The organism is Candidimonas nitroreducens, assembly GCF_002209565.1.
Taxonomy (GTDB): domain Bacteria; phylum Pseudomonadota; class Gammaproteobacteria; order Burkholderiales; family Burkholderiaceae_B; genus Candidimonas; species Candidimonas nitroreducens.
On sequence record NZ_NJIH01000004.1, the window covers coordinates 286,408 to 396,846 of the forward strand.

Sequence of the window (110,439 nt, forward strand, 5' to 3'; positions counted from 1 at the left end):
GGAAAGACGCCGCCCGCGTCTTGTTGGTGTATGCCAATGCACGCAGCATCTTGGCCTTGATCAGGCTGGTCACCGGCGGAATGTCCGCAATCGCCATGGTGACCTGCCCGCCGGCCAGGGCCGTGGTCGACTCGCCGCTGCTTTTGTACGGAATAGCCACGAATTTTGTGCCGGTCTTCTGCTTGAACAGCTCTGTGGCCAACTGGAACAGCGGCGAGCTGGTGGCATAAGTGACACTATCGGCGTGCGCCTTGGCGTAGGCCACCAAGTCTTTCACGGAATATATTTGCGAAGACGCATTGACCGTGATCAGCAAGGGCAAGCGGCCTATGATCGACACCGGCGCGAAGCTGGTTTCCGGCGCATAAGGCAGGCTCTTGCGCATGACGGGATTCATGACCAAGGGGCCCGACGGCGCCATCAGCAGCGTATAGCCGTCAGGCGCCGCCTTGGCCACCATTTCGGTGCCCATGATGCCGGCAACCCCGGGCTTGTTCTCTACGATCACGGGCTGGCCCAGGCTGGTGCTGAGGCCCTGCGCCGTAAAACGGGCCAGCACATCCGTGCCTCCGCCGGCGGCATAAGGAACAATGAGGCGTATCGGCTTCTCGGGATAATGATCCACGGGAGCCTTGGCGCCGGCCAGGCAGGGAAGGGCCGAAAGTGCCAGCACGGCAAGAGCGGTAAAAGATTTCATGGTTTGTCTCCTTGATTTTTTATGCTTGGTCGCGGACGCTACGTATTGGCAGCAGTGCTCGTCTCGACTTCCGCCGCATAACCCGGCTGCGTGGGCAAGGCCAGCGGTATTGCGCGCTTGCGCCATTGTTTGGCGGGCTTTCCTGTGCGCAAGGCCTCCAGCTCGCGCCAGAATATTCTCCGCAAGGTGATGACACCCAGATCCGACCTGCCCAGCAACTCTTTGCTGCGGTCGGCTATGACTCCTTGGCCACGCTGCGCGATGTAGTCCTGCGCCGAGATCAGGCCCGCCAGGAAATCCTCGGGGGGCGGCCCTTTGCGCTGGTGGAACAGTTCGTCGTAGTGATCCTGGGCGTTGTAAGTGCCGAACTTCTCGAAGTACTCATCGAAGCGGCGATTCGCCTCGGCGCTGCCCGGCGCCATCGCGTAGATGGTGAAACGGGTGCTGTGCTCGTCGTCTTCGGGCACCATCCAGATGCCGAAATCTATCCACGGGTCGCCCTTCTGCAAACCGGGCACCAGTACATGATTGTTGTTGGGAAAGGTCCAATCGCTCTTGCGGACGTTGTCCTTGGAACGTGTTGCCGTCTGTTCGATGCCCGCTTCGTTCTCGTCGTAGGACAAGTCGGGCATCGCGGTCGTGACGGCATTGCCGAACGGCCCGACCCGCAGCGCCTGGTGCACGAAACTCACGTGCACCGCGTCCAGGGAATTCTCGATCTGCTGGAACCAGTTCATATTCCAGGTTTCCCTGGTGACCTTGATGCGTACGCCGGGTACCTCGAATACGTCTTTGCGCGGCAATTCGAATTCGGGGGCCGCGCCTTCGCCCAGATAAGCAAAAATCAGCCCGCAGTATTCATGTACGGCGTACCCCGGAATTCGGCAATGGGGCGGGACGGCCTGTTCTTTCTCTGCGGGGCGTTGCGTGCACGCGCCCGTGCCGTCATATTGCCATCCGTGGTACATGCAGCGGATACGCTCTCCTTGCACCCAGCCCGTGTGCAAGACGGTTTGCCGATGGCGGCAGCGCCCGGCAACCATATAAGGCGTGCCGCTTTCTCCTCGGTAAAGCGTCAATTCTTCTCCGAATATCCGCACCGGAATCGCCTCGCCCGGCTCGACTTCGTCGGAAAGCGCCACCGGATGCCAGAACATCCGCAGCAGCCGTCCCATTTCCGTATCCCGGCCGGTTTGCGTCAATATTCTGAACTTCTCGAACCGATCCAGTGCTGGAGCGGGGCTGGGGGCAAGGTTCGCCATGGGTGTCTCCCTTAATGGATGTGTTGCATGATTCAAGCCGCCGGGCCTCAAAAGCCCACGTTGTCATGTCCTTTCAATTCGAGCATGGCGCGCGCCTGGGCCGGAGTCGCCACCTGCAGGCCCAGCTCTTCCAGAATGCGCCGGATCTTGCTGACCTGATCCGCATTGCTTTGCGCCAAGCGCCCCGGCCCTATCCATAAACTATCTTCGAGGCCGACGCGCACATTTCCGCCCATGACGGCGGACTGCACCGCGGTGAACATCTGGCTGCGGCCGGAGCCCAGAACCGACCAGAAATAATCTTTACCGAACAGGCGATCCGCGGTGCGTTTCATATGCATCACGTCTTCCGCATGTGCGCCGATGCCGCCGCGGATGCCGAATACGGACTGAATGAACAACGGCCCCTTGATCAGGCCCCGATCACGGAAATGAGCCGCCGTGTACAAATGCCCGATGTCGTAGCACTCGAACTCGAAACGGGTGTCGTTGCTGCTGCAGGACTCGAGAATATGGGCAATATCACGGAAGGTATTGCGGAATATGCGGTCGTCGCTTTCGGCCAGATACGGGCGTTCCCATTCGTACTTGAAGTCGTGGTATCGCCTCAGCATCTCGTAGAGTCCGAAGTTCATCGACCCCAGGTTCAGCGAAGCCACTTCGGGCGCCAGCGTCAGCGCCGGCTGCAGGCGTTCCTGAACCGACATGGTCGGCGCGCCGCCCGTCGTGATGTTGATGACGACATCCGAGGCCTGTTTGATGCGCGGCAGGAACCGCATGAATGCCGCGGGAGTCTGATCCGGCATGCCGTTGTCCGGATTGCGCGCATGCAGGTGCACGATGGCCGCGCCCGCCTCGGCGGCCGCAATGGCCGCCTGCGCGATTTCATCGGGCGTCACCGGCAGATGCGGTGACATGCTCGGCGTATGTATCGAGCCGGTGACGGCACAGGTGATGATGACGGGATGGGTATCGCTCATGCCAAACTCCTATCAGATGCCCTGCTCGCGGCTCTGCCGCGCGCGCTCGACCAAAGACGCGTCCTGGATTGATAATTCGTGGCCGTTGATATCCTGCGGCCTTGTGTCGGCGAGCCAGGCAATCACCCCGGCGGACAGCTCGGGGGGCGCCAGCTTCTCTCGCGGCATGCGGCTGATGTCGTTCATGCCCGACTGGCGGATTGCGGCCTGCATGGCGGTATCCACGAAGCCGGGCTGGAATCCGTAGACCGATATGCCGCGGTCGCCGTATTCGGCCGCCACACAGCGGGTCAACATGGCCAGGCCGGCCTTGGCGCTGCAATAGGCGGACCAGCCTTCGCGCGGAGTGTGGGCGGCGCCCGTGGAAAGATTGACGATGGCGCCTCTGGAAGCGAGCAGCGCCGGCAGCGCCGCCTGCAGCAGATAATACGGGCCCACCAGATTGGTCGCGACGGCCGCCGCCCACTGCTCGGGCTCGGTGTCGGCGACATGGCCTATCGGGGATATCTGCCCGGCGTTATTGACGAGAATGTCCAAGCGCCCCGCAACGTCCAGTGTCTTCTGAACCGCATTGCGCGCATCGTCGCGGCTTGACACGTCGCAGCGCAGGACGCGGCAGGAGCCACCATGCCTTTCGATCGCCAGGCGCGTGTCGTTCGCCGCATCCGGATTCCGAACCGCCAGCACACAGCCGATACCGCGCTGCGCCAAAGCGATTGCGACCGCGGCGCCTATGCCCCGGGATGCGCCGGTGATGATGGCCGTTCTTTGTCCAGCGTTGATGTCAACCGTCACGACTGCTCTCCTACGAATAGATTGCCCGCCAGTATTTCGTCCCCGGCGTCGGAAAGATCGCGCCAGATCGCCTCTGCGGCCGCGCTGGCGTCTTTGCGGCGCAAAGCGCGCAAAACGTCGTTGTGATGATGATCGGCGGTGGCCGTGCCGGTTTTATGAGAACTGAATATCTGATGCAGGTAGGGCCCGATCTGCATCCACAGGCCCTCTACCATATCCAGCATCACGACCGTGCCGGCCGCCTCGTACAGGCGGAAATGAAAGCGCCGGTTGGCCGCCAGGTAATCCACCGCCACGCTGCGTTCGACGGCGGCGCACATGGCCGCGTGATCCTGCGCCATGGCTTCGATGTCGGCCGCGGTGATGTGCGCCAGCGCGCGATGCGTCAGCATGGGCTCGAGCGCCAGCCGAATCTGGAGGATTTCCTGGAATCGGCTGCGCGACATGTGAGGCAGGACTACCGTGCGATTCGGACGCAGCTCGAGGGCGTGCTCGGCCACCAGGCGCTTGAGCGCGTCGCGCACCGGCATCGGGCTGGTGCCGAAGACCGCCGCCAGCGCCCGTATCGTGAATGCCTGGCCAGGCTCGAACCGGCCGGCCATGAGCGCCTGGCGGATTTTCTGATAAGTGACATCTTGCAGCTTGCTGACGGGATCGGCGCCTGCGGAGATGTGTGCCGCACCTGGCTCCATGGCCTCGAAAGCAGCCTGCAAGCCCACGACTTTCGGCCTGGCCATTATTGCCTCCTAAATTTGTTATCTCAAATTATAGAGGGCAAATGAAGCCTGATCTCATTCGAAAATTCAGGGTTTATACCTAATTTTTGGTGAAAAAAATCACTTATGTCGAAGCCATGTAAAGGAATTAGTATAAATTCAGCCTATTTTCCTTTGAAAAAAGCATCAAATCAGAAATATTTTTTAGTTTTGAAATATCAAAATTGGCGCATTTCAGCCAGAATGCCCTGATTTCTTTTAGTGCTACGCTCAATATGCTTAATTTCGTTATCACAAACAGGCAAGACAGGCTCGCCCGGGCATCCGGGCATGATGCCGATGCCTGTCTGTACGCACGCAGAATGGATTGAGCCGCCCTGGGGCAACAGACGCACAAACCCGCCGCGCCGCATCAGGCGCGAGGGTCGTTACGCACACAGCCACTATTTCAGCCGGCCACCGAAGCGGCGGGCAGCCGGGCGCAGCGCGCCCGGAGCTCAGGGGCGGCCTATCGAATTACGCCAGCCAGCGGAGCTATGCCAGCCAGTGCCGGCAATCGTAGTATCTGAGCAGATCGCCGTCGCGCACCTCGGTATTCACCGGCACCCGGGCAAAACCCGTGGCCCAGGGCAGAGAGCTCACCACCCCCGAACCCTGATTGCCGTAGGGCGTGACTTCGGCCACGCCGGTGTCGGATTCCTGGGCGCGCACGCGCAGGAATTCTTCGCGCGACTCGCGGAACACGCGGTCGGTGCGCAGGCGTGCCTGGCGCACCGGCGGCAATATTGCGGTACGGCCCTGCATGACGCGGATCAACGGCGTAACCAGCAAGGTAAACACCGTATAGGCCGAAACCGGGTTGCCGGGCAGGCAGACAATGGGTTTGTTGCGCGCATGCGCCAGGGCCACGGGCTTGCCCGGCTTCATGCAGACTCGCCACAGATCCAGCGTGGCGCCGGCCTGCTCGATGGCCGGCTTGACCAGGTCTTTCTCGCCGACCGACACGCCGCCCACCGTCAGCACCAGGTCGCAGTCCTTGATCAGCATCTTGAAGGCCTTGCGCACCGAGGCCTCGGTGTCGACCGCGTGCAGCACGTGCAGCACCTGCGCGCCCAGGCCGTCGACCAGCGAGGCCAGCATGGGGCCGTTGGAGTTGTAGATCTGCGCCGGCGCCAGCTTCGCGCCGGGAAAGACCAGCTCGTCGCCGGTCGTCAGTATGCCCACGCGCAGGCGCGGAAACACCGCCAGCTGGCCCACGCCCTGGGCGGCCAGCGCGGCGATCTGCGCCGCCCCGAGCACCGTTCCGGCTTCCAGCACCGTCGCCCCCTGCTGCATGTCTTCGCCGCGCTTGCGCACGTGCGCTCCGGCACGCGGCGCTTCGCGGATCTCGAGCAGGTCGTCGGCCTCGGCGCAGTCTTCCTGCATGACCACGGTATCGGCGCCTTCGGGCATCACGCTGCCAGTGAACAGCCGCGTGGCATGGCCGTCGCGCAGCGGCTGCGGACGCTGGCCGGCATAGCAGCGTTCCTGGATGGGCAGGCGCCGGCCGGGCTGATAGTCGGCGTAGCGGATCGCATAGCCGTCCATGGCGCTGTTGTCGGCCGGCGGCAGATCGAGCCTGGCGGAAACCGGGTGTGCCAGGACGCGTCCGGCGGCCAGGTGCAACGGGCATTTTTCTGTACGGGACGGGGCCTTGCCGGCCTCGGCGAGGCGTGCCTGAGCGGTGTCGAAATCGAGCATGAGAGATGTGATGAAAGAGTAGCTATTGCGTGGCCAGCAGCGCCTGAAAATGGCTGCCGAAATTGCAGGGACGATGCGTGCTGTCGAGCTGTTCGCGGATGATGCCTTCCCAGGCGGTCTTGCAGGCGCCCGTGGAGCCCGGTACGCAGAAGATCAGGGTGTTGTTGGCCGAGCCCGCGAAGGCGTCGGACTGCAGCGACGAAGAGCCGATCTCCAGGTACGACAGATGCCGGAACAATTCGCCGAAGCCGGCGATCTGCATGTCCAGCAAGGGCACGATGGCCGCCGCGGTGGACTTCTGGTGCGTATAGCCCGTGCCGCCGTTGGTGATGACGATCTGGATGCCCGGATCGGCGATCCAGTCGCTGAGCATCTTGCGGATCTGGTACAGATTGCCGCTGCTGAGGGCCCGCGCCGCGCAATGGTGCCCGGCGTCCTGCAGGCTTTGCGCCAGGTAGTCGCCCGAGCTGTCGTTGGCGGCGGTGCGCGAGTCCGATATGGTGAGGACGGCGCACTCCAGCGAGATCCTGGGCTGGTCGGCGGATGCTTTGCTCACGATGAGGTTTCCTCGGTCTGGGATGTTGCGGCTTGGGATGCCGCGTTCCTGGAAATAGCGGTCTTGGGCCTTGCGGCCTGGCCGGGCACGGCCGCCGCGCTTCCGGCGGCTTCAGCCGGCACCGCCGCCGGCCCGCAACCCGCGCCCGCGGGATCGTCGCCCCACTGTGCGGTCTTGTCGGCATCAGCCTGATGCTGGCTCACCCAGAAGCTGTCGCCGTCGGCCAGGTTCTCGCGTTTCCAGAACGGGGCGCGGGTCTTGAGCGCGTCGATGATGTATTCGCAGGCCCGGAACGCATCGCCGCGGTGCGCACTGGCCACCGCCACGAACACGATTTGTTCTTTGTGGCGCAATTCGCCCACCCGGTGCACCACCAGGCTTTCCAGCACCTGCCAGCGCGCGCCGGCGGCGGCGCAGATGGCTTCGATCTCGCGCTCGCACATGCCCGGGTAGTGTTCCAGGAACAGGCTGCGGGTGGCCGCGTCCTGCGCATAGTCGCGCACATAGCCGGTGAAGGTGACAATGGCGCCCGCCGCATGGCGCCCGCGCAGCTGCGCCTGCAGGCGCGCCGCGTCGAAATCGTCCTGCTGCACGATGACCATGTGGCCTACCCCCCCGTAACAGGTTCGAATACCGCCACCTCGTCGCCCGCCTGGATGGACGCCTGGTGCGCGACGTGGCGCTGGTTGACCGCCAGGCGCAGGCGCGACACCGGCGCCAGCTGCGGATAACGGGCTTCGAGCTGGCACAGCCAATCGGCGCCGCTGACGCTATGCGGCAGCGGCCAGGATTCCTGGCGCGTGCCGGTCAGCTCGGCCACTTGGGCGAAGTACAGAACCTTAATTGCTGCGCCATTCACCGCTCTTGCCTCCGGATTTATAGGCCAGCCGCACGGTCTCGATGACGATGCCCTTGTCGGCCGCCTTGCACATGTCGTAGATGGTCAGCGCCGCCACGCTGCAGGCCGTCATGGCCTCCATTTCGACGCCGGTCTTGTAGTCGCTGCGGCAGGTGGCGCGTATGGCGACCGTATGCGCCGCGTCGTCCAGCGAGAACTCGACCCCGGCGAAGCTGAGCGGCAGGCTGTGGCACAAGGGAATCAGCTCGGCGCAGCGCTTGGCCGCCATCACGCCCGCCACATTGGCGGTGTTCAAGACCTCGCCCTTGCCGTTGTCGCGCGCGGTCAGCAGGCGGTAGGCCTGCGCGCTCATGCGCACGCGGGCTTCGGCGATGGCCGTGCGCTGCGTCGCGGCCTTGCTGCTGACGTCCACCATGCGGATATGCCCGGATTCGTCCAGATGGCTGAGGACGGGTTCGGCGGCTTCGGCTTGATTCATGGAAATACGGGTCGGTTCGGCGCGTGGGAACTCGGCCTGCCGCGCAGGGCGGGCCGAGGGCGTGTCATGGCCCTATGATAATACGCAATGCCCACGGATGTGGGCACAAGGGATGAACAAGGTTCGGACGGATCAGGCGTCCATCCGGATGGATCAGACGTCCAGCGCGTCCTTTACGCTTTCGTAGCCGATATTCTTGTCGCGCTGGAATCCATCGATGAGCGACTGCCCCTTGGCGCGGGCCAGGGCGCTGCGGTCGGAGAGTAGCCGGCGGCCTTCGCTGGCTCCCAGCTCGAACAGGGCGTCGAAGCGCCCCATGCTCAGGCCGTGCTCGGCCGCATAGCGCATCAGATGGCTGCGGGCCGTGTTGCGGTGTTCGTCCAGGTCGTCTTCACTGACACCCAGCGCGTCGGCCGCGCCATTGGTGGCGCCGGAGATCAGCACCCACTGATCCAGGGTGGTGTCGGCATCGCGGGCCGGCACCGCATAGGCGCTGCCCAGCATGGCCATGGAGAGAATGGCGGCGGAAAGTTTCGGTAGTATCACGTGGACCTCCGTCTGTCTGGCGCCGGTACATCGGCGCAATGGTGAACATCGTGCCGGCCCGAAGTCCGGCGCAATGTTGGACATTGTCCGCAATAACTATTTCCGAATCATTGCCGAAGATCGGCACAGGCGTTTGCAAATGTATCAATATTGCAGGCAGGCGTACGGCCAAGCGCGCCGCAGGCGGCGCTTGCGCCGCCGACTGCCGGGTGCAAGCCGCGCTGCCGCGCCCTGCGGCAGCGAGTCGCCCGCCCTCGTCGTATGATTACGTTTTCAGGCCTCGTGGCCACTCACTCCCACTTACAGGAGCATCACATGACGATCAAGGTAGGGGATCACGTACCCGACGCAACGCTGGCGGAATTCATCGAAACGGCTACCGAAGGCTGCAGCGTGGGGCCCAACAGCTTCAAGGTGGCCGACCTGGTCAAGGGCAAGACGATCGCGCTGTTCGCGGTGCCCGGCGCCTTCACGCCCACTTGCTCGAACCAGCACCTGCCGGGCTACGTCAAGCTGGCCGACGAAATCAAGGCCAAGGGCGTGGATGAAATCTGGTGCGTAGCCGTCAACGACGCCTTCGTAATGGGCGCCTGGGGCCGCGACCAGGGTGCACAGGGCAAGGTGCGCATGATGGCCGACGGCAGCGCCGAATGGACGCGCCAGCTGGGACTGGAACTGGACCTGACCGCGCGCGGCCTGGGCGTGCGCTCGCGGCGCTATTCGGCTCTGCTGAAAGACGGCGTGGTCAAGCAGCTGAATCTGGAAAACGGCGGCGAATTCAAAGTAAGCGACGCGGCCACGCTGCTGTCCCAGCTCTAAGCCCAAGCCGGGCCGCCGGGCCCGGCGCCCACCGCCCCTATGTTCAAGTCGGTCGCCTCGTTTTTTTCACTCTACCTGGCCATCCTGCTGCTGCAATCGGGGGCCGGCCTGTTCAATACGTACATCGGCCTGCGGCTGACGGCGGGCTCCGTATCCGAGGTCTGGGTGGGCGCCCTGATCGCGGCCTACTACGCCGGGCTGGTGTGCGGCGCGCGCATCGGCCACAAGGTCATCATCCGGGTCGGCCACATCCGCGCCTACGGGGCCGCGGCGGCCGTCGCCACGGCCACCGTGCTGGCCCTGGCCCTGGTCGACAATTTATGGGTGTGGCTGGCATTCCGCTTCGTCGCCGGCATCGGCATGGTCACGCAGTTCATGGTGATCGAAAGCTGGCTGAACGAGCAGACCGAGAATCACCTGCGCGGACGCATATTCGCCTTCTACATGGTGTTTTCGGGCGCCGGCACGGTGTCGGGCCAGCTGTCGCTGACGCTGTTCCCGCACCTGGACTACCAGCCGCTGGTATTCGTGGCCATATGCATGTCGCTGTGCCTGGTACCGATCGCGCTTACCGGCCGGGTGCACCCTGCGATCCAGAAGCCGGCGCCCATTTACATCAAATACTATCTGGCGCGCGTGCCCATGTCGCTGCTGGTGTTTTTCGTGGCCGGCAATATCAATGGCGCCTTCTACGGCCTGGCGCCGGTGTACGGCGCCCAGGTGGGCATGACCAACAGCGAAACGGCGGTGTACCTGGCGGTGGCGGTGGCCGCGGGCCTGGCCTCGCAATGGCCCATGGGCTGGCTGGCCGACCGCGTGAACCGCGCCGGCCTGATCCGCATCAACGCGCTGATGCTGTTGCTGCTGACGCTGCCGCTGTGGGGCTGGTGGCACTTCCCCTTCTGGGCCCTGCTGCTGTTCTCGGCGGCCTACGGCATCTTGCAGTTCACCCTGTACCCGCTGGGCGCCGCATTCGCCAACGACAATGTCGACCCCGAGCGCCGCGTGGGGCTGTCCGCCATGCTGCTCATGGTCTACGGCGTGGGCGCCTGCCTGGGGCCCCTGTTCGTAGGCCTGCTGATGCGCCACATCGACACCGGCATGTTCTATGCATTCGTCTCGTGCTGCGCCCTGGTGCTGGTGGCCTTCGTGCGGCCGCGCAAGGTAACCGGCGCCCACCTCAGCCAGGATGCGCCGACCAATTTCGTACCCATGCCCGACAGCCTGCAGGCCTCGCCCGTGGTGGCCGAGCTCGACCCGCGCGTGGACGTGCAAAGCGACATCTCGCGCGATCCGATACTCGAGCAGACCGACGGCGAGACGCCGCAGGCCAGCGAGGTTCCAGCCGACGGCAGTATCGCGGCCGGCCTCGAAACCCAGAGCCGGTAGTCAGGGCTTGATGTAGGCGTAGCCTTCGTTTTCCAGCTGGGTGATGCGCACCACGCCGGACAGCGTGAAATTGGCTTCCATTACGAAGTCGTCCTTCTTCAGCTTGCGGTTCTTCATCGTGACTTCGCACACCTCGAAGTCGACGCCGCGCGCCGCCAGAGCCGAAATCAGCGGGCCAACCTTGGCCGCATCCTTGTAGTTGCTCATCAGGAAGTCCACACCCTTGGCATTGGTCACCACGACGATCTTGGTGTTCGGAGCCACATCGAGATGGTTGCGGATATTGCGCAGGCCGGCCAGCGCCTGATGCTCGGCGTCGGAGATGTGATAGACCACGCGCGGCACCTTGGCGCTCTGGGTGTCGGCGCCCCGGGCCAGGCCGGCCATGCCCAGCATGCTTGCGGCGATGATGAATGTCAGAATCTGCTTGATCATGATTTGAACTCCGGATTAATACAGCAAATACAGTAGAAAACTTTGAGGCTGTGAAAATGCCCGGCCGCGCCATGCCCGCGGCAGCGACCCCGAACCCCGAGCCCCGCGCCGAGTAGCGCGCGCACCGAGGCCGAAGCACAAAAACTCAGATACTACCCTCATTACCCTGCATACCCTTGACCACAGGCTCGTTCAGCGCCAGCTTGCCGATGGTCTTGTGAGCGCGCAGATGGCGCGCCACCACGTCCCATACCGGCTCGCCCTTGGCGCCCTCGGCCACCGGGGCCCAGCCCGCCACCTTGTATTTCTTGTCCGCCTCGATGGGCTTGCCGTTCAGGCTCATGTCGCCGATGCGGCTGCCGGCGGGCTTGCCGGGCTCGATGCTGTAGCGCAGGCCGCCCACGCGCACCATGTCGCCGCCCTGCTGGTAATACGGATCGGGGTTGAACAGATTGTCGGCCACGTCTTCGAGCACGGTCTTGATCTGGCTGCCCGGCATCTCGGTGACGGTCGTGTACGGATAGGTGATGGCGGTCTGATCCATGAGGTGCTCCATGGTGATCGTCGCGCCCGGCAAGAGGCTGGTGCCCCAGCGGAAGCCCGGCGAGAAGCCGATCTCGGCGCCCTTCTCGGCCATCAGCGCATCCAGGATGAGCTGGTCGAAAGTGCCATTGAAATTGCCCCGCCTATACAGGGTGTCGTCGGTTACCGCCAGCGGCTCGGCCAGCTTGGCCGCATAGGGCGCGCGCACCTTGTCGATCAGCGCCGCCATGGCGGGATCCGCCTCCAGGTAATTGGCGAAGACCGGCATGAGCTTGTAGCGGAAGTCGGACACCTTGCCGTTCTTCACGTCGAAATCGAGCACGGCCAGGAATTTGCCGTTGCTGCCGGCGTTGGTGACCAGGGTCTTGCCGCCCGCATTGGCAACCACCACCGGCTCGGGCACGCCGTCGTGGGTATGGCCGCCCAGGATGGCATCCAGCCCGCGCACCCGCGTGGCCAGCTTCAGGTCGACGTCCATGCCGTTGTGCGACAGCAGCACCACCGCCTGGGCGCCCTTGCCGCGCGCCTCGTCGATAGTCTTCTGCAGGTTCGCTTCCTGGATGCCGAAAGTCCATTCCGACACCATATAGCGCGGGTTGGCGATGGGCGTATACGGAAAGGCCTGGCCGATGACGGCCAGCTTCACGCCGTTCATCTCGCGCATGGTGTAGGCGGGGAATACCGGATCGCCGAAATCCGCCGTCTTGATGTTCTGCGCGATGAAATCGATCTTGCCCTTGAAGGCACCGTCGACCACTTCCTGCACGCGCTCCGTTCCCAGGGTGAATTCCCAGTGCGCCGTCATGATGTCCACGCCCAGCTGCAGGCTGGCATCTATCATGTCCTGTGCCTTGGTCCAGAGCGCGGTGGCCGAGCCCTGCCAGGTATCGCCGCCGTCCAGCAGCAGCGCGCCGGGGCGCCCCGCCTTCAGGCGGCGCACCAGCGTGGCCAGGTGCGCGAAGCCGCCGACCTTGCCGTATTGGCGCGCGGCCTGTTCGAAGTCCAGGCAGGTGTAGGCATAGGCCTGGGCCGAACCCGGCGCAAAGCCGTAATGCTTCAGGAAATAATCGCCCACCAGGTGCGGCGGCTGGTTGCGCGCACCCGCCACGCCGAGATTGACGCTGGGTTCGCGGAAATAAATGGGCAGCAGCTGCGCATGGCAGTCGGTGAAGTGCAGCAGATGCACATTGCCGAAACGCGGCAGGTCATAGAACTTGGCGGCCGCCTGTTCGGCAGCGCGCGCCGAGTTCGAAAGGCCCATGCCCCCCGCGGCGGCGACGGCAAGAATCTGCAGGAATTCACGACGATTGATCATGTAGGCTTACTCGCAGTTTGCAGGTTGAAAGTCGTAGGATCGAGCCGCGGCCCGCGGGCCCGAACGGCACCCGGGATCGGCGGCGCGGGCAAGCGCGGCATACAGCTTCCCCATGCATCGCGGCCCGCAGGCGCGACGCAGCACGCAGATTGAACAATGCAAAAGCACCCCGGCGCTTATCCAGGCTTGGGCGCGTACTTGATGAGTTCCAGAACGTCTTCCTCGAACATTTCACCGGGTATGACCTCGGCGATCTTGCCGTCGGCCTTGATCACGAAAATTTCCGGAAGCACCTTGCGCTTGCCGAACACGCTGCGCAGTTCCGGCGTTTCCATGGCCACCGGGAAGGTGTAGGAATGCTTGTGCACATAGTCGCGGGCCGCGGATTCCTTGCGATCCACGCTGACGGTGAGGATTTCCAGGCCTTTGCTGCGCGCCAGCGGCACGAGCTTCTGCAAATGCGGGTTCTGCCGCGCGCAGAACGGGCACCACGAGGCCCAGTACTCGACGATTACCGGCTTGCCCTGGAAATAGCCGGCAGGCAGCTGGCGCCCGTCGAGCAGCGTCAGGGCGGGCAGCTTCACGGCCGTGCCCACGGCGGGCTCGGCCGCCACGGCCGCCGCCGGCAGCAGGCCGCAGGCCGCAACGGCAGCGCTGGCAAACAATAGCCGGAAAAAGCTTTGGGGCCACATGATGGATGCTCTGTATGCGATGAATTCTGGAAACGCTGAAAGGCAGGATGCGGGCCGCGGCACAGCCGCGGCCCTAGGGCCTGCTTAAGGCTTGGCCGTGTCGTCGTTGACCGGCGACTTGGGGTCGAACAACAAGGCCATGACGTCCTTCATCTGGGCCTCGGTGAGTATGCCCGCCGCCCCGAAGCGCGGCATCACCGAGCACGCGCTGTAGGCGTGCGAGTTGTAGATCTTGGCCCAGGTATATTCCACGACCTTTTTGGAGTCGCCGCGCTGCTTGCCATAGTGCAGCAGCGAGGGCCCGATGTTGCCGTAGGAAATTTCCGCCTTGGTCATCTGGTGGCAGGCGTAGCAGTTGCCGCCGCTGGGCGCGCCCGGCTTGTCGGAAAACTGCAGGCCCTTGCCGCTTTGAGCGATTTTCTCGCCGGCCTTCCAGGCGCCAAAATAATTGCCGTCGGCCGGCGCCTTGACGCTGGCCAGGGCCTCTTTGGTGATGGCCTCTTCCTGTTGCTTGGTGAGGGGCTTGCCGGTCATGCCGACCTGGGAACAGGCGCGCTGCATGGGCGACTGGTCGAAGCGGTCGAGCTTGGCAATGCCCTTTTCACTGAAAGAGGCCTTCAATTCGGCCACCAGGGCATCGTGGTCGGCCTGGGCCGCATGTTCGGCCGCCAGGGCGGAGCCGCCGGCCACGGACAGTGCCAATGCGGCGGCAAATGGTGCGAGTGTGATTTTTTTCATGTGGATTCCCCTCAGCGTTTCAGACCGGGCGCGGCCATATCGCCGCCCTTGGCATTCACACCCAGGAATACCGTGAGATCGATCGAAGCCTGCGAGCCGTACTTCAGGACGGGCATGCGCTGCTGGCGGAAGCAGTCCTGCAGGCGCCACTGCATGGTGCGCAGGGCGCCCTGCGAAACGCGATAGGCCGGCCAGGAAGAATAAGCGGCGCGCGCCGGGCCCTGCTTGGTCAGGTTGGGCAGGTCTTGCAAGCGGATGCGCTGGCCGTCGACGCCGTGGCACGAGGCACAGGAGAAGTCATAGGGGCCGCCGCGGAAGAAGAAGATCTCTTTGCCGCGCGCATAGGCTTCGCGTTCCTGCTTGTGGCTTTGCGGGACTTCGATCTTCATGCCCTTGGACTTGTCGACCACGTAGCCCACCAGCGATTCCATGTCGGAGGAGTATTCGCCCGACTTGGAGATGGCATGCTTGATGATGTCGTCGCGATCCAGGCCCTGCAGATTGACCATGCAGTACAGCAGGCGCGATTCGAGATCCATGACCTTGCCGGTATCCTTGAAGTAGCGCGGCAGGTGCGCATAGGCGCCCTTGACCACGCCGGGCCCCATGCCCAGGTCGCATTTTTCCATCGAGGCGTGCTTGGGGCCGCGCTTTTCCTTCCAGAGATCTTCGCCGGTCATGACGATGAGATCGGCAGGATTGCCCCCTTCGCCCAGCATCTCGCGGTATTGCTCGATGCCTTGCTCGGTGCTGGAGGCGGACTGCTGCGCCGCACCGGCCGCAAATACCGCACAGCCAGCCGCCAAGGCCAGCGCGCTCAAGACTATTTTTTTCATATTGGCTTCTCCCGAGATTGGACGTGCGCCAAACGTAGCGCTGTCCGCACTCTTGCGTCTAGCGGATTTCCGTGGTGTCGGTACGGCTCTCGCCTTCGTTGTCCTTCCAGGCAATCGTGAGCTTGTCGCCCTTCTTGCCGCCCTTGAACTTGAACGACAGGAACGGGTCGCGCGACACGGACGGGCCCCACTGGGCGCTCAGCACCGTCTTGTCGTTGCATTTGGCCTCTACCAGGTCGATGAAGTGCGCCGGGACGATCTTGCCGGAACTGTCCTTGCGCTGGCCGGTTTCCATGATGTGGCTCATGAGTACCTTGACTTCGACCACGCCGCCTTTCTCGACGGCGCGTATGCGCATTGGTCTGCTTGCCATGTGTGTTCTTCCTTTATGTGCGTATTCAGTGTGGTATGCCGCGCAGCCGCCTCAGCCGCCGCAGCCGCCCAGCGTCACCTTGACGTTCTTGTGCGCCGTGTAGTATTTGCCGTCGGCCTTGACCAGCGCATAGATGTCGGAGGTCTTGCCCATTTTGATGCGGGTGGCGATATCGGGCAGCGAGCCCTCGGGGATGTCGAACAGCGCCGACAAGGCGTTCGGGTTCTTGGGCACCAGGATGGCGATCTGCGTGGTGTTGGGCAGCTTGCTGACCACGCCCACCGGCACCACCGCGCCGTTCTCGGCGATGTCCGGTGCCACCAGGGTGACGTCGGCATTGTCGGCGGCCGCCGAGCCCTTGAGCGCCTTGACCACGTCATCGACGGAATGGCCGGCGAAGGCGTCCTTGTTCCATTGTTCCTGCGCTGCGCGCGCCTCTTCGGGACGCAGCACCCCGGCGGCCACGGCCAGCCCCAGTACCGTACCCAACCGCAGTACGTCTCTACGCTGGTGATCCATAGGTTTTAACTCCTTCCTCTTTGAGCGAAATTCGAATTTTGAGCGAATTCAAGATGTTTTGAAACAGCCCGGGCTACAAAAACCGTAAAAAAACCACCCCCAGCACACGCCGGCGCAGACGAAACGGCGGAAACTCCGGCGGCCGGCACACTGACTGCCGGTACACTGGCTACCGGTGCACTGGCTGCCGGTACTTTGGCGGCCTCGCGGCGGCCGGCATCCCGGCGGTCGCCGCCCCGGCGAGCGGCATGCAGGCAGCCGCCGGGCGGCCGCGCGGCCGCTCGCCCGCTACCTCTAAGGCGTTTGGCTGCCGGCACCCGCCAGTATCCATTCGAGCATGGTCTTCAGGTCGGCCTCACCCAGATCCGGGTGAGGCGGCATCGGTATGCTTCCCCAGACTCCGCTACCTCCGTCGCGGACTTTCTTAGCAAGTTTTTCGATAGCATAACCCTGTCCTTTATATTTTTTGGCTATATCTATAAAAGACGGGCCGAGCACCTTCTTGTCGACCGCATGGCAGGCAGTGCAGCCGTTGGCCTTCAGCAACTCTTGAGCCTTTTTCCCGACGGCGGACGCCTGGCCGGCCGCGGCGGGCTTGCCGGCAGCGGATGCCTGTCCGGATGCGGCCGCCACCTTGGCGCCGTCCAGCCCCAGGGTGCCGCGGGCATACTGGCGCGCGGCAGCGGCGTTCTGTGCGGGCGTGCCGGCCAGCGCAGGCTTGACGGTATCGGCTCCGCGCACCGGCCCGACGATGCGCATCTGCGCCGCCAGGTCGCCGTTGGAATCGCGGGCGTAGGCCGGCAGGCTGGAGGCGATCTTCACGTCCGCCATGCAGTCTTGCATGCAGGCGGTGTTGTGGGTGTCGGGCTTGCCGTCGACGTCCCACAGCCCTTTCCAGAACACCATGCCGTTGCGGTTGGGCATGCGCGCCTGCACTTCGGCGATGTTCTTGTCCGACAGCGTGTAGTCGTCGGGCACGATTTCGGCCAGGTTCAGCAGGTAGGCCAGCACGGCATAGACGTCGTCGGGCTTGAGCGACTTGGGCTTGTTCCAGGGCATGGCCCGGTAAATGAAGTCCCACATCGTGGAGATCGTGTCGACCTTCATGAAGGTGGTGCGCACCGGCTGGGCCGGGTTGAGCAGCGATGCCACATGGCCGGTCTTGATGTCTTCGTCGGTGGTGCCGCCGACGATGGGCGTGAAGACCTCGTTGCTTTCGCCAAAGGTGCCGTGGCACGAGGCGCAAGTGGAATCCCAGATGGTATTGCCGCGCTCGACCGTGCCGCTGCCCGGCGGCAGGCCCTTGAAATCGGGCCGCACGTCGATGTCCCAGGCATGCACCTCGGCGGCGGTGGCCGCCCGGCCCAGGCCGTAGGCATTCATGGCCGCGGCAGCCTGGGCCGCCGCGGTGGAGGCATCCGCCGCGGGCACACCCACCGGCGCCGGCGCCGTTGCAGCAGAAGCGCCCTGCCCGCCCGCCGCGGCCGGCGCCGCATAGGCGGCACCCAGCGCCGCGGCACACGCAAGCCCCGCCAGCAGCGCGGCGCGAGCCGCCGCCGTTCTACTCCACGTGTACATTGAAGACCTCCCCGGTATCGGCTACCTGCCAGGACTGGATGGCATTGTTGTGGTAGGTGGAGCGGGTGCCGCGCACCGCGTGCAGCTGCCCGTAGCGCGGCTGCACGAAGCCGGTGCTGTCCGTGGCGCGGCTTTGCAGGATGGCGGGGGAACCGTCCCAGACCCAGTCTATATTGAAGCGGGTCAGGCACTTGTCGAGTACGGGGGTTTCCAGGCGCGCGGTCTTCCAGTTGCGGCCGCCGTCGAAAGACACGTCGACTTGCTTGATCTTGCCGCGGCCCGACCACGCCAGGCCGCTGACGTTGTAGTAGCCCTTGCCCATCAGCACCTGGCCGCCCGAGGGGCTGGTGATGACCGACTTGCATTCCTGTATGGAGGTGTACTGGCGCAGCATGCCGTCGGGCATCAGGTCGACGTAGGCCGAGGTTTCGTTCATGGCGTTCCAGCGCTGGTCGCCGACCTCGATGCGGCGCAGCCACTTGACCCAGGACACGCCCTGCACGCCAGGCACCACCAGGCGCAGCGGGTAGCCGTTTTCGGGCCGCAGCATCTCGCCGTTCATGCCCCAGGCCACTATGGCATCGTCGAGCGCGGCTTCCATCGAGATGGTGCGGGTCGTGCTGGAGCCGTCGTTGCCTTCGGCCAGAATATATTTGCCGTTCTTGAGGTCGGCGCCGCAGTCGTCGAGCAGCACCTTGAGCGGCACGCCGGTGTATTCGCAACAGGACAGCATGCCGTGGGTGTATTGCACGGTGGGCACGGCGGCGTTGCCCCATTCCATTCCGGAATTGGCGCCGCACTCTATGAAATGGATGCGCGACACCGACGGCATGCGCATCAGGTCGTCCATGGTGTAGACCTTGGACTCTTTGACCATGCCGTTGATCATGAAGCGGTGCTGGTCGGGGTCGATGTCGACCCAGCCCTGGTGGTGGCGCTCGAAGTGCAGGCCGTTGGGGGTAATGATGCCGAAGAAGCCCTGCAGCGGGGCGAAGGCGACGGAGGCCTGCGCGGTCTGGGTCAGGCCGGGCGACTGGCGGCGCTGCAGATTGGCTTCGTATTTGGACGGCACGCCATAGGGATGGAAGGCCACGGGATGGCCCAGCATGGTGCTCCAGGGGCGCGGCTGCAGGATCATGGGGTCGCCCGCCGCCGGGGCTTGGGCGCCCGCCCCGGCAGCGGGCGCGGCCGACGCGCGGCCAGCGGCCCCCGCCGCCAGTGCGGCGCTGGCGGCCAGGAAGCTCTTGCGCAGGAAGCCACGGCGGGTTTCGTCCATACCGTGCTTATTGATGTCGTTGATGAGGTCGCCGGAAACGAAGCCCTCGGGCGCCTTGCGTAGCCGCCCCGCGGGAACCGGGCGGCGCTGGTTGATGCTCACTGATTTACCCTCTGTGCCCTCTGGTTTATATCTCTTTTAATAATATACTAATAACCATCAGGTCTAATTAAGGGATATCCCGGAATGGCGGCAAAGGCCGGCGGAACCAGCAAATTGCGGCGCACGGCACGGAAGGCCTGCGAGCCCGGCGTCCACTACGTCCGCAGATAAAAACGGCCATGCATAGGCATGGCCGCAAAAAGAGAGAGGCGCCTTTTTTTTTCAATAGGGCGCCTCTTTTAGTGTGAACAGGCCCTAAGCGACGGACTGCTGCTCCAGGGCCGCGTCGGCTTCGGCGTAGGCTTCCATGGGCGGGCAGGAGCACACCAGGTTGCGGTCGCCGTAGGCGTTGTCGACGCGCGCCACGGGCGACCAGTACTTGGCCTCGCGCAGGCTGGCCACCGGATAGGCGGCCTCTTCGCGCGTGTAGTCGTGGTGCCATTCGGCGGACAGCAGCGTCTGCGCGGTATGCGGCGCGTTCTTCAGCAGATTGTCCTCGGCATCGCGGGCACCGCTTTCGATCTGGGCGATCTCGGCGCGGATGGCGATCATGGCGTCGATGAAGCGATCCAGCTCGGCCAGGCCTTCCGATTCGGTGGGTTCGACCATCAGCGTGCCGGGCACCGGGAAGCTCATGGTCGGGGCATGGAAGCCGTAGTCGATCAGGCGCTTGGCGATGTCTTCGGCGGAAATGCCGCTGCTTTCCTTGATGGGCCGCATGTCCAGTATGCATTCGTGCGCCACGCGGCCGTTGCGGCCGGCGTACAGCACGGGATAATGGTCGCGCAGGCGCCGGGCGATGTAGTTGGCATTCAGGATGGCGACCTCGCTGGCGCGCAACAGGCCGTCGGCGCCCATCAGCGCGATGTAGGCATACGAGATCGGCAGGATGCTGGCCGAGCCGTAGGGCGCGGCCGCCACCGGCCCGACCTGGGCGTCCTCGGGCAGTTCGCCCTGCTCGTCCAGCAGGCCAGGCAGGTAGGGCGCCAGATGGGCGCGCACCGCCACCGGGCCGACGCCGGGCCCGCCGCCGCCGTGCGGGATGCAGAAGGTCTTGTGCAGGTTCAGGTGCGAAACGTCGGAACCGAATTTGCCCGGCTGGGCCAGGCCCACCATGGCGTTCATGTTGGCGCCGTCCAGGTACACCTGGCCGCCGGCCTGGTGCACAAGTTCGCAAATGCGGGTAATGGCTTCCTCGAACACGCCGTGGGTCGAGGGATAGGTAATCATCAAAGCGGCCAGGCGCTCGCCGACCTGGGCGATCTTGGCCTCGAGATCGGCGACGTCGACATTGCCGCGGGCGTCCGAGGCAACCACCACGACGCTCATGCCGGCCATCTGCGCCGAGGCGGGGTTGGTGCCGTGCGCGGAAGCGGGGATCAGGCACACGTCGCGCTGCGGCTGGCCCTGCGCGCGGTGATAGGCCCGTATGGCCAGCAGCCCGGCGTACTCACCCTGCGCGCCGGAATTGGGCTGCAGGCTGACCGAGTCGTAGCCGGTGATTTCGCACAAGGCGGCCGACAAGCGTTCGATCAGTTCGCGGTAGCCGGCGGCCTGCCCGGCCGGCGCATAGGGGTGCATGGCGCCGAAGCCTGGCCAGGTGATGGGGATCATCTCGGCGGTGGCATTGAGCTTCATGGTGCACGAGCCCAGCGGGATCATGCTGCGGTCCAGGGCCAGGTCTTTGTCGGCCAGGCCGCGCAGGTAGCGCAGCATGTCGGTCTCGGAACGGATGCGCAAGAACACCGGATGCGACAAGATGCCGGCATCGCGCCGCAGGCCGGCGGGGATGCCCGGCGGCGGCAGTTGTTCCGCGCCCCAGTCGGGCGCCGTCCAGGACTTGCCCAGGCCTTGCGCGAAAACCGCCACGAGCTGCGCCAGGTCTTCCAGGGTGACGGTCTCGTCCAGCGACAGGGCCAGGCGATCCGCGCCGACGCGGCGCAGGTTGATGCGGGCTTGCCGCGCCGCCTCGACGATGGCCTCGGTGGCGGCGCCGGTATCCAGCAGCAGCGTATCGAACCACGTGTCGTTGAGGCTGGCCAGGCCCAGGCCGGCCAGCGTGCCGCGCAGCCATGAAGCCAGGCGTGCAACGCGCTCGGCGATGCGGCGTATGCCTTGCGGGCCGTGCCAGACGGCGTACATGCCAGCCATTACGGCCAGCAGCACCTGCGCGGTGCAGATGTTGGAGGTGGCCTTTTCGCGGCGGATGTGCTGTTCGCGCGTCTGCAGCGCCAGGCGCAGCGCCGGGCGGCCCTGGGCGTCTTTGGACACTCCCACCAGCCGCCCGGGCATGTTGCGCTTGTAGGCGTCGCGGCAGGCCATGAAACCAGCGTGCGGGCCGCCGAAGCCCATGGGCACGCCGAAGCGCTGGGCCGAACCCACGGCGATGTCGGCGCCCCATTCCCCGGGCGGGGCCAGCACGGCCAGCGCCAGCAAGTCGGTGGCCGCCGTCACGACCGCGCCGCGAGCGTGCAGTTCCTGCGCCAGGGCGCGGTAGTCGCCGATGCCGCCCAGGCTGTGCGGATACTGCAGCAAGGCGCCGAAACAATCGGGCACACCATCGGCCTCGTCGTCCACTACAAGATCGATGCCCAGCGTGGCGGCGCGGGTACGCAATACCTGCAGGGTCTGCGGATGGCAGTGCGTCGATGCGAAGAACACCGTGCTCTTGGCGCGCGAACCGCGCCGCGCCAGGGTCATAGCCTCGGCGGCCGCGGTGCCTTCGTCCAGCAGCGAGGCGTTGGCGATGTCCAGGCCGGTCAGGTCGGCGACCATGGTCTGGTAGTTCAGCAGGGCCTCGAGCCGGCCCTGCGAGATTTCCGGCTGGTACGGGGTGTAGGCGGTGTACCAGGCGGGGTTCTCGAGAATGTTGCGCAGGATCACGTTGGGCACGTGCGTGCCGTAATAGCCCTGGCCGATGTAGCTGCGAAACACCTGGTTGCGCCTGGCGATGTCCTGCAATTCACGCAGCACGTCGGGCTCGCTGCGCGAGGCCGGCAGGCGCAGGGCGCCCCGCTGCAGGATGCTGGGCGGCACGACTTCGCGCACCAGGGCGCCGAGGCTGTCGACGCCGATGGCGGCCAGCATGCGGGCCTGGTCGTCTGGCGACGGGCCGACGTGGCGGGGTACGAAATCGCTATGGGGGTCTAATTCGCGCAGCATGTGTGCAACCTGATCGGGGTAATGAAAAATTGGGGCGGGCCGTATCCGCTGCGCCGGGCCGCTCGGAAGAGCCTTCGGGCTCTTCGGGACGGCGGCCGGCGTGCTATGCATGGCCCCTTGCTTCTGCTCAGCCCTTGGATGCCTCGTAGCCCGCCGCATCCAGCAGGCCGTCGACATCGGCGGGGTTCTTGGGGCGGATCTTGAAGATCCAGGTATCGAAGGCAGCCTCGTTGATGCGGTTCGGCTCGGACTCCAGCGCCTCGTTGAAGGCGGTGATTTCACCGTCCACGGGCGCGTAGATATCGGAAGCGGCCTTGACCGACTCGACCACCCCGGCGGTTTCGCCGGCGGTCAGTTCGGTGCCCGGATGCACCTCGCCGACGAAGACCAGATCGCCGAGCTGATCCTGGGCGTCGTCGGTGATGCCGACCAGGAATACATCGCCCTCGGCCTTGACCCACTCGTGGGACGTGGTGTATTTGCGATCGGTGGGTAGACTCATGATGTGCCTCTTTGGGAATAGGGATGGAATTCTTTCAGGGTTGCGGGGCTAGGGCCGGTTCCCTAAAAAGCCCCGGGCTTGCAGCCCCCGCGAAGCTTGCGCGGCCATGCTTGCGGCACGGCCCCGGCCCGCGGCACTCAGGCTCCCAGAATCTTACCGTGGCGCACGAAAGGCAGCGAGGCCACTTCGGCGGGCACCCATTTGCCGCGGATCTCGACCTCGACGCGCTCGCCGGGTTGCGCCTGGCCGTCTATGCGCGCCATGGCGATCGACACGCCCATGGTGGGCGACATGGTGCCGCTGGTGACTTCGCCGCCGCCCTGCGCCGTGCGCACGGCCATGTGGGCGCGCATCACGCCGCGCTCCAGCAGCCGCAGGCCGACCAGCGTGCGCGCCGCGGGCACTTGCTCGATGGCGGCGCGGCCTATGAAGGCGCGGCCCAGGTCTTTCAGGGACACGGTCCAGGCCAGGCCGGATTCCTGCGGCTGCACGAAGTCGTCCATGTCCTGGCCATACAGGTTCATGCCGGCCTCCAGGCGCAGCGTGTCGCGCGCGCCCAGGCCGCAGGGCCGCACGCCATGAGCCGCCAGGTCGCGCCACAGGGCCTCGGCCTGGCCCGCCGGCAGCACGACCTCGAAGCCGTCCTCGCCGGTATAGCCGGTGCGGGCCACCAGCGTGTCTGCGTCGACACGCACACCATTGAAGGGGGTAAGGTCGCGCGTGGCGGCTTCCCAGGCGGGGCGCGCCTGCCAGACCTTGGCGCGGGCGTTCGGGCCCTGCACGGCGATCATGGCGCAGTCGCGGCGCGGCTGCAGGCTGATGTCGAAATGCCCGGCCGCGGCCACGCGGCGCATCCAGGCCAGGTCTTTGTGCGCGGTGGCGGCGTTGACCACGATGCGCCACTCGTCTTCGGCGAAGAAATAGACGATCAGGTCGTCGACGACGCCGCCCTCGAAATTCAGCATGCACGAATACAGGGCCTTGCCGGGCGCGGTGAGGCGCGCCACGTCGTTGGCCAGCAGGCGGCGCAGGAACGGCCGGGCGCCGGGCCCGCGCAGGTCGATATTCAGCATGTGGGACACATCGAACATGCCGGCGTCGCGGCGCACGGCGTGGTGTTCTTCCAGCTGCGAGCCGTAGGCCAGCGGCATTTCCCAGCCGCCGAAATCGACCATCTTGGCGCCGGCCTCGACGTGGACGGAATACAGGGGGGTGCGTTCGAGCGCAGAGGACATGGAGACTCCGGACTGAGGTACGACAGTTTCAACAAGAATGTTGCGGATGTCGCCCTTCTGTCCTTTTGCCTGAGAGTTGGCTCGCGCAAAGCGAGCATTCACCTTCGGCGCCCGCGCGGCCGCCCCAAGGGCGTGGCGAGTCTCTCCAGAATACCGCCCTGCCCCGGCCACAGGCCCCGGGCAATACACGGGCGGTACGGGGTGCCTGAGCGATTCTGGGCGAATTGCGCCTTCGGCGGCCGGGCATCTGCCGGCTCTCTCCCGCCGCGTGTAATGACGGCAAGGTGAAAGCATAACCCGAAATCCGGGCCGCCACCAAGCAGAGACCTGCCAGACACTTGCGCTTATGGCTAGGCAGCCACAAACGGCGACGCGGGGGCAGCGCCGCGCCACCCCCAGTGGACAGCGCAGCGTGCATAGGCGCGCAGGGTTTTCTGAAATATCCGAAGCGGCAATGGATATCTCGGCGCCGCGCACATGGGTGCGCAGACGCCTGCAACCAAGGCGGCACCGGGCACGCGCCGGCGCCTGCACCGGCGCGGCTCAACCGCCCGCGCGCAGCGCCTTGCCGCAGGCCATGCCCGAGGCCCAGGCCCATTGGAAGTTGTAGCCCCCCAGCCAGCCGGTCACGTCCAGCGCTTCGCCGATCACATACAGGCCGGGCATGGCCCGCGCCTGCATGCTTTTCTGGTCTATGGCGCGGGTGTCGACTCCGCCGCGCATGACCTCGGCCTTTTTGTAGCCGGCGGTGCCGGTGGGCAACAGTTCCCAGCGATGGATGCGGGCGGCCAGCGCACGCAGCAGCTTGTCGGGAATGTCGGCCATGCGCATGGCGGCAAGGCTTGCGGCAGGCGCAGCACCGGCCCTTGCGGTACCCGCCTGGGCGGCGTCGGCCCGGATAGCACCGGGGCGCGCAGCGGCGGCTTGCGCGGCATCGCCCGCGCCACCGGGGCTCACCCGGATGCCCTCGTCCGCCTGCGCCAGCCATTGTTCTGCCAGGCGGCGCGGCCACAGGGCCGACAGAACCGAATGCAGTTGCTGCCGGTTGCCCGGCTTGGCGGCCAGCAGCTCCCGCTCCAGGTCGAGCTCCGGCGCCAGATCGAGCACGATCGGCTCGCCCGGGCTCCAGAAGCTGGATATCTGCAGAATGGCCGGCCCCGACAGGCCGCGGTGCGTAAATAGCAGGTCTTCGAGAAAGCGAGTCGCATGCTTGCCCGGGCCATGGCTGACCCCCGCTTCGAGCGCCACGCCGCTCAGCGCGCCGTAGGGCTGCCATTGCTGCGCATCGAATACCAGCGGCACCAGCGCCGGGCGCGGCTCGACGATCTTCAGGCCGAACTGGCGCGCCACCCGCAAGGCGAAATCGGTGGCCCCGACCTGCGGCACCGCCATGCCGCCGCAGGCCAGCACCAGCTGCGCCGCGCGGATCTCGCCGGCCGACGTGCGCAGCACGAACAGCTCGCCATCGCGCGCCACGGACTCTACCGTGCAGGGCATGCGCCAGGCCACGCCGCCCGCATCGCACTCCGCGCGCAGCATGCGGATGACGGATTCGCTGGAATCGTTGCAGAACAGCTGGCCCTTGTGCTTTTCGTGCCAGGCGATGCCGTGGCGGCGCAGCAGATCCAGGAAATCGCGCGGCGTGTAGGCGGCCAGCGCCGAGCGGCAGAAGTTCGGGTTCTGCGACAGGAAGTTGCCGGGGCCCGTGCCCAAGTTGGTGAAGTTGCAGCGGCCGCCGCCGGAAATGCGGATCTTCTCGGCCAGCTTGGCGGCATGGTCGAGCAGCGCCACGCGCAGGCCGCGCTGGCCGGCGACCGCGGCGGCCATCATGCCGGCCGCGCCGGCGCCTATGACCGCCGCATCGTAGACTTCAGCCACGCCCTAGGGCCTGTTCACAGTAAAAAGGCAGCCGCACCGGTGCGAATAGGCTCTAGTCTTCACGGATGCAATCGACGTAGTAGCGGATCTCGCCGTCCGCATCGGCTTCTTTGGCCAGGCCGTGGATATCGGTCTCGAAGCCGGGGAAGGCCGCGTTGAACTCGCGCGCGAAGCGCAGGTAATCGACGATGCGGTGATTGACGCGCTCGCCCGGGATCAGCAGCGGGATGCCCGGCGGATAGGGAGTGAGTAGCACGCCGGTCACGCGCCCTTCCAAGTCGTCGATGGAGACGCGCTCGACCTCGCGGTGCGCCATCTTGGCATAGGCGTCGGACGGCTTCATGGCCGGCTCCATGTCGCTCAGGTACATCTCGGTGGTCAGGCGCGCCACGTCGTGCTCGCGATAGGCTTCGTGGATGCGCTGGCACAGGTCGCGCAGGCCCATTTTTTCGTAGCGCCGGTGGTCGCGGCAGAACTCGGGCAGTATGCGCCATAGCGGCTGATTGCGGTCGTAGTCGTCCTTGAACTGCTGCAGGGCGGTCAGCAGCGTGTTCCAGCGGCCCTTGGTGATGCCGATGGTGAACAGGATGAAGAAGGTATAGAGCCCGGTCTTCTCGACCACCACGCCGTGCTCGGTCAGGTACTTGGAGACCAGCGCCGCGGGGATGCCGGTCTCGGCGAAGGTGCCCGAGATGTCCAGGCCCGGATTGACGATGGTGGCCTTGATCGGATCCAGCATGTTGAAGCCTTCGGCCAGGTCGCCGAAGCCGTGCCATTCCGCGCCCGATTCCAGCAGCCACTCGTCGCGGTTGCCGATGCCGTCGCTTACCAGGCGGTTCGGCCCCCACACCTTGAACCACCAGTCGTTCTTGCCGAACTCGGATTCCACCTTGCGCATGGCGCGGCGGAAGTCCATGGCCTCGCGGATGCTTTCTTCGACCAGCGCAGTGCCGCCCGGGGGCTCCATCATGGCCGCGGCCACGTCACAGGACGCAATAATGGCGTACTGCGGCGAGGTCGAGGTATGCATCAGGTAGGCCTCGTTGAATACATTGCGATCCAGCTTGCGCGTCTTGGACTCCTGCACGATGATCTGCGAGGCCTGCGAAATGCCGGCCAGCAGCTTGTGCGTGGAGTGGGTGGCGAAGATCATCGCCTCTTCGCTGCGCGGGCGGCCCTGGCCGATGGCGTGCATGTCCTGGTAGAACTCGTGGAAGGCGGCGTGCGGCAGCCAGGCCTCGTCGAAGTGCAGCGTGTCGATCTCGGCGCCCAGCTTCTGCTTGATCATTTCCACGTTGTAGATCACGCCGTCGTAGGTGCTCTGCGTCAGGGTCAGGATGCGCGGACGCTTGTCCAGTGCCTCGCGCGCGAACGGGTTGGCCTCGATCTTGCGGCGTATGCTTTCGGGGTCGAATTCGTCGAGCGGGATCGGGCCGATGATGCCCAGGTGGTTGCGCGTGGGGCGCAGGAACACGGGGATCGCGCCCGTCATGGTAATGGCGTGCAGTATCGACTTGTGGCAGTTGCGATCCACCACCACCACGTCGCCGGAGGCGACGTTGGCGTGCCACACCACCTTGTTCGAGGTCGACGTGCCATTGGTCACGAAGTAGCAGTGGTCGGCATGGAAGATGCGTGCCGCGTTCAGCTCGGACTCGGCCACCGGGCCGGTGTGATCCAGCAATTGGCCCAGCTCGTCCACGGCATTGCAGACGTCGGCGCGCAGCATGTTCTCGCCGAAGAACTGGTGGAACATCTGGCCCACCGGGCTCTTCAGGAAGGCCACGCCGCCCGAGTGCCCCGGGCAATGCCAGGAATAAGAACCGTCCGAGGCGTACTTGACCAGCTCGCGGAAGAACGGCGGCGGCAGGCCGTCGAGATAGGCGCGCGCCTCGCGGATAATGTGGCGCGCCACGAATTCCGGCGTGTCCTCGAACATGTGGATGAAGCCGTGCAGCTCGCGCAGGATGTCGTTGGGAATGTGCTGCGAAGTGCGCGTCTCGCCGTACAGGTAGATGGGTATGTCGGCGTTGCGGAAACGCAGTTCGCCGATGAAGCTGCGCAGGTTCTTGATGGCGTTGGCCACGTCTTCGGGCGAATCGACGTCGAACTCTTCGTCGTCGATCGACAAAATGAAGGCGCTGGCGCGGCTTTGCTGCTGGGCGAAGGAACTCAGGTCGCCGTAGCTCGTCACCCCCAGCACCTCGACGCCCTCGGCCTCGATGGCTGCCGCCAGGGCACGGATGCCGAAGCCCGAGGCATTCTCGGAGCGATAGTCTTCGTCGATGATGACGATAGGAAAACGGAATTTCATATAGCGCTCCTGCTAGAGCCTGTTCACACTAAAACATCTAAAAGGAAAAGCCGCGGCAAGCAACGCCGCGGCGCCCGGCCGCCCGCCGACGGCCCGCGAGGCGCACAGCCCCGGCGCGGCCTTGCACGGCACGAATTTGCGCGGAGCCCGCGCGGCCCGGGCTCCCGCCCCGGCCGTGGCCCGCGCCAGCCGCCCTAGGTGCGCGGCAGGGTGACACCCTGCTGGCCCTGGTATTTGCCGCCGCGATCGGCGTACGAGGTCTCGCAGACCTCGTCGCTTTCGAAGAACAGCATCTGCGCGCAGCCCTCGCCCGCGTAGATCTTGGCCGGCAGCGGCGTGGTGTTGGAAAATTCCAGCGTGACGTGGCCTTCCCATTCGGGCTCCAGCGGCGTCACGTTGACGATGATGCCGCAGCGCGCGTACGTGCTCTTGCCCAGGCACACCGTGAGCACACTGCGCGGGATGCGGAAATATTCCACGGTGCGCGCCAGGGCGAAAGAATTGGGCGGAATGATGCAGACGTCGCCGACGAAATCCACGAAAGACTTCTCGTCGAAAGCCTTGGGGTCGACGATCGTGGAATTGATGTTCGTGAATATCTTGAATTCACGCGCGCAGCGCACGTCGTAGCCGTAGCTGCTGGTACCGTAGCTGACGATCCGGCCGCCGTTGGCCGAGCGCACCTGACCGGGCTCGAACGGCTCTATCATGCCTCCGGCCGCCACTCGCCTGATCCAGCGATCGCTCTTTATGCTCATAGTCTTCACCTGATTGCGTGGGCGCCTATTTTAGCCCCGTCCCCGGCCCCGTGCGCGGCGCCCGGCCGGCCCCGGGAACAAAGCCGCCGCCGGGCCGGCGCGACGGGCCCGGAGCACAGCTACGCGCCGCGATAAAGAGGCATTTTCACGGCCATGCAAGTTCTTCTTTTCGACACAGGCGGGCACCGGTCAATCCTTGAAAAACGTTCTGTACACCAGCGCAATGCCATTTACCGTTCCGGTGCTCAGCTCGGCGCTCAGCCCCTTGGACAGGCGATAGCTCAGGCGCCCCACCGTGCCGGTCTGGGACAGGGCCTGCTCGATGCTCAGCGTGACCTTGCTCGAGATCTTCTTGCTGGCCCGCACGAACTGCTGTTCCAGAGTGCTGTCGGTGCTGCTGTTGTTGATGTCGTTGACCACGGTCTGCACCGGCAGCAGGCTGCCCGTGCTGCCCAGCTCGCCCGACTGGATCGAAACCTCGTCCAGGCCCAGCTTGCGGTACAGCGGCGCGCCGCCGCCCAGCAGCGAGGTTCCCAGGGACAGCAGCAGCGCGGTGTCCCCGCCGCCCTCGTCCGGCGCCCTGCCCAGCAGCAGCCAGGACAGCTTCTCGACGTCGCTGACGTCCGGATACGACACCAGGTCGATGCGCGGCCGCTTGGCCGTGCCCGCCACCCGCACCCCCGCCTCCACCGCCACCCCGGTGCGCAGGGCCTCGATATTCAGCACCGGGTTGCTGATGTCGCCCTGGAAGGTGATGGTGCCGCGGCGCAGCTGCAAGTGCTGGCCGTAGGCCGAGATCGCGCCGCCGCGCGTGCGCAGCGCCCCTTCGGCGCTCAGCTTGCCCTGCTCCATGATGATGCGCATGCTGCCCACCAGTCCCGAATCCAGGCCGTAGCCGGTAATGTAGAAGCGCGGCCCGAGATCCACCTTGAGATCCATGGAAACATCCATGGGCGCGGCCGCGGGAGCTTCCTGGCCGGGACGCAGCACCACCACGTCGCTGTCCAGCGTCGGCACGCTGCTCAGCATGTCCAGGTCGAACCAGCCGGCATCGGCCTGCAGCGAGCCGGTGATGCCGATGCGCGGAATCTCGACATCGATGCGCAGCTTGCCGCTGATCATCGCGTAGCGGTCGGAACGCTGCAGGATGGGATAGCGGTACAGATCTATGTTCACCGCGCCCGCGGACTTCATCAGATCCCAGGCGCCGCTCAGGGTCAGGCTGCCGTTCTTGGCGTCGGGGCTGGTGTGCACCCATTCGCTGGTGCGCCATTCCTTGGGGTCGACGCGCAGGCTGGCGGGAAACCTCAATGTGTCCAGCACCAGCCGCCCGCCGTCCAGGTGCGCCTGCAAAGTGCCGTCGAACAGCCGCACCCCGTCGTCGAGCCGCACCAGCTTGAGCTTGCTGCCATTGATCGTGCCGTGCGTGACCCAGGATCCATCGGCCTTGCGCGCGGCCTTCACGTCGGCATGCAGCGCGCCGCCCAGATCGGTGTCGTCGCCCGCGAACACGCTCAGCCAGGCCAGGTCGGCCATATCGGCGCGCAGCGTCAGATCCAGCGGCTGCGTGGCGCTGAACTCCAGGCCGCCCTGGGCCGACGAGCGCAGCTGGGTATTGGCGCTGGCCGAGATGCTGCCCTTGGAGGCGGTGTCGAGCTTCAATGCCAGATTCAGCCGGCTGAGCGCCGCGCCCGCCTTGACCGCCTTCGCGTCCAGCTCCAGCTGGCGCAGCCCCAACGGCAGCGGCGGCGAACCCGGGATCATGATGTCGCCCGACAGGCGCCGGATACGCGCGCCGCCCTGCAGCGCGCCGTCGAACTTCAGGTTCCAGTCGGCGGCCAGCACCAAATCCGCGCCGCCGCTGCCTGCGCCCTGCTCGACCTTGACGCGCCCGTTGTCGGGGCCGTGCGCGGCGCCGTAGCGGCTGCGCAGCTCGCGGATCAGGCGCGACGTAATCGCCAGCTTGGCTATCGAACCGCGCGTTTCCCAGCGCCCCGGGGCCAGGCGCGTGTCCTCGTGGCGCAGGTCGAAGCCCAGGCCCGAGGGCAGGCGGAATTCCAGTGTGGCGGCGCCCACCTGCCACTGCCAGGCCGGCGCTTGCGCCTGCGGCAGCAGGGATATGGGCAGCGCGCCGCGCAGCCGCACACTCGTGCCGGCCTGCTCTACCTCGAAGCGGGTGAGTTCGCCACGCCAGGCCTGCACGCCGGCGGCATCGGCCCGCCAGGCGCCTTTGGCGGCCAGCTTTGCCTTGATCGGCGCCGGCGCCGCCTGGGCCGAGGTCGCGCCCGGCCGGGAGAGCTGCGCAGTCTTGGCGGCTTTGGAAGCCTGCGCGGCCTTGGTGCTTGCCACGGATTTCGCAGGCTGCGTCGATTTCGTAGATTTTGCAGGTTTCGTAGATTTTGCAGGTTTCGTAGATTTCACGGACTGCGTAGATTTCGCGGACTCCGCGGGCTGCGTAGCTTTGCCGGCCTTGGCGGGCCGGGCAGGCCGGTCGGGCGCCGGCTGGTAGCTCAGGCTCAGCTCGGTGGAATGCGCGGCGGGCGAACCTTGCACCTGGCCCGACAAGGTCGCGCCGCCCGGCAGCCCCGGCCAGAACGCCGACAGCACCGGCGCCTGCATATCGAGCTTCAGGCGGCTATCGGCCAGGCCCAGGGAGCCGGACGCCTGCAAGTGGTTCCTGCCCAAGCGCAGATCCATGTTCAGGGTCTCCAGCTGCAGGAATTTCCACGATTCCGCGGCAGCGGCCGGCTGTGCCGCCGGAGCGGCGGGCCGAGGCTCGCCGGCCGCCGCGGCCGGGTTCTGAGTTTTGGCAGGCGCCACCCCCGCCGGCGCCTGCCCGGCCTGTGCTTGCGGCGGCGCCGCCGTGGCCGGCATGGCGGAAGATCCTGCGCCCGAGGCCGATGCCGTGTTCACCAGCCGGGTTTCCAGCGTCCCCGACAAGGGCTGGTGATTCCAGCTGGAGCCCGGGCCGAATTGCGCCCGCAGGGCGGCCGACAGCAAGTCTTTGCGATCAGCCAGGCGCACGTCGAAGTCCATGGTCGAATCCAGCCTGGTGGCGGGAATTACCGGCCCGACCAGGGCCCCCAGATCCAGCTTGCTGCTGCGGATGCTGCCCTGCACCCGGTCTTGTGGCTTGCCGTCGACGGCCTCTTCGCTCCAGTCGAGCCGCGCCTGCAGCGCCGAGCCGTCGGGCAGGCCCAGATCCAGGCTGGCCCGGCGCAGCGGAAAACCGGCGCGCGGGCTCAGGTCGGCATCGGCATCCAGCCGCAAGCCCTGGCCCTGGGCGCCCAGCACCACTTTCAAGGCATCCAGCGTGCCCTTGAGGTCGGCCGCCACGTCCACCTCGCAGGCCTGGTTCGCCGGGCTTTCCTTATCGCCCTCGGGCAAGGTCGGGACGAAGTGGCGGGCGCACAGCAGCGTATCGTTGGGCAAGCCTTGGGCATGCAGCTTCAGGCTGCCCTGCATCGGCCAGGGATCCGCCAGGCCCAGCAGCTCGAGGCGGCCGTCCAGGCGCAGTTCCATCGTGTCGTAGTCCAGGCCCACGTTCAGCACGTCCAGCTGCGCGCCGCCGCCCGACAGGGACAGCGCCGCCGCCACGTCCTTGATGCCCACCGGCAGCGGCTCGCCGTCCTGGCGGATGTTCAGCTCGCCGACACCGAAGTGCTCCAGCACGATGCCCACCGGCAGCGCCGGCAGGCGCAGCGGCTCTTGCGAGGGCGGCTCGCCGGTGCTTTCCAGATCCAGGTCGAGGCGGTCGGCGGCCAGCACCCGCACATGCAGCCGGTGATCCAGGAAGGCGCGCCAGTCCACGTCCAGCTGCAATTGCCGGATGCGCACCGCGGCGCCGGGGAACTTCAGATCGACGTCGCGCACCCGCAAGCCCGACCAGAGCGAGCCGTGCACGCCATCGATGCGCCCGTCCAGTTGCTGGGCGGCGGTATGCAGCAGCCAGCGCGTGCCCTGCTGCGTACCGGCGCACCAATAGAGGAAGCCCGCCGCGACCGCAACCAGCACCAAGACCGTCGGGCCCAGCCCGACCAGCACACGCCGGATCCATCGCAAGGGCCAGCTCAAAACGCAATACCCAAAGAAAACTGCAGGCGCAGCTTGTGGTCGCGCTGGCCATAGGCCAGATCGATGAAGAACGGCCCGGCGGGCGTACGCACCAGCGCCCCGACGCCATAGCCCACCGCCCAGCGCATGGCGCCGAACGATGCGGCGGCATCGCCCGCGTCCACGAACACGCTCATGCCGTAGCGATCATTGAAATAGTGCATGTACTCGATGCTGCCCACCGCCAGCGCCGGCGCGCCGACCACGGCATCGCCCTGCTGCAGCCCGATGCTCTGGTAGCGGTAGCCGCGGATAGTGCGCGCCCCGCCCGTGCGGTAGCCGAAATCCTGCGGCAGGCGCGAGGTATGCGACCACACCTTGCCGACCTCGCCGCGCACCGTCAGCACGTCGCGGCGCCCCACGGGCCACCACTTCTGCGCGCGCAAGTCCGCGCGGTAGAAGGGTTCGCCGGTGTCCAGGGTCGTGCCCGCCCCCAGGCCCACGTCGACCAGATTGCCCTCGCGCGGATCGTACTTGCTGTCCACGTCGCGCCGCAGCCAGTCCCAGGTGGCCACCAGCGTCGGCACCTCGTAGCGGCCGTCGCCCTCGATCTTGGTCTTGTCGTAGGCGGCCACCAGGCCCCACTGCGTCTCGAACTGCACGCGGCTGTCGCCCGCCGCATTGCGCACCTGCTTGCGCTTCCAGCCCAGCCCGGCGCGCTCGCTGTCCAGGCCCTCGATGTCGGAATGGCTGTACAACACACCGACGCTGTCGTCGTAGCCGTCCACGGTGGGCGCCAGGTGCACGTCATAGAAGGCGCGCTGCCGGTTCTTGTCGACCCCCGCGCCGGTTTCTATCCAGACCGGCTGGCCGAACACCACATTCTGCCGATACAGGCCTTCGACTCGCACGCCGTTGTCGCTGTCCACGCCCAGCGAGGTGGCGAAGCGGCGCGCCGGCGCCTCGGTGACCTTGACCTGTACCGGCAGCTCTACGTCGCCGTCGGGCAGGGTCTTGGGATGGGTCTTGTCCAGCGTGACGAAGGCGCCGCGGAAAAACGTGGTCGACTGCAGCGCCTGCTGCCAGTCGTCCAGCCGGGTCTGGTCGTAGGAATCGCCGGGGGTGTAGCGCACGTAGCGATCGATCAGCTTCTGCGGCACGCGCCGCAGGCCGGTGACTTCCATGCTGCCCAGGCGCACTCGCGGGCCGCTGTCCACCGCCATGCGCAGGTCGGCGCGGGCCGCTTCGGCGTCGATGGTGGCCTGCGAGCTGACCAGCTTGGCAAGATAGAAGTCGCGCGTGCTGACATTGTCGATCAGGTCGGTCTTGGCCTTGCTCCATTGTTCGTTGATGAAGGGCTTGCCCTGCTTCAGGGGCCACTGCTCGCGGATCTGCGCGATGCGCTCGGCGAAGGCGGGGGTGGCGATACTGCCCGTGAAAGACAGATCGACCTTCCTGACCGTGGTGCGCTCGTTGGGCTCTATGGTGATGTCCCAGGTTTCGCCGCCCACGTCCTTGCCGACTTCCAGCGTTACTTTGGGCGAGAAATAGCCCTGGGTGGCCAGCGCCGAGACCGTCGCTTCGCGCGCGCGGCGCCGCAGGCGCGACATTTCGCTGGCGTCCTGATCCTGGGCCAGGCGCGTGATGACGCCTACCGCGCTATTGATGGACTGCAGCGCCTGCGGGCCCACGCCGCCCGGGTCGATGACGACCTCGGGCGCCGCGGCGCAGGCCGCATCGCTCGCTCCGAGCGCCATCAGCAGGCCGGCGGCGAGCGAGCGCATACGCACCGTCAATGCGCGGTGGCCAGCGGCGGTTTCTTGGCCGCCGCATCGTGAGGCAGGCGGGCGACGATCTCGGCCACCTTGCGCGCCACTTCCAGGTAGATGGCCGCGACCGCCCCTGCGGGCTCGGCCGCCACGGTGGGCTGGCCCGAATCGGTCTGCTCGCGGATGTCCATGCGCAGCGGCAGGGCGCCCAGCCACGGCAGGTCGAATTCCGCCGCCATGTCGCGCCCGCCGTGTTCGCCGAAGATCGGCTCGGCGTGGCCGCAGTTGGAACAGATATGCACCGACATGTTCTCGACCACGCCCAGCACCGGCACGTTCACTTTCTGGAACATACGCAGGGCCTTGCGCGCGTCGGCCAGGGCCAGGTCTTGCGGCGTGGTGACGATGACCGCGCCGGCCAGCGGCACCTTCTGCGCCATGGTCAGGGCGATGTCGCCGGTGCCCGGCGGCATGTCGACGATGAGGTAGTCGAGGCGATCCCAGTTGGTCTGGCGCAGCAACTGCTCTACCGCCTGCGTCACCATGGGGCCGCGCCAGATCGCCGGCGCATCGGCGTCGATCAGGAAGCCTATGGAATTGGCCTGCAGGCCGTGGCCCACCAGGGGTTCCATGGTCTTGCCGTCGTTGCTCTTGGGACGACCCGACAGCCCGAGCATGATGGGCACGCTGGGGCCGTAGATGTCGGCATCGAGCAGCCCCACCCGCGCCCCATGGCGCTGCAGCGCCAGCGCCAAGTTGACCGCCGTAGTGCTCTTGCCCACGCCGCCCTTGCCGGAGGCCACCGCGATGATGTTGCGTACATTGGGCAGCGGCTCGAGGCCGTGCTGCACCGCGTGGGTGGAGACCATGGATGTGGTGACACGCATGTCCTTGAGTTCCAGCCCCAGGCCGTGCACCACGGCCTCGATACGCTTTCGCAGCTCTGTCTGGCGGTTGTGCAAGGGATGGCCCAGGGCAAGCACCAGGCTCAGTTCCTTGCCGTCCAGATGGACGTCGCTGTTGCTGGCCGTAATGGCCAGGGCCGCGCCGCTGCGGGGGTCTTCCACCTGCGCCAGCGCCGTACGTATCTGCTGTGGGGTAATACTCATTTCAATCCAGCCTTTCCAAGGGATTACAATGACTTCAACCTGAAGATGACTTCAGCCTAAAGAATAGCGGATTGGCGGAATTATTTTCCGTGCCGGCTGTCTATCCAAGACGATGAACGCATTCAATCAAATACTCAGAGTAGGGCTATTTCTGGTGCTGGCGGTGTTCGGCACCATCATGGCTTTCATTTTCATGGTTTCCACGGCAATTGCAATTGCCGTGCTGTACGTGGTGGCGCGCATCAAGCGCCGCCCCTTTGGCGTGCGTGCCTACTGGGATCAGCGCCACAAACCGTCGCCGCGCAAAAATACCTTTAAAAACAAAGACGTGGTCGACGTCGAGATGCGCGAAATCCGCTAATCGCCCGGCCGCGGGCGCGACTGCAACCGCTGGTGTCCAGTCGTGAGCGCGGTAAACTTTGCCTTTCCTTGCCTGGCAGGCCGTGAACGCCGGGCGGTTTTCCCCGTTACCTGATTTTCCACACCCTACTTTCGCCCCTACGCACTCATGCCGCGCACGCTATTCGTCACCACCGCCCTGCCCTACGCCAACGGTTCCTTCCACATCGGCCACATCATGGAATACATCCAGGCCGATATCTGGGTGCGCTCGATGCGCATGGCCGGGCATACGGTGCACTTCGTGGGCGCCGACGACGCGCACGGCGCGCCCATCATGCTCAAGGCCGAAAGCGAAGGCATCAGCCCGCAACAGCTGGTGGCCCGCTATGCCGGCGAGCGTCCGCAGTACCTGCAGGGCTTCCATGTCGCGTTCGACCACTGGCACAGTACCGATTCCAAAGAAAACGTGGCGCTGTCGCAGCAGATCTACCTGCGCCTGAAGGAACAAGGGCTGATCACCACGCGCACCATCGAGCAATTCTACGACCCGGTCAAGGGCATGTTCCTGCCCGACCGCTACATCAAGGGCGAGTGCCCGAACTGCCACGCCAAGGATCAGTACGGCGATTCCTGCGAGGTCTGCGGCGCGGTCTATGCGCCCACCGACCTGATCGAGCCGTATTCCACGCTGACCCACGCCACGCCGGTGCTGAAGTCGTCCGAGCATTTCTTTTTCAAGCTGTCCGACCCGCGCTGTGTGGAATTCCTGCAGTCCTGGACTTCCGGCAGCAACGCCGCGGGCCTCAAGCGCCTGCAGCCCGAGGTATTGGCCAAGACCCGCGAATGGCTGGGCGGCGGCGCCTCCGGCGCCGAGGCGAACCTGGCCGACTGGGATATTTCGCGCGATGCCCCCTATTTCGGCATCCCCATTCCGGACGCTCCCGGCAAGTTCTTCTACGTGTGGCTGGACGCGCCCATCGGCTACCTGGCCTCGCTGATGGCGTATTGCGCCCAGCGCGGCCTGGACTTCGACGCACTGCTGGATCCCGCCGGGCCCACCGAGCAAATACATTTCATCGGCAAAGACATCGTCTATTTCCACGCGCTGTTCTGGCCCGCCGTGCTGCATTTCTCCGGACGCAAGACGCCCGATGCCCTGAACGTGCACGGCTTCATCACCGTCAGCGGCGAGAAAATGTCCAAGAGCCGCGGCACCGGCATCTCGCCGCTGCGCTACCTGGAACTGGGCATGAATGCCGAATGGCTGCGCTACTACATCGCCGCCAAGCTCAATGCGCGCGTCGAAGACCTGGACTTCAACCCCGACGATTTCGTGGCGCGCGTCAACAGCGACCTGGTCGGCAAGTACGTCAACATCGCCAGCCGCGCCGCCAACTTCATCAACAAGCATTTCGGCGGCGAACTGGCCTACCAGGGCGACGCGGCGGCGCTGCAGGCCGAGCTGGCCCAAACGGCCGAGAGCGTGCGCGCCGATTTCGAGGCGCGCGAATACGGCCGCGCCATACGCGCCGTCATGGCCCATGCCGACCGCATCAACCAGGCCTTCGACGCCGCCCAGCCCTGGGTCATGGCCAAGGGCCTGGATCAGGCCGACGCCGAGCGCAAGGCCGCGCTGCAGGATGTATGCTCGCGCGCGCTGGCCGGCTTCAAGGCCTTGTCGGTGATGCTCGCTCCGGTGCTGCCGGCGCTGGCCCGAACCGTGGCGCACGAGCTGTTCGGCCTGAACCGCGGCTTCGCATGGGCCGACGCGGCCGAGCTGCCGGCCCGCATCGCGGCCTTCAAGCACCTGATGCAGCGCGTCGACCCCAAACTGCTCGACCAGCTGTTCGAGCCGCCGCAGGCACCCGAGGCCGCCGCGCCCACGCCGGGCGGCGAGCCCATTGCCGACACCATAGACATCAAAGATTTCGCCAAGGTCGACCTGCGCATCGCGCGCATCGTCGACTGCAGCGCCGTAGAAGGTTCCGACAAGCTCCTGCGCCTGAGCCTGGACGTGGGCGAAGGCCGCCACCGCCAGGTGTTCTCGGGCATCAAGTCGGCCTACGCGCCGGCCGACCTGGTCGGCAAGCTGACGGTGCTGGTGGCCAACCTGGCGCCGCGCAAGATGCGCTTCGGCGTGTCCGAGGGCATGGTACTGGCTGCCAGCCACGAAGACGCCAGCGTAGACACCGGCATCTATATTCTGGAACCCTGGCCCGGCGCGCAGCCGGGCATGCGCATCCGCTGAACAGGCCCTAGCCCGAGGGCTGGGCGGCGCGCGCGAAGAACAGCCGCGTGATGGCGTCGCTGTCCAGCGGCTCGCCGCTTAAAGTGCGCAGCAATATCTCGGTGCCCAGCAGCTGCAGCGAGAACACCATGTCCGGGTTCACGCTCTTGATCTTCTGCAGGTGGGTGGTGGTATTGGCCAGCGCCACCGTGCGCGTCGCCGGCCCGGCGACCTCTTTGGCGGCCAGCACGATGAAAGCATTCTCGGCATCGTCGCTGCGCAGTGCCAGCACATATTCCGCATGTGCCGCCCCGGCCCCGCTCAGCACCGCGGCATCGGTGGGGTCGCCTTCAATGAGATCGGTGTCGGCGGGGTAGCCGTGCGCCACGCCTTCGGGCACGAGCACCGTCACGTTGTGGCCGCGCTGGCGCAGGCCTTCATAGACACTTTGCGCCAGCGGCGTCGCGCCGGCGATGATGATGTGGTTCTTTCTCATGACGTTGGACAGCCGCCCCTTGAGCACGCGTTTCAGGTTGCCGCCTATGATAGGCCCGACGATGGCGCTGACAGAAGTGGCGAACACCGTAATGCCGAGGATGATAATGGAAGCCGAGAACAGGCGCGCCGCCGTGGTCTGAGGGGTGATGTCGCCGTAGCCCACGGTGGACATCGAGACGATAGAGAAATACAAAGCGGTGGCGGTGTCGTGGATCTTCGGCTGGAAGTCTTCGCCCAGGTACAGGCTGCCGAATACGGCGTAGATCAGCAATGACACGATGCTGAGCACCGCGAACAGCGAACCCGCCGCCAGGCTGGATCGGTCGAACTGCCGCCAGTAGGCCACCAGCAGGCATACCAGCAGCAGCGTGTAGGCGGCCAGGCCCACATGACCGTTGGCCTGCCACAGCGACAAGCTGCCCACGGCAATCAGCAACAGCAAGGAAAATACCCAGGCAATGCGCGCGCGCAGGATCAGGCCCAGAGCCATGAGCTGCAGGCCGGCGCCCAGCATCAGCCGCGGCAGGCCCGCCAGGCCCGACTGCAGCAAGGCATTCAAGTTGTCCATCGCCAGCCAACCGCGCCAGCCATGCACCGGCACCTGCCTGACCGCGGACAAGCCGGGCTGCAGGAACAGGTAGCCGTCGATCACCACGAGCACAGCCAGGATCCAACCCAGCGGCGCGCCGCCCAGGGCGCGTGCGAGCCGGTTGCGGACAAGTTGCAGCTTCAAGGCGCTCCTCTATATGCAGTGGCAGGGTTGCAGCGAGTTTAGCGCAAGCCGTATGGATATATGGATGGCGGGGCGTGTGGATGACGGCACCGAGCCGAGGACGCTGGGCGGGCAGTGCCGGGCGGACTCCGGCTCGCTCACCGGCCGCAGCGGATTGATCGGTTGAACCTGGCCGTACTCTCAGCGGCCTCACCTGGGCGGCCCCACCTCGCCGGCCGCACCTAGGCGGCCCCACCTGTTAACATCGACCACTCGCCTGACCGCGAACATCCATGGACGCATCGCCCGACACTCCGCGCAATTTTCCCGACCCGGCCGAAGGCCGCCGCAGCACCCTGACCAGCATCGCCGTCAACAGCGGCCTGATCGTGGTGCAGGTGGCGGTCGGCATGCTGGCCCACTCGCAGGCCCTGGTGGCCGACGCGGTGCACTCGCTTTCCGACGTGGTGTCGGACGTAGTCGTGCTGGTGGCCGGCAAACACGGCCTGAAGGCACCGGACGCCGACCATCCTTATGGCCACCGGCGCTTCGAGACCGCCGCCTCGCTCATGCTGGGCGCGCTGCTGGTGATCGTGGGCGTGGCCATGCTGTGGAATGCCTTCACGCGGCTGCAGCACCCGGCCGATCTGCACACGGTCGGCGTGGCGGCCCTGGCAGTGGCCCTGCTGGCCCTGTGCGTCAAGGAATTGCTGTTCCGCTACATGCTGCGCATCGCGCGGCGGCTGCGCTCGTCGCTGCTGGCGGCCAATGCCTGGCATGCGCGTTCCGACGCGGCATCGTCGCTGGTGGTGGCGGCCGGCATCGTCGCCAACCTGGCGGGCTTTCCCCTGGCCGATCCACTGGCGGCGCTGATCGTCGGCATCATGATCGCCCGTGTCGGCGCCAAGTTCTTTCTCGCCGCCTTCAACGACCTGATGGATCGCGCCGTCGACGCCCGGGACGAGGAACGCATTCGCGCCCACCTGGCCTCTACGCCCGGCGTGCTGGGCGTGCACCGCCTGAAGACGCGCAAAATGGGCGACATGATCTGGGTGGAAGTGGATCTGGAAATGGACGCTTCGCTCACCATCGCCCAGGGCCATGCCATCGCCGAAGAAGCCCGCAAGCGCGTCATGCAGCACGAGCCCGTGCTGGACGTGATGACGCACTTCGACCCGGTATGGTCGCGGCAGACGCCCGCAGACGACAACAGGCAGGCCAGCAACCCCGACGCTAAGCCCCCATTGCGGCCAGCGGCTCGACGCTGATCCGGCAGCGCGCCACCTCGGTCTGGCCCGGCTGCAGCCAGCGCAGGCCCTGGCCGTGATGGATCGCATCGGGCAGCCCGAGCCAGGGCTCTATGCAATAGAAATCGGCGCTGTCGCTTTCCGTCCAGGTGGTTACCGCGTACCAGGGACACGGCGTATCGGCCAGGTCGAATGAGACGCGCCGGCCCTGCCAGGGCATGTCCAGATGCACCGGCCCGGCTTGGCGCAGTACGTGGAATCGATCCAGCAGTTGCGGATCGGAAAGCGCACAGCGGCTCGGGCCCGGGCGCGGCGCGGTCACCCCGCCATGGGGCAGCGCCTCTTGCACCGTGCTGTCGGGCAAGTGCAGCACGCAGTCGCCGCGGCGCGCCGCCGGCACGGCAAGATAGAAATGATGCCCCGGGTAGTAAGGCATGGGCGCGTCGCCCGTATTGGTCGTTTCCAGGCTGCTTTCAAGCGCGGCGCCCTGCAGGCGGAAGCGCGCCGTGAACGCGAAACCGAAGGGGTACATGCGGCGTGTGGCGGCATCGTCGCGCAGCGTCATGGCGATGCCCTGGCCATCGGCATCCACCGCGTGCTCGAACGGCAGGTCGCGCGCAAAGCCATGCATGGGCAAGGCGCGCACCACGCCGGCGGCATCCTTCCAGTAGCCCAGTTTGCCATCGACATAATGCCGGGCGATGAAGGGAAAGAGCAGCGGATCGCCGCCGCGAAAATGATGCGGCGGCGCCCAGTCCGGATCGCGCGGCCAGTGGATGACGTCGCGGCCGTCCACCGTCCACTTCATCAACAGGCCGCCCATGGACGGGGCAAACTCGGCATGCGCCTGCGCATTGCTCAGGCGTACGATTTGCGGGGCTTCGGGGCTTACGGCCATGGTGGTTCGTCCTCGTGCTTGCCTTGCATGCCGGCGGCATCGCACCCAAAGCCGCGCCCGCCGGTCGAGCCACTATAGCGCCCGTCTGCAGGAAATGTCCACGCCGACAGGCAGGCGTGGCACCTGGCCGTGCCGAACCCCATCCGGGCCGGCAGCACTGGGCCGCAAGCGCCCCCCAAACCGGGAATGCCGACGGCAAGCGGCAAGCAGCAAGTGGCAAGTGGCAAGTGGCAAGTGGCAAGTGGCAAGCAGTAATATGAATCGTCTGCAGTGAATTGTCCGCAGCGAGCGCATCACCCGATGCCGGCACCGGATCACCGCAAGAAGGCAAGGCCTCATGAACATATCCATACCCCCGGCCCCGTGGCAGGTACAGCAGTGGCTGAACACCCCCGAACCGATCACGCTGGCCGGCCTGCGCGGCCGCGTCGTGCTGGTGATCGCCTTCCAGATGCTCTGTCCCGGCTGCGTCAGCCGCGGCCTGCCGCAAGCCTTGCGCGCGCACAGCTTATTTGCCGACAGCGATCTCGCGGTGATCGGGCTGCACACGGTTTTCGAGCACCACGAGGCGCAGGGCTCGCGGGCGGCGCTGGCCGCATTCCTGCATGAATACCGCATAGGCTTTCCGGTGGGCATCGACGCGCCGTCGGCATACGGCGGACTGCCGCAGACCATGCAGGCCTATAACATGCAAGGCACGCCCACCACCTTGCTGATCGACCGCAAGGGCCAACTGAGGCTGCAGCACTTCGGCCATCTCGAAGACATGGAACTCGGCGCCGCCATCGGGCGGCTGCTGGAACAGGGCACGCAAGGCTGAGCCGCCCGGCCTCGGACGCGAACGGCAAGCAACTGGCGGCGGGAGTTTTTACAGACAGCCATCGCACGCCGGGCATTCCATTTGCCATCGGCAAATCAACTGGCAGCCATGCCGCTTGTTGCTGGCAAGCCGCAAGCGGCCTTGCCGCACTCGGGGCCGCGCTGGTAAAATGCGTGTACTTGCCGCCTGCGCATACCGCCATCACCATGGCAGCCACAGCGTCGCGGCAGCATCCGTTTTTCTTCACCGTCAACCATCGCACAGGGAGGTGCCGTATGTCCGTTCCGGATTCCGCCGACCCTCGCGCCACTGCACGACACCCGCTGCCTCAGCTTTAGCTTCAGTGTCGTCCGCGCGGGTTCGCCGCGTCACGGTTTTTCAATAGCCGCCGCCAGCGCACCCACGCCTGCTCTACCCGAGCGTCCAACAAGTCCTTCGCCCGCGGGCTCGTGCCGCGGGCCTTGGCTGTCGCTGCTTCTTTTTATTCATCACATGGAAACCCGCAGGCCGCGCGCCGCCGGATCCCGATATATGGTTCGCAAACAACTCGACTTCCGCGGGCAAGTCTTCAAGAAAGTACTGGGCTACACCTTCCGCCACTGGCGCAGGCAGCCCTGGCGCATCGGCGCCATAGCGCTGCTCGCACTGCTGTCGGCCGTGGCCGACGTATTCACGCCGCTGTTCGCCGGCCGGCTGGTCGACGCATTGGCCGCGGGCCCGGCCGGCAAGGCCGCGGCCTGGGACGCCGCCTGGTCGGCGTTCTGGCTGCTGGTCGCCCTGGGGCTGGGCGGCACGGTGCTGCGCCAGCTGGGCTTCATGAACATCATCACACTGACGCTGAAGATGATGAGCGAGATCGCCGCGGGCGCCTTCCACCGCGTGCAGCGCCTGTCCACCGACTGGCACGCCAGCAGCTTCGCCGGTTCTACCGTGCGCAAGATCACGCGCGGCATGTGGGCGCTCGACCTGCTCAACGACACGCTGCTGATCGCCCTGCTGCCTTCGCTTGCGATGCTCGCCGGCGCCACGCTGCTGCTGGGCGCGCACTGGCCCGTCATGGGCCTGGTGGTCGGGCTGGGCGCGCTGCTGTACATCACCGTCACGGTCGGGCTGTCGCTGGGCTTTGTGGCGCCGGCCGCGCAGCTGGCCAACGCCTGGGATACCCGCATGGGCGGCGCGCTGGCCGACGCGGTCACCTGCAACGCCGTGGTCAAGGCCTTCGGCGCCGAGACCCGCGAAGAGGCGCGCCTCGGGCGGGTCATCGGCAAGTGGCGCGTGCGCACCCGCCGCACCTGGGTGCGCGGCACCCTGAACGGCGGCGCGCAGGGCGCGATGCTGGCGGCCATGCAGGCCGCCATACTGGGCGCGGCGCTGTGGCTGTGGGCCGCGGGGCGCGCCAGCGTGGGCGACATCACCTTCGCGCTGTCGATGTTCTTCGTGCTGCAGGGCTACCTGTACGACGTGGGCATGCACATCCGCAATCTGCAGCGTTCGGTCAACGACATGGAAGAACTGGTAGAGCTCGAAAGCCTGCCGCCCGGCGTGGCCGACAGGCCTGGCGCACGCGACCTTGCGGTGACGCGCGGCGAGATCCGCTTCGAGCACGTCGGCTTCGGCTACGACGCCCAGGGCCGGCGCGGCAAACCGCTGTACCAGGACTTCTCGGTGCGCATCGCACCGGGCGAGCGCATCGGGCTGGTGGGGCATTCCGGCTCGGGCAAGACCACCTTCATCAAGCTGGTGCAAAGGCTCTACGACGTGGATTCCGGCGCCATCACGATCGACGGCCAGGACATCGCCCAAGTCACGCAGTCGTCGCTGCGCAGCCGCATCGCGATCGTGCAGCAGGAACCTCTGCTGTTCCACCGCACGCTGGCCGAGAATATCGCTTATGCCCGGCCCGGTGCCAGCCGTACCCAGATCGAGCAGGCCGCAAGACTGGCCGGCGCGCACGAGTTCATCGCCGCGCTGCCGCAGGGCTACGAAACGCTGGTGGGCGAGCGCGGCATCAAGCTCTCGGGCGGCGAGCGCCAGCGCGTGGCGATCGCCCGGGCCTTCCTGGCCGACGCCCCCATCCTGATCCTGGACGAGGCCACGGCCAGCCTGGACAGCGAAAGCGAAGCCTTGATCCAGCAGGCCATGGAGCGCCTGATGGTTGGCCGCACCACCCTGGTGGTGGCGCACCGCCTATCGACGGTACGCGCGCTCGACCGGCTGCTGGTGCTGGACAAGGGCCGGATCATCGAGGAAGGCACGCACGACGAGCTGGTGCGCCGCAAGAACGGCGTGTACCGGCGGCTGTACGAACGCCAGGCGCTGTCGCTGGCCGAGACGCCCGCGGCAGCATCCAACGGCACCGCGGGATGGGACTCAGCGGCACAGGCAAACCACGCGATTGCCTGAGGGCTGATGCACCATCACGTCCATGTCGATGTCGTACACGGACTTCAGTACGGCGGGCTGAAGTATTTGCTCGCCCGAACCGACGGCCACCACCCTGCCCTGGCGCAGGGCCACAAGCTCGTCGCAATAGCGCCCGGCCATGTAGACGTCGTGCAGAATCACCACCACGCCCAGGCCGCGCTGCTTGCACAGATGCCGCAACAGCGCAAGCACTTCGACCTGGTGGCGGATGTCCAGCGCCGAAGTGGGCTCGTCCAGCACCAGCACGTCGGCCTGCTGCGCCACCAGCATGGCAAGCCAGGCGCGCTGCCGTTCGCCGCCGGAAAGTGTATCGACCAGGCGCTGCGCCAGGCTGCCCACCGAGGTGATGGCTATGCTGTCCCTGACGCTGTCCCGGTCGGCCTTGCCGGGCGCCCCGAACACCCCCTGCCAGGGGTAGCGCCCCAAGGCGACCAGCTCGGCGACAGTCAGGCCTACGGCCGGGGGAATCTGTTGCGGCAGGTACGCCACCATGCGGGCGAACTGCCTTGCGGCAATCGACCGCGCCGGCCGGCCGCGCACCCGCAGCTCGCCGCATGACGGCGCGGCCTGGCGCGCCAGAATCCGGCCCAGCGTCGACTTGCCGGAACCATTGGGGCCGATAATGCCCACCATCCGGCCGGCCCGCACCGCCAACTGCAGCGGCTGCAATATGGTGCGCCCTTCGAGCTCGAACCCGACCTGCGCGGCCTCCAGCAGCACCGGAGCGTCGGGCTGCGGATCCTGCCGCCGCGGCGCGCCTCGATCCGACGTGGCTGCGCTCATCCCGCGGCCCTCGCAGCCCGCGGCTCCGCCGCAACAGTATCGATCGCCCGGATCCGGCCATCGCTCATGTGCACCACCCGATCGGCAACATGAAAATACCGGTCGTCGTGCGAAATGACCACGAGCGTACGGCCCTCGCGCTTGAGGCCGGGCAGGATTTCCGTATAGAAGATGCGGCGAAAGGCCGGATCCTGGTCGGCCGCCCACTCGTCGAACACCAGTATCGGCCGCCTGTCCAGATACGCGTGCACCAGCGCCAACCGCTTGCGCTGGCCCGTGGAAAGATCCACGGTGGAAAAGCGCCCGTCCTGCACGACCACCTTGTGGCCGAGTTCGAGCCGCTCGAGGTAGCCCGCGGCCTCGGCCGCCTGCTCGGGCCGCAGCACGATGTCGTCGAAAAGATAATAGTCGGAGAACACGGTGCTGAACATTTGCCTGTAGTCGTCGCGGGTGTCGGCGACCACCGGTACGCCATCCCACAGAATCAAGCCGTCGCGGGGTTCGTACAGCCCCAGCAGCAGCTTGATGAGCGTGGTCTTGCCGCTGCCGTTTTCGCCCACCAGGAACAGCATCTCTCCGGGCCGGATATCCAGATCGACCGGCCCCAGCGTGAAGCGGCTCGCGCCCTCGTCCGCGGGATACGAATAGGCGACCCGGCGCATCGAGATCATACAGGGGCGCGCGGTTTCGGGGCCCGGCTCCGTATCGACGAACAGATTCGCCTCGGAATTGGAAAAGCGCCGCGACAGCTCCGCCACGCGCCGCACGGCCACCTGCGCCTGCCCCAGCAAAGGCAGCGCGCTGATCAGCTGCGCCAGCGGCCCCTTGACGTAGAGCAGCACGATGACGAAGCCCGACACTACCGGCTCGGACGCCGACAGCGTGCCGTGCAGGGCCAGCACCAGGCCGATGACCACGAAGAACAATGCGGAGCCGAACGCATTGGCCGACATGAAAATGCGCATGGCGCGCACGCGCAGGCTGCGGATGCGCTCGATGGTGACGGCCAATTGCGTATCGCGTATGCGCCTGCGCCGCCTGCGGTCGATGCGCAGCTCCTTGGCGCCTTCAGTGATTGCGCGGTACTGCCGCTGCAGCTCGTCCTGCGCCTCGCGCGCCGCCTCGAACCCGCGCCGCCCGCGCAGCCTGGCCGCCGCGTGGGCCCAGCTGCCGAGCGCGATGGCCGCCACCGCGATCAGGCTCATCGCGGGCGACAGCACGGTCAAGTAGGCGAAGCAGCCGATAGTAATGGCCAGCGCGATCGCCAGACTGGAAAAACCGAAGGTGAAGGTACTGATGATATCGATGTCCTGGTTCATGACGGTGGTGATGCGATGCACCCGGAAACGCTCGATCTCTTCGATCGGCGCCGACAGGATCTTCTGCGTCAGATCCTGGCGCAGCCTGGCCACCACGCTTTGCCCGACGTAGCCATTGCCCAGGTCGGAAATAATTTCTCCGGCGATCGTCACCACGCACAGCGCCGCAAAGGACAACAGCAGCACGGCGGACACCCCAGTTCCCGCATGCAGCGCCCGGTTCACCGTGGCCAGCAGCCACACCGTGGACAGGCCGCTGGCCGCCCCCATGGCCGTGGCCAGCAACGCCACTTTCCAGAAAGGCCTGAGCAGGCTCGTGATTTCCCGCAACAGCGACGTCTGCGCCGGGCCGCGGGCCTGGGTATCGGACACACTCACTTCATTCTCCACAATAGCCATAGGAAAAAAGGGCCGCCCAGCAGCATGGCGACCAGCCCGCCGGGAATCTGCCAGGGAAAGGCAGCCATGCGCCCTACCCAGTCGGCAAGCACCATCAGCACGGCGCCGGCCAGGGCCGAGCCGCTCAATTGCGCGCCGGGGCGCCGAAGCCCCAGTCCGTGCACCAGGTGAGGCGCGAGCAAGCCCACGAAGGTCAGGGGGCCGACCATGATCGTTGCGCCGGCCGTCATCACAGCGATCACAGCAAGAAAATACAAGCGCGCCAGCGGTACCCGCAGGCCCAGCGAGCGGGCCGCCGGCTCTTCCAGGGATAGAATCACCAGCCAGCGCCGCGCCGCCGCGGCCAAGGCGAAGCCGGCCGCCAGCAGCAGCGCGCCCGGCCATATGGCCGACAGCGTCGCGCGGTAGGTCGAACCCGACATCCAGGTCAGCAGCATGACCGCGCGAGGATCGCCGCCCGACAGCAGATAGGCGGCGCAGGCGCTGAACAGCGTCGACAGCACCACGCCGACCAGCAACAGCCGCTGCGGCGCAAAGCCCGAACGCCAGTTCAGCGCCACGATCACGCCCAGGCCGGCCGCGGCCCCCAGCACCGACGCGGCCAGCATGCCGGCCGGCTGCAGGCTGTCCGCCAGCAGCAAGGCCGCTATCACCCCCAGCGACGCACCGGAAGAAATCCCCAAGACCTCCGGGCTCGCCAGCGGATTGCCGGTCAGACGCTGCAACAGCGAGCCGGCCAGCGCCAGCATGGCGCCGGCAATGCCCGCCGCCAGCACGCGCGGGAGGCGCCATTCCCGCACCAGGCCCCAGTCGCCCCACCCCGCCCAGGCCCAGCCATGCATCGTGCGCCCCAGGCACAGGCCGGCCGCCACGCTTGCCACGCACGCCAGAACCAACAGCGCCATCACTTGCCGCGGCTGCAAGCCGCGCTGCAATACCAGGGACTCGTCCGCGCCGGGCGGCTCCAGCAACGCGATGCGCCGCCGCAGCAGCAGCCATAGCAATAGCGGCGCGCCGACCAGGGCGCAGGCGCTGCCGGTGGGAATCGCCCAGGCTACCTGCCCCACCAGCTGTACGGCCTGGTCGGCCGCCCACAGCAACAGCGCCCCCAGCAAGGGCGCCGCCAGCAGGCCCTGGCGGAAGGTGCGCGCGCCCAGCATGCGTGCGAGATTGGGCGCCATCAGGCCGATGAAGCCTATGACGCCGACCGCGGCGACGCTGGCGGCACTGGCTGCAACCCCCAGGGCTATGGCCGCGAACCTCACGGCAGGCACGCGCACCCCCAACGCCGCGGCCCGCGCGTCATCCAGCGTCAGCATGGCCAGCGGCCGCTGCAGCAGCCCTGCGCACACGCCCAGAACGGCCAGCTGCGGAATCAGGCGCAGGGCATCCTGCCAGCCATTCTGCACCAGCGACCCCGTCTGCCAGATGAACAAGTCTTTCAGGCTTTCGTGATGAGTCAGCGTCAGTGCCGCGCCCGCAGCGCCACAGAACAGCGCGACGACGAGGCCCGCCAAGATGACATTGAGCGCGGCGAACCTGGATTTCCACGCCACCGCCACCACCAGCGCGCAGGCGCCCGCAGCACCGGCCAGCGCCACGGCCTCTGACCCCCAGGCCAGCAGCCCGGGAGCATAGAGCATGGCTGCCGCGAGAGCCAGATAGGCGCCCGAGGAAACCCCGATGATCGCGGGGTCGGCCAAGGGGTTGCGCAGCGCTTGCTGGAACAGCATCCCGGCCAGGCCGAGCGCGGCACCGACCAGCCAGCTCATGGCGATACGCGGCAGCGCCACCTGGCTGAACACCAGGCCCTCGACCACGCCGGGCGGCCGCCCGGCCAGTATGTCCATCCAGGCCGAAGGCGGCGCCGCCTTGGCCAGCGTGTGCAGGGTCAGCAACAACAATGCCATGCCCAGCACCGCGGGCATGAGCCAGTTGATGCGCGGCAAAGCCTGCGCGGCCGCAGCCGGCGGCCCGCCCGCCTGGCGTAGCGCGGCATCTCCTTCATGAGAGGAAGCGCCGGCCTTCGGCGGCCGCACGGGCATATTCATGCTCGCGCTCCAACGGGGCCGCTCATGACCCGGCTCACTATCCGTGCGCAGCGCAAGGCCGAGGGAATGCCGCCTAGCGCGTAGAAAGGCGCGATGGCCGCCGCCCTGCCGCCGGCGACCGCAGGCAGGCCGCGCCACAGGGTGCTGCCACGCAAGCGAGCCTCGGCGCGCTGCGTCCTGGGCCCCTGATCCAGGTACAGGATGGCCGCCTGCGGATCCGCGGCCAGCTCGGAAATTCCCACCAGGCTATTTCCGTAGAGCGAGGTCTTGGCTATCCAGGCATTGCGCAGGCCCAGCCGCGCGAGCAGCGCATCCACCCAGCTGCCCTTGCCATACACGTAGGCCTGCGCCCCGCTCTCACTGAGCACGGCAACGTATAGCGGGCGCCGCGGCCGCGCTGCCAGCGCGGCACGCATGCCTTCGATCGAGGCATCGAACTCGCTCAATCGCCTTCGAGCCAAGTCGTCGCGCCCCACGGACTTGCCGACCTGCAGCAGCAGTTCGCGTATGCGCCGGTAGGGAGCCCGGCGCGCATCGATGACGGCGGCCGTTACGGTCGGCGCGATCCGGCCGAACAAGGACTGCATGCCCGACTGCCAATTCGAGATGTAGATAAGGTCGGGGCGCAGCGCCGCCAGCAGTTCCAGATTGGGTTCACTGCGCGCCCCCAGGTCGACGGTTGCCGCGGGCAGTACGGGTTCGGGCAGCCAGCGCCGGTATGTGGCCAGCTCGGGCACGGCCAGCGGCATGTGCCCGAGCCACGCCAGAGTCTCGGCCGAGGCCCAGTCGATACAGGCGACTCTGGCCGCCGGTGCGGCCAGTGCGCGGCGCGGCGCAATGCCAACAAGCCCTTGCGCCGCGGCAAACAGGCACAGGCGCCGGCGCCGCGAGGCATGGGCCCGCTCGTTTTCAAGCGATTCCGCGGCCCGGACGCCCGAGCCCGGCACGGCGGCGTGCCCGATATGCATGCGCGGCGGCTCCGTCAGAAATTCACCGTGGCCGACAGCAGATAGGTGCGCGGCGTGCCGCGCGCCAGGCCGAAGCTCGAGGTAGCGGCAGCCCAGTAGTCCCGGTTGAAGAGGTTTTCCACTCCGGCGCGCAGTGTCACGTCGTGGCCGGCGACCCGCGTCTTGTAGCGCGCGCCGATATCCACACGATCCCAGCTTGGTATCTTCTGCGTGTTCGTCACGTTGTAGTACTGCGACGAGGTGTAGATATAACGCGCCGACAAGGTCAGGCCCGCCAGGTAAGGCACGTCCCACTCCGCACCCACGTTGAGCATGGTGTCGGGCACGCCGACGGCCTTGTTGCCGTCGTTCGCGCCGCCCGCCGTGCTGGTCAGCTTGCCGTCGATGAACGATACCCCGCCCAGCAGCCGCACCCCGCGCGCCACCTCGCCGAAGGCGTTGAGCTCGACGCCGCGGTTGCGCTGCTCGCCGTCCATCCGGTACAGATTGGCCGCGGTATCGACAAAACCGCTGGGCTGCTTGATCTCGAAATAGCTCAATGAGCCGCCGTAGCGGCCGAAATCGACCTTGGCGCCCACCTCATATTGTTCGGATTTGACCGGCGCAAAAGCCTCGCCCGCGTTCGCCACCGAAACCGGCGCAATCGGCCCCTGGCTCAGGCCTTGGGTGTAATTGGCGTACAGCGACAGCGGCTCCAGCGGTTTGACGACGACCGCGAACGCCGGCGTATACGCGCCCTGGTCATAGGTGCTGGTCTGCGCGCCGGTAAGCGCGCTGTAATTGGTGACCTTGACGTTCTGGTGGCGTATGCCCGCCGTGAACTGCAGCCGATCGTCGAGCATCGATATGGTGTCCGCCAGGGCGACACTATTGAGCACACTGTGCATGGTGCGCGGCGCACTGCTCTTCAGGCCGGCCAGGCCGGGCTGGGGCACCGCTATGGGATCGTACAGATTCGAACCGCTGTACGTGCCGGCCACCTGCGCCAGGACGCCGAAGTCGGTGTCCAATGTGCTCGCGGAAAAATTCAGCGTGTGATGCAGCGGGCCGGTATCGAGCTTGCCGGTCAGGCCGCCCAACAGTGTCCAGGTGTTCGAATAGGTCGGCTGATAGTATTCAGTGGCCCGGAAATCGCCATTCCCGTTCTGCAGATACATGAAATTGTATAGGCCCAGGAAGTCGTTGCGGCGCCCGCCCGCCGTGGCATAAGCGGTCAGGTTGGGCGCGAGATCCACCTCCCCGTGCACCATGCCGAAGGTGTCTTCCGATTTGGCGTAATACCACGACTGCCCGGGGTTCAAGGTGCCGCTGGGCGCGGCCGGAATCGTAAAATCGCCGCTGGCGGTGTAGATGGGGCGGCTGGGGTTGTCTGCCCTGAAGTTCTGATAGCCCACATCGGCCGACAGGCGGTAGTGGTCGCCGCGATAGTCCAGGCCCAGCGCCGCCGAGCCGACGCGCAGGCTCTGGTCGTCGACGCCCGTATCGCCATTCTGGTACGTTGCGTTGAAGCGGATGCCCAGGCGCTGCTCGTCGCCCAGGCGGCGCCCCAGATCGATCTGCGTGCCGAACTGGCCATTCGACACATAGCTTTCAGTAACCTGGGCGATCGGCTTGTCCGTGGCGCGCTTGGTCACCAGATTGACCGTGCCGCCGACCGCGCCCGAAGGAGCCATGCCATTGAGAAAAGCACTGGGGCCGCGCAGCACTTCCACTCGCTCGAACATCCCGAGGCTGTTGGTCAATTGCGGCGGCACAATGCCGTATACGCCGTTGATGGCCATGTCCTGGCCCTGCACCGGAAAGCCGCGTATCGCGAACTGGCTGCTGTAGCCGCTGTCCGACCACACGGTGCGCACCGAGGCGTCGTTCTTGACCACATCGTTGATGCTGCGCGCCTGCTGATCCTGCATGGTTTGAGCGGTGTAGCTGGTGACGCTGAACGGGGTGTCCATATAGTCGCGGTTGCCCAGGATGCCGAGCGAACCGCCGCGCGCCACCTGGCCGCCCGCGTAGGCCGGGGGCAGATCGCCACGCAGCGGCTCGTGGATGCCCACGACCCTGACGGCGGACAAGGTCTGCACCGCAGCGCCGCCAGGCCCGGCATCAGCCGCCCCTGTGCTCGCGGCCGCCGCAGCCCCGGCCGGCTGAGCCGCCTGGGCCTGCGCCGCGGCGCTCCAGCACAGGGAAAGAGACAGAAACAGCAGCGAAAATCCCGGTACGGCCGGGATACGTGTCGAGTGCATGCTCGAAGCTCCAATGAATCGCCGCGACGGAATCGTGCGAGGCTTTAACACAGAAATGCGAATTGTTATTATTATTAAAGCCGTCAACACACAAAACAGGTGGCCAAATACGTATGCAGGCACGCCAATTTTTGGCGTCTATAAATACTTTTCGGCAAATAGCACTTCATAATGGACAACATCTGGCGACAGCGATTCTCCAGCGGCTACAAGCGCCTGGCGCGCCCCATCATGGCCACCAGCACCGATCACGCGCACAGCCATCGGCTTATCTGGCACAGCCACGAACACGGCCAGCTGGTGCATGCTGTCACGGGCATCGTGCGGGTGCTGACGCCCCAGGGCGCCTGGACGGTGGCCCCGCGCCAGGCGCTGTGGATCTCCCCGGGCACAGACCACGAGCTGCACATGATCGGCAAGGTGTCGATGCGCGGCCTGCGCATCGAGCCCGACACCGCCTCGTGGCTATGGCCGGAATGCCGCCTGATTCGCGTCGACCCGCTGCTGCGCGAGCTGATCCTGGGCATGCTGGAAGACCCGGCGGAATATGAGCCCGACAGCAATGCGGCGCTGATCGTGCCGCTGCTGCTGCGCAAGCTGCGCGATGCCGAGGCCGTCGCACACGGCAAGCTGCCGCTGCCCCGCGACAAGCGCCTGGTGAAAATCTGCGAAGTGCTGATATGCTCGCCCGCCAACAACGACCCCATGACGCTGCTGTGCGATCGCGTCGGAACCAGCGTACGCACGCTGAATCGGCGCTTCAAGGAAGAAACCGGGCTGACGTTCGGCCAATGGCGCCAGCATCTGCGGCTGACGGAAGCCGTGTGCCAGCTGTCGCTGGGCCAATCCGTCAACAGCGTCGCGCGCGACATGGGCTATGCCACGGCCAACGCCTTCAGCGCGATGTTTCGCCGCACCTTGGGCGAGCCGCCGCAGCGCTACCTGCGCTCGTCACGTATTTGAACTTTCAAGTGGCGGGCCGTGCCCGGCATGCCCGGGAATGCGTCGGTGCCGCGCGCCTTGCACAGCAGCCCGACGGACGGCGCCGCCGCGACTCAGCCGTACCAGCCGATCAGATCCGACCCTACCATCAGCGCCGCGCCGGCGCCGATCACGATCAAGGGATTGAGCTTGGTGCGCAGCATCAGTGCTGTAGATACAATGGCAATACTACGCGCCGCCCAGCCGCCTTCCAGCGCCAGGAACAGCACATAGACCGCGGCCATGATCATGCCCGCCGCGACGGGGCGCAGGCCGGTCTCCAGCGCGATCTGCCAGCGCGCGCCCCGGTGGCGCTTCCATACATAGGCCACGCCATAGATAAGAAAGGCCGTGGGGCCGAAGATGCCCACGGTCGCCACCACGGCGCCCCAGAAACCGCTGACCTGCCAGCCTATCAGCGTCACCAGCAGCGAACCCGGCCCCGGCGCCAGGCGGGCGATCGCAAAGGCATTGAGGAACTGCTGCGCGTCCATCCAGTGATGGACATTGACCACCTGGCGCTGGATCTCGGCCAGCGTCGTCTGGCCGCCGCCCACCGTCACCAGCGACAGCGGCGCAAACACCGAAAACAAATCCCAGAGCGCGTTTTTCATGGTTACCCCCGCCGCCCTACTCGGACTTCAAGCGGCGATACTCGACCGCGATGCTGACGGCGGCCTCGGCCAGCACCACCCATACCAGCGGCCAATGCAGCAGGCCCACCATGACAAAGGTGCTGACCATGATCAGCAACGGGATCAGCCTGCGCGGCACACGCCGCGCGGCCACGATCGCCATGCTGGCCGACAGGCCTATGGCCGCGGCCGCCGCACCGGCCAGCGCGATATTGCTCAGCGGATAGCGCGCCAGCGAGGCGAACAATATGCCCAGCAGCACGATGAAAATCGCCGGCGGCACGATAATGCCCGAAAAGCCCGCCACCGCGCCGCGGGCACCGGCCAGCCGATAGCCTATCCAGATCGCCATGTTCTTGACATTGACCCCGGGCAGCGCCTGGGCCAGCGACAAGCCGTTGAGGAATTCCTCTTCGCTGATCCAGTGCCTGTCCTGCACGAACTCGCGCAGCAGCCAGCCGCTCAGGCCGCCGCCGAAACTGGTCAGGCCTATACGTGAAAAGATCAGGAACAGGCGCCAGGCGGTGGGGTGAGGCGCGGCAGAAGCGGGCTTGAGTGGCATGCGGCAAACGGCGTGAAGCCGGGCAGATGAGTATCGGGCCTGGCGTACGCGCAGACCGCCGATCGCCGCATCTTACTGCAAGACGCCTGACATCCGCCCAAATACGAGCCACTACCTCGTGCAAATGTGAGCCGCCGCCCAGCGTCCTACCTAGCGCCCTTTAGTCCCGAGGCCGAGCGGGCGGCAACCAGAGCGGCGGCAAGGGCAAATACCGCCATCACCGCGACCAGGGCGCGGGGCGTGCCGTCGGACAGCGCTACCAACAACAGCGACGAGACAATACCGCTGCCGTACTGTAGTGACCCGATCAGGGCTGTGGCCGATCCGGCGAGCTGGCGCTCCACGCCATCAAGAGCGGCCGCGGTTGCGCTGGCGGCGATGACGCCGTTCATCGAAAAGAACAGGAACACCAGCACCACAATGGCCGGCAGGCCGCCTATCCGCAGTTCCCAAAAGCCGGCACACGCCAGCATCGCCGCGGCGGCGCCCGCGGTAGCGGCACGCAACAAGGTGTCCAGCCCGAAGCGGCTGACCAGCTTGCGGTTGACAAGACTTATGCTGGTCACGCCCACCATGCTCAGCCCGAACAGCCAGCCGTAATACTCCGGCGCCACGTGGAAATATTCGATGTACACACGCGGAGAGCCTGCGACAAAGGCATAGATGCTGATGTAGTACAAGGTCACGCACAGCACGTAGCGCATGAAAACCGGATTGCCCAGCAAAGTTCGATAGTCGCCGAAGGCTTTGTGCGCCGGCGTCACCGCGCGGCGTTCGGCCGGCAGGGTTTCAGGCAGCCGGCGCAGCGCCAGCAGCATCGCCACGGCCATGAAGGCCAGCAGCCAAAATATGCCGTGCCACGATCCCCAGCGCACGATCTGCCCACCGATCAGCGGCCCGGCAATGGGCGCGACGGCCATGATGACCGTCAGCGTGGAAAGCGCGCGCGCCGCATGGGTGCGGGTGTACAGATCGCGAACCATGGTGCGCGCCAGCATCGGGCCGGTGCAGGCGCCAAAGGCTTGAAAGACGCGCCAGAACACCATCTGGCCCATGGTCTGCGACAAAGCGCAACCCATCGAGCCGACCGCGAACAGCGTCACGCCGATCACCAACGGCCTGCGCCGGCCAATGCGATCGCTGACGGGGCCCCAGAACAACTGAGCAATGGCAAAACCGACCAGAAAGCTGGTGATGGTCAGCTCCGCATCGCCGTGCAGATCGCGCTGCATCGACGGCATGGCGGGCAGATAAATATCGATGGACAGCGAGGTGAAGGCCATCAACGCGCCGAGTATCAACAGCAGGCCCACGTCGCTGGCACGACCTTGCGCCCGCTTATCGCCGGCGCTGTCGGGGATGACAGAGCTCATCAGGATCTGGCGGCCTTCACGGGCAGCGACGCCATGTCAATGACGAAGCGATAGCGAGCTGGATGCAGGCTTCCCAGGGAACCCTGGTTCCTGCAGCAACAATATAGATTGGGAAGCTCCGCATTGCCGGCAGACCACTCGAAGCGCCGGGTCAAGCCGGCGGCAGGCGGACTTCGATGCATATCATTGGGCCAAGATCGACTAAAGGCGTTGATTTTAACAGCGACTCAAGACGCCTCCGAGGCATTCTCGCCACCCATGCCGTCGGCGAGCTGGATCAAGAGGCGATATTGCTCGCCGGAATAATCTTCCTGTCCGCCAACACCTTCAGCCAATGCTTCACGCATGCTTCGGTGTCGTACACCTGCGTGAATCCCGCCTGCTTGATCTTGACGGTGCTCACGAAAGTGGGCGCCGGCAACTGCTTCAGGCCGTAGCCGAAGCGCGCATCCGCCGAATAGTGCGACTGGCCCAGCAGCGCCGCCAGGCTGGTGGGCCGCAGCTCGTGCTTGGCAACGATGCGCGCCCACACGTCCTCGCGGCTGGGCAGGTATTCAGCCAGGCGCAGCGGCTGATCGGGGCCGGGTTCCACGCCCAGGAATTCCGCCAGGCCGGGCCACAGGTCGTGCCAGCTGAAGACCTCGCCATTGGTCAAGTTGTAATGCTCGCCCCAGGCCTGCGGCTCGTCCGCCGCCCATACGGCCGCGGCGCCTATCAACCGCACGTCCACGGCCTCGCGCGGGTAGGCAATGTGGCCCGGATAACAAAAAGCCTTGCCCTCTTCTTTGCACAGCGCGGCATAAATGCCGATGACCGGAATGGTATTCATGGCCACGCCCACATTCGGGCCCAGCACGATGGTGGGACGCAAGATCGTCCAGCCGAAGCCGCACTGGGCGGCCTTTTCCCGGATATAGTCCTCTTGAAACCAATATGAATTCGGATGATCGTCGCGCGCATAGCGTTCACGCGCGGGGATGCGGATGGGATGCAGGTGGGCGCCATACGCCTTGGTGCCCTGCAGCAGCGTCACATGCTGCAGGCGGGCGGCCTGCGCCAGCGGCTCCATCAGGTTGCGGATCATGGCCAGGTTGGTGGACATCTGCTCTGGATCCTGCCAGCCGGCGATCAGTGTCGGTTTTTCGTAGACCGCGGCGTAGACCACATGCGTTACCTGGGTCAGCGGCCTGAAGGCATCCGCGCAAGCCTCGGCATCCTGCAGGTCGACCGGCAGGTGTGTATAGGGCCTGGAGCTGAAGAGTTCGGGGCGCCGCCGGGAAACGGCGATGACGTCCCAGCCCGCATCCAGAAAGGCGTCGACCGCCGCCGCGCCCACCAGCCCGCTGGCTCCGGTAATCAGTACGGTACGTGACACAGCGCCCTCACTGAATGACCAGGTGAACCTGCTTGAACAGCGCCTTGAAGCGGGCGAACTCATCGGTCATGAGCTTCCCGAACTGGGCGCGCGTATCCGAAGAGGCCACGATACCCAGGCCGGCGAATTTCTGCTGCAGCTCGGGAGTATGCACGGCCTTGACGATTTCGTCGTGCAGGCGATCCAGAATCTTGGTGGGCGTGCCGGCCGGCGCCACCAGACCGTACCAGGCCACGCTTTCGGCGCCGGGCAGGCCGGCTTCGCCTACCGTGGGCACGTCGGGCAAGAGCGGCGAACGCTTGGTGTCGGCCACCGCAATCGCGCGCAGTCGGCCCGACTTCACGAAAGGCAGGATGGGCGGCACGCCGCTGATGACCATCTGGGTGCGGCCGCCCAGAGTGTCGGTGATGGCTTCGCTATTGCCTTTGTAAGGCACGTGCAGGATGGAAGTTTTCGACAAATGCTGGAACAGCTCGCCGGCGATGTGGCCGCTGGTGCCCACGCCTGCCGATGCGAAGCTCACCTTGTCCGGGTTGGCCTTGATGTAGGCGATCAGCTCTTTCAGGTTCTTCACCGGCAGCGACGGGTTGACCAATATCACGTTGGGGCCCGTCGCTATCAGTGCCACCGGCGCCAGGTCTTTCAAGGAATCGTAGGGCATCTTCGGCCGGGCATTCGGATTGACCGTGATCGGCCCGGCAGAGGCAAAACCTATGGTGTAGCCGTCCTTGGCGGCCTTGGCGACGATATTGGTGCCCAGGTCGCCGCCCGCCCCCGGCTTGTTCTCGACGATTACCGGCTGGCCCAGCTGCTCAGCCAAGGGCTTGGCCACCAGGCGGGCAATGATGTCGATGGAACTGCCCGGGCCATAGGTGGCGATCAGGCGGATGGGATGCGTGGGCCAGGCGGAATCCGCCGGGGCCGGGCTCGAGGCCGCCTGGGTCGCGGCAACGGCGGCCAGGCTCAAGGCCAGTCCGGCAAACAGTCGATGCAGAGTCATGACATTGTCTCCTTGTATGGGTGTGCGTATACGGGTGTGCGGTTCAATTGGTGTGGGAATACATCGGCTTTCCGGGCTGCGGCAGCCGCGCGCGCAAGATGACCCCTTGCTCGGCCTCGGTGATATAAAGCGTGCGCCTGTCGGGCCCGCCATAGGCAACATTGGTGGTGCGCAGGCCGGCGCAGGAACGGATGCGATACAAGGGCTCGCCCAGGGGGCTGAACAGCCACACGGTGCCGGCCTGGGCATGCACGATGGCCAGATTTCCGGCTTCGTCCAGCGCCATGCCGTCCGGCCCGGCGGTGCTGCCGGACAACTGGATGAAACGGCTGGCCTTCTTCATGGCGCCGCCGGGCTCGAGCCGCAACGCATAAATGGCGTTGTCGTGCGTAATCGCCACGTACAGCACATTCTCGGCCTTGTTCAGCACCAGCCCGTTGGGCCCGGCCAGGCCGTCCATCAGCAAGTCCACGGTCTTGCCGTCCGCGCGCAAACGAAAGACACGGCCCGTGGGGTTTTCCAGCGCGCTTTCACCCTGGTCGGTGAAGTAAAGATCGCCATTGGAGGCAAAGAACAAATCGTTCAGCCCCTTGAGCCCCTCGCGCTGCACGGTTTGCAGATAAGGCCTGATGGTTCTTGCCTCGGGGTCGAGCAGCATCAGCCCATGCAGGTGATCCGCCACGAAGACGCGCCCGTCGCGATGGATTTTCAGGCCGTTGGGCTCGCCCTCGTAGCTGACCATGACCTCGAAATTGCCCGCGGGATCCACGCGCAGGATGCGCCCGTGGGCCAGATCCACACACCACAGATTGCCTTCGCGGTCGAAGGAAGGGCCCTCCAGGAAGGAATGCATCTTCACGTGACGCGCGGCCAGCCATGTGGACGGCTGATCGGTCAGGTGCAGAGACTCGGGCAGGCGGGCAAAGACTTCGGTTTGCAAGGGTTCGGCGGGGGGATACATATCGACCTCTCTCAAGATTGCATGGGGGTGTCGGGCAGTTCTATGCCCAGCATCAGCGCGCTCAGCGACTTGCCGTGGGGATCCAGCCGCAGCGAGCGCGTGACGCCCCCGGCCAGTACATCGGGGATGACGAAATTCAACGCCTTCAGGCCCGCCACCTCGTAGCGCCTGACCGGCCCCGCGCCCAGATGCGCAAACGCCTGCTGGACGCGCTCGGCGGTCAGCGCCCGGCGCAACACCTGCCAGCCCGCATCGTCGTAGGCAATCACGGCAATGCTGGAAGTATTGCCCTTGTCGCCGGCACGGGCGTGCGCCAGATCGTAGACCAGGGTGCCCATGGCTATGCTCCTACGGTAATGATTTGCGGATCGACCCAGCCGCGGGGGATCAGCACCGCGTCGACGGCTATGACTTCCTTGGCTCCCAGATTGACCGGGCCGCCCGCGCCATAAGGGCCCTGCATGTTCAGCTGCCGTACGTGATCGCCCAGCAAATTCGCGCTTTTCTTGTCGGGACAGCGTGCCGCCACGCGCAGGCGCACCTCATAAGGCTTGCCGGCCATGGAGGCCGGAAACTTGCCATGCAGGCTGCTGACGCCGATCAAATCCACCTGGATCTCTGTGGCCACGCCCCCGTCCAGCCGAAAACGCTCTTGCACCGTCTCGGCCGCCAGCTGCGCCCGCGCCAGCGCATTGACACCGGCATAGGCGACTTCGCCCGTGCCTATCCAGCCATCGAAATAGCCCACCACAACCTTGTAGCTGTCGGTGCGAGGGCCTGCGCCGATGCCCTTTACCGCCACACGATCCGGCGTCAAGGCCTCGAAATTCAGGCCTTCCAGACTCAGTACGCAATCGGGCGTAATGTAGGCGCCGGGGTCATGGATTTCATACAGCGCCTGTTCCGTGCAGGTCATGCGGTCGAGCCTGCCGCCCGAGCCATCCGGCTTGGCGACGAACAGCTCGCCGTCGCCGTACAAGTCGGCGTAGGGATAAGACAGCTCCGCCAGCCGCGGCACATCCTTCTTGCCCGGATCGGCGAAATAGCCGCCGGTAAGCTGCGCCGAACATTCCAGCAAATGCCCCATGATCGTGCCGGCCGCCAGGCGGGGCAGATCGTCATAAGACCAGCCATGGTGGTGCAAAGCCACGCCCAGAAACAACGAAGGGTCGGCAACCCGGCCCGTCATCACCACATGCGCGCCCGTGGCCAGCGCATCGCGCACGACATCGGCCCCCAGATAGGCATTCGCCGAGGCCAGCCGCGGCAGAATTTCCTCCAGCGGCAGCTTGCGATCCATCAGTTGCAATTCGGGATGCGCACGCACCCGATCGATGACATCGTCGCCGACCACCGCGGCGCATCGCAGCTCATTCCAGCCCAGATCCCTGCCTATATCCAGGGCCGCCTGCGCCGCGCCTACCGGGTTGGCCGCGCCCATGTTCGATACCAGGCGCACGCCCTTCTGCCGGCACAGCGGCAAGAAGCCGCGCATGCGTTCGTCCAGCATCGGGTTATAGCCTCGCGCGCCATCATGCCGGCGGCTCAGCGTTTCCCGTGCGATGGTGCGTTCCGCCAGGCATTCGCACACCAGGTAGTCCAGCTCGCACTGCTGCAGCAACTGCAGCGCCGGGCCGATGCGATCATCGGCCATGCCCGCCCCTACTCCAACGCGCAATCGGCTGCGCGGTTCACTCATATTGCCTCCCTGGATGCACGCCCGCCCGCGCCGCACAGACCAGGCCATGTGCAGGCCATCACGCTGGCGGCGGTTTTTGCGTAGTATGAACACGATCCCCTAATGTTCAAAATGATATATTCATATCTCGGTGATAAATTTTTCGCATCACAAAGACAAACATGCGGCTTACCCTGACCATTTCCGAATTGGAAGCCGTGTTGCTGGTGGCGGAAACTCGCAATTTCCGCAACGCCGCCGAACACGCGCACATCTCGCAGCCCGCCCTGAGCCGGCGGATTCAGGCGGCGGAACAGAAGCTCAATGCCAAGCTCTTCGACCGCGACAAACACGGCGTGGCGCTTACCGATGCCGGCACCGAACTGATACCCATCGCCCAGCGCATGCTGTCCGAGTTCCACGACTCGCTCAGCGACCTGTCCGAATTTATCGCCGGCCGGCGCGGCAGCGTGAACATATGGGCGCTGCCGTCCGTCGCGGCGGCCCTGCTTCCATCGGCCGCTCAAGTCCTGCAGAAATCACACCCGCAAGTGCGCTTGACGATACAAGCCGCCTCGGCGCGCCAAGTCACGCAGGCCGTGGAAGAAGGCAAAGCGGACATCGGCATTTCCATAGAGATATCGGGCCAGCCGGCGGACGTGCAGTTCACGCCCCTGCTGAAAGAAAACTTCATGCTGATCTGCCCCGTCGACGACCCGCTGGCGCGCCGCAAAAGAGTGGGCTGGAGCGTGTTCGCGAACCGGCCATTCGTGGCCAGCGGGCCCGCCAGCAGTATTCGGCAGGTCACAGACCAGGTTCTGGCCGCATCGGGGCGCATGCCCTATGCAAACTACGTGACGGACAATATTTCGGTCGTCGGCGCCATGGTGGCCGCCGGGGTCGGCGTGGCGGCAGTGCCCCGGCTGGCGCTGCGCCTGATGGACACCACCCGATTGCGCAGCGTGCCCTTGCATTCCCCCACCGCCACGCGGGAAATCGGCATCCTGGTAAAGAAACGGCGCTCACTGTCGGCCGCCGTGCTGCAGTTCATCGCCACCCTGCAGCAGATAACCCCGCAAGTCATCGAAGAGGCCGGCCCCGTACGGCGTGAGGGCTAGAGCCGGCAATCCCCCACAGCTGGCCGCTACATCAAAGACCTACATTGTCCTTTTCGAGCACTTGCTCGGCGCGATAGCTGGAACGCACCAGGGGGCCGGCCACGACTTCACGGAAGCCCTTGGACAAACCTAGCTCGCGATAGGCCTTGAATTGCTCGGGCGTAACAAAGCGGCGTACCGGCAGGTGGTTGAGCGTCGGACGCAGATACTGGCCCATGGTCAGCACGTCGACATCGGCGGCCAGAATATCGTCCATGGCCTGCGCAATCTCTTCATCTGTTTCACCCAAGCCGAGCATCATGCTGGTCTTGGTAATGACGCCCGGCGCGTACTGTTTGGCATGCGCAAGAAGGTCGAGGGTTTGCCGGTAGCCTGCCCGCGCATCCCGCACCGGGTGCGTCAGCCGCTCGACGGTTTCGATGTTCTGGGCGAACGTAGTGAGCGCCGCGTCGAGAATTTTTTCCACGCAGCGAAAACTACCCCGAAAATCGGGCGTCAAGGCCTCGACTGCGGTCTCGGGCGAACGTTCGTGAATCGCCCGGATGCACGCGGCGTAATGGCCGGCTCCGCCGTCTGCCAGATCGTCGCGATCCACCGAGGTCAGAACGACATATTTCAAATCCATCAACGCCACGGCCTCGGCTACCGCTGCGGGCTCGTTGCGATCCAGCCAGCCGTGTGGGTTGCCCGTATCCACCGAGCAGAATCGGCAAGCGCGTGTGCAGACGGCCCCCATGAGCATCAATGTGGCCGTGCCGCGCCCCCAGCACTCGCCAATATTCGGGCACTTGGATTCGGCGCACACCGTGTTGAGACTGTGCGTTCTGACTATGTCCTGAACCTGAAAATAATGGCCGCCGGACGCCGGGCGTATCCGTAGCCAGTGGGGCTTGGGCGAGCAATCGCGCGCCGCATTGACTTCGCTGGGCCGCAAGCCGTCCTTCACCGCTTTTGCGCCTTGAGCATTGATGAACTTGGCGCCCGAAGGCACACGCGCGATGGGAATCATTTTCGTCATTGAAGAATATTCATCCGGCAATCACCGCTGAAGCAGGGTCGCCGGATGCCCTGAAGGTATGCGGATTTCGCACTATTCCGATATATGCGCTTGATACGCTTCGCTCGACAGCAAGGCATCGAATTCAGCCGCATCGGCAGGCTCGACCGTGAGCATCCATGCCTCGTACGGAGACTCGCCGATATGTTCCGGATTTTTTTCAAGATCTTGGTTGACTGCCACCACCGCCCCGGTAATGGGCGCATAAAGATCCGAGGCAGTCTTGACGGACTCGACGGTGCCAAACACTTCCGACACCTTTATCGTGTCGCCAACTTTGGGCAATTGGACAAACACAATGTCGCCCAGCTGCGACTGCGCGAAATCGGTGATCCCGATCTTCACTTGCGCTCCCTCCCGACGCACCCATTCGTGCTCTTCGGAATACAGCAGTTCATTGGGAAGATTCATTCTCCGCTTCCTCTAAGAAATAGTGGCTGTTCGAATCGGGCCGCTATCGAGCCCGGCTTCTGCTTGCATGCCCTGCTTGCATTCTTCCGATGCCATGCTTAGGCTTCGGCCGTTTCGGCGGCCGGCTGAACCTTGAAGTTTTCCCTGACATCGATGGCATCGCAAACGCTTTGAATCATGGGGCAGTTGTTATGCACCAGCTCGGCAAGCTTTGCCGCCAGGTCGTCATCGATGTCATTGCTCGTGATGATAAAATTCAAGTGCACGACTTCTATTCTTTTGCGCTTCTGATCATTGCGCTCCATTTCCGCGGTGATCGAGACACCGCTATACGACTTCCGCATTTTTTTCAGGATCTGCCTCAGCGTCAGGCCGCTGCACCCGGCCAGCGAGGACACCAGCAACTGCGACGATGCGAATCCCAGGCCATACTCTTCGTCCAGCTGAGTCACGGCAGTCAACGTGCCATGATTCAATCCGATAGCGTGGACGCCGACATCGTCCATTTCATATTTGATTGTCATTTTCCTGCTCCTTGATATTTGTAATTTGCCGCCCATTCAGCAAATTTCGATTGAAAACCGATACCGGTTGGAAGAATTCGGTAAAGAACTCAAACGCTGCCGAACCCCAGGTTTTCCGGGCACTTCTGGAACCTGGGCAGTGTCAAGATGAAAGTGATTACCGCGGCCATCATCGACGCTCCGGCCAGCACGAACAACCCGGCGCCATAACTCCCGAGCTTGATGGCATAGCCCATAATTACCGGAGAAAGCGACGCAAACAGCAGCGAACTGCCGGTCAAGAACCCTACTGCGCTTCCCACCACCTTGGCGGGCACGATATCCTGCACAAGAACAAATATCACCGCGTTACCCATGCCGCACAGCGCATAGCTCAAGGCTATCAACACAGCCGACACATAATTATTCTGGGTGATCACTGCTCCATAAATACATGCCGCGGCCAATAGCGAAAACACCGAGAGAACGCGAACCACGCTATTTCTGCTGACCTTATCGGTGATCCATCCGGTTCCGATCTTGAAAAACATCAGAAATACGAACGGCAGCGAGGCCAGAAAACCCATTTGCCCCCAAGAAAACCCGCGGATCACTTTCAAATAGCTGGGAAGCCAAGTCTGGATGCCGAAGCTATTGAAATTCATCAGCATGAACCACATCACGATCAACCAATAACGGGGCTCTTTCGCGAATACGAAAAACCTTTCCTTGTAGCCCAAGCGGGGTTCATTGCCGCTCGTTACCTCTACGCTCAAGCCCGCTTCGATATATTCAAGCTCTTGCCGGTTGACTTTCTTGTGGTCACGCGGCTTGTCGCTGGTATGAGCCCAAAACAGATACATCGGAACGAACGCCAAGACCACGAGAGCCCAATAACTTTCCCTCCACCCCGACAGCGCGATAAACAGCGCAATGACCGGAGTGGTGACCGCAAGCGATATCGACTGGCCGACCACCCATCCGGTATTCGCCCTGCCGCGCTCTTGCGGAGGGATCCAATTCTTTATATACACGGCCGACTGGGGATAACTCACCCCCTCGCCTATTCCCAACAGTACGCGCGACACCAGGATAGAGGTAAAGGTAAATGCCGTGGCGCCGACCACCAGGGAAATTGCCCATACGAAAATCCCCAGCACCATCACCTTGCGCGGCCCCAGGAAACTGACGAAAGGCGGAATGATTATGCTGGACAAGCCGAAGGCCACCAGGTAGCTCGTCATGATCAATCCGATCTTGACGGGATTGCCGGCGATGCCTATGTCATTTAAAAACGCGGGATCCGCCACGAGCACGGACACATTGCCTCGATCCATGTACGCCACAAACACACCGATGAACAGAATAATCGTCAAGAGCACTCTTTGCCTTGTCGGTTTTAATGATTCTGCCAACGTTTCTCGCATCTCTGCCTCCTTCGATTGATAGCTTTAATATGATTCGTTGATTATGGTAGTCGAGCGAATATGGGTGGGACAGTGACAGATTTCGCCATAATGAATAGGTACAGAACAAAGGCTATCGACCTTCGGCGATAGCCCCGACGGAATGCGTTACGCATGTATTCCCGTCGTGTAACGACGGGCAGCACTCACCAGCAGCGGAACGATCCCGATCGCAACCATCGAGAAGCCCGACTCCAGCCGCTTACGCGCAAGTTCTACGGTCGACGCGGCGATGCCGCACGCGATGCCTGCTTCCTTTGCCGCGCTCTTGATTTCCAGGCCGGCCTTCTCCAATTCAGCCGAGTTGTGCTCGCCTTTGCCGACGTCCACACTCATGTCGTGAATTCCATACAGCACGAAATCGAGCCCCGGAACCTGGCAGATATCCCTCGCGTGTTGCGCCCCTTCGCGCGATTCGATCATCACGCCAATCGTCAATTCGCGATTCGAACGCTCCAGCACGTCCCACCCCGAATCCCGTGTGAAGCGATGTGTACGGGCATAGAATGCCGCGCCGCGCCTGCCTTCCGGCGGATAGAGGCATTCCGACACGAGCTCGCGCACCTCACCGGCGCCGCAGATATGGGGAGCCAGGATGCCGGTCGCGCCGGCATCCAAGGCCCGCAGCACATAGTCTTTTGCTACGAGCGGCACACGTACGAGCGCGGCGACTTCGGCGGCTTGGGCAGCCCTGATCATATGAACCATTTCACCAGGCCCGGTCGGGCCGTGTTCGGCATCTATGACGACGAAATCGAATCCGCCATAAGCCGCGGCTTCGACGAACTCGGGGCTGGGGACGGAAATGAACGCGCCGACCACCGGCTTCCCTGCTTTCAGGGCTGCCTTGAAATCTGCACGTGTTTGATGGATGGACTCAGATGCCATGGGAGACTCCTTGTTGAACACGTTGATGTTGATGCGTCCTGGAAATCTGCCCGCTGCCTCTTCCAACGTTGTGGCCGGCATAGAGTGCGACGCCGCAGCCCGAGACAAGCATTGCCGCGCAAGCGCTTGCCGATGCCGATTTCCTTGTGGTGACAGACAAATTCTATTGACGAGCCATCTCCGCTCATACCCGTTAGTTCATAATTCAGATATTCGGAAAATCGGAAATCTATCGATGGAAAAGCATCAAGACATCAGCCTCGTCTCCACACGTTGGACGCTTTTCGCCACAGTGGCTCAGCTCGGCAGCCTTACGAAGGCCGCGGCCGTCCTCGATATGCGGCAGTCGGCGCTAAGCACGCAAATCAGCGCCCTGGAACGCGCGTGCGGCACGCGCCTGTTCAGCCGGACGGGGCGCGGTTTGGCCCTGACGGCGCTCGGAGAACAGATCCTTCCGCGTGTGCTTTCCCTTTCCCGCGAGGCCGAGCAGCTCAAGCATGAGATCCAGTCGATCGGGAGCATCCCGGCCGGGGAGGTGCGAGTGGCCGTGGCCTCCTCGGTCGGCGACCTGCTTGTGAACGATGTTTTCAGAACCTGCAGGCTCCGCTTTCCGAAGGTCAAGCTGCAGATTCTGGAAGGCTTTAGCGCAAAGGTCGACGAATGGGTTGTCACCGGCGCAGTGGACATCGCACTGCTGCATCGCTACGGCAAGCGGCAGGGATACGGCGAAGAGAAACTGTTCCAGGGCTCGTCTTGGCTGGCGTCCAAGGGCCGAAGCAAACCGATAGGCGACGACAAGGTGCCGTTTGCAGAGCTGAATCAGCTTCCCTTGGTGCTCCCGAGCCGTCCCAGCGGGATGCGCGCCATCCTGGAGCAAATTGCGGCACGCAAAGGCATATCCCTGTCGATCGCCATGGAGGCGAACTCACTTTCGATCATCAAGGAGATCGTCTCCCACGGCGATCTTTACACCGTGCTTCCCTTCCATGCGGTGCACCGCGAAGTCGAAGCCGGCATGTTACGAGTCTCGAGAATCGTAAGCCCGGGGATAGACAGAACCGTGGCGCTGGGCACAACGACCCAGCGCCCTCTTTCTCTCGCCGCGCGAGAAGTCGTAAAAGTGATCCGTGCCTGCGCGCGCCGATTGGTCGACACGGGTGCGTGGTCATGGTAGGCCACGATCGGATTGCCGGCCCCAGCTTGGCCGGGCCTGGCCTGGCTTGGCTGCACGCCGGCGCCGGCATCCGAAACGAATCCTCGAGTTCGCTACTTTATTCGTCCCAGGCCTGATCCAGAACCTCGTAGCCGGCATCGTCCAACGCTTTGGCGACCCAGCTTCGATCGGATACGCCGGACTTGATCAGCTCAAGATTCTTCGCCTGCTTGTCCGCCAGCTCTTTCGCCCCCTGCGCCACAGCCGCCGCATAGCGGGGGCCCACCACCACGACCCCGTCTTCGTCTCCGACGATGATGTCTCCCGGATACACCAAGACACCGCCGACAGAGACCGGCACATTGACCTCGCCCGGCCCATTGCCCTTGAAAGCCCCGTTGGGATTGATTGCCTTGGCGTATATCGCAAAATCCGCGAGGCCGAGCGCGGCCTTCGAATCCCGGATCGCGCCATCGACCACAAAGCCCCTGACGCCTTTCTGACGAGCAATTTCGATCATGTTCTGGCCGCTGAGCCCGCGCTCGGTGTAGCCCTCGCCATCCACCACAATGACGTCTCCTTCCTGCGCCAGGGAAAGCGCCACATGAAACATCAGATTGTTTCCCGCGGGCAGCTTCACTGTCACCGCCGTCCCCAGGAGGCTTGTGTCATTGAGGGGCCTGATCGACGAATCAAGGCATCCCATTCTATTCAGGCAATCCGAGATATCCGCTACGCCCAAGTTGCGAAACTGACCGACCAGCGCCTTTTCGGGGCGGTGAACCTTGGAATATATCCTGCTTCCGAATTCCGACATGCCACTATCTCATTACGTGTTTTTCCAGCCGCCGCGCCTGTTTCCCGCGGCAGCGCATTTATTGGAATCCAGGCCGGCCAAAGCCGATCGGTTCCAACAACTCGCGTTTTCATCCGGCAAGGTCATAGCCCTTGGACTTCAGAGCTTCATCGACCCAGCCATGGTCATACGTACCCGCCTCGACCTGTTCCATAGTGACGGCCTCTTTCCGGTGTTTGTCTTTGGCCAGCTTCAATATCTCTTCAGCCTGGCCGGCGGGTATTGCAACGACCCCGTCTTCATCGCCAAGAATGATGTCCCCTGGATTGACCAGCATTCCGTCCACGGTGACGGGCACATTGATTTCCCCGGGGCCATCCTTATATGGGCCCAGATGCGTCACGCCTCTGGCATAGACCGTGAAGCCGCTGTCCCGGAAAGCGGCGGAATCACGGATAGCGCCGTTGGTGACCAGGCCTTTTATTCCTCTTTTCATCGCTATCCGCATCATGATCTCGCCGATCAGCGCATTTGTCGTGTCGCCGCCCCCATCCACGACAAGCACATCTCCCGGTTCGGCCAGATCCAGCGCCTTGTGAATGAGCAGGTTATCGCCAGGCCTCGTCTTCACGGTGAACGCCGTGCCGATGACTTTTTTCCTGCTCTGCACCGGAAAATTCAAATTCGGGCTGCCTTGCAGTCTCGCCATGTTGTCACTGACAATTGACGTTCCAAGCCCCGCAAATTCTTCTACGAGCGCTTCAGGCGCACGTTGCTTCAAGGGAAGAATCCTCATACCAATATTGCCCATCAATAACGCCTCCGGTTTGCCTTCACGAACGGTGCCCGACTGTCTATCGACCTTGCATTCAGGCTTGGGACGATCTTAGGCCAGCCCATGCATAGGGAACAGTGACAGATTCGGTGCTATTGAATGGGTACAGTTTCATGCAGCACCCACGCAATCGCGGGCGCCCTGCCAAGCCCACGGAATGGGGACACGCGCTTGCCACCCCTGCCGTGTTGTGCTCCCCCTGCCTGCTGTTTCAGTGGCTCAGGGACATTTCCGATACGGCGCGGCTCAGCCATCGCACGGTGCGATCCAGCGATTCCGACCAGGGATGGCTGCAATTCAGGCGGATGAAGTTCTTATAGTTCGCGCGGGTACTGAAAATCGGCCCCGGGGCAATACCGATTTCATGGGTTGCGGCCAATTCGAACAGCTTGAACGAATCCACGGCAGCAGGCATCTGCACCCATAGAAGAAACCCGCCGTCCGGCTGCGAAAGACGAGTACCCTCCGGAAAGTAGCGGAATACGGCCTCGGCCATGAGCTTGGTACGCTCGGCCAAGGTGTGGCGCAACTGCCGCAAGTGCTTTTCGTAGGCGTAATGCAAAAGGTAATGAGAAATCGCCGCCTGCGGAGGGAAAGACGTGCCCAGCGTCGTCGCGAATTTCCGGTTGGCAATGGCCTCGCGGTACCTTCCGGCAGCCACCCATCCGATCTTGAATCCCGGCGCCAGGCACTTCGTGAACGAACCGCAGTGCAATACAGAGCCATCGGTGTCGAACGCCTTGGCCGCCCGATTCCTGATGGAGCTGAACTGGAGTTCCGCATAAACGTCATTTTCCACCAGTGGAACCCCGTGCTGCCTCAATAACTTTGCCAGCTCGCGCTTCTTGCCCTCTTCCATCGAAAAGCCGAGGGGATTCTGGCAGTTCGTCATCAACAGGCATGCCGCGACCTTATGGCGCTTCAGCGTGGCGTCCAGCACGCCGAGATCCATCCCGCTGGCCGGGTCGGTCGGCATTTCCACGGCATTCAGCCCAAGCTGCCTCAATAATTGCAGCCCCGAGAAAAACATGGGGGAATCAATGACGACAAGATCTCCGTGCCGCGCGACGGCTTGCAGCGACAAGCTGATCGCTTCCATGCCGCCACAGGTAATGATGATCTCATCCATGGGAACGGCATACCCGAGTTCGAGATAGCGCTGGGCGATGGCGCGACGCAGCGACGGCAGGCCCAACTGCAGGTCGACCAGGGTCTTGGCGTAGCTGCCTTGACGGCTGGTCGCGGCCAAGGCGCGATTCAAATTCTGCATCGGAAACAGCGACGCATCCGGGAAGGACGACCCCAGGGAGGTAACCTTCGCCCCGACCAAATCGCCCAGCGCGTCGCGCACGCGTGCGCGCGAGTTCGCCTTGACAATGCTTGGCCGGCTCAAGCCGGCCTGAGGCAGTAAGCCCAGACCCACCAGGCGTGCCTTCACGTAGTATCCCGACTTGGGAAGAGCCTCTACGAGCCCCTGCGTCTCCAGCAGCGCATAGGCCTGGATCACCGTGCCTTTGCTGACCTTTCGCTGCAATGCGGCGTCCCTGACGGAAGGGAGCCGGTCTCCCGGCCGCAACACGCCATCGTTAATCAGCCTGGCTATATTCTCGGCAATTTCTAGATAGCGTGTCATCAGCCATTATTCCTCAAGGAACGCTATTCTGTACCAGGACATTACTCATAGAACTGTCACTGTACCATCCCACTTCGCGCTCTTACAGTACTCCATAGGAAAACCTCAAGGAAACCTTATGGAACACGCCGCTCAACCAGTCCCTCGCCGCAGCATGCTGTTCGTCCCCGGTTTGCGGCCCGACCGGGCCCGCAAAGCAATGTCCGCCGGCGCGGACGTCGTATGCATAGACCTGGAAGATGCCGTGGCTGTCGCGCACAAGGATGAAGCCCGCAGCCTGACCCTGCCCTTGTTCGCCGAGCCCAACCCAGCGGGATGTGAACGCATTGTGCGGATCAATTCGCTGGACACGATCCACGGCCTGCGAGACGTCGAAGCCTTGAATGGCCTGACCCAGCTTCCCGACGCCGTCATGATGACCAAGGTGCGCTCGGCCGCCGAGGTCAAGCTGCTCGACCAATTGCTGCAAGGCGCCGCAGCCTCGGTGAAGTTCTACGTAACCCTGGAAACCAGCCAGGGCCTGGAAGACGTATTCGATATCGCCGGCGCCAGCCCGCGCATGGCGTGCCTCCTGTTCGGCGAAGTGGATCTGTCCGCAGACCTGCGCTGCAAGCGCACGCCGCAGGCCTTGCTGTACGCACGTTCGCGCATGGTGCACGCGGCCGCGGCCTTCGAACTCGATGCCATGGACGTCCCGCATATACACCTGGAAGACATGAACGGCCTGCACGCGGCCGCCGAACACGCGGCAGAACTAGGCTTCACCGGAAAATCATGCATCCATCCGACCCAGATCCCGATCGTGCATAAATATTTTTCTCCGAGCGAAGCAGAGATCGCATACGCAGAACGGGCTATCGCGGCATTCGAGGAAAGCGGCTCCACGGGCCTGGCCGTACTGGACGGACTGATGCTGCAAAAACCCGTGCTCCGCGCATCTCGCCGCATTCTTGCCCTGGCTCGCCAGAACAAACAAACGCTACGCGTTGCGAGTGCGGCATGACCCAGGAAATCATTCTTTATGAACTCGCTGCGGCGGATGACACACGCTTCAGCCCCTTCTGCTGGCGTACACGATTCAGCCTGGCCCATAAGGGGCTGCCGTTCAAATCGGTGCACATCGGCTTCACCGATATCGGGGAACTCGGCGGCGCCAACCGCACCGTGCCCGCGATCCGATCGGGGGACACCTTCGTGGAGGACAGCTGGGACATCGCCGTCTATCTGGATCAGCATTATCCGGACAGGCCGCCGCTGCTGGGCTGCGAGCTGGGCAAGGGGGTCGCCCGCTTCGTCGAATGCTTCACCGACAAAGTCATACACCCGACGATCCTGCGCCTGGTTTCACGCGACGTCTTCGATCGCATGGATCCGTACGACCGGCCCTACTTCCGCCTAAGCCGCGAGGAAATGCTGGGCTGCTCGCTGGAAGAAGCACAGGCCACGCGCGACCAGACCGTCCGGGCATTCAGAAAGGCGATCCATCCGATCCGCCTGACGCTCAACAAACAGCCGTGGCTCTCGGGTGCAAGCCCCGGCCATGCCGACTACATCGTCATGGCCGCCTTCCAATGGGGACGCCTGGCCACCGACTTCAAGATCCTCGAGGACGACGATCCGATCGCCCAGTGGTTCGAACGGGGCCTGGATCTGCACCATGGGTTCGGCCGGAAAGTGCACCCGGACGATGGAGGCCCCGGTTTTGCCGGCACCGGCCTCTGGAAAGCCAGTATGAGGCCTGTCGGCGCGGGTATCTGCTGACGCGGGTATCTACCGAGCTCGCTATACTTATAGACCTCACCCATTGATAAAGCCGCAATATCGCGGCTTTATCTTCGTTTGTCCGGCCCCAAGCCGGATTTCCGTGGGCACAGGGCAATCCCGCTTGAGGGGCCTGAACGCCGCCATCAAAAGCCCTCCAACTCGTCCGCGCGAGGATCGGCATCCTCTTTGCCAGCCGCGGGACGGCCGACTCGCGATTTGTTTCCACGAGGCGCCCGCACTCGCTGCGGCAACTGTTCCCGCATCAGCTCCATACCCAGCGTGTCATTTTCCGTGGCCATTACCTTTACCAGGTCATCCAGACGGCCAAGTACGTGCAAGGCTCGCAGGAAGGTATGCAAGGCAGTGCCAGGATATCCGTTTTCCATGCGCCTGACAGTACTCAGCGACGTGCCGATACGCTCTGCCAAGTCTTCCTGGCTTAAGCGGCGCATGCGGCGCGCGACGGAGATGTTCTGCCCAAGACGATGTAGCGCCCGGTCTACGGGCCGCGGCGACGCAACCCGTAAGCCGAGACTTTTCTGCTCTGCAGATGGCACGTGTGTACCTATTCAGATATGGTTTAAAACAGCTGCCAGACATTCATATTTGATCATATAGGCAAGCACCAATCAGCCATTTGAATTATTATAAAAGCTCATATATGAATTTTTATAATTTTATTTGATTCATATTTGAATTCATAATAGCCCGCCAAACTAAGCTCCAGCTATCTTGCCCAGGCATTGCCCAATGAGCCAGAGGTTGGGATTGCTCTGCTCCGTTGACCATTATTGCTCTCTTGAGAACACAAATAGCACTTTAAAGTTCTCACTGGAGCGCTTAGCTATAGCCTCCGGCCCGACCCTCTACCCCGTCACGCGTGCGATCCAGAAGCTCGGTAGCGACATCGACTTGGCTCACAGGCGAGGCCCCCTCCAAGCGTCGCTGGCCAAGTTAATGGGGGCCATCAATAAAAATTTCAGCTATTACGGGCGAATTTAACGAATTTTGTCTATAATAGCGAACATGCCACGCAAGCCGCCTGTCGTTTTCCCTCAAGAGCAACGCCTGCTGTCCGCACTGGGAGAGCGGCTGCGTCTTGCCCGCAAGCGACGCAAGCTAAGCAATGCCGTCGTAGCGCAACGGGCAGGAATTTCAAGAACCACCTTGTACAAGGTTGAAGCGGGTGATTCTGGGGCTACGCTGGGATCCTATGTTCGGGTTCTAGCTGTGCTTGGCCTCGAGGGCGACCTCAATCAGCTTGGGGCTGACGACAGAGTTGGTCGTAAATTGCAGGATCTGGAGCTTGAACCAACTCCCAAACGCCGCACGGCCGCCCGTGCCAAAGCAATCAAACCCTCGCCGGCCTCAAACAGCGAGGAATCGACATGAGCGCACAGGACAACACCCTGGATGTCTGGTTGAATGATGACCTCGGCCCTGCACGCCAAGTCGGCACACTCGCTCATGACCGCGGCCAGATCCGCTTCCATTACGAACGCGATTGGCTACAAGACCCTCGCGCCTTCGCGCTGGATCCCGATCTCTCTCTGGATGAATACCCCTTCTTTCCCAAGCCTGAGCTAGGCAACTTCGGCATCTTCCTGGATTCGTCACCAGACCGATGGGGACAGACACTGATGAAGCGGCGCGAGGCCCTACAGGCAAAGGATGAGCAACGCTCCCCTCGTACGCTGTACGCCTGGGACTTCCTGATCGGCGTACAAGACCTCACTCGCCAAGGCGCCCTGCGCTTTCGCCGGCCAGGTACGGGAGCGTTTCTTGGCGACGAGAAAATGGCGGCTCCGCCGGTGACGACGCTACGAGAATTGGAAGCCGTGGCCTACCAGCTCAGCAGCCGGCGTATCGACGATCTAGATGCGCTACGCAAGTGGCTCGCCGTGCTCGTCGCACCTGGCGCTTCTTTGGGCGGAGCAAGGCCAAAAGCCAACTTTACCGAAACCGACGGCTCACTCTGGATCGGCAAGTTCCCGGCCAAGGATGACGATCGAGACATCGGAGCTTGGGAGTATGTCGTTCACCAACTCGCGCAAGAAGCGGGGATAGACGTACCGCCTGCGAAGCTCATCAAGCTAAACAACGACTTCCATACCTTCTGCGTCCAAAGGTTCGATCGCGCCAACAGCTCGCGACGCTTCTATGCCTCGGCGATGACATTGCTTCGTAAGACTCAAAGTGAAGGTACGAGCTATCTGGAATTGGCGCAGTTCATTCGAGCCCAGGGGGATGCCGAGCATGCGGATGCAGACTTGGAACAGCTATTCCGGCGCGTGACGTTCAACGTCGCGGTTGGCAACCGCGACGACCACCTGCGCAATCACGGATTCGTGCTTGGCAAGACAGGGTGGAGACTTGCACCCGCGTTCGATGTCAATCCGAATATCGACAAGGCAGAGCATGTCTTGAATATCGACGACGTCGACAATCGACCTAGCCTGGAGACCGTCCTCAGCACCGCCGCTTTTTATGGACTGGACGATGTGCAAGCCCGGAAAATTGTGGATGATGTAGTCATGGTTGTCGATCATTGGCAGGACGCTGCCCGTCGGATGCGCATTAGCGGTGCGGATATTGATTTGACGGCTGGGGCCTTCTCGGCAAGCAAAGGATAGAGAAAAAGGCGGCGGGGCGGACGGACTGCCGAGCGGCCAGTCTGTGCGCATGATCAAATGTTGGACTGAAATCGCTAGCGATTCGCATTCAACACGTTAGACCGGTAATGTCCCCATTTTTAGCGATTGCGGATTCAGACGGTCAGTGCGACATTGCGTCCAATGCTTCAGCTGGGATCCTGAGCCCAACGTCTTTCTAGGACAGGAATTTAACTTGGTGGCGAAGCATTGAAGGTGCTCCAAATCGTCCCACTGATACATCGACAGCCATTCACAGCGCACAGTCGAACCGCTCGACGTACGCATTCTGTTGCGGCTTACCCGGTTGGATGTATTCGGGCCTGATGCCCGCCCGGGCTGCCCATTCGACGACGGCCAAGCCCAGATATTCGGGGCCGTAGTAAGTGCAGAATGATTGTCAGCGAAACAAAGCGACAGGCATCCTTAGGTTTCTCTAGGATCTGAGGAGGACACCAAGATGGCTGACAATCATTCTGCACTTACTATGGGCCGGAGATGATCTCTCGGGCCTTCACCAAATGGGCTGCTGTCCAAGGGATCGCCGTGCGTTATATCCAGCCTGGCAAGCCGAATCAAAACGCGTTCATCGAGCGCTTCAACAGGACGTACCGAACCGAGGTGCTCGATGCACATCTGTTCGCCAATCTTCAGCAGGTGCCAGCCATTACCGAGCAATGGCTGGTCGACTACAACGAATACCGCCCACATGAATCTCTGGGCAGCCTCCCGCCGGTGCAGTTTCTTGCTCCGAATCTCTATCCGCTACTGTCTGCCTGACAGGGGTGCTTACGATATCAGGCAACCTAAGCAAAAAATCAAAACCGAAGAAAGTACGCCGCGCTAAGTTCTATACGCCAAGGGCTATGCCTCGTAAGCCCATGTGGGGGCTCCGACGCTCCCACGAAGAAACTAATGCCTCTGTAACACCGTCAAGCCAAGCATACGGCTTACGTAATGACCAGTGGATGCCAGGCCGTAACCCTCCTGCCAGCCAGCTATACCAGATCGTTATCATCTCCAATGAAAAAAAATCATTTAGAGCTCATGCGAGGGATACATAAAATAATCCGAACATAACACCTCCTGACTTTTCCCACTCCCCAAATGATCTTGAGCAGCCTCGGTCACAGCCGCATAAAAAATGCTTGCGACTGTCATGTACACATATTTGATCCAGCCAGCCAAATACGGCCTGGGCCTCCTCCCCCTAGAATTCCAGGAATCAGCGACTATCGAAAGATGCAAAAAAGTCTTGGGCTCGAGCGTAGCGTCGTAGTAACTCCCAGCTATTATGGGACGAATAACACGCCAACGCTAAAGGCGATAAATGAGCTGGGCCGTAGCGTGAGCCGAGGTGTGGCCGTAATACACCCAGACATATCAGACGAAGAGCTTTCTCTCTTGCATAAAAGCGAGTTTCGAGGCGTTAGATTTTCTTTGCATAGCCCAGCACGAGCCACTACCACTCTGGAAATGATCGAGCCAGTTGCTCGACGCATCCAAAAACTGGGTTGGCATACACAGTTGCATTTCTTGGGTGAGCAGATATCCAAGCACCGCCATCTTCTTAAAAAACTGCCCGGAACAATTGTGTTCGACCACATGTTGCGGGTGGGGCCCGAGCTTCCGGCCACGCGCGACGCCATCGATATTGTGGGAGATTTGGTGAGCCGAGGAAGAACTTGGATAAAACTCTCCGGCCCTTACCTAAACTCCCAACGGGACGATTACTCAGACACCATCACCCTTGCACGGCGACTTATAGAACTTGCGCCAGACAGAATTGTATGGGGCTCGGACTGGCCACATCCGACAGAGGTATCGTACACACCGGATGATTTTTCCTTGTTGGCTTTACTCGATAAATGGGCCCCCGACCCACAAATCAAACGCAGGATACTCGTGGACAACCCGGCAAATCTATATAAGTTCTGAAGCTCACTCTATTCATTGAATAGCCAACCATCAATCAAACCAGTAAGGACTCGGCATGATCAAAAAGACCAAATTCATCAAATCGAAACTCGTAGCGGCGTCGATTGCTTTCTTCGGATTTGCTTCGGCAACATGGGCTCAGGACTATCCAAACCGGGCAGTAACACTCGTAGTGTCATATCCGGCCGGAGGCACTTTGGACGCTGTCGCGCGTGTGATTGCCCCTCAGCTCGGGAAAATTTTGGGCGAAGGAGTCGTTGTGCTGAACAAAGGGGGCGCAAGCGGAGCTATTGCTGAATCTTATGTAGCGCGATCCAAGCCTGACGGATACACCATTTTGCTGGACGCATCCAACTACACACAGAACGCAGTATTACGATCCAATCTGGGTTTCGACCCAATCAAAGACCTCACACCCATATCGGCTTTGCTGACTGTCCCTAATATTCTAGTGTCAAGCTCCAAATCCAATTTCAAATCTATAAACGATGTAATTTCTCAAGGAAAGGCTCCTCATAACAATATAGACATGGCCTCTTCCGGCGTTGGATCGGGGCAATATCTAGCTGGACTATTATTCAATCGACTCGCAGGCACAAAAATTCAACAGGTGACATACTCCGGAGGCGGGCAGGCCCTGGTCGACGTTCTAAGCGGACGAATTCCTTTGATGTTCATTACTGCCAGCGCCCCCCTTCCGTATATCAGAAGCGGAGCTTTACGAGCTTTGGCAGTAGGAGATACCGAACGGCTGGCCGTGCTTCCTGACGTTCCCACGGTAAGTGAAAGCGCAGTTCCCGGATTTGTTTCCAACGAATGGCATGCAATATTCGTACCAACCGGCACTCCGGCGCCTATTATCAATAAGCTTTCAGCTGCGTTTTCGGAAATTGTCCGGGATACATCGATAGCGAAAACCCTTACAGACCTCGGCTGCAGAATCTCCGATTTAAATACAGCCAAAACCCAAGTGTTTGTCCGCAAAGAAATAAGCAACTTGAAAGATCTCGCACAGCGCGAGAACTTGAAGCTTGAGTGAGGGCTACCCACGCAGGCATCTATCGCCCAGTAAACAGCTCAAACAGGTAGCGGGCCTGTCCATTTTATGAACACACCACCGTCATATATCTCATGCGCGCCGACACAGGGTGCGCATGAGATATAAAATAAAATGAGTTCAACTGTAAGTCACGCCGATAGCCTCTGCCTCACGAGCACCTAACCATCTAGCCTCTGGCCACTCACCCGTATGGACTATTCGCTTTATACAAAGAAGCATCTCGGCCAAGACGCACTGGGTGGCCTTCGATTGCAGCCTTGAGGACATAACACCGAGGCCGAGCTGCCGCGTCAACGTAGGCATAACGATGGGAGCCGCCGCAAGTCGGCCGTTTTTCACGTCGTCCGCGACTGCCACCCACGGCAGGATCGTGTGCCCGTAGCCTTCAAGAATCAAACGCTTCTGAACACTGAGCGCACTCGTTTCCAACACGACTCTAGGCCGTACTCCGACGCGCTTTGCAGCTTGATCCACCAAATATCTGATTCCATACTTCGCATTGGCAAATATCAGCGGGAGAGCCATGGCGTCAGAAAACGCCACAGGCGTCTCCACGCTCAAACCGCAATCCACTGCCCCGATCAAATATAGATTCTCCTCAATTATTTTTGAAATTTCCATCTCAGCAACCGCCGCATCAGCATATAGCAGCGCAATTTCCAAATCCCCTCTCTCCAACCAACTCAATATGTGCTCTGCGTGCCCCATTACAATTCTTACTTCGATTCGAGGGTATAGCCTCTCGAGACTGCCGATCAAAATACTCGACAATACGTCACTCACACTCGCCAGCAATCCGACAGTAACTGTTCCGATGGCCATTTCAGATGTTGCGCTTATTTTTTCCCTAGCCACTTTAATTTCATCCATTATCCGGTGAGCATGTTCCTCAAGAATCTTTCCCTCATAAGTCAACTCCATTCCCCGTTTATCTCGAAAAAACAGGCTTACTCCCAATTCGTCCTCTAGCTGCTTGATCTGCTTTGAAACTGCAGGCTGAACAACATTAAGAATCTTGGCGGCCTTCGATACATTTCCCGTTTCCGCTACTGTAATAAGCGCACGTAGTTGCTTGAAATCCATTGAGTCCACCTATATTGCCAACGTGACAAGTCAAATCATTACTGATTGGGTAGCATATAGTATTCCCGCAGCAAAAGGATGAACACTCTAACCGGTGCACAAGCAGCCTACTCGAATCGCCGTATGGAGAAAGGTGACATGCACATCTCTATCCACTTCTTTGCCCGTGTGCTGCATGTCTTCGGTCAGGTTCAGGCGCTTGAACATCTGCTGGATACGCCGAACGACGAAATCGGACTGACGCTGATGGACGAGCACTTGCCCAAGCGCGTGCGCAGCAAGTCCGGCGGCTCTTCGGGAGCGTTGTGACGGCAGTCGCCGCGCTCACCCGCCAACAAGCCCAGGTATGCATCGGCAAGGCTGGCCTGCCGCTCGGCTCGCTCGTGTACGTCCAGCAAGGCCGAGGCCAGAACTGCGTTTTCGCCTATGACGAGACTTGGCTGACCAACCCTGAACGGTTCAACGTATCAGCCGACCTGCAACTGATGCCTGGCCACCAACCACACAAGGCGGCCTCGCCCCACGACTCCGTATTCCATGGCGTAATAGCCGATACGGCCCCCGACGCCTGGGGCCGTTGCGTCCTCGCCCGCGACCACGCCAAGCGTCGCCGCACCGACCCGAAACTGCGGCCCCTGACGGAGTTAGATCATCTGCTAGCGGTCGATGACTTCAGCCGCGTTGGCGCACTGCGCCTGCGCGATCCGAATGGAACCTGGCATAGAACGGTACCAGAGGGTCGACGCACTACCCCACCGTTGATAGAGCTCGAACACATCTACCGAGCCAGCCGCGGCGCCATTGCTGCAAGCCTCGCGTGAGGAAGATCGCAGCTACACGAAAATTGCAGACGCCATCCGTACCTACGGATACCCACCTACTCAGGACTTACGCCAACTCTGGCGCCGCTTGGTGTTAAACCTGCTGATTACCAACGTTGATGATCACCTGCAGAATCATGGTTGCTTGCATGTGGAGCATGGCCTGTGGCGTCTTGTGCCTGCATTCGACATCAATCCGTTTCCGGACAAAGAGCGTGAATCCAAGTCATGGCTGTCCGAGAAGGATGGCCCGATCACCGACGTTCATATGCTGCTGGCTCGGGCAGCTTACTTCTCATTGGGTCAAAAACAGGCCCAAACAGTCATGGCCGAAGTCTATGTTGCAGTAGTGAATCGGCGAAAGGTCGCTCTTGACACTGAGGTGGGGCTATGCCCATACGAATTAGATGACTTCGCAGCAGCTTTCGAGCATGGACAGATGGAGGCAACCGCCGCGCTGCTCTATGGGTAAAAGAGTCGTCCTCTTATCCTCCGGCTCCGATCCTGTACACCTTGGGCGCCGAATCTAGGCAATTAGTTGGCCGAAAGAGTGGACTATCACCTCCAAACTGGTTTTCGACAGATCTTCAAACGCACGCGATCAACAGACCCGCAAGTGCTGTGTGTCCGCTTTAGAAAAGCAGCAGCACCTGTAAAGGTCAGGGTGTGCACTTTCCCCGTTGCCTTTGCGTTACGAACATGCAAATCAGTCCGCGCCATGCTTCAATTCCAAATCCCAGATTAAACGGGAGATGAATTATGACGGCCGCTCCAGCGGCACTCCTACAGCAACAATGCGGCATACCAGCCCACCACTATTAGTGGACTGAAAAATGTACTTATTTGGAGTGGTTGTAGGTGGATTTCCCTGGATGTCAGTGGACACCCATCAGAAGGGAATTCCCCTTTTAGATCAAAAAGTTGATCACTCAGTGGACGTCCATGGCTTTCCTTGGCCGTCCTTGGAATGAGCGGGTGAAGGGAATCGAACCCTCGTCGTAAGCTTGGGAAGCTTCTGCTCTGCCATTGAGCTACACCCGCATCGGGATGGGCCGCGTGGTGGGCGAGCCATCGCGGGAGCGCAGATTATAGCGCCTGCCGCCGCAAGCGTGCACGGCCCATGGCAAGCAGGCCCACGGCAAGCGGCGCTTCAAATCTCGCCCCGGCCCAGCACAGCTCAGGCCAAGGCCGTGGGATAAGGAGACACGTCTATGTTCTGCAGCATCGCATAGGACAGCCGCTCGAACATCCTGGCCCGCACCCGGCGGCTGGCCGGGTCTTCCCATAGGTTGCGGGTTTCGTGAGGATCCGCTTCCAGGTCGTACAGCTCGCCCCAGGCTGCCCCGTCGTAGACCGTAAGGCGATGGTTGTCCATGAGCAGCGTGCGGCAGCGGATCCGTGTGTCGAAACCCAGGATCACGCGCTGCCCCTCTTCTTCCAGCATCAGGGCGTCGCGCAGGGCCGTCTTGCGGCCCGTCGCCAGCGGCAGCAGGCTGCTGCCCTGGATGCCGTTGAACGGCGCAACGCCGGCGCGCTCCAGGATGGTGGGTGCGATGTCGATGGTGCTGGCCAGCGCGGCGTCGCTGGCGCTGCCTTGGCCACTGGACGGGTCGGCCCAGATAAAGGGCACGCGCGTCAGCCCCCGATAATGTATGGGCCCCTTCAACAGCAGTTGGTGATCGCCCAGGTAATCGCCATGGTCGCTAGTGAACACGACTACGGTATTGTCCGCCAGGCCATGGTCTTGCAGTGCGCCGAGTATGCGCCCCACCTGGTGATCAATGTTGGAGATCGAGCCGTAGTTCAGTGCGATCGCCTCGCGCGCCTCGCGCTCGTTGCAGGCGAAAATCGCCGGGGTATGCCGGATGGCCGTGCCGGCGTCGCGCTGGTTCCACAGCCACTGCACATGCGGCGGCGCATTGCCTGTGGCATGGAACGAGGCCAGCAGGTCTATGTCTTCAGGGGCATACATATCCCAATACTTGCCGGGCGGCGTGAAGGGATGGTGCGGGTCGGGAAAAGAGCACTGGATGAAGAAGGGCTCGTCCGACTGAGCGTATTCCTGCAGGCGGCGGATCGTCTGCTCGCCGATGTAGGCAGTGGGATAAAGTTCCTCGGGCACGCGGGTGCGCCAGGCCTGGCGTATCTTGGTGAGTTCGTACGACGGGGCGGGCAGCGCCGCCTGCGGCCCGATCAGCGCCTCTATGCCCGGATGCTCGTTGCGCAGCCAATAACGGTAATGGCCATGCACATCGTCGCTGTGGTCGTCCACCAGCCGCGCCTGCTCGAATCCGTAATAGGGATATTCCAGGTCGTAGTCGTCGCGCTGCAGCCAGATCCGGCGCTTTTCCTGGTCATAATTGCCTGCTTCGGGCAGGCGCGCCTCTAGCGCCAGGCGGTCTTCGCTCTTGACGGGCCAACTGGGCGGAATGTCCGTCATGTTCTGCAGGTGCGCCTTGCCGACCAGGGCGGTGCGGTAGCCGGCTTGGCGCAGGGTTTCGACGAAGGTCATGGAGCGCAGCGACAAGGGAATGCCGTTGTGGCGCGCGCCGTGGGCAGACGGATAGCGCCCGGTCAGCATGCTGGCGCGGTTGGGCATGCAGATGGGCGTGGCCACATGCATATTGCCGCAGCGCCAGCCGCGGCTTGCCAGGCGATCCAGGTTGGGGGTCTGTACCTGCTTGTTGCCATAACAGCCCAAGTGATCCGCGCGCTGCTGATCGGTGATGATCAGCAGGAAATTCACTCGATTTCGCATATCAATGGTTTTCGATGCCGGCAACCTGCGCGGCGGACTTCCAGAACGACATGCCCTGGGTGATCAAGGTGCCGAACTGCTGCGGCGTCATGTATGCCGCGTGCATGCCTTGCTGTTCCAGCGTCTGCTGCAGGGTCTTGGACGCCAGCGCCTTCTTCAGGGCGGCGCTCAGCACCTCGATGCGATCGGCCGGGGTGCCGGCCGGCGCCAGCAGGCCCATCCAGGAACTGACCGCATCCTTGGGCGCGACATCCGAAAAATACTGGATGCCCGCCGGCAGGTCATTGAAGTGGCGGTCGTTGGCCACCCCGAGCACCTTGATCTTGCCCGACTTGACGAATGGCAAGGCCGGGGCAATGCCGCCCATCATCAGCGGCACCGTACCCGAAACCAGGTCGACCATGGCCGGGCCCGCGCCCTTGTAGGGAATGTGCCTCACATCCAGGCCCAGGCTATGTTTCAGAAGCTCCATCGCCAGGTTGTGCACCGTTCCCACCCCGGGCGACGCATAGGCGTACTTGCCCGGATTCTTGCGCAGGAGTTCCACGGTTTCTGTCAGGTTGTTGGCGGGAAACGAGGCATTGCCCAGCAGCACCACGACGTTTTCGGCGACGAAGCCGACCGGCGCAAAGCTTTTGACGGCGTCGTAGGGCAGCTTCGGATAGATATAGGTGTTGATGCCGTTGGTGCTGGTCGTGCCGAACAGCAGCGTCTGGCCATCGGGCCGCGCACGGGCGACATAGCTGGCAGCAATGCCGCCGCCGGCCCCGGCCTTGTTCTCGACGATGAAGTTGTAGCCAGTGTCACGCGCCAGTTCCTTGGCCAGCAGGCGGGCGGTGGTGTCCGTGGCGCCGCCGGGCGCAAAGGGCACGACGATGGAGATGGGGCCATTGGGATAAGGCTTCGATGCCACGGCCGGCGCACAGGCGGCGATACCCAGGCCGAACAGGGCCAGTACGGCGAGCGATTTTTTCATACGTGTCTCCTTGCATAGGCGCAATGGCCTTCAACAAGCGACAGTCTGCCCTAAAAGAAAGATAACATATAATGAATTAAATTATGAATTACATAACCATAAAGGAATGATAGAGCGAGCCATGGCGAATCCAGCCCCACGCAGCCCTCGGCCCATACACCTGAAGCAACGGCACATCGACCTGCTGCTTACCCTGGATCGGACGCGCCATTTGGGCCAGGCGGCCGAAGCGCTGCACATGAGCCAGCCGGCCGCATCCAAATCGCTGGCCCAGCTGGAATCCCTGTTCGGCTACGCGCTGTTCGAACGCACGGGCTCGGGCACACAAGCCACCGAGCTGGGCCACGCCGCCATCGCCCACGCCCGCAACATGGACGGCGCGGCCCGCCGCTTCGGCGCGGAACTCGAGGCGCTGCGCCAGCGCGGCCAGCAGCAGCTGCGCATCGGCATCCTGCCTTCGGCCTCCATACACATCACGCCCAGGCTGATCACCGCGCTGCTTTCCAGGGCCGGCAACCTGGAAATCAGCGTGCATGAAGGGCTGCTGCACGACCTGCTGGCCAGCCTGCTCGAGCGCCAGCTGGACTGCGTCATAGGCCGCACTACCAGCCGCATCGATTCCAGCCAGATCGAAGGCAGGTTTCTTTATGAAGACCCGATCGCACTGGTCTGCGGCGTACAGAACCCGCTGGGCGCCCTCCCGACCCCCGCCCTGGCCGAGATCATGGGCTCGATGTGGATACTGCCGGTGCAGAATTCGGTGCTTAGCGACCGCATGGACGAGATGTTCGCCCGGCTGGGCGTCGAGCGGCCGGCCAGGCACATCCAGTCCAATGCCGTCCTGACCAATATCACCCTGATCAACCAATACCCCTGGATCGCCGCGCTGCCGCGAGTCATCGCCGAGCATTTCCAAAAACAAGGCGGCCTCTGCATCCTGCCCATAGACACGCGCATCAATTTCGGGAACGTACAGGTCATGACCCGCAAGGAAAGCTCGGTGTCGCAACCGCTGGCCTTGGCGCTGGCGGCATTGCGGGAATTGTTCCCCGCCACCGAAACGTCGCCGGGCTGACCCACGCCCGCGCAGACCTGGCCGGCAGTCACTACAATTCCGCCTATGAGCACGAACACGCATACCGATATTCCGGCCGCCCCCGGCGGCCCCATTCCCGGGCCCACAGCCACCGATCCAGCAGGCACGGCCCATTCCACGGCCGACTCCACGGCTCCCTCTGGCGCCGACACCGTTCCCAAGCCTGCGCATATCCGCAGCTTCGTCCACCGCCGCAGCCACATCACGCCCGGGCAGAAAGAAGCGCTGGACAGGCTGATGCCGCTGTGGGCCCTGCCCTACCGCACCGTGCCGCTGGATCTGCAACGGACTTTCGGCCGCAACGCGCCGACCATACTGGAGATCGGCTTCGGCATGGGCGAGACCACGGAAGCCATCGCCACCACACGCCCGGGCGACAATTTCCTGGGCGTGGAGGTCTTCAATTCGGGAGTCGGCGCACTGCTCAAGCGCATCGAGGCCTCGGGCCTGCAGAACCTCCGCATCGTGCAGCACGATGCGGTAGAGGTAGTGCGCGACATGCTGGCGCCGCAATCGCTGGCGGGCGTACACATTTACTTCCCCGACCCGTGGCCCAAGGCGCGGCACCACAAGCGGCGCCTGGTGCAGCCGCCATTCGTCGAGCTGCTGGCCAGCCGCCTGGCGCCGGGCGGCTATATCCACTGCGCCACCGATTGGGAAAACTATGCGCAGCAGATGCTGGAGGTGCTGGGCGCCGAGCCCAGCCTGTGCAACACCTGCGAGGGCTATGCGCCGCGCCCGGAATACCGGCCGCAGACCAAGTTCGAAACGCGCGGGCTGCGGCTGGGCCACGGGGTATGGGATCTGATCTTTACACGAAAAAGCTGAACGAACACAGGAAAACAGAGGCGCCATGTACCCCGCCATACAAGCCTACCGCCAGGGCTACCTAAACACCGGCGACGGCCATCAAGTCTATTGGGAGCTTTGCGGCAATCCGCAGGGCAAGGCGGCGGTATTCCTGCATGGCGGCCCGGGCAGCGGCTGCGCGCCGGTACACCGGCGCCTGTTCGACCCGCAGCGCTACAAAGTGCTGCTGTTCGACCAGCGCGGCTGCGGGCGCTCGCGGCCGCATGCCAGCCTGGAGCACAACACCACCTGGCATCTGGTGGCCGACATCGAACGGCTACGCGCGGAAGTGCTGGAAACCGAACAGATCCTGGTGTTTGGCGGATCTTGGGGCTCGACCCTGGCGCTGGCCTATGCGCAAAAGCACCCCGAGCACGTCAGCGAGCTGGTACTGCGCGGCATCTTCGCCTTGCGCCAAAAAGAGATACGCTGGTTCTACCAGGAAGGCGCTTCGTGGCTGTTTCCAGACTTATGGGAACAATACCTGGCGCCGATCCCACCCGAAGAGCGCGACGACCTGGTCACCGCTTACCACAAGCGCCTGACCGGATCCGACCGCGAAGCACAGCTGCGCGCCGCGCATGCCTGGACGCAATGGGAAAGCCGCACGATCACGCTGCGGCCCAGCGCGCGGCATGCGCAGGGCCATGCCGACGACTCCTCGGCGCTGGCTTTCGCCCGCATCGAGAACCACTATTTCGTGAACCGCGGCTTCATGGAAGAAGGCCAGCTGCTGGCCGAGGCACACCGGCTGCACGCCATACCGGGCACCATCATCCAGGGCCGCTACGACGCCTGCACGCCCATGCGCACCGCCTGGGATCTGCATCAGGCCTGGCCGCAGGCCGAATTCCACGTGGTGCCCGACGCCGGGCACGCCTTCGACGAGCCGGGCACCCTGCAGCTGCTGCTGGCGGCCACCGACAAATACGCCGGGTAAAAAGGCCCGGCCTTAATGTGAAAGAAGCCCCTTTCATTCTCGGGGGAGGCGGCGCCCGCCATGACCGTTAGGGCCGGAAGCCCCCGAAGCCGCCCTTGCCCATGCCGCGCATGCCGCCCATGGCACGCATCATCTTGGCCATGCCGCCCTTCTTCATTTGCTTCATCATGCCCTGCATCTGCTCGAACTGGGCCAGCAGGCGATTGACTTCCTGCACCGGCACGCCGGAGCCGGCGGCAATGCGGCGCTTGCGCGAGGCCTTGAGCAGTTCGGGCTTGGCACGCTCGGCCGGGGTCATGGAATTCAGGATGCCTTCCGTGCGGCGCAATTGTTTTTCAGCCTGGCCGCCCTGCAGCTGATTCGCGGCCTGCGCGAACTGGGCCGGCAGCTTTTCCAACAGCGAGCCCATGTCGCCCATTTTCTTGACCTGCTGCAGCTGTTCGCGGAAATCGTTCAGATCGAAGCGATTACCCGACTTGAGCTTGGCCGCCAGCTTCTGCGCCTCGGCAATGTCGACGTTCTTCTGCGCCTGCTCGACCAGCGAGACGATGTCGCCCATGCCCAGCACGCGCTGCGCCATGCGCTCGGGGTGGAAGGGTTCCAGTCCGTCGAGCTTTTCCGATATGCCGACGAACTTCAGCGGCTTGCCGGTAACGTGGCGCACCGACAGGGCCGCGCCGCCGCGCGCATCGCCGTCCAGCTTGGTCAGCACCACGCCCGTCAGGGGCAGCGCGTCGGCGAAGGCCTTGGCCACATTCACCGCGTCCTGGCCCTGCATGGCGTCGACCACGAACAGGGTTTCAACCGGGTCGAGCAGGTCGTACAGGGCGCGGATCTCGCGCATCATGGCCTCGTCCACCCCCAGGCGGCCGGCCGTGTCGACGATCAGCACCTCGTAGTGATGGCGCTTGGCGTGGTCGAGCGCGGCGCGCGCGATGTCCTCGGGCTTTTGCGTGGTGTCGGAAGGCAGGAAATCCACATGCACCTGCGCCGCCACGGTGCGCAGCTGCTCGATGGCCGCCGGGCGATAGACGTCGGCGCTGACCACCAGCACCTTCTTCTTGCCCGTCTTGCGGCCGTGCTGCACATGGCCGCCCTCGCTGAGCCACTTGGCCAGCTTGCCGGTGGTGGTGGTCTTGCCGGCGCCCTGCAGACCGGCCATCAGGATCACGGCGGGCGGCTGGGCGGCCAGGGAAAGCTCGCCGGCCTCGGCGCTCTGGTCGCCGCCCATCAGGGCCGTCAATTCCTTGTGCACCACACCCACCAGGGCCTGGCCCGGGTTGAGGCTGCCCACCACGTCCTGGCCCAGCGCGCGTTCCCTGACCCGGGCAACGAAATCGCGCACCACGGGCAAGGCCACGTCGGCCTCGAGCAGGGCCATGCGCACCTCGCGCAGCATGTCCTGGGTATTGGCTTCGGTCAGGCGCGCCTGGCCACGCATGGTCTTGACGACGCGCGACAGGCGCTGAGTAAGATTGTCTAGCATAAATAAGAATGGTTTCGCTTAAACTAGTCGGTTCCGGGCTGCACCGAACTAAAATACGGTGCAGCGGGGGCATCATGCCCCTGCCGGCCCAACCATATATCAGGGACTATGTCTGCAGGCATTGTATTTCACTTGCTGGCCGCGCTGGCCTACGCCGTGCTGGCCGTTTCTCTTTGGCGACCGCTGACCCGCGACGGCGAACAGCCGCACGCCGGCAAAGTCGGGCGCATCTGCCTGCTCAGCGCCATTATTCTGCATGGCATCGCGCTGCACCAGGCCATCCTCACCGACAACGGCCTGCGCCTAAGCTGGGCCCTGGGCCTGTCGGCGGCAATCTGGGTGGGCATGATCATATTCTGGCTGGAAAGCCTGATCCTGCGCATCGACGGCCTGCTGCTGATCCTGCTGCCGGCGGTCACCCTGGTCACGATCGTGGCGGCCGCCTTCCCGCAGGGCTATGTGGTGGCCCACGCCCACAACGACTGGCTGCGGGTGCACCTGCTGATCGCGCTGACCGCCTACGGCATGATCACCGTCGCCGCCCTGCACGCCGTTCTCATGACCGCGCTCGACCGCCACCTGCACCGCCCAGTCGAACAAGAAGCCAGCCGCGGCATCATCAGCCGCGCCTTCGACTCCATGCCGCCCCTGCTGGTGCAGGAACACCTGCTGTTCCGTCTGATCTGGATAGGCTTCATCGTCCTGACCCTGGCCGTGGGATCCGGCGCCATGGTGTCCATGGCCCTGACCGGCCGCCCCTTCCCCCTGGATCACAAGACCGTCTTCACCCTGCTGTCGTGGGTCACCTTCGGCGGGCTGCTGGTCGGCCGCTACGCGCGCGGCTGGCGCGGCCGCATCGCCCTGCGCTGGACGCTGGTGGGTTTCGTCTTCCTGCTGCTGGCCTACACGGGCAGCCGGTTCGTGCTCGAAGTCATACTGCAGCGGGGTTGAAGTGGGCAAGGTTCTGATCTGGGTACTGCTGATTCTGGGCGGCATGCTGCTGGCGCGCATCATGTCGCAGAACAATGCCCGCCAGCAGTCGCGGCCGCGCCAGGCCCCGCCGCGCCCCATGCCGCCGGTGCAGGCGCCGGAAACCATGGTGCGCTGCGCCCATTGCGGCATCCACCTGCCGCGCTCGGAAGCCGTGCTGGTGCAGGGCAAAACCTGGTGCAGCACCGAGCACGCCAAGCTGGGCGTGCGCAAGTGAATACGCAGCCGCGGGCCGGCACGGTCGAAGTTCCAGTCCGGAGCGCCGATCCGGCTGCCGTTCACCTCCAGCCACGACTTTGGCTACTGCGGCCAAAGCGACAGCCAGAGCAACGGTAATGGCAGCGGCAGGCGATACCCGCCCTCTTGCACTGGATCGCCACGGCTGGCTGCGCCCGGGCCCCGGGGTGCGCCTGGCGCCGTCCCCCAACCAGGACGCCCGGCCGGGCAGCGTCGACCCGTACCTGCTGGTTTTGCACAATATCAGCCTGCCGCCCGGTGTCTTCGGCGGATCCGAAGTCGAGGATCTGTTCCTCAATCGCCTGGACTACGACTCCCACCCCTGGCTGCCGCGCCTGCGCGGGCTGCGAGTCTCGGCGCACTTCTTCGTGCGCCGCGACGGCGGCGTGATCCAGTTCGTTGCCAGCACGCGCCGCGCCTGGCACGCCGGTGTCTCGGCATTCGAGGGGCGCGAGCGCTGCAATGATTTTTCCGTGGGCATAGAGCTGGAAGGCACGGACTTCGAGCCATACGCCGAAGCCCAGTACGCAACCCTGGCCGCGCTGACCAGGGCGCTGCGCACGCGCCACCCGCTGCGCGCGGCATGGGGGCACGAACACATCGCCCTCGGCCGCAAGACCGACCCGGGGCCCTGCTTCGACTGGGCGCGCTACGGCCGGGAGAACGGCTGGCCGCGGCGGCAGATGCCGCCCGGGGCCGGCTGAGGCAGGCGAGCTGGGGAAAAGCAGCTGTAAAGCTGCGCCGGAAAGTCAACGGCGCCCCAGCGCTTATACAGGCCCCGGGGCGCCGTTCAAGGCAGACGTAAAACATCAGCGGCGAGCCCGCGCTGCAGATCGCCGAAGAACCCGCGCCATCCGCCCGCCAATAGCCGCCAGGCCTCGCTGACGGCGGCCTGCGGCCGCCCACCAGCCCTCAAGCGTTGAGTATCAATCGGTTCATCCGCTTCACGAAGCCCGCCGGATCGGCCAGTTGCGCCCCTTCGGCCAGCATGGCCTGATCCAGCAGCAGCTGCGCCCAGTCGCCGAAATCCGCCTCCGGAGCGCCCTGCACCCGCGTCACCAGTGCGTGCTCGGGGTTGATTTCCAGTATTGGCTTGACCTGCGGCGTTTCCTGGCCGGCCGCCTGCAGCATGCGCATCAGATGCGGGCTGAGCTCGTGCTCGTCGACCACCACGCAGGCGGGCGAATCCACCAGGCGCACGGTGACGCGCACGTCCTTCACCTTTTCGCCCAGCGCCGTCTTCAGACGTTCCACCAGCGGCTTGAAGGTCTCGGCCACTTCCGACTGATGCTTCTTTTCTTCCTCGTCGGCCAGCTTGTCCAGATCCAGGCCGCCCTTGGCGATCGACACCAGCTGCTTGCCCTCGAATTCGCGCAGGTGCGACAGCATCCATTCATCGACGCGATCCGACAGCAGCAGCACTTCCAGGCCCTTCTTGCGGAAGATCTCCAGGTGCGGGCTATTGCTGGCCGCCGCGAACGTATCGGCACTGACGTAATAAATCTTGTCCTGGCCTTCCTTCACGCGGCCCACATAGTCGGCCAGCGACACCGTCTGCGCCGAACCCTCGGCCTGCGTCGAGGCAAAACGCAACAGCTTGGCGATGCGGTCTTTGTTGGCATGGTCTTCGCCCACGCCTTCCTTGATCACCAGCCCGAACTGCTTCCAGAATTCCGCATAGTCTTCGGCCTTGTTCTCGGCCAGGTCTTCCAGCAGCGACAGCACACGCTTCGTCGACCCCTCGCGGATCACCTTCACGTCGCGGCTTTCCTGCAGCAGTTCGCGCGACACATTCAGCGGCAGGTCGGCCGAATCGATCACGCCGCGCACGAAGCGCAAATAGGCGGGCAGCAATTGTTCGGCGTCGTCCATGATGAACACGCGCCGCACATACAGCTTGACCCCGCGCCGCGCGTCGCGATCCCACAGATCCATGGGCGCATGCTTCGGAACGTACAACAGCTGCGTGTATTCGCTGCGGCCTTCTACCCGGTTGTGCGTCCAGGCCAAGGGGTCGTCATAGTCGTGCGCGACGTGCTTGTAGAATTCTTTGTACTGCTCGTCGGTGATGTCGGCCTTGGCGCGCGTCCACAGCGCATTGGCCTGGTTCACCGTTTCCCATTCATTCTTCTTGACCTGCTCGGACTTCTCGCTGTCCCACTCTTCCTTCAGCATCTGGATAGGCAGCGAAATATGGTCGGAATAGCGGCGCAGCACCTCGCGCAGCTTCCAGCCATTCAGGAATTCGTCCTCGCCCTCGCGCAGGTACAGCGTGACCGCCGTGCCGCGGTCGGCCTTTTCCACCGGGGTAATCGAAAACTCGCCCTGGCCGTCCGATTCCCACAGAATCGCCTCGGTTTCCGGCAGGCCCGCGCGGCGGCTAAGCACCGATACCTTCTGCGCCACGATGAACGAAGAATAAAAGCCCACCCCGAACTGGCCGATGAGCTGGGCGTCCTTCTGCTGGTCGCCCGTCAGTTGCGAGAAGAATTCCCGCGTGCCCGAGCGCGCGATCGTGCCCAGGTTGGCGATGGCGTCGTCGCGCGACATGCCGATGCCGTTATCGGATATCGTCACGGTACGCAGCTCCTTGTCGTACTCGATCCGGATGCGCAGTTCCGTATCGCCCTGCATCAGCTCGGGCTTGTCGATGGCCTCGAAACGCAGCTTGTCGCAGGCGTCCGACGCATTCGAGACCAGCTCGCGCAGGAAAATTTCCTTGTTGCTGTACAAGGAATGGATCATCAGGTGCAGCAGTTGCTTGACCTCGGCCTGGAAACCCAGCGTTTCGGCGCCGTGCACGGTAGTATCGGAGTCGCTCATAACTTATTGAATCAATGAAAAATTTGTTGACGAGAAACCTTGCTGGCCCGAGCAGCCGGGCCGATTGGAAAAATATATGGAGGCGATAGCCCGAACTTCAAGGGGCGCCATACGGCCCAGCGCCAACGCCGGCATCTGCTGCATGCTGGCCGGCATCCTGACGCTGAGCCTGAGCGACGCCTCGGTCAAAGTCCTGGACGGCCGCTACCCGGCCCTGCAAGTGCTGTTCCTGCGCGCCCTGATCGCCCTGCCCCTGGTCACCGGCCTGGCCTTGGCCCTGGGCGGCCGGCCCGCCCTGCGCACCCGCCAAGCCGGCCTGCACGCCTTGCGCGGCTTCCTGAATGTGATCGGCGCTTGCGCCTTCTACCGCGGCCTGGCCGAGCTGCCCCTGGCCGAAATTACCGCCATCGCCTACGCCGCCCCCGTCTTCGTCGTACTGCTGTCGGCCGCCGTCTACAAAGAACGGCTGGACGCCTGGCGCCTGCTGGCCGTGGCCCTGGGCTTTGCCGGCGTGCTGGTCATCGTACGCCCCGGCAGCGGCGCCTTCCAAGCCGCATCCCTCTACCCGCTCTTCACCGCCCTGACCTACGCCGCCATGATGGTCAGCGCCCGGCGCATCCACCCTTCCCACAGCTTCGCCGCCCTGATGTTCTATTCCGTGCTGCCCCAGGTGCTCTTCAGCGCCCTGCCTCAGCCCTGGATCTGGCACCCGGTCGCCGGCGCCGACTGGCTCGTCATGTTCGCCATCGGCATCTTCAGCAGCGCCGGCATCAGCCTGATTTCCCAGGCCTTCCGCCTGGCTCCCGCCTCGGTCGTCGCGCCCTTCGACTACTCCGGCCTGCTATGGGCCACTTTCTTCGGCTGGCTGGTGTGGAACGAACTGCCGGACGGCGTCAGCTACGCGGGCGCAGCGCTGATCGTGGCCGCGGGCCTGATCGGAGCCTGGAGGAAAAAGAAATAGACGGCCCGGGGCGACAGGCGATTCGAGCCGATAGGCCCGCTTGCGGGCGTCCTCCGTGGGGATCCTAGCCCTGCGCGCCTATGGTTCCTTTGCAATTCTTGGCTTCATTCTTTATGCCTTCTAGGCTAGCCTCGGTACTAACGTCCCGGCCCAGGTTTTGCGGCCGTGCCGCCATATCGCCGGAACCCGCGGCCATCCCGGTTCCTTTCCACCTACGCCCAATAACAGGAGATCAACGCATGAACATCAACAAAGCCGTCATGAAGGCCTACGAATCGAAGCCGTTGAAGGAAATCGCAGATGCCCCGGTATCGGCCTTGCAAGGCGTGTCCGAAGGTGACGCGGAACACCTGAAAGCCGCCTTCAACGTGAAAACCGTCAGAGATCTGGCCAACCTCAAGTTTGTCCATTGGGCGCAAGCTATTACTACGCTGGCCGATACGGAAGAGTAAGAGTAAGGCTGCCTGTAAAAGCCAGCCAGGTCGCCGTCTGCCGCAATGCAGGCGAATTGCGTTGGATCTGCGGCCATCGGACAGGAAAATATGTGGCGCGGAGGTGTCGGGCACAGGGAGGATTACTCTAAGTGCCTGCAGACCACTTGATGCCGGTATGGTGGAAACAGAAAGGGAGACCGGGGCCGATTTGGCGCGAATCGTGCGAGAAATCGGCACATTCGGGAAGCGCGCCCCGGTATCGTATAATTGCGTCTCTCTTCCACGCCCCGGCATTTCCCGCCCGGGTCGATCCCCCTAAGCCCGGGTGGTGAAATTGGTAGACGCAGGGGACTCAAAATCCCCCGCCGCAAGGCGTGCCGGTTCGATTCCGGCCCCGGGCACCAATGCAATTTAACGTCAGATAACGTAAATACCTATCTGATTTAAATCAATGCCTTGGAAAACCCATACTGGATATCCATACAGGCATAAATGCCCCTTCTGCGATAAACTTTGTGCGGTCTCGTCCGCATAAATTACGCAAGGGGTTACGCATGGCATCCATCAGGCCGCACAAGAACGGCTACCGCGTCGAGGTCTGCGTGAGAGGCCAGCGTGATTCTCAGGTGTTGCGCACCCATCGAGAAGCCAAAGCCTGGGGGTCGGCCCGCGAAACCGAGCTGCTCGAACGCGCCGCCAAGACGCCGGCCGAACTGCACACGATCCGCGAAGCCTTCGAGAAATATAGGGACGAGGTATCGTGCCACAAGGAAGGCGCCCGCCACGAGGCGCTGCGCCTGAATGCCTTCGTGCGCGACTTCCCGCGCCTGGCCGCCTTGACGCTTGCCGAGTTCGACACCCCACACCTAGCCGAATGGCGTGATGCCCGCCTGGAAAAGGTGCAACCGGCCAGCGTCAACCGCGACGTCAACCTGATCCGCAACGTCTTCACCAAGGCTCGCAAGGAATGGAAGTGGATGGAGCACAAGCCGTTCGACGGCCTGGACTTGCCGCCAGATGGGCCGCCACGCGACCGCCGCATCCATCCGTGGAAGGAAGTGCGCCCTATTCTGCGCGCCTTGGGGTACGTCTCGGGCCAGGAGCCGCGCACAAAGCAGCAGGAAGTGGCCCTTGCGTGGCTCGTAGGCATGCGCTCCTGCATGCGGGCTGCCGAAATCCTGCGACTGGGCAGCGATACCCTCTCGATGAAAACCGGCGTGGCACGGGTCAAACATAAGATGCAATACGTGACCAAGCGGCCCAGGGTGATCCCGTTGCCACGCCGCGCTCTGCGGCTGCTGCGCGTGGTGCAGCATCGGGAGCAATGCTTCACCGTCGATAGCGCGAGCCTGGACACCCTCTTTCGTCGCGCCCGCGACTCATTGATGATCCAGAACCTGCATTTCCATGACTCGCGCGCCGAAGCGCTGACACGCCTGGCACGCGAAGTGGATGTGCTGACGCTCTCGAAGATCAGCGGCATCCGGGACGTGAAATTGCTGCTCGAAACCTACTACCGGGAGACGCCGGAGCAGATCGCGGCCCGTATCGCTAAACCGGCTGCAGCATCGCGTCGACCTGCTCAATAGGAATGCGCCCGCAGCGGTCGAGCCGCATCTGGCCGGCGCGCACCATCTTGGCCACTGTCTGGCGGCTCAAGCCCAAGATTTCGGCGGCCTGGGTCATCGTGACATGCAGCGGACGCGGGTGCGATTCCACGTAGATCTGGACGGCCCGGCGAGCGATTTGTTCGGCTTCGTTCATTTCGGTTCCTTCTTCGACTCTTCTCTGATGCACTCCGCAATGGCCGCCCCAATACATGGCGAAAACGGATAGCTCTCGGCGATCTGGGCGCAGCGCTCGTATACGGCGCGGAGGGGATCGGGCTTGTTGTCGGGTTTAACTTCGCTCATGTCCGCTCCTTCGCCGCGCGGGCGGCATCGATGGCGGCGCGGAAGCTCGGGTATCGGTCATAAGCAACGCCGCCACCGAATCCGCCGACCCCGTTTTCAAGCCTGGCCACCACCCAATTTCCGTTATCGATCATTGGCAGGCATTCGTTGTCTTCGCGCGCCATCCGATCAAATGCGTCTAACCGCTCCGCATCTGCCTCAAAGTCTTGAATCTGGCTGCCATATCCTGCCGCATCGTCCTGGCGCTTGCGGCATTCGGCGCGGTAGAGGTCATGCCAATGTTTTGCGCTGGCGTAGGGCACCATCTGTTCTGCGCCCTCCCGACCCTGGGCGCAGTCAGGGCACGGTTCGCCGCCTTCGTCCGGCTGGTAGTAGCTCGGCCCACCAATCCAGCCGCTACCGCCGCAGGTCTGGCACGCTGGCCGCGATTTCAAGGCACGGATTGCAGCGGCACAGGTGTCCAGTGTGTTTGTACTCATCACGCCGGCCGAATATGCGCCTCGCCAACTGTAGATGTCCTCGCATTGTCGCGCCGCTTCCTCCAGCGCCACATCGCGAATGGCTTGGGTGTCGAAGTGCCCGTCTGCTGGTGGGGTGGGGGCACCTTCAAGAACGGGCTGTGCGGCCCCGAACGTGCCATCCAAAAAGATAGAACCCTCTTCCGGATAGTCGGCGAACGCACAGTAATAGCCTCTGCCGGAGTGGCCGTCGCCATGCTGAATTGTGGCCTCCGATTCCAACTGTTCGGGGTCTGTGATTCGGTCTGGGGCGACAAAATCCAGCGCATCCAGTAGCTGCGCACCAGAAAGCGTCACCGATGCATCGCGCGGAGGCTGTGCGCCTTGGTGTCGGCCCAAAACATCACTGATAGCCGCAGCAGCGTCACCGGCCCGGAAACTTCCCATGTACGCCCCAGGCTGCCACGCCTTAAAGTACGCCAAGATCTCGCGCAGCATACGATCGTGACCGTCGCTCGGCTCATCCTTCACCGGCTCGGCGACCTGCAAGGATTGTATAGTTTCACGGCAGTGATTCCATCCATCTACGTAACCTACAGTAGCTTCAATACTATCCTTGTATTCCTTGGGAATCTCGTGTGAGTCAGAATGCATTTTCTTAAGTATGTTTAATGGTTTGGCGAATGCTGCACGGGCTTGCCAACTGTCCCATGCTCCTTGTGTACGTAGATCTTGATAATCGTCCCCTCGAACCGTTCGTTGCAGAGGAAATCCCTGATCATCAGCCCATACCTCGAATCCCGCTGGCTCATTACCTGTCAACGATTGGTTGACTACTGGCTCGGCGGGTTGTGGGACAGTATCCTGACTGCGGTCGTGCTCAATTGCCTTATTCGGATCCATCGTGCGCCAGTCGGGCCATGCGCGGCCCTCGTTCTTCGATTGCTTGGCGACAATGGTCTCGATAATCTGCTCGGGAGAAGCGCCGGATCGCCATGCGCCATCGAGGGCGAGGATGATCACGTCGACCCATTCGCGCAAATCCCCGGGGTCAGCCTCAATTTCGCGTAACTCTTTGCGGATATGGTCAACGACTCCGGCGGCGCGAGCGCCAGGGCCAAACGTTCGTTCAGACCATTCACGTTGACGTTGTAGGTGATCCGCGAAGTTGAAAACTACAGCCTCCCCGCGCTGCTGCCGATCAAGTTCGACGGCAGCGCGGGCGAACGCTTCGAGCTTTGCCCGTCCCCACACAATAGGCAAATGATCCGAGAGGTTTGAGTAGTCGCCGCCCGGCAGCGGCGGCAGTTTGATGTCGTCATTCATGTCATTCTGTCCAATAGGTAAGGTCTTCACGCACCGCATCGACAGCCCTGATGCCGTCCTTCCGACAGCCCGATTCAAGAAGCGCGCTAGCGCAATCCAATGCTTGTGCCCAAGGAATTTTGGTAAGCTTTTGGTAAATCAGCGCAGCACGCAATTGCCAGATCATGTCGCGAGCCGTATCTGCATCCGAAGGCATATTGGCCGCCTCATACCCAGCGCGGAACGTCGCATATGGATGTGGTGAGCCTGCATCTTCCCAGGCTTGAACGGTGGGGCAGGTTTCATTGGTCATGATCAAAACCCCGCCTTGAGATCGAGGTCGGGCACGATGACCGAAGGTTTGAAGATGACACGGTAGCGGTATACGTTCGCCGGCGCTGGATCGATTTGCTCGGCAAAATACGTCACGTTATCTGAGAGCCCGAGGAAGTGTTTTTTATATTGACCAGGGCCGACTTTGCATGTAACCGACAATTGCTTAGGTTTGTCGGTATTGCCGAGCGAGCATAGGCCCTCGATAGTGAGGATGTAGCCGCCCGTGATTCCGTTATAAAACACAATACGGCGGTTGATTTCGAAATTATCAGCAGCTTTCGATAGATTGCTGGAGGCCACATCAGCATCATTGCAGCCAGCCAGCAGGGCGGCGGTAATGGCGGCGGTAATGGCGAGCGTTGCCGTGGCGAATACTCGCTTCATGGTCTTTCCTTTACTGTTGTCAGTCATGATTTGTTCCTCTCGGCGAGCATGGCATCAGCCATGGCGTAGGCTTGAGCCGCAACAAAATCACAGCTCCCATTGTTGGCGGGATGCTGATCGTCGGGCCCGTAGCTGGACAGCCAGCCCTGCATGGCCTTAGCCGCGAAGTAATCGCGCACGCTGATACCGAAGCATGTCATTTCCGGTTGGCCATCGCCGTTCAATTCCCATACCGGGAACGCCGGGCCGCCATCACTCTTGGTTGTCATGATTGCTCCTGTTCCAATTCGCGCAATTCCGCCTGCACAATCGCCGATTTCTCACAGCCGACACAAAGTGGGTGGAAGAGATTTCCTTGATTCGGGTTGTGACCGCCCGCCGGAGGTCGACCCTCCCATGACCATGTGAAACCTCGTGCCAACACCTCGGCCTGCAGCCGGTCGATACGCTGTCCGAAAGTCGGATCCACGACACGCCAGCGCTCCAACTCGCCCGGGTGAGAATATGCGCCGCAGCCGCACTCGCCGCTCATGCCGAGCCGCGCAGCAACCGGGTTTTCGGGTATGCCGCTGGCCGCGTTGTATTCGTCACGTTGAGCCTTCGGCCACCAATAGATCGGATTGATCCAGACTTGGGCGCGAACTTTATTGATTTCGCGTCCAGCGTAGCCCATGCGGATGAGGCTTTCGTCATGCCGGATGCCGGTAGCGATCAAGACCTTTGCATTGCGTGGGTGTCCGGCTTTCGCGCGTTTCACCAGCTGGTAGACGCAGCGTTCTTTGAGTCGTTGGTACATCATTCGATGGCCGTCTGGCCCCGGGAAACCGAAGCGCCGGCACAGATCGTCATAGTCCTGGCCGCAATCTTCCAGTGCGCGGATTTCGTTCAGAGACCAGCCGTATTGCTGACATGTGTCCCGAACATATTGGCGGGTCGCCTCGATGCCGATGCCGGTGTTCGCGTGGAACGGTTGACATCCTGGCACATTATTCATCATCCAGTGAGTGATGGCCCGACTATCATTGCCGCCGGAGAAGCCGACATAGATTGCTATCGGCTGATACTGCTCTATCGCGCGGCCCACAATCTCCTCCGGAGACGGCCTATGAAGAGCCATTGCTCTCTCCCTGTTCCTGTGCGAGTGCAGCCCGAAATTCATCACGAAGATCAAGAATGTCGATCATCTCGCCATCGATTTCGACTTCATCCAGGTTCCAGTCCCCGCAGACTTGGGTGAGTTGCTCGGCCTTACGTAATGATTCCCGCAACTGCGCTATCTGCGCTGCCCCTACGTCGAGTTCGTCGAGGATGGCAGGAAGTTGATTGCGAGCCTCCGCCATCAGCGCTGCATCGTCCTCGCTGCATTCATTCATGACGATTGGTTCGTCCTGATTTCCGGCGTCGTCGGGTTCTCCGCCATAGAGAGGAAGATCGCGGAATACATGCCAGCAGCAGCGGCCGGGGCACTCTGTCTTCGTGTGCCACGGCCCGGGCGTCGCCTTGGCCAGCAATTCGCGCAGACGCTTTGTGTCAATGGTCATTTCTCTTGCTCCTGTGCGAGCGCAGCATCCGCCAGATCGAGAATCTCCCGCGCGGTGCGCTTGACGGCATCGATTCGGAATTCATCCGCTTCATTGGCGACTGCCTGAAAAGCGGCGGCTGTCCAGCGCAGTGCTTCCCGCAACCTGTCGCGCTCGGCCACCAGGTTTTGGGCACGCGCATAGAACTGACGCCGCGATAATTCATCGCGCATTGCCATTTCATAGGGCATTTGGATGACGGCGTGAAACATCAAGTCACTCATCACCAATTTCCCTCGGCGGTCTCCGCTTCCCCGAAACAGCACGGCTCGCATAGTCCAGTCGGGTGCACAGTTGGCACTTGTCCGCAGTTCTGGCATGGCGTGTCCCAATCCTTGCCACCATCGACGGGCTGCTTTTTGTCGGGCGGCTGCCTCTGCGCCTCGCGCTTGGCGTGCCTTTGCTTTCTGTATGGGTGGCTCACTGAACTTTCCTCCATTGGCTTTCCCACGCGCTTACCGACTTGCGGGAAACACCGAGGCGTTCGGCAATCTGCCGAGTGGTTAGGCCTTCGGCGCGCAGTTCTTCGATTGCCGCACCGCGTTCGAATACGGACGGCCGGGTAAGAGAAACTCGCGGCTCAATGGCGGCCGGACATGCGGGAAGCGGAAGCGTGCCGGACATTTGCGCGACCATGTGCTCGATCCCGGTCATCACGCGGCCTCGGCTTCTGGAATAGCGTTGGTGCCGTCCTCGCCCTCGTCCTGGGGCGGCTCTTCGGCAATGGGTGGTCGCACCCACTCGTAGGGCTTCTTTTCCAGCTTCAGCCAGAGCGCATTGCGGCAATCCGAGATCGTGGGCCAATCGAATGTCTTGATGCGCTCCCACGACCGGCTGCCGAAGATTTCTTCCAACAAGTCGCCTTTCGTGCGCTTGGCTTCCGCGCTCGAGCCGGGATAGTGCTTGCCGATGATTTCCCCGATTTCATCGAGCGCAATTTCCTTCATGCGTCGTTCTTTCTGCCACTTCGGTTCGCCGTCCTCGGCAAAAAGCTCGGCGTTGTCTCGCGTGGTGTCCACGCCCACATGCTCGCCGCCGAGGTTCAGAAATTCGATGTGAGGCAAGAAATCCTTAAACGTGGGGTTATGGAAGGTCTTTCCATCGATGCGGGTAGAACGGTCTTTCATGATCGTGGCAGTGCGCCAGACGCGAGTGCCGCCGCCCTCGATTAACTCCTGGCTCTTTTCCATCAGGATCAGAATGGAAGGCTCGTAACCGGTCTCTGTTTCGGCGCGCATCTTCACGCCCGTTTTCGTCAATTCCTTTTTGCCCGATTCATTCTCGAAGAAATCGTATTCGTAGCCGGCGCGGCCACACATGATGATGTGGCATCTGCTGTTGACGAACAGGTCAGTGAACTTGCCCCATTCAGCCTTTAGCCACGCCCAATCCTGAAACTCCAGACCACGCTTACGGTTCTTGCGTTTTGCGTACTCTTCGGTGATGTTGCGCCAGAAATGGCTGATGGAGTCGATCAGCAAGACGGAGCCGGCTGACTCGGCCTCGCGCACGGCAGCCAGCAGATCCACAAAGGCACGAGTCTTGGCCGTGAAGAGCTCGATGCTGGCGGCGTCGAATCGCGGTTTGACCCAATCGGAGCCGGTTTCAGTGTCAAGGAACATCACCGGACGGTCACCCTCGGCCAGCTTGCGCTGGCGCATTAGTTCGACTAAGCCGATAGCGATCTCGGTGGCGGTATAGGTCTTGCCGTCGCCGGCGAAACCCATGATGCCAGCCTTCAAGTAGGCTTGGGTATTCGTTGCGCGTTGAAATAAATTGCTCATGATTTCTCCAAATTCCCTAAAGTGCAGCCACGGCCCATAACACTACGACGGCCAGCAGGCACGCCGCATCCCGCCAGTCGAATCTCGCAGCCTCTTGCTTCGGTTCAGGCATGGGCGGCAAGACTCGCTCAACCCCGATCCTGGTCGCAGCAGGATAAACATAGATTTCGGGCGGCAGCCAAGGCTTGCGACGCAGGGCCTCAACGTAGGCGGGGTCGAGGGGCTTATTCATTGACGGCCTCGGCGGGTTCAGCCACCGCAGCGCGAGCCGCCTCTATTCGCGACGCGGCGACCTCGATCAACAGCCGGTACTCGTGCTGGATGCGCTCCTCGTGGACATCGGCGGATTTCGCCAAGAATTGCTCTGGTGTCCCGCGGAAGCATCCTCGCGTGACCTCTAGGGTGTTGTCCTTGGCGTTGTAGACGGTGAGCGTGCCGTTTTCAGAGCCAACCTTGGAGGCCCAAAAAATCAAGCCATCGCCGTACACCCAGGCATCGCCGTACACCCGGGCATCGCCGTACACCCAGGCATCGCCGTACACCCGGGCATTGCCGGACACCCAGGCATCCCCGTACACCCGGGCATCGCCGTACACCCGGGCATCGCCGGACACCCGGGCATCGCCGGACACCCAGGCATCCCCGTACACCCGGGCATCGCCGTACACCCGGGCATCGCCGGACACCCGGGCATCGCCGTACACCCAGGCATCGCCGTACACCCGGGCATCGCCGTACACCCAGGCATCGCCGTACACCCAGGCATCGCCGGACACCTGGGTCAAATTCTCGACGCCCTGGATGTAGCCGCCCAGGTCACCCGGCGTGACGGCTGGCGTCCAGGCTGTTGCAGCAATTGCCACCAGCGCGCGGATGCGCTTGACGACAATGCCGGGAGCAATGGTCTTTTCGTCGCCTTCGACGAACTCGTATTTTTGGGTCATGCTTCTTCTCCAATTGTGGTTTTTGCGAAGTGCCGCGCGGTCTCAACGACCAATGCTTCAATAAGTCCGGATGCCCATACCCACGATTCAGCCTTTGCGTCAGCATCCAGGGGTGATGCGAAAAGCTTGCCCAGCTCGGCCATGGCGTCCTTGCCCTCGATCAACAGAGCAGCAATCTCAGCACCTGTGAGCACCTGGCGCCGCCCTCCGATGAAGATCGGGCAGACGGGAAACCGGCCGGCGAGCGTTTCGATCATCTGCTGGCGTACGGCGTTGTAGCAACGGGTGTATTCGTCGTGATATTCGCCGTCGCGTTGCGCCTGTTGGGCCGGCGTCCAGTCGTCTTCGGCTCCGGTGCGCATGTAGTCGTCGCCGCAGGACTGGATGGGCTGGTGGTCGAGGTAGAAGAGGCTCATGGCTTGGCCCTCGCGTCGTAGTGATCCGCAGCCGCAATCAACTGCTGGCCGAGTTCGCGTGCAATCGACGCACTGACCATCAGCGCGAAAGACCCACTCTGAACGAACACGGCAGCCGGGTAATCCGGCGACTTGCAATCGCTGGTCTTGATGCTGATTTGGTGTGAGTCGTCGTGGATCGTGGCGTGGAAAATGTCCATGTCAGAACCCCACTACCGCGCCGATGATCAGCAGCCATGCCGCAGTGCCGAGAACTACGGCTGCGCCGAGCCACGCACCTTCGGGAATGCGGCTGGAGTCTTTTTGGTAGCCGCCTTGGCCGTCGTATTTGTTTGCGCTCATGACTGTGCGTCCCCAGTAGCGCGGGCGATGGCGGCTTCAATGCGTCCGAGCATGTCGATGGTGTAGCCTGGAAGGCGCCGGATGTCGCTGTAGGCGACGCGCAGAGCGTCGACCAGATCCGGCGCTGCGGCGATCAGACGAGCGTTGGCTACGTCCATTCCGTTACCCGGTTCGATGTGGACATTCGCCAAGACGCGCATGCGGTTTGCCGTTGTGACGATGTGCCAATTTGGATCTGCGCTGGGCGTATCGGCGTAATAAATCCACGGCCCTGGCGTATGCCCTGCGCGCTGCTCTGTGTTTTCCATGCTGTTCTCCCATGCTCCGGCTGGGCCGGTGCCTCTGGCGAGGCGCTATCTCGAGCAACCGAAACAGAAGGGAGGGCATTGACCCTGGGCGCGGCTTCCTGATACAAACTGTGTCAGGGTTCACTTGGGAATCCAAAGAGAGGATCGTTTTGACCCAATTTTTGAATCTCCCTATCCAGCGCGGCCGCGTCAACGGCTGAGCGCCAGCCTGAAGGGAACCTAGAACGCAAACGCCAGGAAGCACCAACCCAAAGCGCAGGTAACCCTGTGGCAGGGAGTGCGCGTGGGTGTGGTTGACGACACGCCCAGGCCCTTACGGATACTGGCGGGCAGGTGCATGGTTGGCACCAATGCAAAGGCGTAAGCGGTGCTTACGTCAGCGCACGGTACGTTTGGAGCCCTGCCGCGTTCGCCCTCTACGGGTATCCGCTCGGATGCCAATGCCCTCGCTTCTGTCTCGGTTGTCAAAGAACGTGCCTCGTGTTGGGTGAGGCGATGAGCGTTACTTTCGCATAAGCTAAATCACAAGTCAAGCATTTGCGAAAATAAGACGCCAAGGGAAATCCCTAACGCAACACTCAGGGGATGTATGATTTGGCAACAAAGAAGGGAGGAGTGATGCTTAAACGACTGGCAACTGTTATCTGGTGGATTGGCACGTTAAGCGGGTCAGCGATTGTCTTGACGCATCTGAATGATCTCGGGATGCTGGAACTCTTTGGAATGCTCGGGGCATTTTGCTATTTGGCCGGGTGCGCGATTTGTTTCGTTCTTGGGGGCTCCTTTTGGAAACCTCCCAAACTATGAGACGCCCTTTCGTCGCGCGCGCAACAAAAAGCCGCCATCAGGCAGCTTAGCAAATATCCATAATGGTGGTTTTATTTTCTAAACAAGGCAACGCAAATAACGAATACAAAAACAACGAGCCATCCAATATATTGCACCAATTTACCCAATTTTTCTCCAAACATATTTATGGAATCGGCTATAGGATCGGGAGCGGCTCCTGAAATTGCATTTTGAATATCCATATCAATTTTTGAGGCGGATTCCGCTAATTGCACAGGATTGTGACGGACAACTATAGATGAGACCTTCCCGTACATAAAAATTGGCTCTGGAAGAATAAACCATTCAATCTTTGCTGACGGAGGGGCGTACCATTCCTCCGCGTATAACTCTGGAATGTATAGGCCAATTTTTAACTCTGAAAGGCTTCGATTTTGAACGGCCGTCTTAAGTATTTTTATTTGATCTTCACCAAGCGAAATTTCTACAAACCATTCGCTATCATTTCCAATTTCCCAATTTGCGGCATTATATCCTAGGATCACCTGACGTATAATTCCATTGGGGGCGTCTTTAAAGATCCATTCATGACGGTCTCCGATTGCGTGTTGGAGTCTTATTGAAATCAGGTCTGCGCGCGATTCATGATCACCAATAATTTCAATGCTTCGATCTTCGAGCTTTGCCTTCCCTTGCAGGGAAATCTGCATTGGATTATCTAAATCCAACTCATCTTCATAGGAGGTAGAAGAAGCACATATTTGAAGTTCCGTCGCCTCGACCCAAAAAGTACGAATTGCGCGTCGCACTTTGCGTTGGCGCCCATTCTGATCAGTCCATTCTATACTTTCTTTAGTTTTAATAATATTGGTAGATTCGTTAGAAGGCTTTTCGCTCATGCCCATATCTCTTCATGTTAATAATGAGCGCGCGAACGCCTAAAAATCTAAACTGCGCCATACTTTTAAAACGCGTCCCAATACTTCGAAATCCATGGTCTGCTTTATATCGAAAGATTCGTAGGCCGCGCGGTTTTCTGAGATTGCTCGAATAATGAGTCCCTGCTCAGTAGGTATTCGTTGCAGTCTTTTCACATAGCCATCATTACCGACTCGAAAGAAGTAGATCGAATCAAACTCTACCGATTTAATGCCGATGTCTACCAATAATGGGTCGCCCGGGTTGAACAGAGGCTGCATGGAATCGCCAAAGCCCGTTACGATGCATAGATTTTTTGCGCTACTGTGCGCACGCACGTTGCGTTCCAGCCATTCGGGACTCACGCGCCAGCTTTGAATGATGCCGGGCTGATCGCGCAGTTCCAGGCCATCTCCCATTGAACCGCCGGTGTCGTATCGATTGATCGTTACGTCGTCATGGACTTTGGGCGCAATGGTCACCACGTTGCTTTTCTGCATGTCTCCTCCCTCTTTTTCTTCTTGATCGAGCCACCCCGTGGGCAACCCGGCTTTCTTCTCAATTTTCCGGGCCGACCGCTCACTCATGTTGCGCAGGTGTGGGCTGTCTTCTGCGGATAGCCATTGGCCGAGCTGCGAAAGGGAAATCCCCGTGGCGTCGGAAAAATTGGATTGCGAGTCAGCATACCTCTCGCGGATCAGGAGGGTCAAATTGCGGCGTCGGGCGCTGATGATGGGTTCCATGATTTAAGTTTAGCGATTGCTAATTTCGCATATGCTTGTTTTTAACTTTAGCTTGTGCGAAAATCGATGCATGCAAGCCCCAAAATTGATCGAACTGATTGACTTTCTCGGCGCCGAACGCGGTCGCAAAACGGCACTCGCTCGCTCGCTCGACATCTCCGAGTCCTACTTGTCGCAGATGCTATCCGGGTTGCGTCCGATGCCTGCCGAACTGTGTCCCCTCGTTGAGCGCTTCACTGGCGGCGCAGTAGATCGCACGAAATGCCGCCCGCTCGATGGTGGCCGCATCTGGCCCGAACTCGCCACCGAACCACAGGAGCCGAGCCATGCCTGATCGATATGAATACGCCGCCCCCGATACCCTCCAAGGCATCGCGAATCGACTCGATCGCATCGAGCGCTTGGCAAGCGCCATCGTTTCCGCACTGGGGATTCCCCCTGTAACCACGGGGAGCCATTCCCATGGGCCAATACCTTGGACGCCCGAAACCCACGCGCACCTCAACTACGGCGGCCCAGAGACGCTGATGCACGCGATTGCGCAAATCAAGCAGGATGTCCAGGGCATAAAGACTTCGGCGCCCGAGCCGTCTCCTCATGTCCATACTTATGACCCTCCCCAATCCGTAAGAGAGATACAGGCACGCCTCACCGCACCTCTACCGATCCCACCGTGGCCTGGGGGCGCCGAAGCGCACAACCCGCTCATCGCGTACTTCCCCTACAGCAGGGGTGATGAAGGCAAGTCATCGACATGAACACGCTCCGCTATACGCAAGGGCGATGCAGTCACGAGTTCGGTGATATAGCCTTGCTGCCCGGCCCAATATCTTTCGGCGCGATCTCGCGTTGCCCCCATCCATTGGCCGCCTTGGGGCGCCTCGAGCAATGTGAAATCCCCATAGTGGCGCATTGCAGTTGGATTAATCATCTCCACTCGATAAAGAATCATATAGCGCCCCATCACTGGAAAGCCGCGCTTTGCAGCGTCATTACCGACGAATGCAAAACAGGACTTCAGGCGCGTCGGAAGTTGTGGATAGGACGTGAGGCGAACCTGCTCGAAAAGCAGTTCTCTGGCAAGCATCATGTACGAATGCGCATCCATGGGGTGAGAGTAGTCGTTCAAAATGCGCCCGAAATTTCCCGGCTCAATGATGCTGTCGGGAGCCAAAGAAACCGATGTGGCGTGATACAGCGGCGAACCTGTCAAGTCCATAAGAATCCCCCCGTCGTAGATGAAGGTGTAGTCGGTACACAAGATTCTACGGCGCGCGGGGATATAGGAGTCACACATGCTTAATTCCCACCGTCTCATCACACTCTACCCGGGCGAGTCCATCACCATCGGCGATACGACCATCAAGGCCGCGCATCCCCCGGGCCAGTTCATCAACCCGGCCCCTACTGCAGCCGATATGGCGCAGCAAATCGATGAGGCGATGAAGCGCGCCAGGATCGACCATGCGCCCGCGCCGCAAATGCCGCAGGAAGTCCCAGGCACTCCGATCAACCCCCGTACCGGCTGGCCAAACAATCTGCCCGTCACATGCAGCATTTCCGGCAGCACGATTTCGATTCCTGGCGATGGGCGCTGCGCCGGACAGGAGTTTCCCACCTTCTCGACGCCATACGCCCATGAATAACAACCCCTGGCGCCCCGATCCGGCGGACCGTCGCATCCCGATCGGCCCAGGCGATGTCTCAGTGCACCACCAGCGCATCCACGTGCTGCCCGCGCTGCGCGTACCAGGCCAACACCGCGAACACACCGGTGATGTGTTCGTCGGTCGCGTCCTCAAAGGTCTGGTACGCCAGGCGCACGGCCTCGCTGAAAAGCTGTTCATGATCCATGGGGCGATTGTCGGCGGGGTGCGGGGCGGCGTCCATGCGTGGTTTCCGAGGTGGATTGCGATGTCGATATTTTTTTCCAGCGCTGTGACAACGACTGACAAAAGGTTTTATCAGTGAATATCTCAGCCGAGAAAACCCAGCTCACGCTGAACTTCGCGCCAGGGTTGACAGAGACGCACCGCAACCTGCGCGATTGCGTGGCCACGAGCATCTATAAGCGTGGACTCTCCACTTGCGCCATTGATCTGAACGAATCGCCCGGCAATTTGAGCAATCAGCTGAGCGACGACAGCCCGCGCAAGTTCGGCATCGACGATCTCGAAACCTACCTGCAAAAATCCAAGGACTACACGCCGATCTATTACTTGGTCGAGAAATTTCTGAACGACAAGTCGATGGAGAGGGAAGCGGCAGGCAATGAGGCACTGCAGGCCATTGCTTCGCTCATGCCGTTGCTCAAGAAAGCGGGGCTCGTAGCATGACCCCCACCACTCGCCACGCCATCCAGTATCTACGACAGGCCCGCGACCTCGTCCAGCAAGCCACCATCGACCGTAAGCGCTTGTCTCAATGGGACGCCCTGGCCAGCCTGGAACCCGGCGTACCGTGCGCGGCGTACGGGATGGCCAAGGACGCATTTCGACACGCGCGGGATCTGCCGATAGCGATTCGGCGGTTGGGAAGCAAGGGGGATGCGTGATGGAACGCCAGGTAATCCCTCTCACCAATCCCCAGGCCCGGGTATTCGCCGCCAAGCTGGCGACGACCGTCCCCGAGGGCTGGGTGGCTCGGTTCACTCCCGCGCCGCGCACCATGGCGCAGAACGCTGGCACGCATGTTCTATACGAAATCATCGCCAATGCCCTGCGCGAAGACGACGCAGCAGGCTGGAAGTGCTACTGCAAATTGCATCACGGCGTGCCGATCCTGCGCGCCGAAGATCCGCAGTTCCGGGAAGCCTACGACTCGGCCATCAAGCCGCTGCCCTATGAACGCAAGCTCATGGTCATGCGCTACTGGCCTGTCACGTCACTGATGGACAAAGACCAGATCGGCCGCTACATCGCCGCCATGCAGGCGGATTTCGAGCCGCGCGGAGTGATGCTGGAATTGAGGGAGGCCGCGTGATGGATGCAATCATCCTCGACCCCTGCTGCGGCGGCCGCTCCTTCTGGTTCGACCAGGCCGACCAGCGCGCTTTATTCGGCGATATCCGTAGCGAAGAACACACGCTGTGCGACGGCCGCGCCTTCAACATCACGCCCGACCTGAACATGGACTTCCGGGCGATGCCGTTCCCGAATGAGTCATTCCGGCTGGTCGTCTTCGATCCGCCGCATTTGCGCCGAGCCGGCAGTGAATCCTGGCTGCGGGCCAAATACGGAATCCTGGGAGACGACTGGCGCGACGATCTGCGCCGCGGCTTTGCCGAATGCTTCCGCGTCCTGAAGCCCGAGGGCATCCTGATCTTCAAGTGGGCGGAAGTCCAGATTCCCGTGTCGCAAATCCTGGCCCTGACGGACTCGAAGCCACTTTTCGGACACAAATACGGCCGGCGCAACGGCACGCATTGGATCGCCTTCATGAGGGAGGCAGCATGACCTCCATCAGCAAATCGGAGCGCCCATGATGCAACGCCACGCCACCCTCCAGCGCAAAACCCCGCTGCGCGCCAAGAAGCCGATGGCGCACACAGGCCGGCGCAAGCACAAGGTCGCCGGACACCACGACCGCAAGCTCTTGGATGCCTGCCGCGGTCAGGACTGCTACTTGAAAGTACCCGGCATCTGTCCGCACATTCCGAATGACCCGACGGTGGTCGATTGCCACGGCAATTGGGCCGATACCGGCAAGGGGATGGGAATCAAGGCAGCAGACCGCTTCAGCGTGCCGGGCTGCGCTCCATGCCACTACTGGCTGGATTTTGGGACGACGGCGACTCGCGCGGAAAAGCGGACGGTGTTCTTTGACGCGCTGGCCCGATGGGAAGAGGTGCGCGATGCCCACGTAATTTCTATCGAGGCTGCGTAATGGATTGGTTTCGTTTATATGCGGAGTTCGCCACGGATCCCAAGGTTCAAATGATGAGCGAGGCATTGCAGCGCCGCTTACTGATGT

Annotated in this window: 114 protein-coding genes, 2 tRNA genes, 2 pseudogenes and 2 riboswitches (2 of these 120 cut by a window edge); of the genes and pseudogenes, 38 read left to right on the forward strand and 80 right to left on the reverse strand. The window is 62.9% G+C overall.

The genetic code is table 11. The features are described 5' to 3' along the window. From CEY11_RS08780 to CEY11_RS08830, 11 genes and pseudogenes are all read right to left on the reverse strand, one after another. On the reverse strand, window positions 1-697 hold the 5' portion of the coding sequence (locus tag CEY11_RS08780; RefSeq protein ID WP_158215240.1) for a Bug family tripartite tricarboxylate transporter substrate binding protein. It extends 275 nt beyond the left edge of the window; the window shows 697 of its 972 coding nt (coding positions 1-697); it begins with the start codon at window positions 695-697; its stop codon lies off the left edge, out of view. A gap of 38 nt (window positions 698-735) precedes the next feature. Continuing rightward, window positions 736-1,959, reverse strand: a complete 1,224-nt coding sequence (locus tag CEY11_RS08785) for a Rieske 2Fe-2S domain-containing protein (protein ID WP_233154801.1) — start codon at window positions 1,957-1,959, stop codon at window positions 736-738. Window positions 1,960-2,006: 47 nt separating this feature from the next. After that, window positions 2,007-2,939, reverse strand: a complete 933-nt coding sequence (locus CEY11_RS08790; protein ID WP_088602997.1) for a BKACE family enzyme — start codon at window positions 2,937-2,939, stop codon at window positions 2,007-2,009. Window positions 2,940-2,951: 12 nt separating this feature from the next. Next, on the reverse strand, window positions 2,952-3,734 hold the full coding sequence (locus CEY11_RS08795; RefSeq protein ID WP_158215241.1) for an SDR family NAD(P)-dependent oxidoreductase: 783 nt from the start codon (window positions 3,732-3,734) through the stop codon (window positions 2,952-2,954). After that, window positions 3,731-4,471: a GntR family transcriptional regulator gene (locus CEY11_RS08800; protein WP_088602999.1), complete on the reverse strand. Its 741-nt coding sequence runs from the start codon at window positions 4,469-4,471 to the stop codon at window positions 3,731-3,733. The genes CEY11_RS08795 and CEY11_RS08800 overlap by 4 nt, the downstream gene beginning before the upstream one ends. Before the next feature lie 513 nt (window positions 4,472-4,984). Beyond that, complete coding sequence (locus CEY11_RS08805) at window positions 4,985-6,190, reverse strand: molybdopterin molybdotransferase MoeA (protein ID WP_088603000.1); 1,206 nt, start codon at window positions 6,188-6,190, stop codon at window positions 4,985-4,987. A 22-nt stretch (window positions 6,191-6,212) separates the two neighbouring features. Then, the gene (moaB, locus tag CEY11_RS08810) at window positions 6,213-6,746 is read right to left on the reverse strand and encodes a molybdenum cofactor biosynthesis protein B (RefSeq protein WP_088603001.1); all 534 of its coding nucleotides are present in this window, start codon (window positions 6,744-6,746) and stop codon (window positions 6,213-6,215) included. A gap of 149 nt (window positions 6,747-6,895) precedes the next feature. Further along, window positions 6,896-7,348 (reverse strand): annotated as a pseudogene (locus CEY11_RS08815) (molybdenum cofactor biosynthesis protein MoaE); the annotation flags it as partial. A 5-nt stretch (window positions 7,349-7,353) separates the two neighbouring features. After that, window positions 7,354-7,605 (reverse strand): molybdopterin converting factor subunit 1, encoded by a 252-nt coding sequence (gene moaD, locus CEY11_RS08820; protein WP_088603003.1) that lies wholly within the window; start codon window positions 7,603-7,605, stop codon window positions 7,354-7,356. Beyond that, window positions 7,586-8,083, reverse strand: a complete 498-nt coding sequence (moaC, locus tag CEY11_RS08825; RefSeq protein ID WP_088603004.1) for a cyclic pyranopterin monophosphate synthase MoaC — start codon at window positions 8,081-8,083, stop codon at window positions 7,586-7,588. Before moaC ends, moaD begins: the two co-directional genes overlap by 20 nt. 153 nt (window positions 8,084-8,236) lie before the next feature. Further along, complete coding sequence (locus tag CEY11_RS08830; RefSeq protein WP_143322741.1) at window positions 8,237-8,629, reverse strand: hypothetical protein; 393 nt, start codon at window positions 8,627-8,629, stop codon at window positions 8,237-8,239. A 315-nt stretch (window positions 8,630-8,944) separates the two neighbouring features. Between CEY11_RS08830 and CEY11_RS08835 the strand changes: the two genes are divergently transcribed. Together CEY11_RS08835 and CEY11_RS08840 are read left to right on the forward strand one after the other, a co-directional pair. Beyond that, entirely contained in the window at window positions 8,945-9,448 is a 504-nt protein-coding gene (locus CEY11_RS08835; protein WP_088603006.1) for a peroxiredoxin, read from the forward strand. Between the two features lie 39 nt (window positions 9,449-9,487). Next, window positions 9,488-10,837, forward strand: coding sequence for an MFS transporter (locus CEY11_RS08840; RefSeq protein ID WP_088603007.1), 1,350 nt, complete (start codon window positions 9,488-9,490; stop codon window positions 10,835-10,837). On the opposite strand, the gene CEY11_RS08845 is transcribed toward CEY11_RS08840, so the two are convergent. The 18 genes from CEY11_RS08845 to apbC form a co-directional block, all read right to left on the reverse strand. After that, window positions 10,838-11,272 carry a DsrE family protein gene (locus CEY11_RS08845; protein WP_088603008.1) on the reverse strand — a complete coding sequence of 145 codons (435 nt, stop codon included), beginning with the start codon at window positions 11,270-11,272 and terminating at the stop codon, window positions 10,838-10,840. Between the two features lie 145 nt (window positions 11,273-11,417). Continuing rightward, entirely contained in the window at window positions 11,418-13,127 is a 1,710-nt protein-coding gene (gene soxB / locus CEY11_RS08850) for a thiosulfohydrolase SoxB (protein WP_088603231.1), read from the reverse strand. 179 nt (window positions 13,128-13,306) lie between these two features. Beyond that, window positions 13,307-13,822 carry a TlpA disulfide reductase family protein gene (locus CEY11_RS08855; protein ID WP_088603009.1) on the reverse strand — a complete coding sequence of 172 codons (516 nt, stop codon included), beginning with the start codon at window positions 13,820-13,822 and terminating at the stop codon, window positions 13,307-13,309. 84 nt (window positions 13,823-13,906) lie between these two features. Further along, window positions 13,907-14,560 (reverse strand): sulfur oxidation c-type cytochrome SoxX, encoded by a 654-nt coding sequence (gene soxX, locus CEY11_RS08860; RefSeq protein WP_088603010.1) that lies wholly within the window; start codon window positions 14,558-14,560, stop codon window positions 13,907-13,909. 11 nt (window positions 14,561-14,571) lie between these two features. Continuing rightward, window positions 14,572-15,396, reverse strand: a complete 825-nt coding sequence (soxA, locus tag CEY11_RS08865; RefSeq protein WP_088603011.1) for a sulfur oxidation c-type cytochrome SoxA — start codon at window positions 15,394-15,396, stop codon at window positions 14,572-14,574. Between the two features lie 58 nt (window positions 15,397-15,454). Further along, a complete protein-coding gene (gene soxZ / locus CEY11_RS08870) occupies window positions 15,455-15,769 on the reverse strand; it encodes a thiosulfate oxidation carrier complex protein SoxZ (protein WP_088603012.1) in 315 nt (104 codons plus the stop codon). 51 nt (window positions 15,770-15,820) lie between these two features. Then, on the reverse strand, window positions 15,821-16,288 hold the full coding sequence (gene soxY / locus CEY11_RS08875) for a thiosulfate oxidation carrier protein SoxY (RefSeq protein WP_088603013.1): 468 nt from the start codon (window positions 16,286-16,288) through the stop codon (window positions 15,821-15,823). A 294-nt stretch (window positions 16,289-16,582) separates the two neighbouring features. Next, window positions 16,583-17,866: a c-type cytochrome gene (locus CEY11_RS08880; protein WP_198958863.1), complete on the reverse strand. Its 1,284-nt coding sequence runs from the start codon at window positions 17,864-17,866 to the stop codon at window positions 16,583-16,585. After that, complete coding sequence (gene soxC, locus CEY11_RS08885) at window positions 17,850-19,244, reverse strand: sulfite dehydrogenase (RefSeq protein WP_233154802.1); 1,395 nt, start codon at window positions 19,242-19,244, stop codon at window positions 17,850-17,852. The genes CEY11_RS08880 and soxC overlap by 17 nt, the downstream gene beginning before the upstream one ends. Window positions 19,245-19,499: 255 nt before the next feature. Then, a complete protein-coding gene (gene gcvP, locus CEY11_RS08890; RefSeq protein ID WP_088603014.1) occupies window positions 19,500-22,406 on the reverse strand; it encodes an aminomethyl-transferring glycine dehydrogenase in 2,907 nt (968 codons plus the stop codon). A gap of 127 nt (window positions 22,407-22,533) precedes the next feature. Beyond that, entirely contained in the window at window positions 22,534-22,908 is a 375-nt protein-coding gene (gcvH, locus tag CEY11_RS08895) for a glycine cleavage system protein GcvH (RefSeq protein ID WP_088603015.1), read from the reverse strand. A gap of 137 nt (window positions 22,909-23,045) precedes the next feature. After that, window positions 23,046-24,143: a glycine cleavage system aminomethyltransferase GcvT gene (gene gcvT, locus CEY11_RS08900; protein ID WP_088603016.1), complete on the reverse strand. Its 1,098-nt coding sequence runs from the start codon at window positions 24,141-24,143 to the stop codon at window positions 23,046-23,048. 47 nt (window positions 24,144-24,190) lie between these two features. Further along, a riboswitch (glycine riboswitch) is annotated at window positions 24,191-24,302 on the reverse strand. A gap of 22 nt (window positions 24,303-24,324) precedes the next feature. After that, window positions 24,325-24,417: riboswitch (glycine riboswitch) on the reverse strand. Window positions 24,418-24,686: 269 nt separating this feature from the next. Further along, window positions 24,687-26,021, reverse strand: coding sequence for a BaiN/RdsA family NAD(P)/FAD-dependent oxidoreductase (locus CEY11_RS08905; protein ID WP_198958864.1), 1,335 nt, complete (start codon window positions 26,019-26,021; stop codon window positions 24,687-24,689). Window positions 26,022-26,073: 52 nt separating this feature from the next. Next, window positions 26,074-28,335 carry an arginine/lysine/ornithine decarboxylase gene (locus CEY11_RS08910; protein WP_088603017.1) on the reverse strand — a complete coding sequence of 754 codons (2,262 nt, stop codon included), beginning with the start codon at window positions 28,333-28,335 and terminating at the stop codon, window positions 26,074-26,076. A gap of 194 nt (window positions 28,336-28,529) precedes the next feature. Beyond that, window positions 28,530-29,093, reverse strand: coding sequence for a dCTP deaminase (gene dcd, locus CEY11_RS08915; protein WP_088603018.1), 564 nt, complete (start codon window positions 29,091-29,093; stop codon window positions 28,530-28,532). 189 nt (window positions 29,094-29,282) lie between these two features. Then, the gene (locus CEY11_RS25710) at window positions 29,283-33,155 is read right to left on the reverse strand and encodes a translocation/assembly module TamB domain-containing protein (protein ID WP_233154803.1); all 3,873 of its coding nucleotides are present in this window, start codon (window positions 33,153-33,155) and stop codon (window positions 29,283-29,285) included. Window positions 33,156-33,163: 8 nt separating this feature from the next. After that, the gene (locus tag CEY11_RS08925) at window positions 33,164-34,930 is read right to left on the reverse strand and encodes an autotransporter assembly complex protein TamA (protein ID WP_088603019.1); all 1,767 of its coding nucleotides are present in this window, start codon (window positions 34,928-34,930) and stop codon (window positions 33,164-33,166) included. 8 nt (window positions 34,931-34,938) lie between these two features. Further along, complete coding sequence (gene apbC / locus CEY11_RS08930; RefSeq protein ID WP_088603020.1) at window positions 34,939-36,024, reverse strand: iron-sulfur cluster carrier protein ApbC; 1,086 nt, start codon at window positions 36,022-36,024, stop codon at window positions 34,939-34,941. Window positions 36,025-36,136: 112 nt separating this feature from the next. On the opposite strand from apbC, the gene CEY11_RS08935 reads away from it, so the two are divergent. Both CEY11_RS08935 and metG read left to right on the forward strand, forming a co-directional pair. After that, window positions 36,137-36,385: a hypothetical protein gene (locus tag CEY11_RS08935; protein WP_088603021.1), complete on the forward strand. Its 249-nt coding sequence runs from the start codon at window positions 36,137-36,139 to the stop codon at window positions 36,383-36,385. Window positions 36,386-36,532: 147 nt separating this feature from the next. Next, entirely contained in the window at window positions 36,533-38,614 is a 2,082-nt protein-coding gene (gene metG, locus CEY11_RS08940) for a methionine--tRNA ligase (RefSeq protein WP_088603022.1), read from the forward strand. A gap of 7 nt (window positions 38,615-38,621) precedes the next feature. On the opposite strand, the gene kch is transcribed toward metG, so the two are convergent. Beyond that, a complete protein-coding gene (gene kch, locus CEY11_RS08945; protein WP_088603236.1) occupies window positions 38,622-39,818 on the reverse strand; it encodes a voltage-gated potassium channel protein in 1,197 nt (398 codons plus the stop codon). 278 nt (window positions 39,819-40,096) lie between these two features. Between kch and CEY11_RS08950 the strand changes: the two genes are divergently transcribed. After that, window positions 40,097-41,071, forward strand: coding sequence for a cation diffusion facilitator family transporter (locus tag CEY11_RS08950; RefSeq protein WP_088603023.1), 975 nt, complete (start codon window positions 40,097-40,099; stop codon window positions 41,069-41,071). On the opposite strand, the gene CEY11_RS08955 is transcribed toward CEY11_RS08950, so the two are convergent. After that, entirely contained in the window at window positions 41,037-41,948 is a 912-nt protein-coding gene (locus tag CEY11_RS08955) for an aldose epimerase family protein (protein ID WP_088603024.1), read from the reverse strand. The two genes, CEY11_RS08950 and CEY11_RS08955, sit on opposite strands and share 35 nt — an antisense overlap. A gap of 337 nt (window positions 41,949-42,285) precedes the next feature. On the opposite strand from CEY11_RS08955, the gene CEY11_RS08960 reads away from it, so the two are divergent. Continuing rightward, the gene (locus CEY11_RS08960) at window positions 42,286-42,768 is read left to right on the forward strand and encodes a redoxin domain-containing protein (RefSeq protein WP_088603025.1); all 483 of its coding nucleotides are present in this window, start codon (window positions 42,286-42,288) and stop codon (window positions 42,766-42,768) included. A 531-nt stretch (window positions 42,769-43,299) separates the two neighbouring features. After that, complete coding sequence (locus tag CEY11_RS08965; protein WP_088603026.1) at window positions 43,300-45,171, forward strand: ABC transporter ATP-binding protein; 1,872 nt, start codon at window positions 43,300-43,302, stop codon at window positions 45,169-45,171. Here the strand turns inward: CEY11_RS08965 and CEY11_RS08970 are convergent. Genes CEY11_RS08970 through CEY11_RS08990 form a run of 5 tightly spaced genes read right to left on the reverse strand, consistent with a single transcriptional unit; the run spans window position 45,139 to window position 52,955 of the window. After that, window positions 45,139-45,975 (reverse strand): ABC transporter ATP-binding protein, encoded by an 837-nt coding sequence (locus CEY11_RS08970; protein ID WP_088603027.1) that lies wholly within the window; start codon window positions 45,973-45,975, stop codon window positions 45,139-45,141. The genes CEY11_RS08965 and CEY11_RS08970 overlap by 33 nt on opposite strands. Beyond that, window positions 45,972-47,672 (reverse strand): cyclic peptide export ABC transporter, encoded by a 1,701-nt coding sequence (locus CEY11_RS08975; RefSeq protein ID WP_269845271.1) that lies wholly within the window; start codon window positions 47,670-47,672, stop codon window positions 45,972-45,974. Before CEY11_RS08975 ends, CEY11_RS08970 begins: the two co-directional genes overlap by 4 nt. Then, window positions 47,669-49,744 (reverse strand): Fe(3+)-hydroxamate ABC transporter permease FhuB, encoded by a 2,076-nt coding sequence (fhuB, locus tag CEY11_RS08980; protein ID WP_233154804.1) that lies wholly within the window; start codon window positions 49,742-49,744, stop codon window positions 47,669-47,671. Before fhuB ends, CEY11_RS08975 begins: the two co-directional genes overlap by 4 nt. Continuing rightward, window positions 49,741-50,712 carry an ABC transporter substrate-binding protein gene (locus CEY11_RS08985; protein ID WP_088603029.1) on the reverse strand — a complete coding sequence of 324 codons (972 nt, stop codon included), beginning with the start codon at window positions 50,710-50,712 and terminating at the stop codon, window positions 49,741-49,743. Before CEY11_RS08985 ends, fhuB begins: the two co-directional genes overlap by 4 nt. Before the next feature lie 14 nt (window positions 50,713-50,726). After that, window positions 50,727-52,955, reverse strand: coding sequence for a TonB-dependent receptor (locus tag CEY11_RS08990; protein ID WP_088603030.1), 2,229 nt, complete (start codon window positions 52,953-52,955; stop codon window positions 50,727-50,729). Between the two features lie 171 nt (window positions 52,956-53,126). On the opposite strand from CEY11_RS08990, the gene CEY11_RS08995 reads away from it, so the two are divergent. After that, window positions 53,127-53,918 (forward strand): AraC family transcriptional regulator, encoded by a 792-nt coding sequence (locus CEY11_RS08995; RefSeq protein ID WP_088603031.1) that lies wholly within the window; start codon window positions 53,127-53,129, stop codon window positions 53,916-53,918. A gap of 92 nt (window positions 53,919-54,010) precedes the next feature. Here the strand turns inward: CEY11_RS08995 and CEY11_RS09000 are convergent, their stop codons facing one another. From CEY11_RS09000 to CEY11_RS09035, 8 genes are all read right to left on the reverse strand, one after another. Further along, entirely contained in the window at window positions 54,011-54,550 is a 540-nt protein-coding gene (locus tag CEY11_RS09000) for a chromate transporter (RefSeq protein WP_088603032.1), read from the reverse strand. Between the two features lie 16 nt (window positions 54,551-54,566). Further along, window positions 54,567-55,133, reverse strand: a complete 567-nt coding sequence (locus CEY11_RS09005) for a chromate transporter (protein WP_088603033.1) — start codon at window positions 55,131-55,133, stop codon at window positions 54,567-54,569. Between the two features lie 146 nt (window positions 55,134-55,279). Then, window positions 55,280-56,506 carry a multidrug effflux MFS transporter gene (locus CEY11_RS09010; RefSeq protein WP_088603034.1) on the reverse strand — a complete coding sequence of 409 codons (1,227 nt, stop codon included), beginning with the start codon at window positions 56,504-56,506 and terminating at the stop codon, window positions 55,280-55,282. Window positions 56,507-56,783: 277 nt separating this feature from the next. Then, on the reverse strand, window positions 56,784-57,881 hold the full coding sequence (locus tag CEY11_RS09015; RefSeq protein ID WP_088603035.1) for an SDR family oxidoreductase: 1,098 nt from the start codon (window positions 57,879-57,881) through the stop codon (window positions 56,784-56,786). Between the two features lie 7 nt (window positions 57,882-57,888). Further along, window positions 57,889-58,881 (reverse strand): tripartite tricarboxylate transporter substrate binding protein, encoded by a 993-nt coding sequence (locus CEY11_RS09020; RefSeq protein ID WP_088603036.1) that lies wholly within the window; start codon window positions 58,879-58,881, stop codon window positions 57,889-57,891. A 43-nt stretch (window positions 58,882-58,924) separates the two neighbouring features. After that, window positions 58,925-59,842, reverse strand: a complete 918-nt coding sequence (locus CEY11_RS09025) for an SMP-30/gluconolactonase/LRE family protein (protein ID WP_088603037.1) — start codon at window positions 59,840-59,842, stop codon at window positions 58,925-58,927. 11 nt (window positions 59,843-59,853) lie between these two features. After that, window positions 59,854-60,180, reverse strand: coding sequence for an AtuA-related protein (locus CEY11_RS09030; protein ID WP_088603038.1), 327 nt, complete (start codon window positions 60,178-60,180; stop codon window positions 59,854-59,856). A 2-nt stretch (window positions 60,181-60,182) separates the two neighbouring features. Next, window positions 60,183-61,541 (reverse strand): acyclic terpene utilization AtuA family protein, encoded by a 1,359-nt coding sequence (locus CEY11_RS09035; protein WP_088603238.1) that lies wholly within the window; start codon window positions 61,539-61,541, stop codon window positions 60,183-60,185. Window positions 61,542-61,702: 161 nt separating this feature from the next. Between CEY11_RS09035 and CEY11_RS09040 the strand changes: the two genes are divergently transcribed. Next, window positions 61,703-62,638 (forward strand): LysR family transcriptional regulator, encoded by a 936-nt coding sequence (locus CEY11_RS09040; RefSeq protein ID WP_088603039.1) that lies wholly within the window; start codon window positions 61,703-61,705, stop codon window positions 62,636-62,638. 31 nt (window positions 62,639-62,669) lie between these two features. Here CEY11_RS09040 and lipA read toward each other — a convergent pair whose 3' ends face one another. The 5 genes from lipA to CEY11_RS09065 all read right to left on the reverse strand — a co-directional run bounded on the left by lipA (window position 62,670) and on the right by CEY11_RS09065 (window position 66,963). After that, the gene (gene lipA / locus CEY11_RS09045) at window positions 62,670-63,656 is read right to left on the reverse strand and encodes a lipoyl synthase (RefSeq protein WP_088603040.1); all 987 of its coding nucleotides are present in this window, start codon (window positions 63,654-63,656) and stop codon (window positions 62,670-62,672) included. A 72-nt stretch (window positions 63,657-63,728) separates the two neighbouring features. Continuing rightward, a complete protein-coding gene (gene gcvH / locus CEY11_RS09050) occupies window positions 63,729-64,106 on the reverse strand; it encodes a glycine cleavage system protein GcvH (protein ID WP_088603041.1) in 378 nt (125 codons plus the stop codon). 98 nt (window positions 64,107-64,204) lie between these two features. Then, a complete protein-coding gene (locus CEY11_RS09055; protein ID WP_158215242.1) occupies window positions 64,205-64,630 on the reverse strand; it encodes an OsmC family protein in 426 nt (141 codons plus the stop codon). Window positions 64,631-64,719: 89 nt separating this feature from the next. After that, window positions 64,720-65,985 (reverse strand): MFS transporter, encoded by a 1,266-nt coding sequence (locus CEY11_RS09060; RefSeq protein WP_158215243.1) that lies wholly within the window; start codon window positions 65,983-65,985, stop codon window positions 64,720-64,722. Between the two features lie 198 nt (window positions 65,986-66,183). Beyond that, on the reverse strand, window positions 66,184-66,963 hold the full coding sequence (locus CEY11_RS09065) for an HpcH/HpaI aldolase family protein (protein WP_158215244.1): 780 nt from the start codon (window positions 66,961-66,963) through the stop codon (window positions 66,184-66,186). 235 nt (window positions 66,964-67,198) lie between these two features. On the opposite strand from CEY11_RS09065, the gene CEY11_RS25085 reads away from it, so the two are divergent. Beyond that, entirely contained in the window at window positions 67,199-68,137 is a 939-nt protein-coding gene (locus CEY11_RS25085; protein WP_158215245.1) for a LysR family transcriptional regulator, read from the forward strand. Between the two features lie 97 nt (window positions 68,138-68,234). On the opposite strand, the gene CEY11_RS09080 is transcribed toward CEY11_RS25085, so the two are convergent. From CEY11_RS09080 to CEY11_RS09090, 3 genes are all read right to left on the reverse strand, one after another. Further along, entirely contained in the window at window positions 68,235-68,933 is a 699-nt protein-coding gene (locus CEY11_RS09080; RefSeq protein ID WP_088603046.1) for an RraA family protein, read from the reverse strand. Between the two features lie 109 nt (window positions 68,934-69,042). Then, window positions 69,043-69,723 carry an RraA family protein gene (locus tag CEY11_RS09085; protein WP_088603047.1) on the reverse strand — a complete coding sequence of 227 codons (681 nt, stop codon included), beginning with the start codon at window positions 69,721-69,723 and terminating at the stop codon, window positions 69,043-69,045. A gap of 235 nt (window positions 69,724-69,958) precedes the next feature. Continuing rightward, the gene (locus tag CEY11_RS09090; RefSeq protein WP_088603048.1) at window positions 69,959-71,380 is read right to left on the reverse strand and encodes an aminotransferase-like domain-containing protein; all 1,422 of its coding nucleotides are present in this window, start codon (window positions 71,378-71,380) and stop codon (window positions 69,959-69,961) included. A gap of 118 nt (window positions 71,381-71,498) precedes the next feature. On the opposite strand from CEY11_RS09090, the gene CEY11_RS09095 reads away from it, so the two are divergent. After that, on the forward strand, window positions 71,499-72,383 hold the full coding sequence (locus CEY11_RS09095; RefSeq protein WP_088603049.1) for an HpcH/HpaI aldolase/citrate lyase family protein: 885 nt from the start codon (window positions 71,499-71,501) through the stop codon (window positions 72,381-72,383). After that, a complete protein-coding gene (locus CEY11_RS09100; protein WP_088603050.1) occupies window positions 72,380-73,141 on the forward strand; it encodes a glutathione S-transferase family protein in 762 nt (253 codons plus the stop codon). The genes CEY11_RS09095 and CEY11_RS09100 overlap by 4 nt, the downstream gene beginning before the upstream one ends. A gap of 146 nt (window positions 73,142-73,287) precedes the next feature. Here the strand turns inward: CEY11_RS09100 and CEY11_RS09105 are convergent, their stop codons facing one another. Then, window positions 73,288-73,701 (reverse strand): helix-turn-helix transcriptional regulator, encoded by a 414-nt coding sequence (locus CEY11_RS09105; RefSeq protein WP_088603051.1) that lies wholly within the window; start codon window positions 73,699-73,701, stop codon window positions 73,288-73,290. A 469-nt stretch (window positions 73,702-74,170) separates the two neighbouring features. Between CEY11_RS09105 and CEY11_RS09115 the strand changes: the two genes are divergently transcribed. Then, window positions 74,171-74,536, forward strand: coding sequence for a helix-turn-helix domain-containing protein (locus tag CEY11_RS09115; protein WP_088603053.1), 366 nt, complete (start codon window positions 74,171-74,173; stop codon window positions 74,534-74,536). Then, entirely contained in the window at window positions 74,533-75,777 is a 1,245-nt protein-coding gene (locus CEY11_RS09120; RefSeq protein ID WP_088603054.1) for a type II toxin-antitoxin system HipA family toxin, read from the forward strand. The genes CEY11_RS09115 and CEY11_RS09120 overlap by 4 nt, the downstream gene beginning before the upstream one ends. Window positions 75,778-76,048: 271 nt before the next feature. Here CEY11_RS09120 and CEY11_RS26065 read toward each other — a convergent pair whose 3' ends face one another. Continuing rightward, window positions 76,049-76,156 (reverse strand): integrase core domain-containing protein, encoded by a 108-nt coding sequence (locus CEY11_RS26065; protein WP_158215246.1) that lies wholly within the window; start codon window positions 76,154-76,156, stop codon window positions 76,049-76,051. A 128-nt stretch (window positions 76,157-76,284) separates the two neighbouring features. Here CEY11_RS26065 and CEY11_RS09130 point away from each other — a divergent pair. The 3 genes and pseudogenes from CEY11_RS09130 to CEY11_RS09140 form a co-directional block, all read left to right on the forward strand. Continuing rightward, window positions 76,285-76,575 (forward strand): annotated as a pseudogene (locus tag CEY11_RS09130) (integrase core domain-containing protein); the annotation flags it as partial. Window positions 76,576-76,902: 327 nt separating this feature from the next. After that, entirely contained in the window at window positions 76,903-77,733 is an 831-nt protein-coding gene (locus tag CEY11_RS09135) for an amidohydrolase family protein (protein ID WP_088603056.1), read from the forward strand. Window positions 77,734-77,788: 55 nt separating this feature from the next. Beyond that, window positions 77,789-78,772 (forward strand): Bug family tripartite tricarboxylate transporter substrate binding protein, encoded by a 984-nt coding sequence (locus tag CEY11_RS09140; RefSeq protein ID WP_088603057.1) that lies wholly within the window; start codon window positions 77,789-77,791, stop codon window positions 78,770-78,772. A 138-nt stretch (window positions 78,773-78,910) separates the two neighbouring features. On the opposite strand, the gene CEY11_RS09145 is transcribed toward CEY11_RS09140, so the two are convergent. Then, the gene (locus CEY11_RS09145; protein ID WP_088603058.1) at window positions 78,911-79,876 is read right to left on the reverse strand and encodes a LysR family transcriptional regulator; all 966 of its coding nucleotides are present in this window, start codon (window positions 79,874-79,876) and stop codon (window positions 78,911-78,913) included. A 138-nt stretch (window positions 79,877-80,014) separates the two neighbouring features. Between CEY11_RS09145 and CEY11_RS09150 the strand changes: the two genes are divergently transcribed. From CEY11_RS09150 to CEY11_RS26150, 3 genes are read left to right on the forward strand one after another with little or no spacing between them, the layout of a single operon-like run. After that, window positions 80,015-80,185: a DNA-binding protein gene (locus CEY11_RS09150; protein WP_233154806.1), complete on the forward strand. Its 171-nt coding sequence runs from the start codon at window positions 80,015-80,017 to the stop codon at window positions 80,183-80,185. Further along, complete coding sequence (locus CEY11_RS26145) at window positions 80,182-80,697, forward strand: HipA N-terminal domain-containing protein (RefSeq protein ID WP_456297770.1); 516 nt, start codon at window positions 80,182-80,184, stop codon at window positions 80,695-80,697. Before CEY11_RS09150 ends, CEY11_RS26145 begins: the two co-directional genes overlap by 4 nt. Continuing rightward, window positions 80,678-81,169: a HipA domain-containing protein gene (locus CEY11_RS26150; protein ID WP_456297771.1), complete on the forward strand. Its 492-nt coding sequence runs from the start codon at window positions 80,678-80,680 to the stop codon at window positions 81,167-81,169. Before CEY11_RS26145 ends, CEY11_RS26150 begins: the two co-directional genes overlap by 20 nt. A gap of 498 nt (window positions 81,170-81,667) precedes the next feature. Here CEY11_RS26150 and CEY11_RS09160 read toward each other — a convergent pair. The 3 genes from CEY11_RS09160 to CEY11_RS09170 form a co-directional block, all read right to left on the reverse strand. Next, a tRNA-Gly gene (locus CEY11_RS09160) sits at window positions 81,668-81,738 on the reverse strand. Between the two features lie 136 nt (window positions 81,739-81,874). Continuing rightward, window positions 81,875-83,455 (reverse strand): sulfatase family protein, encoded by a 1,581-nt coding sequence (locus CEY11_RS09165; RefSeq protein ID WP_088603060.1) that lies wholly within the window; start codon window positions 83,453-83,455, stop codon window positions 81,875-81,877. Between the two features lies 1 nt (window position 83,456). Next, on the reverse strand, window positions 83,457-84,431 hold the full coding sequence (locus tag CEY11_RS09170) for a Bug family tripartite tricarboxylate transporter substrate binding protein (protein ID WP_088603061.1): 975 nt from the start codon (window positions 84,429-84,431) through the stop codon (window positions 83,457-83,459). Between the two features lie 121 nt (window positions 84,432-84,552). Here CEY11_RS09170 and CEY11_RS09175 point away from each other — a divergent pair, with 121 nt between their 5' ends. The 3 genes from CEY11_RS09175 to pip are packed head-to-tail and all read left to right on the forward strand — an operon-like array spanning window position 84,553 to window position 87,316. Then, window positions 84,553-85,506 (forward strand): LysR family transcriptional regulator, encoded by a 954-nt coding sequence (locus CEY11_RS09175; protein ID WP_158215248.1) that lies wholly within the window; start codon window positions 84,553-84,555, stop codon window positions 85,504-85,506. A gap of 45 nt (window positions 85,507-85,551) precedes the next feature. After that, on the forward strand, window positions 85,552-86,355 hold the full coding sequence (trmB, locus tag CEY11_RS09180; protein ID WP_088603063.1) for a tRNA (guanosine(46)-N7)-methyltransferase TrmB: 804 nt from the start codon (window positions 85,552-85,554) through the stop codon (window positions 86,353-86,355). A 25-nt stretch (window positions 86,356-86,380) separates the two neighbouring features. Further along, window positions 86,381-87,316 carry a prolyl aminopeptidase gene (gene pip, locus CEY11_RS09185; RefSeq protein WP_088603064.1) on the forward strand — a complete coding sequence of 312 codons (936 nt, stop codon included), beginning with the start codon at window positions 86,381-86,383 and terminating at the stop codon, window positions 87,314-87,316. Window positions 87,317-87,383: 67 nt separating this feature from the next. Here the strand turns inward: pip and ffh are convergent, their stop codons facing one another. Then, window positions 87,384-88,802: a signal recognition particle protein gene (gene ffh, locus CEY11_RS09190; protein ID WP_088603065.1), complete on the reverse strand. Its 1,419-nt coding sequence runs from the start codon at window positions 88,800-88,802 to the stop codon at window positions 87,384-87,386. A 108-nt stretch (window positions 88,803-88,910) separates the two neighbouring features. On the opposite strand from ffh, the gene CEY11_RS09195 reads away from it, so the two are divergent. The 3 genes from CEY11_RS09195 to ampD all read left to right on the forward strand — a co-directional run bounded on the left by CEY11_RS09195 (window position 88,911) and on the right by ampD (window position 90,733). Further along, window positions 88,911-89,753 carry a cytochrome C assembly family protein gene (locus tag CEY11_RS09195; RefSeq protein WP_088603066.1) on the forward strand — a complete coding sequence of 281 codons (843 nt, stop codon included), beginning with the start codon at window positions 88,911-88,913 and terminating at the stop codon, window positions 89,751-89,753. 1 nt (window position 89,754) lies between these two features. Further along, entirely contained in the window at window positions 89,755-90,009 is a 255-nt protein-coding gene (locus CEY11_RS25360; RefSeq protein ID WP_158215249.1) for a PP0621 family protein, read from the forward strand. Between the two features lie 118 nt (window positions 90,010-90,127). Beyond that, window positions 90,128-90,733 (forward strand): 1,6-anhydro-N-acetylmuramyl-L-alanine amidase AmpD, encoded by a 606-nt coding sequence (gene ampD, locus CEY11_RS09205; protein WP_088603067.1) that lies wholly within the window; start codon window positions 90,128-90,130, stop codon window positions 90,731-90,733. A 208-nt stretch (window positions 90,734-90,941) separates the two neighbouring features. On the opposite strand, the gene htpG is transcribed toward ampD, so the two are convergent. Next, window positions 90,942-92,852 (reverse strand): molecular chaperone HtpG, encoded by a 1,911-nt coding sequence (gene htpG / locus CEY11_RS09210; protein ID WP_088603068.1) that lies wholly within the window; start codon window positions 92,850-92,852, stop codon window positions 90,942-90,944. Window positions 92,853-92,928: 76 nt separating this feature from the next. Here htpG and CEY11_RS09215 point away from each other — a divergent pair, with 76 nt between their 5' ends. From CEY11_RS09215 to CEY11_RS09230, 4 genes are all read left to right on the forward strand, one after another. Continuing rightward, window positions 92,929-93,813 (forward strand): DMT family transporter, encoded by an 885-nt coding sequence (locus tag CEY11_RS09215; RefSeq protein WP_233154807.1) that lies wholly within the window; start codon window positions 92,929-92,931, stop codon window positions 93,811-93,813. Window positions 93,814-94,052: 239 nt separating this feature from the next. Then, the gene (locus CEY11_RS09220; RefSeq protein ID WP_088603070.1) at window positions 94,053-94,265 is read left to right on the forward strand and encodes a hypothetical protein; all 213 of its coding nucleotides are present in this window, start codon (window positions 94,053-94,055) and stop codon (window positions 94,263-94,265) included. A 301-nt stretch (window positions 94,266-94,566) separates the two neighbouring features. Next, window positions 94,567-94,651: transfer RNA gene (locus CEY11_RS09225), tRNA-Leu, on the forward strand. Between the two features lie 150 nt (window positions 94,652-94,801). Beyond that, complete coding sequence (locus CEY11_RS09230) at window positions 94,802-95,836, forward strand: tyrosine-type recombinase/integrase (RefSeq protein WP_088603071.1); 1,035 nt, start codon at window positions 94,802-94,804, stop codon at window positions 95,834-95,836. Here the strand turns inward: CEY11_RS09230 and CEY11_RS09235 are convergent. From CEY11_RS09235 to CEY11_RS09305, 18 genes are all read right to left on the reverse strand, one after another. Beyond that, window positions 95,799-96,011, reverse strand: coding sequence for a helix-turn-helix domain-containing protein (locus CEY11_RS09235; RefSeq protein WP_088603072.1), 213 nt, complete (start codon window positions 96,009-96,011; stop codon window positions 95,799-95,801). The genes CEY11_RS09230 and CEY11_RS09235 overlap by 38 nt on opposite strands. Then, the gene (locus CEY11_RS25365; RefSeq protein WP_158215250.1) at window positions 96,008-96,160 is read right to left on the reverse strand and encodes a hypothetical protein; all 153 of its coding nucleotides are present in this window, start codon (window positions 96,158-96,160) and stop codon (window positions 96,008-96,010) included. The genes CEY11_RS09235 and CEY11_RS25365 overlap by 4 nt, the downstream gene beginning before the upstream one ends. After that, the gene (locus tag CEY11_RS25535; RefSeq protein ID WP_233154808.1) at window positions 96,157-97,944 is read right to left on the reverse strand and encodes a dATP/dGTP pyrophosphohydrolase domain-containing protein; all 1,788 of its coding nucleotides are present in this window, start codon (window positions 97,942-97,944) and stop codon (window positions 96,157-96,159) included. The genes CEY11_RS25365 and CEY11_RS25535 overlap by 4 nt, the downstream gene beginning before the upstream one ends. A 1-nt stretch (window position 97,945) precedes the next feature. Beyond that, window positions 97,946-98,236 (reverse strand): hypothetical protein, encoded by a 291-nt coding sequence (locus CEY11_RS25095; RefSeq protein ID WP_143322746.1) that lies wholly within the window; start codon window positions 98,234-98,236, stop codon window positions 97,946-97,948. Window positions 98,237-98,238: 2 nt separating this feature from the next. Beyond that, window positions 98,239-98,643 carry a beta-sandwich lipoprotein gene (locus CEY11_RS09250; protein ID WP_088603073.1) on the reverse strand — a complete coding sequence of 135 codons (405 nt, stop codon included), beginning with the start codon at window positions 98,641-98,643 and terminating at the stop codon, window positions 98,239-98,241. 23 nt (window positions 98,644-98,666) lie between these two features. Beyond that, on the reverse strand, window positions 98,667-98,912 hold the full coding sequence (locus CEY11_RS09255; protein ID WP_088603074.1) for a hypothetical protein: 246 nt from the start codon (window positions 98,910-98,912) through the stop codon (window positions 98,667-98,669). Then, entirely contained in the window at window positions 98,909-99,760 is an 852-nt protein-coding gene (locus CEY11_RS09260; RefSeq protein WP_158215251.1) for a phosphoadenosine phosphosulfate reductase domain-containing protein, read from the reverse strand. The genes CEY11_RS09255 and CEY11_RS09260 overlap by 4 nt, the downstream gene beginning before the upstream one ends. Further along, window positions 99,747-100,184, reverse strand: coding sequence for a hypothetical protein (locus CEY11_RS09265; protein ID WP_088603076.1), 438 nt, complete (start codon window positions 100,182-100,184; stop codon window positions 99,747-99,749). The genes CEY11_RS09260 and CEY11_RS09265 overlap by 14 nt, the downstream gene beginning before the upstream one ends. Beyond that, the gene (locus tag CEY11_RS09270; protein ID WP_143322748.1) at window positions 100,181-100,447 is read right to left on the reverse strand and encodes a hypothetical protein; all 267 of its coding nucleotides are present in this window, start codon (window positions 100,445-100,447) and stop codon (window positions 100,181-100,183) included. Before CEY11_RS09270 ends, CEY11_RS09265 begins: the two co-directional genes overlap by 4 nt. Window positions 100,448-100,643: 196 nt before the next feature. After that, window positions 100,644-100,877, reverse strand: coding sequence for a helix-turn-helix domain-containing protein (locus CEY11_RS09275; protein WP_088603078.1), 234 nt, complete (start codon window positions 100,875-100,877; stop codon window positions 100,644-100,646). After that, on the reverse strand, window positions 100,877-102,007 hold the full coding sequence (locus CEY11_RS09280; protein ID WP_198958866.1) for an AAA family ATPase: 1,131 nt from the start codon (window positions 102,005-102,007) through the stop codon (window positions 100,877-100,879). The genes CEY11_RS09275 and CEY11_RS09280 overlap by 1 nt, the downstream gene beginning before the upstream one ends. A 224-nt stretch (window positions 102,008-102,231) precedes the next feature. Then, entirely contained in the window at window positions 102,232-102,951 is a 720-nt protein-coding gene (locus CEY11_RS09285; RefSeq protein ID WP_088603080.1) for a hypothetical protein, read from the reverse strand. Next, window positions 102,948-103,367, reverse strand: a complete 420-nt coding sequence (locus CEY11_RS09290) for a hypothetical protein (protein ID WP_088603081.1) — start codon at window positions 103,365-103,367, stop codon at window positions 102,948-102,950. Before CEY11_RS09290 ends, CEY11_RS09285 begins: the two co-directional genes overlap by 4 nt. Beyond that, window positions 103,364-103,567, reverse strand: a complete 204-nt coding sequence (locus CEY11_RS09295; protein ID WP_088603082.1) for a hypothetical protein — start codon at window positions 103,565-103,567, stop codon at window positions 103,364-103,366. The genes CEY11_RS09290 and CEY11_RS09295 overlap by 4 nt, the downstream gene beginning before the upstream one ends. A gap of 1 nt (window position 103,568) precedes the next feature. Next, entirely contained in the window at window positions 103,569-103,709 is a 141-nt protein-coding gene (locus tag CEY11_RS25370) for a hypothetical protein (RefSeq protein ID WP_158215252.1), read from the reverse strand. Continuing rightward, window positions 103,706-104,017, reverse strand: coding sequence for a hypothetical protein (locus CEY11_RS09300; RefSeq protein ID WP_143322750.1), 312 nt, complete (start codon window positions 104,015-104,017; stop codon window positions 103,706-103,708). Before CEY11_RS09300 ends, CEY11_RS25370 begins: the two co-directional genes overlap by 4 nt. An 878-nt stretch (window positions 104,018-104,895) precedes the next feature. Beyond that, window positions 104,896-105,705, reverse strand: coding sequence for a hypothetical protein (locus tag CEY11_RS25100; protein ID WP_143322752.1), 810 nt, complete (start codon window positions 105,703-105,705; stop codon window positions 104,896-104,898). 39 nt (window positions 105,706-105,744) lie between these two features. Next, the gene (locus CEY11_RS09305) at window positions 105,745-106,467 is read right to left on the reverse strand and encodes a S24 family peptidase (protein WP_088603084.1); all 723 of its coding nucleotides are present in this window, start codon (window positions 106,465-106,467) and stop codon (window positions 105,745-105,747) included. 85 nt (window positions 106,468-106,552) lie between these two features. On the opposite strand from CEY11_RS09305, the gene CEY11_RS09310 reads away from it, so the two are divergent. Beyond that, entirely contained in the window at window positions 106,553-106,801 is a 249-nt protein-coding gene (locus CEY11_RS09310; RefSeq protein WP_158215253.1) for a transcriptional regulator, read from the forward strand. A 387-nt stretch (window positions 106,802-107,188) separates the two neighbouring features. Here CEY11_RS09310 and CEY11_RS09315 read toward each other — a convergent pair whose 3' ends face one another. After that, window positions 107,189-107,764, reverse strand: a complete 576-nt coding sequence (locus tag CEY11_RS09315) for a hypothetical protein (RefSeq protein WP_088603086.1) — start codon at window positions 107,762-107,764, stop codon at window positions 107,189-107,191. On the opposite strand from CEY11_RS09315, the gene CEY11_RS09320 reads away from it, so the two are divergent. After that, window positions 107,763-108,113: a hypothetical protein gene (locus CEY11_RS09320; protein ID WP_088603087.1), complete on the forward strand. Its 351-nt coding sequence runs from the start codon at window positions 107,763-107,765 to the stop codon at window positions 108,111-108,113. The two genes, CEY11_RS09315 and CEY11_RS09320, sit on opposite strands and share 2 nt — an antisense overlap. A gap of 58 nt (window positions 108,114-108,171) precedes the next feature. On the opposite strand, the gene CEY11_RS09325 is transcribed toward CEY11_RS09320, so the two are convergent. After that, the gene (locus tag CEY11_RS09325; RefSeq protein ID WP_088603088.1) at window positions 108,172-108,357 is read right to left on the reverse strand and encodes a hypothetical protein; all 186 of its coding nucleotides are present in this window, start codon (window positions 108,355-108,357) and stop codon (window positions 108,172-108,174) included. A 77-nt stretch (window positions 108,358-108,434) separates the two neighbouring features. Between CEY11_RS09325 and CEY11_RS09330 the strand changes: the two genes are divergently transcribed. The 6 genes in view from CEY11_RS09330 to CEY11_RS25540 are tightly spaced (at most 25 nt apart) and all read left to right on the forward strand, a layout consistent with a single transcriptional unit that may run on beyond the window. Further along, window positions 108,435-108,803: a hypothetical protein gene (locus tag CEY11_RS09330; RefSeq protein WP_233154810.1), complete on the forward strand. Its 369-nt coding sequence runs from the start codon at window positions 108,435-108,437 to the stop codon at window positions 108,801-108,803. Further along, window positions 108,800-109,021 (forward strand): hypothetical protein, encoded by a 222-nt coding sequence (locus CEY11_RS09335; protein WP_088603089.1) that lies wholly within the window; start codon window positions 108,800-108,802, stop codon window positions 109,019-109,021. Before CEY11_RS09330 ends, CEY11_RS09335 begins: the two co-directional genes overlap by 4 nt. Further along, window positions 109,021-109,449 (forward strand): hypothetical protein, encoded by a 429-nt coding sequence (locus CEY11_RS09340; RefSeq protein WP_088603090.1) that lies wholly within the window; start codon window positions 109,021-109,023, stop codon window positions 109,447-109,449. Before CEY11_RS09335 ends, CEY11_RS09340 begins: the two co-directional genes overlap by 1 nt. Continuing rightward, window positions 109,449-109,922 carry a class I SAM-dependent methyltransferase gene (locus CEY11_RS09345; RefSeq protein ID WP_088603091.1) on the forward strand — a complete coding sequence of 158 codons (474 nt, stop codon included), beginning with the start codon at window positions 109,449-109,451 and terminating at the stop codon, window positions 109,920-109,922. Before CEY11_RS09340 ends, CEY11_RS09345 begins: the two co-directional genes overlap by 1 nt. A gap of 25 nt (window positions 109,923-109,947) precedes the next feature. After that, window positions 109,948-110,352 carry a nuclease domain-containing protein gene (locus CEY11_RS09350; protein WP_088603092.1) on the forward strand — a complete coding sequence of 135 codons (405 nt, stop codon included), beginning with the start codon at window positions 109,948-109,950 and terminating at the stop codon, window positions 110,350-110,352. Further along, window positions 110,352-110,439, forward strand: partial view of a hypothetical protein gene (locus CEY11_RS25540; protein WP_198958867.1) — the beginning only. It continues 647 nt past the right edge of the window; the window shows 88 of its 735 coding nt (coding positions 1-88); its start codon is at window positions 110,352-110,354; its stop codon lies beyond the right edge, outside the window. The genes CEY11_RS09350 and CEY11_RS25540 overlap by 1 nt, the downstream gene beginning before the upstream one ends.

Excerpts from the sequence above, each read along its gene's own strand:
- CEY11_RS09175 (WP_158215248.1), top strand. The coding sequence starts at position 84,553 with ATGGCGAATCCAGCCCCACGCAGCCCTCGGCCCATACACCTGAAGCAA.
- moaC (WP_088603004.1), bottom strand. The coding sequence starts at position 8,083 with ATGAATCAAGCCGAAGCCGCCGAACCCGTCCTCAGCCATCTGGACGAA.
- CEY11_RS25100 (WP_143322752.1), bottom strand. The coding sequence starts at position 105,705 with ATGAGCGAAAAGCCTTCTAACGAATCTACCAATATTATTAAAACTAAA.
- CEY11_RS09230 (WP_088603071.1), top strand. The coding sequence starts at position 94,802 with ATGGCATCCATCAGGCCGCACAAGAACGGCTACCGCGTCGAGGTCTGC.
- CEY11_RS09100 (WP_088603050.1), top strand. The coding sequence starts at position 72,380 with ATGACCCAGGAAATCATTCTTTATGAACTCGCTGCGGCGGATGACACA.
- gcvH (WP_088603015.1), bottom strand. The coding sequence starts at position 22,908 with ATGAGTCTACCCACCGATCGCAAATACACCACGTCCCACGAGTGGGTC.
- soxY (WP_088603013.1), bottom strand. The coding sequence starts at position 16,288 with ATGGATCACCAGCGTAGAGACGTACTGCGGTTGGGTACGGTACTGGGG.
- fhuB (WP_233154804.1), bottom strand. The coding sequence starts at position 49,744 with ATGAATATGCCCGTGCGGCCGCCGAAGGCCGGCGCTTCCTCTCATGAA.
- CEY11_RS09220 (WP_088603070.1), top strand. The coding sequence starts at position 94,053 with ATGAACATCAACAAAGCCGTCATGAAGGCCTACGAATCGAAGCCGTTG.
- CEY11_RS09030 (WP_088603038.1), bottom strand. The coding sequence starts at position 60,180 with ATGGGCACCCTGGTCTACGATCTGGCGCACGCCCGTGCCGGCGACAAG.
- CEY11_RS25370 (WP_158215252.1), bottom strand. The coding sequence starts at position 103,709 with ATGAGCGCAAACAAATACGACGGCCAAGGCGGCTACCAAAAAGACTCC.
- CEY11_RS09090 (WP_088603048.1), bottom strand. The coding sequence starts at position 71,380 with ATGACACGCTATCTAGAAATTGCCGAGAATATAGCCAGGCTGATTAAC.
- trmB (WP_088603063.1), top strand. The coding sequence starts at position 85,552 with ATGAGCACGAACACGCATACCGATATTCCGGCCGCCCCCGGCGGCCCC.
- CEY11_RS09140 (WP_088603057.1), top strand. The coding sequence starts at position 77,789 with ATGATCAAAAAGACCAAATTCATCAAATCGAAACTCGTAGCGGCGTCG.
- CEY11_RS09055 (WP_158215242.1), bottom strand. The coding sequence starts at position 64,630 with ATGACAATCAAATATGAAATGGACGATGTCGGCGTCCACGCTATCGGA.
- pip (WP_088603064.1), top strand. The coding sequence starts at position 86,381 with ATGTACCCCGCCATACAAGCCTACCGCCAGGGCTACCTAAACACCGGC.
- CEY11_RS08790 (WP_088602997.1), bottom strand. The coding sequence starts at position 2,939 with ATGAGCGATACCCATCCCGTCATCATCACCTGTGCCGTCACCGGCTCG.
- CEY11_RS09235 (WP_088603072.1), bottom strand. The coding sequence starts at position 96,011 with ATGAACGAAGCCGAACAAATCGCTCGCCGGGCCGTCCAGATCTACGTG.
- htpG (WP_088603068.1), bottom strand. The coding sequence starts at position 92,852 with ATGAGCGACTCCGATACTACCGTGCACGGCGCCGAAACGCTGGGTTTC.
- CEY11_RS09255 (WP_088603074.1), bottom strand. The coding sequence starts at position 98,912 with ATGACAACCAAGAGTGATGGCGGCCCGGCGTTCCCGGTATGGGAATTG.
- CEY11_RS09300 (WP_143322750.1), bottom strand. The coding sequence starts at position 104,017 with ATGGAAAACACAGAGCAGCGCGCAGGGCATACGCCAGGGCCGTGGATT.
- CEY11_RS09250 (WP_088603073.1), bottom strand. The coding sequence starts at position 98,643 with ATGAAGCGAGTATTCGCCACGGCAACGCTCGCCATTACCGCCGCCATT.
- CEY11_RS09020 (WP_088603036.1), bottom strand. The coding sequence starts at position 58,881 with ATGACTCTGCATCGACTGTTTGCCGGACTGGCCTTGAGCCTGGCCGCC.
- CEY11_RS09340 (WP_088603090.1), top strand. The coding sequence starts at position 109,021 with ATGGAACGCCAGGTAATCCCTCTCACCAATCCCCAGGCCCGGGTATTC.
- CEY11_RS09320 (WP_088603087.1), top strand. The coding sequence starts at position 107,763 with ATGCTTAATTCCCACCGTCTCATCACACTCTACCCGGGCGAGTCCATC.
- CEY11_RS09290 (WP_088603081.1), bottom strand. The coding sequence starts at position 103,367 with ATGAGCCTCTTCTACCTCGACCACCAGCCCATCCAGTCCTGCGGCGAC.
- CEY11_RS08845 (WP_088603008.1), bottom strand. The coding sequence starts at position 11,272 with ATGATCAAGCAGATTCTGACATTCATCATCGCCGCAAGCATGCTGGGC.
- soxZ (WP_088603012.1), bottom strand. The coding sequence starts at position 15,769 with ATGGCAAGCAGACCAATGCGCATACGCGCCGTCGAGAAAGGCGGCGTG.
- CEY11_RS08840 (WP_088603007.1), top strand. The coding sequence starts at position 9,488 with ATGTTCAAGTCGGTCGCCTCGTTTTTTTCACTCTACCTGGCCATCCTG.
- soxX (WP_088603010.1), bottom strand. The coding sequence starts at position 14,560 with ATGAAAAAAATCACACTCGCACCATTTGCCGCCGCATTGGCACTGTCC.
- CEY11_RS08785 (WP_233154801.1), bottom strand. The coding sequence starts at position 1,959 with ATGGCGAACCTTGCCCCCAGCCCCGCTCCAGCACTGGATCGGTTCGAG.
- CEY11_RS25095 (WP_143322746.1), bottom strand. The coding sequence starts at position 98,236 with ATGACCAATGAAACCTGCCCCACCGTTCAAGCCTGGGAAGATGCAGGC.
- CEY11_RS09260 (WP_158215251.1), bottom strand. The coding sequence starts at position 99,760 with ATGGCTCTTCATAGGCCGTCTCCGGAGGAGATTGTGGGCCGCGCGATA.
- metG (WP_088603022.1), top strand. The coding sequence starts at position 36,533 with ATGCCGCGCACGCTATTCGTCACCACCGCCCTGCCCTACGCCAACGGT.
- CEY11_RS09145 (WP_088603058.1), bottom strand. The coding sequence starts at position 79,876 with ATGGATTTCAAGCAACTACGTGCGCTTATTACAGTAGCGGAAACGGGA.
- CEY11_RS09025 (WP_088603037.1), bottom strand. The coding sequence starts at position 59,842 with ATGTATCCCCCCGCCGAACCCTTGCAAACCGAAGTCTTTGCCCGCCTG.
- CEY11_RS08955 (WP_088603024.1), bottom strand. The coding sequence starts at position 41,948 with ATGGCCGTAAGCCCCGAAGCCCCGCAAATCGTACGCCTGAGCAATGCG.
- CEY11_RS09325 (WP_088603088.1), bottom strand. The coding sequence starts at position 108,357 with ATGGACGCCGCCCCGCACCCCGCCGACAATCGCCCCATGGATCATGAA.
- CEY11_RS25085 (WP_158215245.1), top strand. The coding sequence starts at position 67,199 with ATGGAAAAGCATCAAGACATCAGCCTCGTCTCCACACGTTGGACGCTT.
- CEY11_RS09295 (WP_088603082.1), bottom strand. The coding sequence starts at position 103,567 with ATGGACATTTTCCACGCCACGATCCACGACGACTCACACCAAATCAGC.
- gcvT (WP_088603016.1), bottom strand. The coding sequence starts at position 24,143 with ATGTCCTCTGCGCTCGAACGCACCCCCCTGTATTCCGTCCACGTCGAG.
- CEY11_RS08965 (WP_088603026.1), top strand. The coding sequence starts at position 43,300 with ATGGTTCGCAAACAACTCGACTTCCGCGGGCAAGTCTTCAAGAAAGTA.
- CEY11_RS09215 (WP_233154807.1), top strand. The coding sequence starts at position 92,929 with ATGGAGGCGATAGCCCGAACTTCAAGGGGCGCCATACGGCCCAGCGCC.
- soxA (WP_088603011.1), bottom strand. The coding sequence starts at position 15,396 with ATGAAAAAAATAGTCTTGAGCGCGCTGGCCTTGGCGGCTGGCTGTGCG.
- CEY11_RS08950 (WP_088603023.1), top strand. The coding sequence starts at position 40,097 with ATGGACGCATCGCCCGACACTCCGCGCAATTTTCCCGACCCGGCCGAA.
- CEY11_RS08970 (WP_088603027.1), bottom strand. The coding sequence starts at position 45,975 with ATGAGCGCAGCCACGTCGGATCGAGGCGCGCCGCGGCGGCAGGATCCG.
- CEY11_RS08800 (WP_088602999.1), bottom strand. The coding sequence starts at position 4,471 with ATGGCCAGGCCGAAAGTCGTGGGCTTGCAGGCTGCTTTCGAGGCCATG.
- ffh (WP_088603065.1), bottom strand. The coding sequence starts at position 88,802 with ATGCTAGACAATCTTACTCAGCGCCTGTCGCGCGTCGTCAAGACCATG.
- CEY11_RS25365 (WP_158215250.1), bottom strand. The coding sequence starts at position 96,160 with ATGAGCGAAGTTAAACCCGACAACAAGCCCGATCCCCTCCGCGCCGTA.
- apbC (WP_088603020.1), bottom strand. The coding sequence starts at position 36,024 with ATGAGTATTACCCCACAGCAGATACGTACGGCGCTGGCGCAGGTGGAA.
- CEY11_RS09265 (WP_088603076.1), bottom strand. The coding sequence starts at position 100,184 with ATGACCATTGACACAAAGCGTCTGCGCGAATTGCTGGCCAAGGCGACG.
- CEY11_RS09150 (WP_233154806.1), top strand. The coding sequence starts at position 80,015 with ATGCACATCTCTATCCACTTCTTTGCCCGTGTGCTGCATGTCTTCGGT.
- dcd (WP_088603018.1), bottom strand. The coding sequence starts at position 29,093 with ATGAGCATAAAGAGCGATCGCTGGATCAGGCGAGTGGCGGCCGGAGGC.
- lipA (WP_088603040.1), bottom strand. The coding sequence starts at position 63,656 with ATGACGAAAATGATTCCCATCGCGCGTGTGCCTTCGGGCGCCAAGTTC.
- gcvP (WP_088603014.1), bottom strand. The coding sequence starts at position 22,406 with ATGCTGCGCGAATTAGACCCCCATAGCGATTTCGTACCCCGCCACGTC.
- CEY11_RS09065 (WP_158215244.1), bottom strand. The coding sequence starts at position 66,963 with ATGGCATCTGAGTCCATCCATCAAACACGTGCAGATTTCAAGGCAGCC.
- CEY11_RS09040 (WP_088603039.1), top strand. The coding sequence starts at position 61,703 with ATGCGGCTTACCCTGACCATTTCCGAATTGGAAGCCGTGTTGCTGGTG.
- ampD (WP_088603067.1), top strand. The coding sequence starts at position 90,128 with ATGGCAGCGGCAGGCGATACCCGCCCTCTTGCACTGGATCGCCACGGC.
- CEY11_RS08995 (WP_088603031.1), top strand. The coding sequence starts at position 53,127 with ATGGACAACATCTGGCGACAGCGATTCTCCAGCGGCTACAAGCGCCTG.
- CEY11_RS09120 (WP_088603054.1), top strand. The coding sequence starts at position 74,533 with ATGAGCGCACAGGACAACACCCTGGATGTCTGGTTGAATGATGACCTC.
- CEY11_RS08990 (WP_088603030.1), bottom strand. The coding sequence starts at position 52,955 with ATGCACTCGACACGTATCCCGGCCGTACCGGGATTTTCGCTGCTGTTT.
- CEY11_RS09345 (WP_088603091.1), top strand. The coding sequence starts at position 109,449 with ATGGATGCAATCATCCTCGACCCCTGCTGCGGCGGCCGCTCCTTCTGG.
- CEY11_RS09285 (WP_088603080.1), bottom strand. The coding sequence starts at position 102,951 with ATGACCCAAAAATACGAGTTCGTCGAAGGCGACGAAAAGACCATTGCT.
- CEY11_RS08835 (WP_088603006.1), top strand. The coding sequence starts at position 8,945 with ATGACGATCAAGGTAGGGGATCACGTACCCGACGCAACGCTGGCGGAA.
- CEY11_RS08805 (WP_088603000.1), bottom strand. The coding sequence starts at position 6,190 with ATGCTCGATTTCGACACCGCTCAGGCACGCCTCGCCGAGGCCGGCAAG.
- CEY11_RS09195 (WP_088603066.1), top strand. The coding sequence starts at position 88,911 with ATGTCTGCAGGCATTGTATTTCACTTGCTGGCCGCGCTGGCCTACGCC.
- CEY11_RS09350 (WP_088603092.1), top strand. The coding sequence starts at position 109,948 with ATGATGCAACGCCACGCCACCCTCCAGCGCAAAACCCCGCTGCGCGCC.
- CEY11_RS09115 (WP_088603053.1), top strand. The coding sequence starts at position 74,171 with ATGCCACGCAAGCCGCCTGTCGTTTTCCCTCAAGAGCAACGCCTGCTG.
- CEY11_RS09095 (WP_088603049.1), top strand. The coding sequence starts at position 71,499 with ATGGAACACGCCGCTCAACCAGTCCCTCGCCGCAGCATGCTGTTCGTC.
- CEY11_RS08960 (WP_088603025.1), top strand. The coding sequence starts at position 42,286 with ATGAACATATCCATACCCCCGGCCCCGTGGCAGGTACAGCAGTGGCTG.
- CEY11_RS09085 (WP_088603047.1), bottom strand. The coding sequence starts at position 69,723 with ATGGGCAATATTGGTATGAGGATTCTTCCCTTGAAGCAACGTGCGCCT.
- CEY11_RS08855 (WP_088603009.1), bottom strand. The coding sequence starts at position 13,822 with ATGTGGCCCCAAAGCTTTTTCCGGCTATTGTTTGCCAGCGCTGCCGTT.
- CEY11_RS09135 (WP_088603056.1), top strand. The coding sequence starts at position 76,903 with ATGATCTTGAGCAGCCTCGGTCACAGCCGCATAAAAAATGCTTGCGAC.
- CEY11_RS08880 (WP_198958863.1), bottom strand. The coding sequence starts at position 17,866 with ATGTACACGTGGAGTAGAACGGCGGCGGCTCGCGCCGCGCTGCTGGCG.
- CEY11_RS08925 (WP_088603019.1), bottom strand. The coding sequence starts at position 34,930 with ATGCGCTCGCTCGCCGCCGGCCTGCTGATGGCGCTCGGAGCGAGCGAT.
- CEY11_RS09165 (WP_088603060.1), bottom strand. The coding sequence starts at position 83,455 with ATGCGAAATCGAGTGAATTTCCTGCTGATCATCACCGATCAGCAGCGC.
- CEY11_RS08935 (WP_088603021.1), top strand. The coding sequence starts at position 36,137 with ATGAACGCATTCAATCAAATACTCAGAGTAGGGCTATTTCTGGTGCTG.
- CEY11_RS09035 (WP_088603238.1), bottom strand. The coding sequence starts at position 61,541 with ATGAGTGAACCGCGCAGCCGATTGCGCGTTGGAGTAGGGGCGGGCATG.
- CEY11_RS09000 (WP_088603032.1), bottom strand. The coding sequence starts at position 54,550 with ATGAAAAACGCGCTCTGGGATTTGTTTTCGGTGTTTGCGCCGCTGTCG.
- CEY11_RS08910 (WP_088603017.1), bottom strand. The coding sequence starts at position 28,335 with ATGAAATTCCGTTTTCCTATCGTCATCATCGACGAAGACTATCGCTCC.
- CEY11_RS09315 (WP_088603086.1), bottom strand. The coding sequence starts at position 107,764 with ATGTGTGACTCCTATATCCCCGCGCGCCGTAGAATCTTGTGTACCGAC.
- CEY11_RS09280 (WP_198958866.1), bottom strand. The coding sequence starts at position 102,007 with ATGAGCAATTTATTTCAACGCGCAACGAATACCCAAGCCTACTTGAAG.
- CEY11_RS09270 (WP_143322748.1), bottom strand. The coding sequence starts at position 100,447 with ATGAGTGACTTGATGTTTCACGCCGTCATCCAAATGCCCTATGAAATG.
- CEY11_RS09170 (WP_088603061.1), bottom strand. The coding sequence starts at position 84,431 with ATGAAAAAATCGCTCGCCGTACTGGCCCTGTTCGGCCTGGGTATCGCC.
- CEY11_RS09010 (WP_088603034.1), bottom strand. The coding sequence starts at position 56,506 with ATGAGCTCTGTCATCCCCGACAGCGCCGGCGATAAGCGGGCGCAAGGT.
- CEY11_RS09005 (WP_088603033.1), bottom strand. The coding sequence starts at position 55,133 with ATGCCACTCAAGCCCGCTTCTGCCGCGCCTCACCCCACCGCCTGGCGC.
- CEY11_RS09335 (WP_088603089.1), top strand. The coding sequence starts at position 108,800 with ATGACCCCCACCACTCGCCACGCCATCCAGTATCTACGACAGGCCCGC.
- CEY11_RS08985 (WP_088603029.1), bottom strand. The coding sequence starts at position 50,712 with ATGCATATCGGGCACGCCGCCGTGCCGGGCTCGGGCGTCCGGGCCGCG.
- CEY11_RS25535 (WP_233154808.1), bottom strand. The coding sequence starts at position 97,944 with ATGAATGACGACATCAAACTGCCGCCGCTGCCGGGCGGCGACTACTCA.
- CEY11_RS09275 (WP_088603078.1), bottom strand. The coding sequence starts at position 100,877 with ATGACCGGGATCGAGCACATGGTCGCGCAAATGTCCGGCACGCTTCCG.
- CEY11_RS09080 (WP_088603046.1), bottom strand. The coding sequence starts at position 68,933 with ATGTCGGAATTCGGAAGCAGGATATATTCCAAGGTTCACCGCCCCGAA.
- CEY11_RS09305 (WP_088603084.1), bottom strand. The coding sequence starts at position 106,467 with ATGGAACCCATCATCAGCGCCCGACGCCGCAATTTGACCCTCCTGATC.
- gcvH (WP_088603041.1), bottom strand. The coding sequence starts at position 64,106 with ATGAATCTTCCCAATGAACTGCTGTATTCCGAAGAGCACGAATGGGTG.